This window comes from Pseudoxanthomonas sp. GW835-FHT14C01, assembly GCF_058793715.1.
This window is the reverse complement of sequence record NZ_JBXAGB010000001.1, coordinates 1346227-1461262: the sequence shown is the minus strand read 5'-3', so window position 1 is coordinate 1461262 and position 115036 is coordinate 1346227. Positions and strand designations below refer to the sequence as shown.

The window sequence follows — 115036 nt, the reverse complement described above, 5'->3', positions numbered from 1 at the left end:
TGACGTCCGAACGTGCGGCCTTGGCATCGTCCGGCGTGATCTCCGGAGCCGGATTGGCCAACGCCAGGATGATCGGTTGGCGCGCCATCGTCGCTACTATCTCCGGCTTCAGGATGCCGCCGGCCGACAGGCCCAGGAAGATGTCGGCACCGTCGACGATCTCGGCCAGCGTGCGCTTGCCGGTGGGACGCGCATAGCGCGCCTTGTCGGGATCCAGGCCGGGGCGGCCGGCGTACAGCACGCCTTCGTGATCTAGCGCTAGGATGTTGTCAGGATTGAGACCTAGCGCGACCAGCATGTCCAAGCAGGCGATGCCGGCAGCACCGACACCGGTGGTCGCCAGTACGACGTCTTCGATCTTCTTGCCGATCACTTCCAGCGCGTTGACCACCGCCGCGCCGACGATGATCGCCGTGCCGTGCTGGTCGTCATGGAACACCGGGATCTTCATCCGCTCGCGCAGCTTGCGCTCGACGATGAAGCACTCGGGCGCCTTGATGTCTTCCAGGTTGATGCCGCCGAAGGTCGGCTCCAGCGAGGCGATGATGTCGACCAGCTTGTCCGGATCGGTCTCGTCGATCTCGATGTCGAACACGTCGATGCCGGCGAACTTCTGGAACAGCACACCCTTGCCTTCCATCACCGGCTTGCCGGCCAGCGGACCGATGTTGCCCAGGCCCAGCACGGCGGTGCCGTTGGTGACCACGGCCACCAGGTTGCCGCGCGCGGTCAGCTCGCTGGCGGTGTTCGGATCCTCGACGATGGCTTCGCAGGCATAGGCCACGCCCGGCGAGTACGCCAGCGCGAGATCACGCTGGGTCAGCATTGGCTTGGTCGGCGTGACCTTGATCTTGCCCGGCGGTGATTGCTGGTGATACTCCAGCGCGGCCTGGCGGAACTCGTCGGTCATCGGCGTTAGTGAATTCTTGGATATCGTGGGAGAGGCTCGCTGGAGCGAGGGGCTCCAGCGTATCAATGCGCCCGGGTCATGATGTATCCACCCCGCCCGCCCGATGGAGAAAGCCCCGGGCGCGCGGATGGATACGAGGGCAACAGCAGGTTTTGCCTTACTGCAGCGGTACTGGCTTGGAGATGACTTCGGCGAAGTCGCGACGCAGCGCCTTCTTCGTGCCATCGATGTGCTGCCACGCCGGATAGTCGCCGCCCAGCAGCAGCTTCTTGTAGTTGCCCTTCACCGAGTCCTTGCGCTTGAACTCGTCCTGGCTGGCGTATTGGGTCACGAGGAACGCCTTGGGCTTGGCCACGCCACCGGTGGCTTCACGCTCCAGATACATCGTGTAGCGGGTCATGATGCCGGACGAGTACTGGTTACCCATGTTCGGATCGATGTAGTCGTCGGTGAACTCCTGGTACTTATCCTTGTCCACCAGCGACTCGTACACGCCGGTGACGAACACCGATTGGCTCGGATCGTTCTTGCGGCTGCGCTTGTCGAGCAGCACGTCCACGCGGCTGACAATCACATCCGGGCCCAGCGCGCTCGCGCTGTTGGCCTTGAATGCCTCAAAGGCCGCCTCGCTGGGGAAGTCCAGCAGCGCGAAATCGGCAAACGCCTGGCTGTAGCCTTCCTTGACCTCATGCTCGACGTACTGGGTCAGCACCACGTCCGACAGCGTGCCGTCGGCTTTCCAGCCGGCGAGTTTCTGCGCCAGATCGGCCGGCGCCTTCTTGTCGGGCAGGACGAACAGCAGGGCGTGAGCCGGCGTCTCGGTGGCACTGGCCGCCGGCGCGCTTTCACTGGCTGCAACGACAGGCTCAGGCGTGGAAGTAGCGGCCTCCTTCTTGCCGCAGGCCACCAGGGCCACGCAGGCCAGCATCAGGCCCAGCCATGTCGACGTCTTGGATTGAAGCGGGTATTTCATCGGGTCTCTCCACTTTCTTAAGGGGTGCCCCGCATCGCTGACGCGGGGAAGGTTCTCGTCATGTCTTGATGCAGGGGATCAGCGAGCCGGTACGGCCAACGTCCAGCTCTGGGTGGTCCGCAGGGATTCCTTCAGCTCGTACTGGCGCGTGTACTCAGCGTCCACGCGTGCAATGTCCTCGCTGAGCTTTTCCTTGATCGGCTCGGCTGCCTGTTCGGTCTTGGCATCGGTGTATTCCAGTACCAGCAGGGCGCGCCCTCCCTGCCCGTGTTCCAGGTACATGGCATACCGGGTCAGGATCTTGTGCTTGTGTTGGGCTTCCAGGTACTTGGTCAGGTAACCGTCCACCCAGGCCTGGAAAGCCTCCCGCGAGGACGTCAGGGTGTAGTAGCTGATTTTGTAAACCGGCTGGCTGCCCGCGGCCGGAGCACTGCCCCCTTCGGTCAGCACATCAGCGACGGTGGCCTTGACCGGTGCCGCCAGCGCATTCGTGTTCTTGGCCTGCCACGCCGCCAGCTGTGCGGCATCGGCGAAGTTGAGCACCGCCATCGCGCCAAAGCCGGAAGGCTTCTCGCGCTTGACGCTATCCACCCACACCACGTTCTGCGCACCGAGTTCGGAACGCCACTGGGCGACATGGCCCGACAGCGCGGCCGGCTTGGCGGTTCCTTCGGGCACCACCAGAATCAGATCATCATCTGCCTTGGCAGCCTGCAGACCGGCCAACAGCAAGCCGGTAGTCAAGGCACTGGCAGCAAGCCAACGGATAGGGAGAGGAAGAGCGAGCGAAGCCGTTTTCATAGGACGTTCCTGCAAGGAAGTGACGCCACAAGCGGTAGAGGGTGCGCGGCGCCGGACGACGAGGACCGACGCCGCGCGGGGGGAGATCAAGGATTGGGCGGGGTGAGGAGCCACTGCAGCGCGGCGCCGTAGACGGCCTGCCCTTCTTCGGTCAGGTCGGGAAAGCGCGGGGCATCGAGCGGAAACAGGAAGCGGCGCGCCGGGGCTTGGCTCTCATCGGCCATCGTGGCGCCCTTCTCGAAGGCGAACATAGTGGCGTGCTCGGGCTGGTTGGGAATGGTGGCGATCACCTGCGCGCCGGCCGGCGGACGCGACCAGGCCAACACGCCCGGCGTGCGGTAGAGCTTGAGCTGGCCAGGCGAGAGGCCGGCGGCCACCGGATGGTACGAGCGCACCAGGTGCACGTAGTTCTCCGGCGGATACAGGCTTTCCTTGTGGTCGTTGACGCCGTAGTCAGTGTTGCGACGACGGCTGACCATGCCCAGCGCATCCACCGCCTTGGCTTCCAGCAGCAGCACCGGGATGTTCACATCGGCGTACTTCACACCGAGCTTGTACTTGTTGGTGCTGGCCGAAATGATCACCAGGTCCATGCCCTTGGCGCGGCTGTCCGGCTCCATGTGATCGGCCGTGCTCACCTCAAAGCCCAGGGACTTCAACCAGGCCAGCTGCGCCTGATCGGAGGCCTCGTTTTCCGGCCACGGCAGATCGTAGCGGCGCACGAACAGCACCTTCTTGCCACGGGCCGTGCGTTCCAACGCGGTGCGCTGTTCGGCCAGCGAAGCAGTTACGCGTGCCTGCGGCGGACTGACCGCCCACTTGAGCGCGGCATCAAACAGGCGCCGGCCACTGAACCAGGCGTATTCCTTCGGATCTTCGGCTGCTGGGCCCTGTGCATCGGAAAGGATCGACCAGCTGTTGTGACCCAAGAACAGGCCCACGCGCCGGGCCGGGGCCACCGCATCCCCCATCATGGCCGCGCCGCGCTCGTAGGAGAACACGGCGGCCTGGTCCACATCGCCACCAAACACTACCGCGATGTCGGCGCCTCGACTGGGCTTACCCCAGCTTGGATCGGTCACACCACCGCTAAACAGCAGCGGGGCGAACATGCCCTGCGGAATCTTGGCCGCACGCAAGATCTGATTGGTCGAACTGGTGGCGTGCGCGTAGTAGTCGGCATGGTTCTCGTTGTGGAACGGCTTCTCGCGCACGACCGAGAAGTCCTCGTGCAACTTGTCTCCCGTCATGCCCAGCAGCGGAAAGCTGTAGGCGCTCCAGGTCACCACCGGTATGTTGGCCTCCCGGTACTTCCCACCCAACTCGCGCGCATTGACGGTGGAGGAGATCAGCACCAGGTCCTTGCCGTTCACTGCCGCGGCATCAGTCGCCTTTGCCGTCGTGACGGTGGCGCCGAGCGTGCCCAGGTAGTCGCGGATCAGCGGATCGTCGTTGGGCACGTCCTTGGCGGTGGCACCGATGACGAACAAGATCTGTTTGCCCTTGAGCGCGTCATCGCGCACGGCCTGCTGCGCGTGGGCGTGCGTGGCCAGCAGAGCGAAGGAAAGCACGGCCAGATGTTTGAAGGTCTTGATCATGGAATTGTCTCGGCTCGTGCTCACTTGCCCACCACCTGGATGCCATTGGCCCCGGCCACAAAGGCCCTGCCCGTCTTCTCGTCAAACGCCACTGCCGTACCCGCCGCGACCTTGGGCACGGTGGCCTCCAGGGACGGTGTCAGCTTGGCGTTCTGCACCACGTCCAGACTGCCGTCGGCATTGGGCATGTACAGGCGCACCAGACGCGCCGGGGCGTACTGAATCGCGATGCCGGCCGCGCCGGTGCCTTCGGTGTTGACCACGTTGAGCATCTGCCCAGGATCCGGATCTACGACAATCATCTTGCTGTTGCCGGTGGCCACGTAGATGCGGCGTTCTTTGACATCATTGACCAGCGCCGTGGGAGCCTTGCCCGGCCACACCGAGATCGTGCCAAGCGACTTGAACGAGGCGGTATCCACGACGTGCAGCAGATCGCGCGCTTCGTCGGCCACGAACAGATGGCCGCGGCCGTCGGCGGAGGCCTGGCGCAGGCGCCCCCCTAGAGCGAGCGAGCCCTTACGCGCGCCATTGCGTGCATCCAGGGCCACGAGCTGGCCGCCCTTGGCGTTGGAGACATAGACCACTCCGGTCTTGGCGTCGTACTCCAGCTCACGTGGCTCGCTGCCACCGGAGCTGACCGTGTTCACCGCGGCCAGCGATTCCAAATCAAAGACGAGGACCGTGGCACGATCCACGGCGGTGGCGTAGCCCCGGCGTAGATCTGGTGCCAGCGCCAAGCCGCCCACATTGCCCTCGATAGCCAGCGTGCCCACCTTCTGGCCGTTGTCGATGTCATAGACATCCACCCCGCCTTGCCGGCCGGCGTAGAGACGGCGCGCTATGCTATCTACGGCCAGCGCCTGGGCGCTGCCGGGGCTGTCGCTACCCAGCGTACTGAGCGCCTTGTAGCCCTGCGCCATGGCCGGCGCTGGCATCCAAGCCGTGGCCAGCAATAGCGAAGTCAATGCGAGCGAAATGGGTTTCATGGAAATTCCTATAGGAAGTTCGACGTGCTTTTCAGCGCGTCAGGGTCTGACGTCCGGGTGCAGCCTGCACCTCGCGCAAGGGCAGGAAGATGCCGTGGTCGCGCACGACCTGCTGGCCCTCCTGGCTGAGCACAAAGCGCAGGAACTCATTGAGCGCGGGGGGCAGTGGCTTGCCCGGCGTCTTGTTGACGTTGAAATAGACCAGTCGCGTGAGCGGATACTTGGCCATCGCCACGTTCTCGTAGCTCGGCGCCACCGGCGCGCTGCCCGGCGTGGTGACCAGCGGCAGCATGCGTACCGGGGCATCGATGTAGGCCAGACCCGAGTAGCCGAGTGCATAGCGGTCCTGGGCGACGTTGGCCGCCAGAGGGAACACCACCTTCTCGAAGTGGATGTCGTCGCGCCACTCACCGCGCTTGCCGCCACGATCAAGAATCTTCTGCCGGATGAACTCCTCGAAGCCGTTCCAGGGCTTGATGCCGTGCACGTTGATCTTCTTATCGGCCCACTCCCCCGTCAGGCCCAACTGGCCCCACGTGGTGATTGCCGACTGACCGCTGTGGCGGGTACTGGAGTAGATCGCATCGATCTGGTCGTAACTTAGCTGCCGGATCGGATTGTCCGGATGGACGAAGAACCCCATCGCATCCAGGAAACCGTAGTGGCGATAGCTGCCGCCGGAGATCGGAATGCTGGTCGGGCCGTATCCGAAGCGCGCGTTGAACTCGGTCAGATCCTCAGGCTTGAGCTCCCGGGAGACGAACACGAAATCCACCGACTCCTTGATCAGTTCTTTGGTGCCCAGGCTGCCTGCGAACGGCGGCTCGATGCTCAGCTTCACGTCCGGGTGATAGGCCGCGAAGCGCTCGAACCACATGCCGACCAGGCCGACCAATACGTCGGAAGAGGCGCCATTGAAGCTGCCACTGAGTTTCACGCCCGGGGTGGGGACGTACTTGGGCAGCTGCAAATCCACGCTGGGCTGCATCAGCTCCGGCGCAGGCGTCCGGCGGCCACGCTGGCGTCCGGCTTCCTTCTCCTCTTCGGTCTGCGGCGCGTTGACCGGCAGCGGTGCTTCCAGCCACTCCACCGGACCGCTCAGCTGTGGGCGTGGCTTGGCCGGACCGGCCTCTGCGGCAAGCGCCGCATGGGCGAGGGTCAACGCACAGGTCATCATCAGCAACGTCATGGCAAGGATGAGGACGGCAGCACTGCGACGACTCACCATAGGGGGATTCTCACGGACAGGGTGATGTTGCGCGGCACGCCCGGGACGACGCCGTTCTCGTTGGTCGTGGAGTTCACGCCTTCGAAGTAAAGCTTGTCGAACACGTTGCCGATCTTGAGCGTGAAGTCATAGCGATCGGCCACGCGGTAGTACAAGGCCAGATCGGCCACGGTGTAGGACGGCAGGATCAGCACGCGCTGGTCATTGGCGCTGGGCAGGCTGCCGGCGATCTCGCTGCTGTAAGACAGACCCGCACCGATGCCCAGGTTGCGCAGCGGGCCTTCATTGAAGTCATAGCGCGTCCACAGGTTCGCCGACTTGAGCGCCGAGTTAGTGAGCCGTGCGCCGACCAGCGGCGCAGCACCGGCTGCGTAGGTTTCGGAAACGTAGGCGTCGGTGTAGGCAATGCCGCCGATCAGCTGTAGGTTCTCGCTGACCTGGTAGTTCAGTTCGAACTCAGTGCCCTTGGACCGCTCTGCCCCCACCTGCTGCGAGCAGGTACCACCGACGCCGGTGTTACAGGCAATCGGGGCGACTGTGTTGGACTTTTCAATATCGAAGAAGGCCAGCGTGGCGGTCAGGCGGTTGTCCAGCAGTTCGGTCTTGGCGCCGATCTCGTACTGGCGGCCCTCCTGGGGGTCGAACGGATTGGGGTTGCCGGCCGCATCCTGCACGCCGGCCGCTTGCGGGACGTAGGAGGTGGCGTAGCTGGCGTACAGGGTCCAGTTGGGCTTGGGGTGGAACAGCAGGCCAGCGCTGGGGAGCACGGTCGAAGACGAGGTGGAGTTGCGCGTCAACGGCGGGGTCTTGCGCTCCTCGGCATCCTGCTTCTCATCGGCATAGCGCAGGCCCAAGCTGACTTTCCAGTGCTCAGATAGGGTCATCAGGTCGGACACGTAGACACCCAGCGAGGTGTTCTCGGTGTAGCGGCGGTTGACCGGACCGGCGGGGAAGCTGCTCAGCGGCGGGGTCTGGCCCAGGATCGGGTTGTAGACGCTGACGTTGATGCGGCCCGGGCCAGGCAGCGAAGCCGCACCGCTGGCAGGACCATCGAAGAACTGGATGCGCTCGAAGTCTGTGGTATCCACGCCGTAGGTAGCGCCGACCAGGAACTTGTGCTCAACCGGACCGGTGGCGAACGGAATGGAGAAGTTGCCGTCGAAGTAGTCGTAGTCGCGCTGATTGAACTGTTGGCGCGCGCGTCGGCGCAAGGTCACGCCATCGGCCAGCACGCCGACGTTATCAAAGCCCTGGGCATAGTCCTCACCACGAACGCTACGCGCGGCCAGATTCAGGGTGCTTCCATTCTGGAAATAGTGCGAGACGGTCACCGTGCCCGAGTAAGCCTTCTCATCGGCGGTATCGCCCTTCTCCTGATAACGCGTGCGGATATCCGCGATCCGGTTGGCGTCCTTGTTCGGTGCCACCAGCTGGTTGTTCTCGTAAGAGTTCTCGCGCTTGCGGTACTCGAAGGCGGCCGTGATCTGGGTAGCATCGGTGGCATGCCAGGTCAGGCTCGGCGCGATGTACTGCGATTCATCCCAGCTGTTGTAACGGAAGCCATCCTTGTCGGCGTACTCGGCCACCAGGCGATACAGGAAGCGCTGTTCGCTGTCGATCGGGCCGGTGAAATCCAAACCCAGGTTGTAGCCATTGGCATCGCCGGCGGACAGGCCCCCGCCGCTGTAGGTGCTGCCGCGCAGGTCGATCAGCGCGGCAGACTTGGCCTTGGGCTTCTTGGTGATGATGTTGACGAAGCCACCGGGCTGGGCGCCGCCATACAGGATCGAGGCCGGACCCTTCACCACTTCCACACCTTCGGCGGCGAAAGTGGGCGGCGAGCCAAAGCGGCCAGCAACACCGGGCATGCCATCGACCATGATCGCGTTCTTGTCCGCCTGCGTGCTCTTGAAACCGCGGATCGAGATGTCGTAACCGGTGTTGCCGCCGCGGCGCACGCCAGTCATGTAGCTATAGAGATCGGCCACGCTGGTGGTCTCGATCGATTTCATGAACGAGTCGCTGTATGCGGCCACGGAGAACGGCGTCTCCATCACCGTGATGTCCTGCTTCATCGCGCTCTTGGCACCTTGGGCGACGAACTTGCCCTGGACCTGGACCGCATCCAAGGTGGTGGCATCCTGGCTGGATGCGGCCGCTTCCGTGCTCTGGGGCTCCTCAGTCGGGGTTTCCTGCGCATACGCACCCTGCGCCAGTCCCATCACAACAGCGACAGCAAGTAGATTCTTACGAGCCATGATCTCCCCTCCCAAGGCGACCAAACAAACATGGATTGTTGAGTTACGGAACTAACACAGATCAATTGCAATGTTGGCGCCGGATCCTCAGCGCACTACGAACGGGAAAACCGCACAGGCCATCGCGGTGACCATCATCAGCAGGCAGATCAGTACCGCCCACTTCAGGGTGAACTTCTGGTGATCACCGAACTCCACGCCGGCCAGACCCACCAGCAGATAGGTCGAAGGCACCAATGGGCTGAGCAAATGCACCGGCTGACCAATCAGCGAGGCGCGTGCCATCTCCACCGGTGTAATCCCGTAGGTCTGCGCGGCCTGCGAGACAATCGGCAGCACGCCGTAGTAGAAGGCGTCATTGGAGATGAAGAAGGTGAACGGCATGCTGGCCAAAGCCGTGATCGTGGCCAAGTACGGGCCCCACGCATCCGGGATGATCGCCAGGAAGCTGCCCGACATGGCCTCGACCATGCCGGTACCGGACAGAATGCCGGTGAACACGCCAGCGGCGAAGATCACCGCTACCACCGGCAGCGCGTTCTTGGCGTGCTCGGAGATGCGCTCACGCTGCAGCTTCACGCAGGGATAGTTGACCACCACTGCGATCGAGAAGCCGACCATGAAGAGCACCGACAAAGGCAGCACGCTCAGCACCAGGCAAACCATCAGGGCAGCCGTCAGCGCCACGTTGAACCACAACAGGCGTGGGCGCTTGAGTTGCAAGGCGCCTTCCTCGGCGGGAAGCAGGGCGCTGTCCAGGATTTCCGGCGAACCGTGCAAATCGATCGTGCCCAGACGCAGGCGCTCACGCTTGCCCAGTACATAGGCCAGGCCGAACACTCCGAGCACTCCAACGATCATGGAGGGAATCATCGGTACGAACACATCCGACGGATCCACGTGCAACGCGCTGGCTGCACGCGCCAGCGGCCCACCCCACGGGGTGAGGTTCATCACACCGCCGGCAAGGATGGTCACGCAGGTCAGGCTCAACGCATCCATGCCCAGGCGGCGATACAGCGGCAGCATCGCGGCGACAGTAATCATGTAGGTGGTCGAACCGTCGCCGTCGAGCGATACGAAGGCGGCCAAGATGGCGGTACCCACCACGACCTTGAGCGGATCGCCGCCCACAGCCTTCAGGATGCGGCGGATGACCGGATCGAACATGCCCGCATCGATCATCACGCCGAAGTAGAGGATGGCAAACATCAGCATCACGCCGGTGGGGGCCAACGTCTTGATGCCATCGAGCATCATCTTGCCCAGCTCCGGTCCACCGAAACCGCCGATCAAGGCGAACAGGATCGGGATCGTGATCAGCGCCACCAGCGGCGAAAGCCGCTTGGTCATGATCAGCGCCATGAACGCGATCACCATTCCAAAGCCCAGCAAGGTCAGCACCGCCTGCTCCTTATCCCCTTCCCCAGGGACCGTCGGTTCACGACAGGCGTCTGCCTTGCCGTCCACCCTTCGCCGAATTCCAGTCAGCGCTGAGCGTGGAGGGATACTAAGCACGCCTTACTGTCGAACACCTGACATTGCAACGCAGCATTTTTGCTCGCCGCCGCCCGCTCGAAGGACAAGAAAAACCCCCGAAAAACAGGGGTTTTAAAGCATTACAACCGAACTCGTAATGTCAGACTTCTGTCAGATGTCGCGCAGGCAGATTGCCTGTTCAGCGTCAGCGCGGCGGTTTCGCGAGGATTGCGCGCCAGGCTTCGAGCATCTGCCGCCGCTTCTCTTGATCGAGATAAACCAGCAAACCCGGGCCCAGCTGCACCGGCCGCAGTACGCCGATCTGGGATTCGTTGACTCCGAGCCGCTCGTAGACGCCATCGAGTTCCTGCCTGATCGGGGGTAAGCCGCATCGGGTCGCCATCACGCGTTGTCCGCGCACCGACAGCAGGTACTCGAGGAACCTATGGGCAAGCCCGGCATTGGGCGCGTTCTTCGATATCACGACGGTGCGTGACACCACCAGCGTGTGGTCGCGGGGATAGACGAGTAGGAAGTTCTGGTCACCTCCCGGGTAAGTGCGTGCGTAGGATCCCAGCAGGTTGTAGCCCGCGATGAGATCGCCGGACGCGATGCGATCAAGGAGCGTAGCGGTGTGCTCCTCGACCTGGAGATCGATGTCGCCAAAGGCCTCCACCAGGGCACCGAACTCGCTGCTATGGCGGACGTCTTGCGACGCGAGCAGGTAACCGACGCTGCTCTTGGAGATGTCGTAGGTGCCGATCCTCCCGCGCCAGAATGCGGGATCCTTGCGGATCTGGTCGATCAGCTCCGCACGCGACTGAGGTACTGCACGACCCTTCATGGCCTGGCGGTTGAACACCATCACCGCTGGCTCGAAGGTGAAACCGAAGGCTTCGTTTCGCCAGCGTGCCCAGGCAGGCAGCGCACCGGTACTTAAGGACAAGTGACGTGCTGCGTAGCCATCGTTCACCAGTTTGATCTGCAGGTCCATCGCCGTGCTGATCAGCACGTCCGCCTTGTGCGTACCAGCGCGCTCCTCCTTTAGGTAGCGCTCGTACTGCGGCGTAGCATCCAGGTTCTCGTAGCGCACGCTGATGCCGGGATGCACCTGCTGGAAGTCCATCACCAGCGGCTCGAAGACCGCCGTATCTAGCGTGCTGTACAGGGTGAGCGTCCCCTCCTTGCCGCCTCGGGACGGATACTCCTTCGCCAAGAGCGGCAGCATCAGCAGCCACAGGCCAAGCAACCACCAACGTGTCTTCATGGCCGTCCTTTCCGCAGGCTCAAACGTACGACGAATCCGCCCGAAGGGCGGCTCTCGAGCGCGACGCTGCCACCATGGCTTGCGACCACGCGCGCCACGATGGCCATACCCAGTCCCGCACCGGAAGATTGCGTATCGCCCCGCTCGAACCGTTCGAAAACGCGCTGCCTGTCCTCCTCGGGAATGCCGGGGCCACGATCGGCCACGCTCAGTTCGTACCGCCCTTCATGCTCGTGCAGCGAGATCTCCACCTCGGCGTCGTCGCCCAGCGAGGCGGGCGAGCCATGGCGGATGGCATTGTCAATAAGGTTCTTAATCGCCTCGCCCAGCAGGACGGCGTCGCCTCGCATCGGTGCTCGCACAATGCTGCTGATGAAGCCCACCTGCAGGTCGTCCGACATCGGAACCGCATCGCGCATGGCGCGCTTGACGATATCGACCAGATCGAACTCCTCAAAGCGACGCACGTCCGCGCGATGCATCACCATGGCATCGCTCAGCAACTGGTTGACCAAGCGGGTCAACCTGCTCGCATTGCGTTCCACGCTGACCACGCCGCGACGCATTTCCTCCGGATCGTCCTCGTCCAATGCCAGCTGCGCTTGCGCGCGCAAGCCCGCCAGCGGCGTGCGGATCTGGTGCGCCGCATCACCGATGAAAGCGCGAAGACCGGCGACATTCCCCTCTAGCCGGCGCATGAATCCATTCATCGCCTGCACCATAGGCTCCACTTCGGAAGGTACCGGCGCACGCAACGCATGCAGATCGGAGGGCTCGCGCTCGGCCAAATCTGCGCTGATAGATTCGAGCGGCCGCAATGCACGTCCGACACCGAACCACGCCAGCGCCAGCGCCAGCAATGTCAACAATGCAATCGGAACCAGCGCGCCGAGGACCAGCTCGCCGGCCAGTTCCTCTCGTGCCTGCCGCGTCTGCCCGACCTGCACATAAACCCAGCCACGCAGACTGGGCTGGGCCAGTTCACGACCCAGTACCACGAACCGCACCATATCGCCCCGATAGCGCGCGTCGAAGAAGCGTGGCGCCGGTACCGTCGACGGACCTTCGCTCCGTGCGCGCGGCGCCGGCGCACCAGGCAGATCCTCATACCCGGTCACCGTCACGGCACCGGGTCCGAAAACACGATAGAACACCTTGTCTTCTGGGGCGGCCGACAGCATGTCTAGCGCCGCATAAGGGATGTCCACCCGCACGCGGGTGCCATCCACCGACAGCGTCTCAGCGATGGACAGCGCCGAGCCTGCCAGTAGACGATCATAGGATAGGTCAGCTGCGCGCAACCCATACGCGCGCGCGGCCAAGTACATCACCACCGTCCCGGCCAGGAACAGCAGCGCCATCGTGGTGACCAGTCGCGCCTTGAGTGAGCGCACGCGCTCAGCCATCGACATCCGCCCGAGGCTCTGCAACGTAGCCCAGCCCGCGCATGGTGCGGATATTCAAGTGATCGCCCAACTTTCGTCGCAGACGCCCGACGTAGACCTCGATCGCATTGGCACCGGCCTCATCATCGAAGTCGAACAACTGTGAGGAGATGTCCTCTTTGCTGAGCACACGCCCCAAGTTGCCAATCAGGATCTCTAGCAGCCGGTACTCCCGACGAGGCAGGTCGATAAGGGTGTTGCCGATCATCACCGTCTTAGAGGTGCGATCAAATACCAGCTCACCGATGCTGGTGCTGCCCGAGGCGATACCTTGCGCGCGACGCAGCAAAGCCCGACAACGCGCGTCGAACTCGCGAAAATCAAATGGCTTGGACAGGTAGTCATCCGCGCCAACATCCAGCGCACCCACCCGATCTTCGACTTCAGAACGCGCTGTCAGCATTAGCACCGGCGTGCGTTCACCACGCGCGCGCATACCGCGCAAGATCGAGAAACCGTCCCGTCGCGGCAGGCCTATATCGAGGATGACCAGTTCATAGCTTTGATAGCGCAGAACTTCGTCCGCCGATTGGCCGTCACGTTGCCAATCTGCGGCATAGCCTTCTCGTTTTAAGCGGCGCTGGACCGCATCGCCCAGATCCGCATCATCTTCAACGACCAAAATTCGCATGCTGGGACCCCTCCCCGCAGTGCCACGACTGACACAACCCATAGCTAACTTGTCAGCTTCACGACAGCTTCCGCATTTAGCTTTCTCGCATCGTACACGCAGGTGCAATCGTGTGTGCAAGTCCTAAGAAATGCGAAGTTTCTGCAGCCTAATCGCAGATTTCCTACTGCTGCGATGCAGCACCCGATGCCTGATCGGCACGCCAGTGTCGTAAGCACACACGAAAGAGGAGCAAGCCACCATGATCTCTTCACCCACTGCGCAACTCCGCTCGCCGCAGCTTCGCTTGCGCCAGCTTGGGATGTGCATGGCGATTGCGTTGGGCACGTTGAGTGGCCCAGCATTTGCACAAAGCGCCGCCGAGACTGAGGCCATCAAGCGGGAACTGCAGAGCCTGCGGCAGCAGCAGGCGCAGATCGCGCAGCTGCAGCAGCAGACCGATGCGGCCATCGCCGCACTGGAAGCGCGCATGGGCGTCGCTTCGCCTGCTCCGGCCGCACCGTCCGTTGCCGCAACCAACACGACGGCCGCCACTGCCAGCGCCGCACCCAGCGCACTCGACCGCCTCAAGGTAAGCGGCGACTTCCGCCTGCGCAGCCAGCACGACCGCTCCGATGAGGATGCCCGCGACCGCACCAGCGGTCAGGTGCGTGCGCGCCTTGGCGCCACCTTCGCAGTCAACGACCTGGTCACCGTCGGCGGACGCGTGGTCACCGGCGACAACGACGACCCCAATAGCTCCGACGTGCAGCTGTCGAACTGGGACGACGACTTCACCGTCAGCCTGGACCTAGCCTATGCCCAGCTCAACTTCGGCGACTTGAAGCTTTACGGCGGCAAGTTCCCCCAGCCCTTCGCCCGCACCGACCTGGTCTGGGACGGCGACGTCAATCCGCAAGGCATCGGTGCGACCTACAAGCATGCGCTGGCCGATGGTGGCGCGCTGCGCGCCAACGGCCTGTTCTTCGTCGTGGATGAACGAGCGGGCGGAGCGGACAGCACGATGGGCGGGGTCCAGTTGGGTTACGACTCCCCGGCTTACGGCGGCTTCAAGTACGACTTGTCCGGTGCCTATTACCGCTACAGTCTGGGCAGTGTGGCCGGCGCGGATTCAGGCGACTGGCGCACCAACCGGCTCAATCCCGACGGCACCTTCCTCTCCGACTACGAGCTGGCCAACCTGCTGGTCGGGGCGACTTGGCAGGGCGCCAACGAGAAGTGGCCGGTGCGCGTGGTCGGCGACTACGTGAAGAACCTGGGCGCAGTGGATGACCAGGACACCGGCTACGGCGTGGACGTCAGCCTGGGCCGGGCCAGCAAGCCGGGCGACTGGCGCTTTACCTACGGCTACTCGCAGACCGACGTGGATGCGGTGCTCTCCGCGTTCTCGCACGACAACATCGGCATTGCCACCAACTACAAGCTGCACGCCTTCACGGTCGACTACACGCCGATGCCCAAGACGATGGTCAGCGCCATCTGGTACCACTACAAGCCCAACGACCCGGCCTACGCCGGCAGCAACGCGCCCAACGACTGGCTCGACCGCATCCGGCTGTTCTTCCTGGTGAACTTCTGACTTTGATCGCGTCGAATCCCTCATGAAGTTCACGTGGCGATGGCCGGTCACCGTACTGGCAAGCATCGCGGCCGGGGCGTGCCTGCATCTTGCAGGCGCGCCTTTGCCGTGGATGATCGGCCCACTCCTGACGTTTGCAGCAAGCAACATCATGCATGCCAACGTGCAGGTGCCGCGCCAGGTGCGCTTTGCCGGGCAATGGGTCGTCGGTGCGGCACTGGGCCTGTACTTCACCGCGCCGGTGGTGGAGCGACTGCTCGATCTGTCGGGCTGGATCCTGCTGGCCACCGTACTTTCCCTCGGTGCCGGCCTAGTGGCCTCGCAGTTGCTGATCCGTATCGGCCACGTGGATCCGGTCACTGCCTTCTTCGCCGGCACCGTCGGCGGCGCCGCCGAAATGGCCAACCAGGCCGAACGTTTCGGTGCGCGCGTGGACCAAGTCGCGGCCTCGCAGGTCACGCGCGTGCTGCTGGTGGTCCTGCTGCTTCCGCTAGGCTTCAAGCTCAGTGGCCTGCATGGCAACGATCTGTATCACGTCGTCTCGGTGCCGCTGCGCCCGCTAGGGTTGATCGGGCTGTTGACCGCGGGGCTCGTCGTCGGCGCGATCGCTGCATGGCTGCGGGTTCCCAACGGCTGGCTGTTCGGACCGTTGGTATTGAGTGCCGCGCTCACCGCTAGTGGCCATGCACCATCTTCAGTGCCGGCGTGGCTGGTCAATCTCGGTCAATGGCTGATCGGGTGTTCGTTGGGCGCGCGCTTCACGCCCGACTTCTTCCGCGGCTCACCACGCTTCCTGCTTGGGGTTCTGGTCAGTGGCGTTGCGCTCATCGTGCTGTGCATAGCAACCGGCGTCCTGATTTCGACGCTGGCGGATATCCCCTGGCCCACGATGGTGCTGGCAACTGCCCCCGGCGGTATCGCCGAAATGGGCCTGACAGCCAAGCTGCTGCAATTGGGCGTTCCGGTGGTGACAGCTTTCCACATCATTCGCCTGGCAGTGGTGGTCAGTACCGTTGGCCCGGGCTTCCGCCTGCTACGTCATCTGCAGCGCCGGCGCTGACTGGTGCATGAAGCCCTTCGCTGGATTTACGGGTTCCCTACAAAGCTCGCACGGCACTCCGACATCACTATCCCTACCCTGCGCGCACCTTCACCGCGCTCATATCCCTATGGCAGGACACTATGGCCACATGCCCCGCGGCATGCTGGGCACCTTCAAGGCCTTGCGCTGGTCGCTAAAGGGCCTGCGTGCAGCGTGGCTGCATGAAGCTTCATTTCGACTTGAGGTCGTGCTGGCAATCGCCTTAGTGCCGCTTGCAGGTTTGTTGGGTGAAACGGGCGTGGAGAGAGCCTTGCTGATCGGCGCGGTCATGGTGGTACTGGCGCTGGAACTGCTGAACTCCGCCATCGAGGCCGTCATTGAGCGCTACGGCGATGAGCACCATGAGCTGGCTGGCCGCGCCAAGGATATGGGTTCGGCTGCTGTCTTTGTAGGCATATCGTCCGCCCTAGCCATCTGGGCTTTGGTGCTGTTGGGCTGAGACAACTAGCTCGACGCGCGTTCGACAAACTGCGGCACGGAGAGCGCGCCTACCGAGAACGCCGCGAGCAGGATGTAGAGTCTGAGGATGTGCCAGCGCTTGCGGTTACCTAGACCGCGAATACCTGGATGACGCTTGCATGCTGACCGGCTGGTGGTCACGCACCCAGTGCGGGCTGTGCCTGATCCAGGCCACGCCGCTGGCGCCGCGCATCGAGGGTCAGGCGTTCGAAGGTCAGGAATAACACTGGTGTGATCAGCAGTGTGATCACCTGCGAGACCAGCAGTCCGCCGACCACTGCCACACCCATTGGCTGACGCAGCTCGGCACCTGCGCCCAAGCCCAATGCCAGCGGCAGCGCGCCGACCAAGGCACAAATGGTAGTCATCATTATCGGACGGAAGCGTTGTCGGCAGGCTTCAACAATCGCCCGCTCGGCCGACCAACCGCGGGTGCGTTGAGCCTCCAAGGCGAAGTCGATCATCATGATCGCGTTCTTCTTGACGATGCCAATTAGCAGCAAGATGCCGATCATGGCCACGAAGGTCAGCTCCAACCCGGTCAGGCGCAACGCCAGGAGTGCGCCAACGGCCGCGGAGGGAATACCCAGCAGGATCGTGACCGGGTGGATCCAGCTTTCATAGAGCACGCCCAGGATCAGGTAGATCACCGCCACGGCGGCGACCAGCAACAGGATCTGCGTGGTCTGGGATTTTTCGTACAGCGCGGCCTGACCATCGAAGCTGCCGAAGATCGTATCGGGCATGCCGATTGCGACGGTGGCCTCGGCAATGGCCTGCTGCGCATCGGAGAGCGATTTGCCCGGCGCCAACTCAAACGACAGCGTGTAGGAAGGCAGCTGCGCCTTGTGCGCCACCATGGTCTTGCCGGTAGCACGGGAGACGGTGGCGATGGCGCCCAGCGGCACCATGGCACCATCGGTCGCGCGGACATACACCCGGCTCAGCGCCTGCTCGTCCTGGCGTTGGATGTCAGCCAGTTCCATGATCACCTTGTAGCTGGCCTCCGGTGCGTAGATGGTGGAGACCTCGCGTGCACCAAAGGCGGCGTACAGCGTGCTGCGAAAGGTGGCCATGTCCACCCCCAGCATTGCCAGCTTGTTGCGATCCACCTGGACGGAGGCTTCCAACCCCAGGTCCTCGGCGTCGGACTCCAGGTCGGCGAACACCTCGGTGTGCTTGAGCTGGGCCAACAGACGATTGGCCCACACGTCCAACTCGTTCGAGCCGATGGATTGCAGGGTGTACTGGTAGGCGCTGGCACTGGTGCTGGCGCCCACCTTGAGGTTCTGGACCGGGCTGAAAGAGACCGAGATGCCCGGCAGGATGTTCGTGTCCTTTCGCATCTTGGCCAGTACCTGCTCCATCGATGCGCGGTCGGCGGTTGGCTTGAGGTCGATGTCGAACTTGGTGCTGTCGTGATCGACCTTGGAGGCCATCGTGGCCACGGCCGGATCGGCCAACAGGATCTGCTGGACCTGGCGCAGCGCCTTGAGCCGGGCCGTGTAGGACATGTCCGGCGGGGTCTTCAGCTTGACCGATAGCTGGCCGGTGTCTTCCTGTGGAAAGAAGCCCTTGGGAGAGAGCTGGTAGAGCACAGCCGTCAGCACCAAGGTGGCCACACCGATGCCCAGCACCGTGTGCCGGTGGACCAGGGCCCACTGCAGGGCGCGCGCATAGAGAGCCGCGCTCCAGCCCGGCGGTGCATCCTCGTGAGCGGGTGCGTGGGCACGGCTGGCGCCGAGGATGGTCGGGGCAATGGCCGGGATCAGCGTCAGGGACACCAAGGCCGAGACTAGGATCGCGGTAGAGACCACGATGGCGAACTCATGGAAGAGCAGGCCCATGGTGCCGGGCATGAAGAAAATCGGGATGAACACGGCCACCAGCGAGATGGAGATGGACACCACGGTAAAGGCGACCTCACGACTGCCCTGCTCCACCGCCTGTCGGATCGGCATGCCCTGCTCGCGGTGACGCATGATGTTCTCCAGCACCACGATGGCATCGTCGACCACAAGGCCGACGGCGATGGTCAGGCCCATCAGCGAGATGTTGTTCAAGCTCAGACCCAGCACCCACATCAGGGCAAACGTGCCCAGCAGGGAGACCGGCACGGTGATGGCCGGAATCACCGTGGCCGAGAAACGGCGCAGGAACAAGAAGATCACCAGCACTACCAGAGCCACGGTCAGGCCCAGCGTCAGGTTGACGTCATGGATGGCGTGGCGGATGGACAGCGAGCGATCGCCGAGAACGCGCACCTGGATCGAGGCCGGCATCTGGCTTTGCAGCCGCTCTAGCGTGGCCTTGATTCCATCAATGGCGGCGACCGTGTTTGCACCAGGTTGACGGCGCACATCCAGCACAATGGCGTAGCGGCCATTGACCTCGCTGGTGTTCTGCGCATCTTCCACACTGTCGATCACCTGAGCCACGTCTCGGAGCTGGATCGTGCGCCCGTTGCGCGTGGCCACGATGACGCTGGAAAAATCGGCCGCCCGCATCAATCCGGTGTCCATCTGCACCATCAACATCTGCCGATCGCCATCTAACTGGCCCAGCGGTGTGTTGACGTTGGCGGCCTTGAGCGCGGTGCCCACTTCCAGCAGGGTCAGGTCTAGTGCGGCCAGCTTCTGAGGATCCACGTGCACGCGTACGGCGTAGCGCTTGCGGCCCTTGACGGTGATCTGCGCCACCCCCGGCACGGTGGACAGCGCCGGCACCACCACCTCGTCGATATAGGTGTTCAGACGAGCCATGGGCATGGTCGGCGAATCCAGCGCCACCGAGATGATCGGCGCATCGCCGGGGTTGATCTTCTTGTAGCTGGGCGGCGCTGGCAGCTCTGACGGCAACGAGCGGCTGATTCGGAACAAAGCGGCTTGCACATCGGCTGCGGCGGCATCGATGTTGCGCGAGGCCTCGAACTCCAACTGGATCTTGGTCTCGCCCTGGATGCTCGAGGATGTGGTGCCGACCAGCCCCGGCAAGGCGGAGAACTCCTTCTCCAGCGGCGTGGCGATGGAGGTGGCCATGTTCTCCGGGCTGGCCCCGGGCAACTTCGCTTCCACCTCGATGGTGGGTGTCTCATAGCGCGGCAAGGCCGCGATGGGCAGTTGCAGCCAGCACACGATGCCCACAATAACCATCGCCAGCCACAACATCAGCGTGGCTACCGGTCTCTGCAGACACAGCGAGGACAGACTCATGGCTGATGCGCCGCGGCCAGTGGGGCACGTGTGCGAACGCGTGTGCCCGGGCTCAGCGTTTGATTACCCTCGGCCACCACCGATTGGCCCGCAGGCAACCCGGTGACCACCGCCTGCCCATCCTGCAGGCCGGCAAAGGTAACCGGATGCATGCTCACTGCGCCGTCCGTACCGACCTGATACACGAAATGCCCTTCCGGGCCTTCGAGCACGGCTTGTGGTGGCAACACCACGGCGTTGTGCTTGATACCGGCTTGCACGCGCAAGTTGACAAAGGCGCCGGGCCACAACCGCTCGTCCGCGTTGTCGAACTCAGCCTTCAGACGGATGGTGCCGGTGGCCGGGTCGATCGCGTTGTCGGTGAAAATGATCTTGCCGGCGACCTGCCCTTGCTCGGTTTGCGCATTTACCTGCGCCTGACCCTGCTGCAGCGCCTGGGTCAGGCCCGCCAGTTCGCGTTCGGGGAGGCTGAACTCCACCGCGATCGGATGGATCTGCACGATGCGAACCAGACTGGTGGCATCGGAGGGACCAACCAGCGCACCCCGTCGCACGGCGATGGCACCGGCGCGCCCGGAGATCGGCGCGGTGATGCGGGCATAGCCGGCCATGACCTGGTTACTTTCAATCTCGGCGCGCGCGGCCTGTTGCTGGGCCTGCAGCATGTCGACCTTGCTGGCGGCCGCATCGAGGCTGCTGGATGAGATGTACTTGGAGGCCACGAGTTCCTGCGAGCGGGTGTAGTTGCGCCGGGCATCGGTCAACTCAGCCGTGATCTGGGCGTACTTGGCCTTAGCCTGCCGCACCAGCGCGGCGGTCTGGCCAGGATCCAGCACGAACAGCAGTTGTCCGGCCGCCACGTCCTGACCCTCTTCCAAGTGCAACGACGCCACGGCTCCGTCCATTTGCGCGCGGACCTCGACCTCGTTGAGCGGGACCACATGGCCCTGGGCCTCGACGATGTGCGGCAGATTCACGACCTTGCTATTGACCAGTTCCACCAGCGGAGCGGCCTTGGCAGTAGGCACCTTGGCGTTGGCGCCCTTGCCCAGCATGAAGTAACCGGCGATCGCAGCACCGCCGAGCAACAGCATGGCGGCTATCAACCAACGCGGGCGAACAGTGGCAATAGCAACGGGCATCTTCAGGACCTGACAGTGAGGTCCGGGACGACGCATGGGGATGGTGTGCGAGACATGACGAGAACCCGCACGTGAGGGGGCGCTCCCATCCCCATGGCCGCCCCGGTGGGAGGCGATAGTGATGTTGTACCCGCCCACAGCTGACATCGACCCGCATGGGCACGTCAGTTTCATGTCAGCTAGGGGGTGGAATCCTAGCCGGCATGCATTCTCGTCTGCCTTTGCTGTTCCTGGCCTGCTGCGTGGCAATGGCCAGCACGTGCGTGCCCGCCTTTGGCAAAGACAAGGATCGCAAGGCCGAAGAGCGCGCGGCCAAACAGCAAGCCCAGCAGGCCGCCTTGGCCGCCTTGCAGCGCGGTGAGATCCTACCGTTGGCGCGTATCATGCAGATCGCCACGACCCGGGTGCCGGGCGACATCATCGAGATCGAGTACAAGGCCGGACCCAAGTACGAGGTCAAGATCCTCACGCCCAATGGACGCATCAGGGAAGTTAATCTGGATGCCAAGACCGGCGAGATCATCAAGATCGAGGACAAATGAGTGCGCGCCCTGCTGGTGGAAGATGATCCGGATGTACGCGCGGACGTGGCCTCGGCGCTGAGCGCCCACGGCTTCGTAGTCGAGTGCGCCGAGGACGGCAAGCAAGCCTGGTTCCTGGGCGATACCGAGGACTACGATGTCTGCATTCTGGATCTCGGGCTGCCCAGCATGGATGGCCTGTCGGTGCTGCGGCGTTGGCGCTCGGCCGAACGCCGCTTCCCCATTCTCATTCTGTCGGCGCGCGGGGACTGGACCGAGAAGGTCGAGGGTATCGAAGCCGGCGCTGATGACTACCTGTCCAAACCTTTCAAGATCGGTGAGCTGGTCACCCGCGCCCGGGCGCTGGTGCGCCGCGCCGCCGGCCATACCAGCGCGCAGCTGGAGTGTGGGCGTCTGATCCTGGATACCCGCCGCATGAGTGCCACGCTGGATGACAAGCCCATCCAACTGTCGGCCCTGGAGTATCGCTTCTTCGACTACCTGGCCCATCAGGCCGATCGCGCAGTCTCGGCCGGCGAGTTGGCCGAGCACCTGTACGGGGCCAGCGAGTCGGGCGATACCAACGCCATCGAGGCGCTGGTGCTACGCCTGCGCCGCAAGCATGGCAGCGACATCATCGTGACCCGACGCGGATTCGGGTACCAGATCGGGCGCGGCCCAAGCACTGCGGATCCATGAGTTCGGGCTCGCTGCGATGGCGTTTGATGCTCGGCGCGGCGATCACGATGCTGGCCACGCTTACGCTGGCGCTGTTTGCCATGAGCTTGCTGTTCTCGCGCCACATCGAGCGGCGTGTGGCCGAAGACCTGGAGCGCGAAGCCCTGCGCCTGGTCGCCGAGATCAGCGTCGATGCCGCCGGCAAGCCTCATTTGGCCACGCCACCGGCAGACCCACGCTACGACAGCCCCGTGGGGGGGCGCTACTGGCAGCTCACCACCGCTGGCGGAACCGCACGCTCCCTGTCCCTGTGGGATGAAGACCTGCCCTCCCCCAGCACGCCACCCACCGATCAGTGGCGCGTACGCGAAGCCAACGGGCCGTTCAACCAACGGGTGATGGTGCTGGAACGCTCTGTCAGCGTGCAGGGGGCCAGCGGTCCGATCACGGTGCGGTTGGCTCAGAACATTGCCGACTTGCGGGTGGCGCGTAACCAGTTCCGGCGCGAGTTGGGGCTATTCCTGACCGGATTGTGGCTGATGTTGATGGTCGCGGCTTGGCTGCAGATCTATCTGGGACTGCGCCCGTTGGGCCGCCTGCGCAAGGAGCTAGAGCGCCTTCAACGTAGCCCCAGCGAACGTCTGGATAGCCCCTACCCCAGCGAAGTCACGCCGCTGACGATGGCCATCAACCGACTGGCCGAGGCGCGCGAACGCGATGTGGTACGCGCGCGCCGCCGGGCGGCGGATCTGGCCCATTCGCTGAAGACGCCGCTTGCGGCGATGGCAGCCTTGAGCCGGCGTGTGCGAGCTAAGGAGCAATCAGATCTGGCCGACGACTTGGATCGGGTCATCGCCACGGCCGGCGCGGCGCTGGAAGCAGAATTGGCGCGCTCGCGCGCGGCGGCAATTCGCGACGGCATCACCACCGTGCACGCCAATCCCAACGACGTGGCCGATCGCATCGTCGACGTCCTCCAGCGAACGGAGCGGGGTGGTGCGATGGTCTACGACATCGATATCGCCTCAGACCTGCAGGTGCCAATCGCAGCGGACGACCTGATGGAAGTGCTTGGCGCCTTGATGGAGAACGCCACCCGGTTTGCGCGGCGACAGGTACGCGTGGCGGGGCACACTGATGGTCAGGCAATGGAACTGTCTGTGGAAGACGACGGGCCGGGCTTGAACATCAGCACCGAGGAAGCGCTCTCCCGTGGCGGTCGCCTGGATGAAACCGGCAGCGGAAACCACGGACTAGGGCTGTCCATTGCCCGCGACATCATCGAGGCCACGCAGGGCCAACTCACGCTGGGCACTTCTTCTCTGGGTGGCCTGCAGGTGACATTGCGCTGGTCGGTGCTGTCACCGACTACCTAATGTCCGAGAGGGCGATCCTGCACGATCGGGGCAAAGGTGACGCTGGCCACTGTGCCGCCCTGTACCTGCGAATCCAACTGCAGCTTCCAACCAAAGTGCTGACAGATGCGCGCGATCAATCCCAGTCCGATCCCGCCCGAGCGCACAATGCCGCCCCGTGTCAGGCGGGTGTACAGCGCGCTCATTTCCTCGCCGGACATGCCATGACCGGGATCCTGGATCGAAAGCGTAGCTAGGCCGCTGGCATGGATCAGGATCCTGCCGCGATCGCTGTTCTCGATGGCGTTACGCAGCAGGTTGCTGATCACCGCGCGCACCACCTGTGGGGGCGCATCGACTAGGAACGGCGCCTGAAACTGCGACTCGATGGACAACTCCTTGTTGTCGGCCACCAGGGTGTGGTCTTCGATGATGCTGGGCAGTTCTTCGGCTAGATCGACTTCACGCGCTTCTTTCTGGATACGCGTCGGGTCGCGCGCCAAGGCCAAGAGCATATTGGACAGCTCGTTCATTTCCACCGAGGTGCGATGGGCGCGCTCCAGGTAGGGCCGCACTGTATCGGCGGTGTCCTCATGATCTAAAGCGACCTGCATGGCATTGGTGATCACGGCAATGGGTGTGCGTAGCTCATGGCTTGCCAGATTGATGAACTCCTTCTCGCGCTCGATGTGATCGCGGATCCGCAGGCCATAGCCGTTGAGTGCGTCGGTCATCAGCGCGATCTCACTGGGTGCCGAGGGTGCCACCTCAAGTGGGGGGCCGCGCCCATCGGGCTTGAGCGTGGGAATGGTCTTGACTAGCTGCGTCAACGGCTTGATCAGCCTGTCCACGCCGAAGTAGATCAACGCCGACAAGAGCAATGCCACCAAGAGCACCGAAGCACCTAGTCGGGTGGCCAAGACGACTTCGTCCTGTTCCTGATCGGTGATGTCCAGCGCCAGCACCCGTTTACCCGACTGGCCAGGAACCTGTTCCACCAGCACTACATACTGGCGATGGCCGATGGCCAGTTCATCGTGGACGCCCGGAGCAAGCCGTTCGAAGGCTGCGGGCGCGGGTGTCTTGCCATCAAAGAACTGCAGCAAATCGGTGTTGGGAGCGAAGTGATCCGGATCCTGCGCGCGGCGTGTGGTGAAGAACTCCATCTCGCTACGGAGCAGCGACTCCCACACTGCCTGCTCGGTCCGTTCGTTCACCCAATAGCCGTGGGTGACAAACACCGCCGAAAGGATGGCGAGGTAGGCCATCAAACCCACGATCAGGCGACGACGAAGGCTCGGCCGGCTCATGGCGTGTCATCCGCGCTGTAAAGGCGATAGCCGACCCGACTGATCGTGTGCAGCAACGGGGGCTCGCCCGGCAAGTCCAAACGACGCCTGAGTTCGTACACGTGGGTGCGTAACATGTCGCTGTCGGGTCGCTCTTCGCCCCAGATCGCCGCTTCCAGCCGCGCCTTGGGTACGACATTGGGGCTTTCGCGCATCAGGATTTCCAGAATCGCGCGACTACCACTGTAGAGCTGCAGCGTGCGGTCGCCGCGGCTGATCTCGTGGGTGGACAGGTTGTAGGTCAGGTCAGCGACTCTGAGCACGCGCTGGCGGCCTGAGCGCCGCGCCGACAAGGCCTGCAAGCGCGCCTGCAGTTCAGTGATATCGAAGGGTTTGGCCAGGTAATCGTCGGCACCGGATTCGAAGCCGGCCAGCTTGCTCTCGATCTGATCGCGTGCGGTCAACATCAACACGGGCACATCCGAGCCTGCGCTGCGCAGACGGCGCAGGACTTCGATGCCATCCATGCGCGGCAGCATCCAATCCAGCACGACCACGTCGTACTGCCCTTCCAAAGCCAACTGCAATCCAGAGGGCCCGTCAGGGGCGGCATCGAGCACGAATCCGCGCTTTTCCAGGAAGTCGAACACGTTGGCCAGCAGGCCCTGGTTGTCCTCCACAAACAGCACCCGAATGGCCGGCCCGTTCTGACGCTGGGCGGCCGCGGCGCGGCGGGCGACCACAGTCTGACAAGGATCTGACATATCTAAATCTACCCTAATGCGAATCGTTCGCGTTTCTGTTTGCAACAACCCTTTCCCACTTGGAGTCCCTTCCCGATGTCCGGTCCTCGAACCACCCGAAAGACCCCCGTCAATCCGTTGTCCCAGCTGATCGGTCGCGCTTTGTACGGTGCGCCGCTGGCGCTGGTGCTCAGCACCAATGCGCTGGCCCAGCAGGCCACGGCGCAGGACGCTACTACTTTAGACGGCATTGAAGTTGTCGGTGACAAGGATGCGTATCAGGTCCTTCGCATCAGTTCAGCGACCAAGACCGATACCCCGCTGCGCGATGTGCCGCAGTCGGTAACGGTGATCTCGCAAGGCCTGATCCGCGATCAAGCCATGCAGAACATGGGCGATGTGGTGCGCTATGTGCCTGGAGTGCAGATGGCCCAGGGCGAGGGCCACCGCGATGCGCCGATCCTGCGCGGCAACACCTCCACGGCCGACTTCTTCATCGATGGCCTGCGCGATGACGTGCAGTACTACCGTGACCTGTACAACGTCGATCGAGTGGAGGTGCTCAAGGGCCCGGGCGGCATGATCTTCGGCCGCGGCGCTTCTGGCGGCCTGATCAATCGCGTCACCAAGCAGGCCGACTGGTCCAATGCGCGAAATCTGGGTCTGACGGTTGGAAGCTGGGACAGCTATCGCGTGACCGGCGATGTGGATCAGGCGCTCAACGAGAGTGCGGCCGTGCGCGTGACAGGCTTCTACGAAGACTCGGACAGCTTCCGTGACGAGGTCACCCTGGAGCGTTGGGCGGTCAACCCGACCCTAACCTGGCGCCTCAGCGATGACACCCAAGTGGAAGTGGGCTACGAGCATTTCGAGGACGACCGCGTGACCGACCGTGGCGTGCCGTCCTACTTGGGCCGTCCCCTGCGCATCGACGAGGCGACCTTCTTTGGCAGCGCCGAGCTGAGCCCCACATGGGCCGAGATCGATGCCCTGACGGCGCGCGTTCGCCACGAGTTCAGCCCGCAGGTCACGTTGGTCAATCAGGCGCGTGTGGCGAACTACGACAAGTTCTACCAGAACGTTTTCCCCGGCGGGTATACGGCGGCCACCAACCGCGTGGCGATCAGCGCCTATAACAATCTGACCGAGCGCAAGAACATCCTCAACCAGACCGATCTGACCGCGAAGTTTGCGGTCGGCGCGGTGCAGCACACGCTGCTGGCCGGTCTGGAGCTGGGCCGCCAGGAAACCGACAACTACCGTCAGACCGGCTACTTCACCGCGGTCAGTCCCACGGCCACGTCCGATTTCGTGACCCTGCCCAACACGCACTACACCGGTCAGGTGCAGTTCCGCCAGAGCGCCACCGATGCGGACAACAACAGTGTGGCCAAGACCGCCGCGCTCTACGTCCAGGACCAGATCGAATTCTCCCCGCACTGGCAGGCCCTGTTGGGCGTGCGCTTTGATCGCTTCGAAGCCGATCTGTACAACCGTCGCACCGCCACCAGTCTGTCCAGCAGCGATGACCTGGTGTCCCCGCGTGCGGGCCTGATCTACAAGCCTACCGAGGCGACCTCGATCTATGCCAGCTACGCGATTTCCTACGTGCCGCGTGCCGGCGAGCAGCTCGCCTCGCTGACGGCCAGCAACCGCGCCCTGGATCCGGAAAAGTTCACCAACAAGGAAGTGGGCTTCAAGTGGGATATCCATGATGCGCTGTCCTTCACCGCCGCGGTGTACCAGCTAGATCGCACCAACGTGGCCATCACCGATCCCAACAACCCCACCCAGTCGCTGTTGGTCGACGGTCAGCGGGTGAAGGGTCTGGAGCTGGGCTTGGCGGGCAACCTGACCGAGCAGTGGCAGGTCATGGCCGGCTACGCCTATCAGGACAGCCAGGTGCAGACCCCGGGAGCCCAGAATGGTAATCAGCTGGGTCAGGTGCCGGAGAACTCGTTCTCGCTGTGGAACCGCTACGACTTCACGCCGCGCTTCGGCGCCGGTCTTGGCGTGATCTACCGCGACGACGTCTTCGTCTCCTCGGACCAGGCGGTGGTGCTGCCCAGCTTCACCCGCGTGGATGCCGCGATCTATTACGCCATCACCCCCTCGTTGCGTCTGCAGGCCAACATCGAGAACCTGCTGGATGAGGAGTACTACGCCTCGGCCCATAGCAACACCAACATCATGCCCGGCACGCCGCGTGCGCTGCGCGTGGGTATTGATTGGCGCTTCTAAGTGCGTACGCAGGGAGCCGGCGGGTCAACCGCCGGCTCTCTGCAGCGTTAGCCTTTGAATGAGACCCCAGCTGCCCGTGCCCCGATCTCATCGCGCTCATCGTCGCCGTACCGCCCCGGTTGCCTCCGGACTACCGGCAGCGACCGCTGCCGCCGATCCGGCAGTCCTTGCAGACCTGCGTCATGCCAAGCTGCCGGCGAATCCAACGCGTGTACGCATTCTCACGCGGATGCGGGCGCTGGATCGGCCGGTGACTCCGGATGCGCTGTGCCAACAATTGAACGGCGATCTCAGCCGGGTGTCGGTGTATCGGACGCTGGCCGAAATGGCGCGTGCGGACTTGGTCAGTAGCTTCCGGCTGCCCGGCGGAAAGATCGTTTACAGCGCGGGACGTGCCCAGCCTGCCCTGCGTCTGACCTGTCCGCGCTGCGGACGCTCAGCGACTGCACCGGAGGTGGCCTTGGAGAAAACGTTGATCGCGGCGATGGCCGCGCTAGGCTACTCGGACCAGGAAGTGTTAATCCTAGCCCCATGCCTTGGCTGCACTGATCCGTAGGGCGCTTTCTTGTAATTCAAATGAATGCCGGCGCAATGCCGTGACGTTCCCTGCCCTGTGTCAATGATGAATTAACACGAAGGCGACAGCAGTCCGACCGCAATCGGACAATGCGTGCCTGAGCATGCGCACCATCGTTTCTCACCCCCCATGTGCTCATGTTGGTTGTATCCAGCCCGCGCGCGATGGCTATGCCTGCGCGTCGCTCCCTGCTGGCCTTGCTGGCCGGTTCCTCATTCGTCTTGATTGCGCTGTACCTGCTGGCCCAACGGGCCGACTTCCCGCTCGCTCATGCGCTGTTGGAATTGCAGGGCGGCCACTGGACGCTCAAGCAGCATTGGCTGCTGGAATCGTTCTTGCATCGCGGCGGACGCATGCTCAGCTTGTTGGCATGGCTGACGGCTTTGGTGCTGCTGCTGGTGCGCTGGCCGCAGCGAGCGCATTTGCGTTGGCACGCACCGCTGGCCCGCCTGCTGCTGACCACGCTGCTTTGCACGATCGTGGTCGGAGTACTCAAGGCCACGACCCACATGGACTGCCCGTGGGACCTGAGTGCCTTTGACGGCACCCGACCGTTCATTTCCCTCCTTACGCCGCGCCCTGAAGCACTCGGCTCGCCAAAGTGCTTTCCTGCCGCCCACGCTGCCACTGGCTTCGCATGGATCGGCTTGTACTTCCTCTTCGCTGCGGTACGACCGTCATGGCGCTGGGTCGGCTTGGCCCTCGGACTGCTGCTGGGAATGGTCTTTGGCTTGGCCCAACAAGTGCGCGGAGCCCATTTCCTGTCCCACGACATCGCCAGCTTGACGCTGTGCTGGTGGGTGGCGTGCGTAGTGGAGTTGTTCTCACGCTCCTCTGACAGGGGCGAGGCATGAGTACCACGCTCAAGATTTTGGCCCCAGCCGCATGGGGGGAGCATCTGCGGGCGGCATGGACTTGGCGCCTGCGCCTTAGCAGCGAGGCAATGATCCTGTGGGCCAGCGTGTACTTCACCTTGGCCAGCAACGCCATGTTCTGGAAGGCAGCGGTACCTTCCCCGATCCAGATCCGCTGGGTCTTCTCCCTGGCGGTCTTGATCACTGCGGTCAACGGCTTCTTGCTCGCCTTGCTGCTGTGGCCCCGCCTGTGGCGCGCCACGCTGATCGTGCTGGTCGCGCTGGCCGCCATGGCGGGCCACTACATGAGCGCCTACGGCATCTACATCGATGCCGATATGATCCGCAACGTGGTCAAGACCGATTGGCGCGAGGCGCACGATCTACTCGGCTGGGATCTGCTCATCCCGCTGGTGATGGCGTTGCCAGCCGTACTGCTAGTCACCCGCATCGAGCTGAACCACCGTCCATTGGCACGCGCACTTCTGGCCCGCGTGGGACTGCTGGTTGTCATGGCCTTGCTAGGAGCGCTAGGCGCGGCCACCTCCCTGCAGGCCTTGAGCTCGTTCCTGCGCAACCAGCGTGAAGTGCGCTATCTGGTGACCCCGGCCAATGTGGTGGTTTCCCTAGCCAAGGTCATCAGCGAGGAGCCACCTGGCAAGGCCCGGGTGCAGTTGCCGATCGGCGAGGATGCGGTCCAGAGCCCGGCTGCCGGCGCGCGCAAGCCACGGCTACTGGTGCTGGTGGTGGGCGAGACCGCGAGGGCCGCAAATTGGGGGCTCAGTGGCTACGCCCGCCAGACGACGCCTTCTCTGGCCAAGCACAACGTCGTGAACTATCCCGATGTAAGCGCCTGCGGCAGCAGCACCGAAGTCTCGTTGCCCTGCATGTTCTCTCCGTTTGGGCGCAAGGACTACAACGAGAAGGCCATTCGTGGTCACCAGTCCGTCCTGCACATCCTGCAACGGGCCGGGGTGCGGGTGCTCTGGCGCGACAATCAGTCCGGCTGCAAAGGCGTGTGCAGTGGTCTGGAAATCCAGGATTTGCACGCCCGTACCGATGCCGATGTCTGCGAGGGCAATCGTTGCTACGACCAGATCCTGGTCAAGGATCTGGTCCAGCAGGCACGTACCCATCGCGGCGATCAAGTCATTGTGCTCCACATGCTGGGCAATCACGGCCCCACCTACGCCGAGCGCTACCCGCGCCAGTTCGCCCGTTTCACGCCCGAGTGCACTACTTCGGACCTGGGACGGTGCGAGCGCGAACAGATCGTCAACGCCTACGACAATGCCCTGCTCTACACAGATCATGTCCTAGCCAACACGATCGACGCCTTAGCCCAGATGTCCGATTACGACGCGGCGATGATCTACGTATCGGATCACGGTGAATCTCTCGGTGAGAATGGGCTCTTCCTGCATGGCATGCCCTACGCGATAGCGCCCAAGGAACAACTGCACGTACCGTTGGTGGCTTGGTTCTCCGACGGCTGGCAACGCCAGACGCACTTGAACATGCAGTGCGTCAAACAGCACGCCAGTGCTGCTTACAGTCACGACAATCTGTTCCACACGCTGCTGGGGCTGACCGACGTGCGAACCCATCTCTACCTTCCCACGATGGATATCTACCAATCGTGTCGCGCTCAGTGATGCACGCCAAGCGCAGATTCGAGTCGCGTATCCAGGGCGCCGAGGATGTAGACGCTGTGTAGGCCGAGTTACCCACGTGCATTGCGACAGGTCTAGGTCCTGACGCTTTGTCAAACACCTCCTCTCCTTCATGTATGAGCGACACATCAATGCGCTACTCCCTTCGAGGATCCTCACAAGCGCAGGTATGGCTGATGATCTTCTTGGTCATCGTGTCTTTGCTGGCGGGCCTTGGCCTGCGAGAGCCGATGCCGGCGGATGAGCCGCGCTTCGTTCTGGCGGCCAGGACCATGGTGGAAACAGGTCAGTGGTTGTTCCCACATCGTGGCATTGAGCTCTACGCCGAAAAGCCGCCGACGTTCATGTGGCTGCAGGCGGTTAGCTACTTAGTGGTGCGTAGCTGGCATGTAGCCTTTCTGCTCCCCTCATTCTTGGCTGCCCTGCTGACTCTCTGGCTATCGGGAGATCTTGCGCGTCGACTATGGGGTAAGCGGACGGCTGCCTATGCCGTGTTTGGTCTCTTCGTCTGCCTGCAGTTCATGTTGCAGGCAAAAAGGGCGCAGATCGACATGGTACTGGTGGGAATGACCACGCTCTCGCTGTGGGCACTGGTTCGCTACCTGCTTGAGAAACCCAGCCCCTGGCTACTGATGCTCGGTACGTTTGCCGCAGGCTTAGGGACGGTGACCAAGGGAGTAGGTTTTCTACCGCTAATCGTGCTCATTCCCTGGCTGTGGGTGAGATGGAGGACTCTGCAGGTTCTGCCCGCTCATCGAGGCATGCATGCGTTGGCGGGCCTGCTGGGGTTCTTTCTGGGCCTTGGCGTCTGGTTGGCGCCCATGCTCTCAACGGTCCTGATGTCTTCTGATCCTGAGCTACACACATACGCACGTGACATGCTGTTCAAGCAGACGGGCGAACGCTATGCCAACGCATGGCACCACGTGAAACCGGCGTGGTACTACCTGCAGTCAATGCTGACGCTTTGGTTGCCTGGGGTCCTCCTGACACCCTGGCTGCTGCCCGCTTGGTGGCGGCGTGTGTCTCGCACCGATCCCCGCTATACGCTGCTGTTGGGGTGGGCGCTGCTGGTTTTGGTCTTCTTCAGCTCCAGCCCTGGCAAGCGCGAGGTCTACATCTTCCCCATGTTGCCAGCCCTGGCCGTGGCGGCCGCGCCGCTATTGGTGGGCTTGCTTCGTCGCCGCGCGGTCAGGTCGGTTCTGTGGTGCTACACGGCAGTTCTGATATCTGCGGCCGGTGCACTTTCCCTGTGGCTGACGCTCGCGACTCCCGAGCACCTGCACAGTCTGGTCGAGGGACGCGGTATGGACACGGCCACGCTGGGACAGCTTAGCGCGTGGCTGCTCGGATTCTCTTTGGCGGGGTTGATCGTAATGATGACCTCACGTCGACGCGTCGCCTTCGCATTGGTCGTAGTAACAGCGACGCTCTGGTTCACCTATGGCGTAGGGCTCATGCCGGCACTCAGTCCCGGCAGTTCGGCCAAAGCGTTGATGGATCGCGTAAGTCAGACCATAGATCTGGATGCCGAGTTGGCCATGCTCGGCTGGCGCGAGCAGCACCTACTCCAAGCCGACAGGCCGATCACCGAATTTGGATTCAAGCGGCCCTGGGTCGAGCAATGGCAGCAAGCTCATGCGTGGCTGCTGCAAGCGCCGAGTAAGCGCTGGCTGTTCCTGCGTAAGGAAGCCATTGGTCCTTGCTTGGATCCCATGCAGGTCATCGACATCGGGGCGTCAAATCGACGCGCCTGGATCTTAGCCCCTGGCACCGCGTGGATCGAGGGCTGCGAAGTTCCCGCTACATGGTCGGCCGATGTGAGCGAAGACTAGCTCATCGCTGTGTATTCAATGCCACTCTAGTTAAAGCACAAGCCCATGGAAAGCGAAAACCGTAAGCCTCTTGAAACGCTGTCTATTGTCATTCCCGTCTTCAACGAGTGCGGGAACATCGGCCCTCTAGTACAGGAGGTGGTCCATCATCTTCGGGGAAAGATCGTCTTTGACATCGTTTGCGTGGATGATCGTTCCGACGACGACACGCGTGAAGTGCTAGCCGAACTGAAGTCCGCAGTCCCCGAACTGCGCGTGCTTCTTCATCAACAGCGAAGCGGTCAAAGCCTAGCTATCCGCAACGGGGTGCGTCAGGCATTGTCCCCTTGGATCGCAACGTTGGACGGTGATGGCCAGAATGATCCGGCCGACATCCTGCGTCTCGTAAGTGTCTATCAGACGGCGGAATTCGGGACCAAGCTCATCGCTGGCTGGCGAACCGAACGCAAGGACACGACGAGTAAGCGCTGGGCTTCTCGCTGGGCAAACCGCATTCGACAGCGCTTTCTTCGCGACGATACGCCGGATACCGGCTGTGGAATTAAGCTGTTCGAACGAGCAGCCTTCCTTGACCTTCCTTATTTCGACCACATGCACCGATACCTGCCGGCATTGATGCAGCGTGCGGGCTGGAACACCTTTAGTGTCCCTGTCGCCCATCGCCCGCGTGGCTCTGGACAGTCCAAGTACAGCAACCTGCAGCGCGCCCTAGTAGGCATTCGTGATCTGATGGGCGTGGCTTGGCTCATAGAGCGGAGCCACGTATGCACTGCCACCGAGGTCATCGGCGGCCGCAAAGAATGAGCGTAATGGACCAGGAGATAGTCTGGCTGAGCTGGACCGGCCTGCATGCCACACCGTGGAAGCTAATCGGCTTGACGGGTGCAGCCTTGTTCGGCGCTAGGTGGCTGGTTCAGTTTGTCGCTTCGCGTCGTGCGCGCCGCCCGGTAATTCCGCGCCTGTTCTGGTATATGAGCCTGTGCGGCAGTTTGATGGCGCTTAGCTATTTCCTGTTCTCAGCCAAGCAAGACGCTGTGGGCGTACTTCAGAACCTTCTGCCTGCTTTCACGGCAGCATACAGCTTGTACCTAGACATACGGGTCCATCGGGAGCAGAAGAGGGATTCGACTCTGTGATCGTCCTGGACGGGCAAGCGAAAGTGTTCTTGGTTCTCAGCTCATCGCTTGAGATCATGCCATGTGGTAGAAGCTAGGGTCGGATGCACGGTGAAATGCGGACTGCAAGCCGATCTCCAAGCCAGCTTCGCGCAATTTCTGACCGAACATGCGTCACAGAAGGCCTCATGCATGGATAGCAATGACATAGTCAACCTCATCGGAACGGCGCTGACGTCGGTCACGGACTTGCACTACTACGAGGACGAGCGAGGATTTCAGGGCGAGCTCTATGCACAATTGCGCCAGCAGCTGCGTGACATAGTGCTGCCCGATGGCGCATTGCTTCGTGAGGAGTACCAGAAGCGGTTGGCGACTCATGGCCTGCGGCTTCGTCCGGACATCATTCTCCACGAACCCTTCGATCCTGATAGGCATCCTAAACGAGACAGCGGCAATCACGCGGTCATGGAGCTCAAGCGGCGCGCCACTCCGCGAACCGCCGCCGCCGCGCTCGCGAACCTGGTCGCGATGATCGACGCACTGAACTACCCGCTCGGCGTTTTCATCAACATTGATTCGCCCAGAACATGGGCGGAAGCGGTACCTCAGGGCCATCGCACGCGCATCGTCTGCCTAGCAGTTCATCTCGACGATAGAGGTCAGCCCGTGGTGGTTCGCGGCTGAGTCAGGCCTCAGGCTCCAAACCTCGGAGAACCGGCGCACCATCTTGGACTGCCCGCCCTGCCCCGGCCGCAACTTCCCCCGACTTGATCTCAGCAAATGACTGAGCGATCCATTAGTGCTCGAAGAAAGTTCAGGTCATTGCCGTGGGATGCCACAAGCTCCTTCTCTAGGAGCCACGCGTAGATGCCAAACGCCACTAGCTTTCCGCGCGAAGAAGCCTCTGGATAAACCAGATGTCTTTTCGGTGATATCTGATTGAGCTCAATAGGCCAGTCTCCAAGTACAGCGCGGTGCAGAAACGCAACCTCTGCCTCGACAGCCTCTACACAAGGGCGAGATTCACCAATGCTCCAGACGAAGAGCTGGTAAGAGCCGTCGTAAGTGGGCCAACGGTATCCCTTTGCATGAGCTTGGCCTATGCCGTTGACGAAGCGCACGAAGAAGTTGCTTGATGAGCAGCCCACATACTGAATAACCCGACTTCTGACGACCACATAGACGCAGGAAGACACATTCCACTTCTTGATGCGAGCTAGACCACCCGGGCTGACGGTCACGATCTTGCGATCCGTAATCGAAGCCCGAGTCACTTTGACTCTCAAGGTTGCTCGATTGCTTGGTGCCGTGGATTGCATGAGTCCCTAGTCTGGCTGATCGATCTGAACTGGCCAGAGCTTACAGCCGACAAAAATAGCCGACCACGAGCGGCGCTTCCCCTTCAATGAAGGCGCCGGCTCGTCCGTCGCTGGTCCGCGTGTCGTCCTCACAGCCCGTACTTCCGCTTCCGATTCCTGAAGGCGGGCTCAGTTCCCTCCAGGATCTCAACAACGATGCTTTTGATGGCTGGCGACTCAATAGCGCCCGACATGTAGTTGAACGTGTTGGTTGATTTGTCGCAGGTCGCGTAGATGATCTGCTCTGCATCGCAAACGACGGCCAGATTCGGGTTGTGCGTCACCATGATGACTTGGCGTCGCTGCTTCGCTTCCTTGATGCATTTGACCAGTACCTTGAAGATGGTCTGGTTGTCTAGGTTCTCCTCCGGTTGGTCGATGATGATGGGGATGTCATCCTTGTCGACCAGCAGGTAGAAGACAAGCAAGAGGAGACCACGCTCACCGGGCGAGAGCTGGCTGATCTCTTGGCCGTCGAATGTGAGCGAGTATCTCGGCTTGAGGTACCCCATGCCGTAGAGATAGTCGAGAATATCTTGCGGCTCTCCGCCCTTGCGGAGTTGATCGGAGATTCTAGTTTCGCGGCCGCCGCCGGATTCGCGACGATCGAAGTGCAGCATGTCGTCAATGGTCGCGAGGAACCTCAGCGTGGAATCCACATCGCCAAAATTGACCTCTCTGAGTAGGCCGCGCATGAGCTGGTTGCTCTCATCAACACCTGCGAAGCTTCCGCGCGACTGACGGTTGATGCGAGGAAAGAATTCGTCCTGGAAATCCGACTCTTCAATGCGGACAGCGAAGTCCAGTGGCAGGTGCATGTCCATCCGCGCCGCAGACTTGACGAACTCTTGAACCGGCCCATACAGGCGACGGTACTCCTCCACGGTGCTGCCCAACTGCTCATGGACGGTCTTGGCCAAATCCACGCGCTGGGCGCGTAGATCAGTAAGCTTAGTGGGCAGAGCAGCCAAGGATTCGATCTCGGCCTTGAGCCATTCGATAGATTGTCCTTTATCTTTGGTTCCGATGAGATCGGCCTTCGCCCGCTCCCAGTTTGCGACCTGTTCCTTGTAGAGGATGAACAAGCGCTGCTTCTCTCCAAGCTTGCCCTTGATTTCGGCCATGGCAGTTTCGGCCGCCTCACGCCTCTTGAGGAGGCCTGTCGGCTCTTGGCTACCTAGTGCTGCATCGATGGCTGCAATGGACTCCTTTTTGGCCTCGGCGAGCGCATCGATTCGCGAGGAGTCGATCTTTAGCTCAACGACATCGATCACCTTCGCCTGAAGGCCCGCCTCTGCGAATAGGGGGGCCAACTCTGCGACGAATTGGTCATGGGCCTTCTTATGATTGGCGATGGCTTGAGCGATCCGGCTTAGGACCGCTTGGCGCTTCGACTCGATGGCTTTTCCTTCGCGAAGCAGCCTATCTTCGTCACGCAGTTTCTTGAGCTCGTCCTCCAATGACTGGAGCTTCTCGGTCGCCACCTTTGACTCCTCTTGGGCCGCGTCCGACGCCGTCGGGTCCTCGACCGGCTCGGGCTTCGACGCTTCGAGGGAGTTGAGCTCGGCAACTCTCGCGTCAAGTTGCTCCTGAAGTGACTGCCTGAACTCTGGGGTCAGCCGTCGCTCTGTCTGCAAGATCTCGGCATTGACCTTGGAGATTTCCTTGACGACCTGCTCGCGTGCGCTCTCAATCTCAGCGACCTTGAAACGCAGCAGGTCGTCCATCGAAGCGTATCCAAGGCGCGCCTCGTCTGGGACATGGGTATATATGATCTTGCGCAACTCCGTGTCGAACGTAGCCGAGCCACCATCACCAAGCTCATTACATAGCGTTTCCAGATAGCTTTGCGGCAGGTACTTAACCCGCTCGACGCTGGTCTCTGAGGGGTCTTGGTCTAGCTGACGCTCAGATTCCGATCCGTCGTGCCAGGCTAGCGCGCCGACAAAGTGCTGTGCGAGCTTGTTCCTCGGATTGCGAAAGCGCGTGTCCTTTAGGAAAGAAAAGCTTTTGAAGTTCTTCGTGTCGCCGGCAAGTGCGGCGATGTCGGCCATCGCGCTCTTGCCGCTGCCCTTGTTGCCGATGATGGCGACCAGATCGTGGCTCAACGGCATGTCAACGTTGAACCAAGGATCGGCCAATGTAGAGCTAGCGTTTCGATTGATACGGATCTTCGTGGCGTACTTTGTTCGGTTGGCCTCTACCAGAAGTCGCTTGGGCGGAGTGTCACCCACGAATACGCGATCATCGAACTCGGTGATCGCCTGGACAAGGCCATCGAAGGTCGCATCGGCCTTGATCCAAGTGAAGCAGTTTCCAACGCGGTCCTTGTTTACCGAGGCTCTCGGTGCATGAGCGTCCGAGCAGTCGAGCAAGGTGGCCTGCACGTTGGACTCAACGAGCTTCTTGCGTGCAGCATCGTATTCCGCAGGATTAGCGGCTGCGGTGAACACCAAGTCGGCTTGGTTGATAATGTTGCGTTTTTCGGCAATGGACTGGTCGTCCCACTTGAGGTTGGCCCATTCGGTCTTGCCAACAGCGATGAGGTACTTGCCAGAGAAATAGGGCTTGTCCAACGCCTCCCTGACCTTCTCCAAACTCACGCAAAGGTTGTTGAATCCCTCCCGAAGAGGGGGAGCATAGTCGGCCTTCTTTTCATCCGGCGCTGAGTCGATGATCATCTGTCCGAGTTCAGCCAAGCTATCTCGGGTGATCACACCCTTCCACCTTCCTTGCAACTTGCTGGAGTCGGGGATCAGCTGGTAGCTCGGGGTCAGCGCATTTAGGAACTGCTGCTGGATAAGCGCCGGATCCATGGCGTCAAAGATGACGTGCAGGTTGATGCGGTTCCAGCCCGACTGGGAGTAGGTCCCATCTTTCTCCTTCTTGACGACCCCGGCGAACTTGTCTAGTCGCAGCTCAATGACCGGCAGCAAGAGATCGATGTTCTTGAGCCGACCCTGCTCGAGTTTCGCCCTGCGTGCGCGTTCGTAACCATCAACGAAGATGTAGTCGTTGATGCCAACTGCCTTGAACTCTGCGGGCAGCGCTTCGAGATCTGTCAAGAAGGCATCCCAAGCTTCGTCTGGGCTGGCTCCGGGATAGTCATGTACGAGCGAGGAAGGCGTATGGACGTGTAAGTCCCACTTCTTCCAAGTCGAGCCGGCAGGATTGTTTGTCATTGGAGCCCCCTCCCTTCCCCGAATTGCTGACCCACATAGGCCGTGGCTTCTTCGTTTAGCAAGCTTGTGGTGTTTGAGGTGCCTGCGTCAAATCGCTGGCAATCTGCTAGACATGGCCAACTGGTATTGGGAACTGCGCGCGACTTGATCTTTGGGTGCAAAGATCGGGCTAACAATCGAACTTATTGCCCCACCTAGAGATGAAGCTGGCGAGGGAACAATTACTCTTCCACGAACAGTATCGATTGCCTTAGGTAGACGAGCTCATGCACCCCAGTGATCTAGCTTTGACGCCTTCTTCGCATGCCACGTTCGCAGCGTCCCATCATCGAGCCGAAGTCCAACAAGGACGGATCTAACGCCCCTCGAAGCGGAATTCTCGCGTGAGGAGCGATACTTCCAAAGCGTTATCGTTGAGACAACTAGCTTGTTCTCCTTGGACAACATCGCAGCGAGCCAATCGGGTGAAGCCCACAGCACTTCACCATCATCGTGATCACGGGCCCCACGATGGTCATCGGGATCCGGCTTCCAACTGCCCCATACTTGGCTCCTCAGCGCGAGGCTGCCTTCAGGGGTGCACCAATCACCGCTGCCCAGAACGTTTGACAACCTCAAGCTCTTCGTGAGCTCGATTCCGAGACGCGGTCTGCCAGCCGCCCCTTCCGCCGCCATTTCATCATCTACGTCGATGCCAAGACTATGTGTCTCGGGCGCCCACACCAATGGAAGAAAAATGCTCTTCTGGCGGAGACGACTGTCATAGATTCCCTGGTCCCAGAACTCCGGTAGCCACAGTTCATGACCTGGTTGCTTGGCAAACGCCATGCAGCGACCAATTGCGCCTTTCCGCTCCGTGAGCGCCGACGTGATCCTGACTCGCACGCCATCGGGCGAGGACCAGTGGCCATAGAGCAATACCAGTTCGTCGGCGGCAGTGGACACGAGGCCCAGCTTCCGCAGCACTGTTGGTTGATCCAGCAGGTTCTCCTGCTCTCCTGTCCGCTTGCCCAGCAGATACTGCTTTGCCGGCCTAGGGACCGGATCCTTCCGATCCGACAGCCACGAGCCGTCGTCGAACGTGATGTCGTACCGGTTACGCCATTCCAACCAAGGCGAGTCCCCTCCACTCTCGTAGCTTCGGACGACAACCGGCCGTGTCTTTGAGAGGCTAGTGACTGCGCTCAGCAGGGCATGTCTCTGGACATGCTCGCGGTAGGTCTCATATCGATCCCCCCGCTCCCATTCGTAGCGCTGCCGGCCCGGAAAATCATCCAGGGAGGTGGCCTCCGGCCATCGCCGCGTGATCTCAGTCGCCATTGCATCGACCACCGTTGCTTTGCCGACATTAAAGAGTCGAGCCGCGGAACTGATCTCAGTCTTGGCAAACTCGTAGTCGAAGCGGAAGTTCGACGTCGCCTTCGTGCCCCCCGAGTAGACATCGCTGACCTCAATCCCGCATGGCGGTTGGTCGACATGATCGAGTAACGCCTCGAGCTCGATATCGCGGCTACCGTCGTAGCCTATGTTCCTTAAACATCTGACAATGTGGACTTTATCGATGATGTGCAGGTCGCTTTGCTCGGCAAGCGCCAGCAGCGGTCGCCGCAGGCCAGCTATGGTCCGTCCATGGCGTAGGGCGACCCGCGCCAACCCCATCAGCAACCATTGTTGGGAGTTCTGGAACGGAAGACCGCGATCCGCGGACGCCAGGGCCGGGATCTCTCTTTGGTTGAAGCGCTCAAGCAGCAGGCCGAGTTCTTCGTCGAGGCCCAATTCGACAAGCGTGCTCAGTCCCTTTGCGACCGACCAGCGCAGATAACTATCATCGTCGCCAAGAAGGTGCCAAATGACGTCAACGAAGACCGCCAGCTCGTCGCTCCCCACGGCCTGCTCCGGGCGGAACGCCCCCTCCCCGATTTCGTCGGCGATACGGGACGCCGACCCAGACAGAAACAACTCCAATGCGTCGAGGCCGGCTCGACCCGATGTGACGTCACAGAGAGCAGTTGCCAACTGTAGCCACTCGTTGCCGTCGAGTTCCACCTCTTCCGCTACCACCTTTCGGAGCACGAGTCGCAGCACGAAGTGCTTGTCGCCGCAAAGTTCTGACAGTCGATGGATGCCACGAACGATGTCTGAAAACTGTCCTTCGAACAGTTCGACAACCTTGGACTCGAACAGCCGCTCAACCAACGACTTTGCATTGGAAACGAGGTGCTTGGAGGATCTACTCCAATCGTCTATACATTCGGTAACTATGTCCAATGACTGCGTGAGGCTCAGTTCGATTGCATCACACACTGCGAACAGAAAAGCCAACCGCTTGGGATACGGGCATGAAACACGCAGTCCGTTGATGAAGCGTTGGCGCGCATCATAGGTAAGTCGATTGTCTGCTTTGATGTTTATCAGCGCTTGGTCGATCGAATGCGCCGATGACGGATCGCAGTTCGAAACTAGCGCCGCGATGAGGCTGTCGATCTCCTCCTTGCTCGGTTTCGGAGTTGAATCGGCAAAATCTGACCCCGACTCATCGTGACTGTCGAACCCATCATCCTCGCGTTGTGCCCTTCCGCTAAGACGTCCAATCGCCTCTCGCTCTTCGCTCGTGAGTGCGTTCGGGAACTGATTCCCCGCTGCCAAGAAGCCTTCCCAAAGTGCGCTAAAGCCGCCGAACGGGTATCGGGCATGTAACTTTTCGATGATCGCAAGAGATATCCGCCGCTGATCGGCGGGTTCGGACAGTCGCAAGAGGTCGGCGACTGCGTCACCGGGACGCCAGTCCCACGAGCCCTGGTCTTCGCAGACTGTGACAAGGAGCGCGGCGCGCCGCGCGTCGAGATGTCCGTTCTTGGCCAGAAAGCAAGCAAGCTGCGGCAACCCGTAAGACAGATCCGCAACGTCCTGGTCGTGCCAGCGCACGATCTTTGCGATCGCCTGAAGCCCTATAGAACTGGCTGCGGCTTGTGCGAACAGCGTCCATCCGAACTTGCCTGGTTCATTCCGCACGATCGCCTGGCAGAGGTTCATCAATCTGTGCGACAACTGGGGCTTCAAGAAGCCGCCTTGCTGGGCGCTCGCAAAGCGAAGTAGCGAATAGATTTGATCGTAGCTCTCTCCCCCAAGTTGGTCCAATTGAGCCAGACCTTGCTGGTAGTAATCACGCGCCTCGTCAGTGCTCATGGAAACGAGCGAAGCAGCGAGATCAGCATATGCACGGCCGCGCTGCTCAATATCGTCATCCCTGCCGATCTGCTCCGCGACATGCTGTGCAAACTGTCCGGCGAGCTCATGAAGGGCCGATCGCTTGGACAGCTGGGCCAGTACTGAGATCTTCTGTCGGACGGAGAACTTTTCAGAGGAAGCCAGACTGATGATGGTCTTCGCGTGCTCTTCCGATACCTCGGGCGCATGGTCCAGTAGAACGTGGATACAGCCGAGTCCGGCGGTGCGAACGAGAAAGTCAGTCGCGACCTCAGCCCTCCAATGCACGCCCTCGCGAAAGTGCCTGCGCCATGCATCCAAGAAGGCGGTGAGGCTCGCGTCCGACAGCCCCCGGCGCGAGAGGGCAGCTTCCTCGATGGGCCGGGTCAGCCGGCGTATCATCTCGACGCCTTTGCTGATGTTCTCGCATTCCCTTTCGCTGAACCTCGCGCGCCGTGGTTTTCCGCCTCGTTTCTTGCCGGAGCCGCTGAGTGCCGGCTGGTCCAGCTTCTTCAGAAATGCGAGCAGTTCTGGTTCGGTCGAGACTGCCTTCGCTTGCTTGGTGATCCCCACTTCCCTCGGAAGTAGGTCATGGTAGGCCACTGGCCTTCCAGCCGACCATGCACGAACACACGCGCACAGAATTGGCGTCCAGGCCTTTGAGGGACCGTAACGCTCGCCGTAGTCGTATGCAGATGGACGCGTGAGCGGCGCTTGGCGGATGATCGCCGCGGCTGCGGCACGCGAGCTGTAGAGGAGCGCCGTCAAAGCCGCCTGTACGACGCATACAGCACTCCCCTGTTTGGAGTCCGCCAGAACACCGTCATCGACGTCATGGTCGATGGACAATGGCTCTCCAATCCCCTTGCGAGCGCACTAACTTGCCGCCTGTTCAAAGAGCTTGGCAGCGAGAGAAGTCGCAGCTTGAGTGCCTGTGACTGGCATTCCTTGCTTGTGGCGAACGATACGAGATCCGCAATTGTCGTGGCGACGTTCGCCTGATCGAACTGTTGCAGCAGGTGCAGAAGCTCGCCGCTCACAGAGAGCGAGAAGCGAACATTCCATGAGTCAAGGTTACGATCTACTGCGTCGAACTTGCCTGCAGCGGCATGCTGAAATAGTACCGCCGCGAAGTCTTTTGTCTTTGGCCCGGCGCGTCCTCGCTGCATCTCGTCACCCAGCTTCGCAGCGCCCCAATTGATCCACCGCACCGTGCTCGCGCATTGAATCTCCGACTCCTCAAGGTCATTCGCGAAGCGATGAGCTACTGTCAGGCGCGCACTTCTGGCTCCACGCCATCCCGAGCGGTCCGCAAAGAGACGGCGATAGGAATCAGCGTCGCCGAGCACGATTGCGAGCGCGGGTGAGCTTCGAATGAACTCGTCGCCTCTAAGGTCGGCGGTCGCGGCCTGCGCCATCCGCATACTGAGGCCGAGAACCCGGTCCAAGTCGTCTTCCGCCACTGCCAGTCGAAAAGCCGCACGAAGTCGTGCGAGTGTCAACCTCCGGCGTCCGAAGTCCGACTGCACCGTTGCAGGGAAGCTGGTTGAATCAGCGAGCGCGAATGCGCGATCGCTATCTTTTATGACGACAAGGAAGTGCGGCAGCGCTTCTGCGGCATAGGCTGACTTCCCCTGTGAGGCTAACAGGCGGTCGGCAATGGCCCTCTGCGCTTCCGGTCCCTCGGAGTATCTTTCACGGATATAGGTTTCTGTGGGCTCGTCCCTGAAGATCGCTCCGTGCGCGGTCACCTCGAGCATCGGGGCCAGATCCGATGCTGCGGTACCAACCTGAGCCGCAGACCATCCAAGCGCGTTTGCCAGTTCGTTGAGCGGAATCGGCGGCGGAAGCAGCGATAGCGCGACGAAGAACTCGGTCACCTCTGAGTCCGTCCATCCTGCGACGTGAAGATCGGAGACTATCTTCATGCACCGCTGAGCGATGATTTCGGGAACGTCTATGACGGCGGCCGACGTGCGGCCGTGGACATTCTCATTCCATGTCTGGACTAGGTAGTCGAGGACACGTGCATTCCGGCCGGATCGGGCCAGGGCGGTCGCAACCTCGGCGCTAGAAGCGTCTGGCTTGCGCGCCTTCAGAAACTCTCGGGCCTCCGGATCGGTGAAGGGGCCAAGCTCGACCCTACTCACCTCGCTACGACCAATAACCAAGTCCCTTCGGTGCGTGCGTGCCGTAAGCAACAGCTTCACACCGTCAATCGGATCTTCATCCATAGCCGCGAGAAGCAGTTTCGGGAACGCATCCTCGTGGCGGTGCTCGGCTTCCAACTGGGCGTTGTCTGCCGCATCGACGACAATTAGCAGGCCGAGCTTCTCGGACTGGGTCCGGATAGCTGTCGCTGCTTGTGCCAATCGTTTGCGCGCCGTTTTGATGACCTTTCGACTGTCATCGCCGCCTGGCAGCATCGGATCGCAAAGCGTCCGCGAAGCTAGTTCGTTGACAATCTGCACAAGCCCAATTTTGGGAAGATGTCTGGAGTGATTGTCTGAACGGTAAGAACCACCGCCGAAGCAGTCAAAAACGACCACTTCGAACTCGTTCTCCATCCTTGCGGCGAGGGACTGAACGAACACAGTCTTGCCAATCCCGCCCTCAGCGTCGACGAAGAGGGGCCGCTTTGAAGTTCTGATAAGTTCATGGACCATCGAGAGTTCTGACCTCTCGACTACGGCACCTACGTCGATGAAGCGGGTATCGGCCGGAAAGAGGTCCTCGGGCGCACAATCGAGCGCATCCAAGACATCTTCTCGATGGATGAGGTTCTTGCCTTGGCCGCTTGGACCAGCCTTTTTCAAGACGAGGTCCTGAAGCCCGTAAAGGCGCATCCTGGCCTCAGCGTCGGCGCCGGCAGACCAGTCGGTGAGTGTTCGCCTTAGTGCATTGTCTTGGCCCGAAAGGCCCTTCTCTCCGGCTCGAAAAGCAATTCTGGAAAAGAGACGTCTTGCATCAGACAGGCCGCCAGCTACACAACACTCCTTCAGGTACAGAACCTGGGCGGCAGCTTCGTGACCCGAGGGTGTGCTCCCTGCGATGAGGGACTCGATCGCTTCTGAAAGACTGTCCTTGAACTCCGCGTTCGTGACGAAAGCGAACCACGCCTTCGCAGTGACTTCGTCGGCCGAAAACTCTCTCTCATAGCCGGATACCGTGCTAGAGAACTTTTCAATTGTCTTCTTCAGATAAGAAGCAGTGACGGGCTCTCCGCTATGCTTGTACTTGAATTGGATGGTCTCCAGCCGCTCACAAGTCTTGAAATTGTCTCCACCACCGTAGTAGAGGACGAGGTCAGCAACATCCTCGGCCCATACTCCGGGACTGGCGGTTTCGGTCGATGAGATCCCCTCCACGGCGATCGCGAACAGTTCGTCGTTCGGAAATACCAGTTGCAACGCCCGTCTAGCCGCCCATCTCTCGTGGAAAGTGTGGCCAGCTCGGGATGCGCGGACTGTATCTATACCTTCATCGCCATTAGGCATGTTCATGCTGTGCCAGTATCCAATGCGACCGTCATCATCTATGAATCACCCCAGCATAGGGACTGCGCCCTAAGCGCGCCTTCGCACATATCCCTCGATCGAGCAGCGGGTTCGCTATAGCTTGACATCATGGCGCCTGCGCATCGGTTTGGCCTAGCTCAGAATGGTGCGCCTGCCAGCCATCTCTCCCAGTCAAAAGGCTTTCGAAATCATACATTCCGAATGCCATGACTCACCACGACTTGCTGCCGCTCGGATCAAACGCCCGCTAAGGGTCGGAGTCCGACTTGGTGCAGGGCTCTTAGGGCTTGGGCCGAAGACGGGGCGCGGCATACTCCGAGTAGAGAGGATACGTTGGTCGCGCATCGGCTCTCTCCATTTTCGGCTCTGACTCCGACCGTCCAATCTGGTGCAACTGAGAAGGCATCTTGCGAGTCGATAATCTCATCTTGTTTGACCGTTGAGCCAATGACACGGAGCCTTTCCATCAACCCCCGCGTACTTGATCGCCATACACGCGGGAGAATGGTTGCTCATCCCCACCCACGGTCAACACCAGCAGGATCGGAACGTGGCCGCCCTCCGCAGAGGTCGCGAGTATTGGCTGGTCCGGCGGCGGCTCGTCCCCTTGGCTGGCTGGCAGGTTATCAATCCAACCCAACAACTCGTTGGCTACGTTGAAGGACGGATCGCCCCCACCACTGAGGAAGTTATCCACCCCCTCCTCGAGCGCGTGCCACAGCGCGGTCGATGCGGCGAAGTGCTTGAAGCTCCGACCACGAGGCGCGTTAGCAATGCCTTGATTCTTCAACCTGTAAATGTAGCTCGTCGAGCGTGCCGATTCTCGAAGCATGTGGTTTACGAAGATCGACCAATGGTCTGTCGATGCGGGCACGCCCGGCACGAATGGCCGGCCACGCGCTCTCATCAGGAACTCCACGAATGCGGTTCCAAAGTCCAGCGGGCACGATGCCCCGCCAGACGGAGGTGCGGCGGCCGCAGGCGCATCGCCGACCGACCAGGTGCTACTTGCCGGATAGGCAGCAATCATCAACGCATGTCCCGGTGCGCTGGGCGCAAGCGGCGCGCTCCATTGCGGGGTTGCGGCGGGCACCGAGAAGGCTTGCTGGTCGAACACCGCCAAGTAGCCGGCGGCTGCCGTGGCCGGGCCACCAGTAGCGCTGGGAAGATTGAAATTCCACTCCGTATAGCCGGGGGGCGCTATTGGCAAGCGGCGGGTGGCACTCTTGAAAGGAGCCCAGCTTTGGTAGAGCTTGAATTGCAAAGCCTCCAGTGGCGATGCGAGCGAGCCGGTGGAAGTGGTGGGCGTGCGCTTGGCCTGGAGGAGCAACGCGTTGCCTGTTGTCGCGACTCGTTGACCTTTGGGGCCCGTGAAATGCTGGTGCACCAGCATTAGGTCCCCGATCTCAGTGGAATGAGCGGCACCGGCCATCCTCACCTTCGGCGTCTGGTGAGTGAAGATGCCCCGCACCAGATTGGACACGCCTGGCGTGGTGTAGTTGTCTAGGATAACGCGGAGCCCGCGGTACATCTCCGAGGACAGAAACGAGCTAACCAACGCTGGCTCGTCCGGCGCGCTGCCGGGCTTCACTCTTCGCCATGCGTTGGCGTGCGTGCGGTTGACGTAGGTCCTAATGTCATTGTCTAGCGGCATGGGCGTCCAGTGCTCATCTCAGTGAGTCCGTACCTTGGGTACACGCGCACTGAAACATACGTGCGCCGGCTAGGCTCAAGCCTAGATGCTGACACAGCAAGTACGTCCTGCCCTGTTCCGAGAACATGCCGCTGCGCGCTGCTGCTGCATCGTCCGCGATTCGCAAGAAGCAGACCATGATCGCGCAGGCCAACCTAGCTCGCTAGGGGGCTCGTACCGAGCGAAGGCGTGGCCACCTAGTTGACCACGGTTCTAACGTGTTTCATTACCCTCTCAGCCATGGCGAAGAGATCCTTCGCACTGATCTGATGATTCTCCGAGAGTTCGAAGACATCTACAGCATTGCTCAGGCGCCGTGAGCCCGGGTCGGGGTAGCGGCCGGCCCAAACAACAAAGTGCGAGAGACCCTTCAGAATCGCCCTATCCTTGTCACTAAGGTCGGGAATGAAGCTAGCAAGGTCTTCCAGCTTATGGTGGAAGTGCTCCTTCTCCTGCTTTGTGAATTCCTCAGTCCCCAGCCTGATAAGGATCATTGCTTTGAGGCAAACCTCAAGGCTGTAGCCAACGATCATCAGCACTACGGCGTGGTACTGGCTGTGACAGATTGTCCTGAGCTCTTGAGGGAAGCCATCAAATCTCGGCGGATTCTTGACAAGCTGAGCTGCCGCCTCTGATAGCGCATGCGCGTGGCAAAGCCAAAGAATCGGGTTCTTCAGGTCGGCGATAGTTGGCGGCTTTGAGACATCCACAGGGAACCCGTTTGCTGTCGCGATCAAGCCCCACTTATGCCAAGCAAGTGCGCTGTATCCAAAGGGATCGGCTGCGAACCCATCGGGGTTCGACCGTAGTGAATCTCTCATGTGCACGTCCGGGTTCATTAGGCGACCTTCGAGACCTGGTGTTCGCAGTAGGCCTCAGAGGGCGATCATCCTCGCCATGGAATTCTGTCCAGCGAGTTTGGAGATGTCCAACAGGCTGGGGGAGATGCCCAGTTCATTCGGCGCCGCTGCCCAGAGTGTTTGGCAACGATGCCCAACATTTTTGTGGATGAGTGCCCAGGGTCTTAACCCTCTCCCGGCCATCCAAGCCTTGTGGGGTGCCGTAAGACCGTGAAGCACCAATCTCCCTCTTCAGGTAGGGCGTTCTCTGGCGACGCCAGTCCAATACTCAGGACCGAATCTCGTATGGACTCGGCTATCCAGGCGACATCTTCGATCGTTGGGAAATGCCGCGCAATCGTCACGGCCCTTCGCCGAAGAGGCAGCGGAAGTGACTCGTCTTGGGCGATGTCGATAAGAAAGCCCCCGGCCCACAGCAACGCCCTAGTTCTCTCATCTGGCATGGTCATGATTGATCCCCGTCCTGGAACGTTTCGAAGACCATCTCCCATGCTTGTCGCGCAAGCTGAGACTAAGCGGAACATGCTTGGTACACAGCGAGAGGGTGCCACTCAATGAGCTGCCATGTTGCTTGGCAGCCCTTGGGCCTGTAGATGGCTACCAAACCCGGAGCGACTCACTCGCACACGCACTTCTCGTGAGTTGGACCATCTATTAGTTCGAGCCTCCAAGCTAGTTGGACCAACTATTAGCAAGTTGGACCAACTATTAGCTCGTACCAGTTTGCTGCACCGGAGATGCGGCTTACTCCACCGTCACCGACTTGGCGAGGTTGCGCGGCTTGTCCACGTCGGTCCCGCGCGCCAGTGCGGTGTGGTAGGCCAGCAGCTGCACGGGGATGGTGTGCACGATGGGGCTGAGCACGCCGACGTGGCGCGGGGTGCGGATGACATGCACGCCCTCGGATTCGCTGAAATGGCTGTCCTGGTCGGTGAACACGAACAGCTCGCCGCCGCGCGCGCGCACTTCCTGCATGTTGGACTTGACCTTCTCCAGCAGCACGTCGTTCGGCGCGATCACCACCACCGGCATGTCGGCATCGACCAGCGCCAGCGGACCGTGCTTCAGCTCGCCGGCCGGGTAGGCCTCGGCGTGGATGTAGGATATTTCCTTCAGCTTGAGCGCGCCTTCCAGCGCGATCGGGTAGTGCAGGCCACGACCGAGGAACAGCGCGTCGGACTTCGGCGCGAAGCGCTCCGCCCACGCGGCGATCTGCGGCTCCAGGTTCAGCGCGTGCTGCACGCTGCCCGGCAGGTGGCGCAGCTGTTCCAGGTAGTCGGCCTCCTGCTCGGGCGATACCTTGCCGCGCAGCTTGCCCAGCACCACGGTCAACTGGAACAGCGCCGCCAACTGCGTGGTGAAGGCCTTGGTCGAGGCCACGCCGATCTCCGCGCCGGCGCGCGTGTAGCAGACCAGCTCACTGGCGCGCGGAATGGCGCTTTCGGGCACGTTGCAGATCGACAGCGTGTGCTCATGCCCCAGCGACTTGGCGTACTTCAGCGCCTCCATCGTGTCGAGCGTTTCGCCGGACTGGGAAATGGTGACGATCAGATGCTTGGGATTCGCGTACGCGGCGCGATAGCGGTATTCGCTGGCGATCTCGACATTGCACGGCAGGCCGGATATCGCCTCCACCCAGTAGCGCGCCGTCATGCCGGCGTAATAGCTGGTGCCGCAGGCGAGGATCTGCACGCCCTCGATGTCCTTCAGCGCCGCTTCCGCGTTGGCGCCGAACAGCGACGGCGAGAAACCCGCGTCGATCACCGCCTCGATGGTGTCGGCGATCGCGCGCGGCTGCTCGTGGATTTCCTTCTGCATAAAGTGGCGGTACGGGCCCAGCTCCAGCGAGGCCAGCGACACATCCGACACGTGCACGTCGCGCTGTACCGGCTGGTCGTTCCCGTCGTACACCTTCACGCTCTCGCGCGTGACTTCGGCGGTGTCGCCCTCCTCCAGGAAGATCACGCGGCGCGTGGCCTGGATGATCGCCGAGACATCGGAGGCGATAAAGTTCTCGCCCTCGCCCACGCCGATCAGCAACGGACAGCCCATGCGTGCGCAGACCATGCGGTCCGGTTCCTTGCGGCTGACCACGGCCAGCGCATAGGCGCCGGTGAGCTCCTTCACCGTGCGCTGCAGCGCGGCCAGCAGATCGTCGCCGCCCTTCAGGTGGTGGTGCATCAGGTGCGCGATGACTTCCGTGTCGGTCTGCGACTCGAATACGTAGCCGAGCGCGCGCAGTTTCTCGCGCTGCTCTTCATGGTTCTCGATGATGCCGTTGTGCACCAGCGCCACGCCGTGGCTGATGTGCGGGTGCGCGTTGGCTTCGGTGACGCCGCCATGGGTGGCCCAGCGCGTATGCCCGATGCCCAGGCTGGCGTTGAAGCCCTCGGCGGCAGCGGCGCCCTCCATTTCGGCCACGCGACCGGTGCGGCGCACGCGGCGCACGTCCTGCCGGTCGACCACCGCGATGCCCGCGGAATCGTAGCCCCGGTATTCCAGCCGCTTCAGTCCCTCGATCAGTACCGGCACCACGTCGCGATCGGCGATCGCGCCCACAATTCCGCACATAAGCCTGTGTCTTCCATCTGAGTGAAACGAGTGGACATTCTACGTGTCCGGCACTGGACAGCCCCTGTCCGCGCAGTGTCCGCGGACACCCGGACAGTCGTCCTGAACGGACAACCCCCTTCCAAATCAATTGCTTGCGTTTGGCACGCATCCTGCTGAGACATGCAGGTCATTCCAAAGAACGCATGCCGCCGATGATTCGGGACACCTCCGCCCAAGACCGTGTACTCAGTGCCTCGCAGACCCGTCCCGCCTGGCGCCGCTGGGCGTGGCCCGCCGTGGGCGGCGCGCTGTTGCTGGCCGGCATCGTGTTCGCCGCGCGCGGCTGGCTGTCGGGCACGGCCTCGGTCGACGGCGCCCGCCTTCGCATCGCCGAGGTGACCCGCGGCGACCTGGTCCGCGACATCGCCGCGGACGGCCGCGTGATCGCCGCCAACAGCCCCACGCTGTACGCCGTCGCGGGCGGCGTGGTCACGTTGAAGGTCGTGGCGGGCGACAAGGTCACCCAGGGTCAGCCGCTGGCCGAGATCGACAGTCCCGAACTGCGCAGCAAGCTGGCACAGGAGCAGACCACGCTCGCCGGCCTGGAAGCCGAGGCGAGCCGCGCGATGCTGGACGCCAGCGTCACCCGCGCCAACGCGCAGAAGGCGCTGGACCAGGCCGGTATCGAACGCCAGGCCGCCGAACGCACCCTGCAGCGCTACCAGCGCGGCTACGACGGCGGTGCCGTGCCGCAGGTGGACGTGCTGGAGGCGCAGGACAACCTGCGCAAGAGCGAGATCGCGCTGTCCCACGCGCAGAAGGACGCCGGCCTGCAGGGCCAGGGCGCCGGCCTCGACGCGCGCAACAAGCAGCTGCTGGCCGAACGCCAGCGCGCCGTGGTCGCCGAAGTGCAGCGCCAGGTCGACGCGCTGACGCTGCGCGCCCCGTTCGACGGCCAGGTCGGCCAGGTGCAGGCCGTGCAGCGTTCGAACGTGGCGATCAACGCGCCGGTGCTGAGCGTCGTCGACCTGTCGGTATTCGAAGTCGAGATCAAGGTGCCGGAGAGCTTCGCGCGCGACCTCGCCATCGGCATGCCGGCCACGCTGACCAGCGCCGGCCAGCCCTATCCCGGCGAGATCTCGGCGGTGTCGCCGGAAGTCGTGGGCGGCGAAGTGGTCACCCGCCTGCGCTTCTCGGGCAAGCAACCGCCCGGCCTGCGCCAGAACCAGCGCCTGTCCGCGCGCATCCTGATGGACACGCGCCGCAACGTGCTGATGGTCGAGCGCGGCCCGTTCCTCGAGCAGGGCGGCGGTCGCTACGCCTACGTCATGGACGGCAGCTCCGCCGTGCGCCGTCCGGTGCAACTGGGTGTCAGCAGCCTGAGCAACATCGAAGTACTGGGCGGCCTGCAGCCCGGCGACAAGGTCGTCGTGTCCGGCAGCGACCTGTTCGGCGACGCCGAGCGCGTCTCGGTGAATTGAGGAGCGAGTGATGAAGCGAGGAGTGAGAAGTGAGCAAAGGCAGCCGCCCCGCTTTTCCACTCACTCCTCACTCCTCTCCACTCACTTCTCTACCTGCCCCCCCCTCACGTCCCACTCCTCTCCATCCACCATCGCTCCGAAGGAATCCCGCCATGCTTGAGATGCGCCAAGTCGCCAAGGTCTACCGCACCGAACAGGTGGAAACGCATGCGCTGCGTTCCCTGGACCTGCATGTCCGCGAGGGCGAGTTCGTCGCGGTCACCGGCCCGTCGGGTTCCGGCAAGACCACCTTCCTCAACATCGCCGGACTGCTGGAGACGTTCACCGGCGGGCAGTTCCTGCTCGATGGGGAGGACGTCAGCCACTTGGGCGACGACGCACGCTCGCGCCTGCGCAACCAGAAGATCGGCTTCATCTTCCAGGGCTTCAACCTGATTCCCGACCTCAATCTCTTCGACAACGTCGATGTTCCGCTGCGCTACCGCGGCATGCCGGCGGCCGAGCGCAAGCAGCGCATCGAAGACGCGCTGGCGCGCGTGGGCCTGGGTTCGCGCATGAAGCATTTCCCCGCCGAACTGTCGGGCGGCCAGCAGCAGCGTACGGCGATCGCGCGCGCGCTCGCAGGCAGCCCGCGCCTGCTGCTGGCGGACGAACCGACCGGCAACCTGGACTCGCAGATGGCGCGCGGCGTGATGGAGCTGCTGGAGGAGATCAACCGCCAGGGCACGACCATCATCATGGTCACGCACGACCCCGAACTGGCGGCGCGCGCGCAGCGCAACGTACACATCGTGGACGGCATGGCCACCGACCTGTCGGTGGAGCCTGCGCTGATCCGCGCCGCGCACGCCACCGAAGCCGGCGCCTCCGCGTAGGGTGGGCCCAGGCCCACCGCAGACAGAACCAAGACCACCACATGGTGGGCCGACGCCCACCCTACGGAGCCACGCATGTTCGGCTACTACTTCTCCCTCGCGCTACGCAGCTTCAAGCGCAACAAGGCGCTGACCTTCCTGATGGTACTGGCCATCGCGCTCGGCATCGGCGCCAGCATGACCACGCTGACCGTGTTCTACGTGCTGTCCGGCGATCCGATCCCGCAGAAGAGCGACAAGCTCTTCTACCCCCGCGTGGATCCCCGCTCGATGAACGGCTTCACGCCGGGAGAAGAGCCGGAAGACCAGTTCACCCGCTACGACGCCGAGCATCTGCTGCGCGACAAGAAGGGCGACCGCCAGGCGCTGATGACCGGCGGCGCGTCCTCCGTCGAATCGGAGGACGGCAAGATCGAGCCGTTCCGCATCGATGCGCGCTACACCACGGCGGACTTCTTCCCGATGTTCGACGTGCCGTTCCGCTACGGCAACGGCTGGTCGGCCGCCGACGACGAGTCGCGCGCCCGCGTGGCGGTGATCTCCAAGGCGCTGAACGACAAGCTGTTCGGCGGCGCCAACAGCGTGGGCCGCGATCTGAAGGCCTCCGGTGCCACCTTCCGCATCATCGGCGTGCTGGACGAATGGCGCCCGGCGCCGAAGTTCTACGACATGACGCAGGACCGCTTCACCGAAGTGGAACAGCTGTTCGTGCCGTTCTGGACATCGCGCACGCTGAAGATGGGTACGCAGGGCAACATGAACTGCTGGGGCGACTCCAGCAAGGAAGAAGAGGGCTCGCAGGGCCCGAATGCCCCGTGCTCGTGGTTGCAGTACTGGGTGGAGCTGGGCACGCCGGCCAAGGTCGAGGCGTACAAGCAGTATCTGGCGAACTACTCCGACCAGCAGCGCGCGGCGGGCCGTTTCGAGCGTCCGACCAACGTCGACCTGCACAGTGTGATGCAGTGGCTGGACAAGCAGGGCGCCGTCCCCGGCGACGTGCGCCTGCAGGTGTGGCTGGCGTTCGGCTTCCTGGCCGTCTGCCTGCTCAACACCGTGGGCCTGCTGCTGGCGAAGTTCCTTGGACGCGCCTCGCAGATCGGCGTGCGTCGCGCACTCGGTGCGACGCGCAAGGCCATCTTCGCGCAGTGCCTGGTCGAGGCCGGGACCGTCGGCCTGGTCGGTGGCGTGCTCGGCCTGATACTGGCCTGGCTCGGCCTGCTGGCGGTCCGCCAGCAACCGGCGGGCTACGCCGACCTGGCCCACATGGACCTGAAGATGCTGCTGGCCACGTTCGCGCTGGCCATCATCGCCAGCCTGCTCGCCGGCATGCTGCCTGCGTGGCGCGCGATGCAGGTGACGCCCGCGATCCAGCTGAAATCGCAGTGATTTGCGACACCGACCAAGCGCCCCCATCCCGACCTTTCCCCGCACGCGGGGGAAGGGGCTGAAACCCCAGAGGCCCACCATGGACATCCGCCCCATCCTTTCCACCCTGGCCCGCCACAAGACGGCTGCCGCACTGATCGTGCTGGAAGTGGCGCTGTCGTGCGCCATCATCTGCAACGCGGTCTTCCTGATCACCCAGCGACTGGAGCGCATCGACCGCCCCACCGGCCTGGCCAACGAGGAGATCGTGCGCATCAGCATGGGCAACCTCGGCGAGAATCCCGACGCCGACGCGCTGGTGAAGCAGGATGTCGCCAGCCTGCGCGCACTGCCGGGCGTCAAGGCGGCGGGCACCGTCAACCATGTGCCGTTCGACAACTCGTCGTGGAACAGCTCCATCCAGCTGGCGCCGCAACAGGAGCGCCCGAGCGCATCGGCCAACGTCTACCTCGGCGACGCCGTGATCGAGACGCTGGGATTGAGGCTGGCCGAGGGCCGCGACTTCAACGCGGACGAGTACGTCAACTGGACCGAGATCAACAAGCAGAACGCCAAGTACACGATGCCGGCGGTGATCCTCAGCCGCGAGCTGGCGAACAAGCTCTTTCCGGGCGAGAGCGCGATCGGCAAGAACATCTATGCATGGAATACCGACAACGTGCCGCATCGCGTCGTGGGCGTGGTCGAGCGCCTGATCCGCACCAACGACAACGGCGGCCCCGCGGAAGGCGGCTTCACCATGATCCTGCCGGCGAAGGACCTGACCATGGGTACGTTCGTGCTGCGGACCACGCCAGAGCGCCGTGCCGAGGTGCAGAAGGCGGCGATCGCCACGCTGGAAAAGAACAGCTCCCGCCGTCTGGTGCTGCGCGAGGGCACGTTCACCGACATCATGAGCAACTACTACCGCGGCGATCGTGCGATGGCGTGGTTGCTGCTGACGGTGATCGTGTCGCTGCTGGTGGTCACCGCACTGGGCATCGTGGGCCTGGCCAGCTTCTGGGTGCAGCAGCGCACCAAGCAGATCGGTATCCGTCGTGCGCTGGGTGCGACGAAGGGACAGATCCTGCGCTACTTCCAGACCGAGAACTTCCTGCTGGCGACCATCGGCATCGTCATCGGCATGATCCTGGCCTACGGCATCAACCAGTTGTTGATGGGCAAGTACGAACTGCCGCGCCTGCCGCTGCTGTACCTGCCGATCGGCGCGGTACTGCTGTGGCTGCTCGGCCAGGTCGCCGTGTACGGACCGGCGCGCAAGGCCGCATCGGTACCGCCCGCCGTGGCGACGCGTACGGCCTGATCCTGCCGCCTCCACACCGTGCACGCGGGCTGGCGTGCACGGTAGATCGGAAACCCCGATGCCCTCCTCCTCCTTCTTGCTGCTGGGTCGCTCCCACGCAGGTGCGTGGTGGCTCGTGTTGCAGCTCGCCATCGGCGTGATGCTGTGCCTGTATGCGGGACAGGCCGTGCTGAGCATGTACGAGCGAGCGACGGCAGCGGACGGCATCGACGCTGCCGACGTGCTGGTCATCCCCTGGACGCAACCGGCGCAGGGTCGGGACCCCGGCGCGAAGGCGGTGTTGCGGACGCTGCGCGGCGTGGCCGGCGTGCGGTCTGCCGGCGCGGGCAACCAGGCTCCCTATGGCACCAGCGCCTGGAGCGTGCATGCGTGGAAGCCTGGCGACGGCGAGCACCGTCATCTCGTCTCCCTTTACCTGGCGGACGAGGACTTCATGGGGACGCTCGGCATGGGTATCCCGCATGGACGGCGCTTCGCGCAGACGGAGTACGAAGACTACAGCGGCGACCAGCATCGCCTGCATGCCGATCCCGCGCCCGCCATCATCTCCGCCGCCTTCGCCGAAAGGCTCTTCGGCCGTTCGGAACCGCTGGGACGCGCGCTGCAGCTGCTGCCGGGCAAGCGGCTGCATGTCGTCGGCGTGCTGCCGCAGGTCCCGTTGCCCGCCACGGCGCACCGCCGCGACGGCACGGCGCTGATCCTGCCCGTACGCATGACCCGGGCGGGCGAAGCGCACTTCGTCATCCGTCATGCGGGCGACGCGGAGTCGGTGTCCGCGCGCGTACGTGCCGCGCTGGCAGCGGCCTACCCCGATGTCGTGTTCGCGGCCCCCGCCAGCCTCGTGGCATTGCGGCAACAAGCCGCGATGGGCGCGAGACGGCACGCGTGGACATCGCTTGCTGTCTGCGTGGCCTGGTGGCTGTCGGCGCTGGGCATGCTGGGGCTCGGCGGCCATCGCTGGGTGCTGGACCACCAGCAGGAAATCAGCCTGCGCCGCGCATTCGGCGCCACCGGCACGCACCTGGCGCATCGCTTGCGCGGGGAATACCTGCTGCTCGCGGTGGTCGCCTCCGCGATCGGCCTGGCCGTCGCGGCGCTGCTTGCCCGCCTTATACCGGCGTGGACGCTTCCGCTGCCCTCGCTGGGGACATGCGTGGCCGTTGCGATCGGAACGGCCCTCGTGGTGCAACTCGCCGCCATCTGGCCCGTCCGCCTGACGAGGCGCATCCCGCCGTACCTCGTCAGCCGCAGTCCTTCGGTTAGGCTATAGCGCATGCCTACCATCCTCGTCATCGACGACAATCGCGCCGTCAGTACGGCGCTGGAAGTCCTGTTCTCGCTGCACGACATCGACACCCTGCACGCAGAATCGCCCGGCGCCGGCCTCGCCCTGCTGCGCGAACACCCCGTCGACCTGGTCATCCAGGACATGAATTTCACCCAGGACACCACGTCGGGCGCGGAAGGCGAGCAGCTGTTCGCCGACATCCGCACGCAGTGGCCGGACATGCCCGTGATCCTGCTGACCGCATGGACGCACCTCGAGGTCGCGGTGAACCTGGTCAAGGCCGGCGCCGCCGATTACGTCGCCAAACCGTGGGACGACCGCAAGCTGCTGGCCACCGTCAACACGCTGCTGGAACTCGCCGAAGCCCGCAGCGAGCTGGAACGCCGTCGCAGCCGCGAGCGTCGTGGCCGCGACCAGCTCTCCAGCAAGTACGATCTGCGCAACCTGGTGTTCGAGGATCCCGCCAGTGAACGCGTGGTCGCGCTCGCCTGCCAGGTCGCGCGCTCCGACCTGCCGGTGCTGATCACGGGTCCCAACGGTGCCGGCAAGGAGAAGATCGCCGAGATCATCCAGGCCAATTCCAGCGTGCGTTCCGGCGCCTTCGTCACGCTCAACTGCGGCGCGTTGCCATCGGAACTCATCGAAGCGGAACTGTTCGGCGCCGATGCCGGCGCGTACACCGGCGCCAACAAGGCGCGCGAGGGAAAATTCGAGGCGGCCGACGGCGGCACGCTGTTCCTCGACGAGATCGGCAACCTGCCGCTGACCGGACAGATGAAATTGCTGCGCGTGCTGGAAACCGGGCGTTTCGAACGCCTCGGTTCCAACCGCGAACGCCACGTCACCGTGCGCGTGATCAGCGCGACCAATGCCGACCTGCCCGCGATGATCCGCGACGGCAGCTTCCGCGAAGACCTCTATTACCGCCTCAACGCGATCGAGCTCGCGCTGCCGCCGCTGTCCGACCGTCCCGGCGACATCCTGCCGCTGGCCGAGCGCTTCCGTCCCGCCGACAAGCCGCTGAGCGAAAGTGCGCGCGCCGCGCTGCTGCGCCATGCATGGCCGGGCAACGTGCGCGAACTGCGCAACGTCATCCAGCGCGCGGGCCTGCTGGCGATGGGTGAGCGCATCGAGGCGGCCGACCTCAACCTGCCGCGCCCTGCCCCGGTGCGCACCGCGATCGTCGCGGAACCGGAACGTGCCGACATCGAAGCGGCCATCGCGCGGGCTGGCGGCGTCATCGCACAGGCCGCCGCCGACCTCGGCATGAGCCGGCAGGCGCTGTACCGGCGCATGGAACGCTTCGGCATCAAGGCCCCATGATCCGCCGCTCGCTCGCCGGCCGCATCCTGTCCTGGCTGCTGCCGCTGCTGGTGCTGGCGCTGGTGCTGCCGCTCGTACTCTCGCGATGGCTGGGCGACGCGGGCGAAGCGGTGATCGTGTCGGCCATCGTGGTGCTGCCGCTGGCGATGTGGGCGATCCACCGGGGCCTGCGCAGCACCTACTCGCTGTTCCGCGCCCTCGCCGGCAGCGTCAACAGCTATCGCGACGGCGAATACAACTTCGGCATCCACTGGCAAGGCAACGACGATCTCGCGGAACTGGTGAAGTCGCACGCCGCGCTCGGTGAGGTGCTGCGCGAACAGCGCTTGAGCCTGGTGCAGCGCGAGCTGCTGCTCGATACCATGGTCCAGAACACGCCGGTCGCCATGCTGTTGATCGCCCCCGGCGGCGACGGCGTACGCCGCGTGATCTTCGCCAACGTGGCCGCGCGCAAGCTGCTGCACAGTGGCTGGAAGCTGGAAGGGCAGGACTACGACGCGCTGATCGAGTCTTCCCCTGTCGAGATGCGCGAGGCCCTCGCGCGTGGGGGCGACAGCCTGTTCGCCATCGGTAGCGAAGAAGAGGACGGCGAGGAGCAGGTGTACCACCTGGCCCGGCGCAATTTCCGCCTTAACGGACGCCCCCATGAGCTTCTGCTGCTGCGCCTGCTGACCAGCGAGCTGCGGCGGCAGGAAGTGATGACATGGAAGAAGGTCATCCGTGTCATCAGCCACGAACTCAACAACTCACTGGCACCGGTGGCTTCGCTTGCGCACTCCGGTGCGGAACTCGTGCGCCGCGGACGCCACGACCGGCTCGAGGAAGTGTTCGGCACCATCGAAGATCGCGCGCGCCACCTGGAAGGCTTCATCCGCGGCTACGCGCGCTTCGCCAAGCTGCCGTCGCCGCAACTGCAGACGGTGCACTGGCGCGCCTTCTTCGAGGGCCTGCAACGGCAGATCGCATTCGAACTGGTGATGACGGAGACCGAGATCGACGGCCGTATCGACATCGCCCAGATGGAGCAGGCCGTGCTCAACCTGCTCAAGAACGCGCACGAGGCCGGCGGCACCGCCGAGGGCGTCTCGGTGCGATTGATCCGCCTGCCGGACTGGCTGCGCATCGAGGTCATGGACCGCGGCACCGGCATGAACGACGCGGTGCTGCAGAACGCGCTGGTGCCGTTCTATTCCACCAAGCGCAACGGCACCGGACTGGGCCTGGCACTGAGCCGCGAGATCATCGAAGCGCACGGGGGCCGGCTGTCGCTGCACAACCGCGAGGGCGGCGGCCTGTGCGTGTCGATCCAGCTGCCGGAAACCGCGTAGCGCAGACCATGCCGTGCATCGCGTAGAGCGGAGCTCGCTCCGCTGCTCCTTCCACCGGATGTCGCGGAAGCTAACACGGACAATCCAGCATTCCGGCACCGGTCACGCTTTCAGCCGAGCAAGCTCGGCTCTACGTCACTTCGGCTTCTTTGTCGGCCGCTGCCAGCCATCGATCGTGACCTGTCGTGCGCGCGCGACGGTCAGCTGCTCGGCGGGCGCATTCTTCGAGATCACCGAACCCGCGCCGATGGTCGCGCCGTCGGCCAGCGTCACCGGCGCGACCAGCGACGCATTGGAACCGACGAACACGCGGTCGCCGATCGTCGTCGTCGACTTGTTCACGCCATCGTAGTTGCAGGTGATGGTACCGGCGCCGATGTTGGTACCGGCGCCGATAACGGCGTCGCCCAGGTAGGTCAGGTGATTGGCCTTGCTGCCCACCCCGATGCGCGCATTCTTCGTCTCGACGAAGTTGCCGACATGCACGCCGTCCGCGAGCTGCGTCCCGGGACGCAGGCGCGCGTACGGACCGATCAGCGCGGCACCGTCGCTGATGACGCCTTCGAGGTCACAGTGCGCGCGCACCTGCGTACCGGCGCCCAGCTTCACGTCCTTCAGGCGCGAGAACGGGCCGACGACCACGCCGTCGCCCAGTTCCACCTCCCCTTCCAGCACCACGTCGACGTCGATCTGCACGTCGCGGCCGACCTTCACCGTGCCGCGCTGGTCGAATCGCGCGGGGTCGATCAGACGCGCACCCTGCGTGCACAGCGCACGCGCGGCGCGCAGCTGGTAGGCGCGCTCGAGTTGCGAGAGCTGCCAGGGATCGTTGGCGCCTTCGGCCTCGATCGGCTCACCGACCAGCACCATCTCGGCTGGCGTGAACTCCTCCGCCGCCATCGCGAACACGTCGGTCAGGTAGTACTCGCCCTGCGCGTTCTCGTTGGACAGGCGCGACAGCCATCCTTTCAGCGCACTGCCGTCGGCCGCGATGATGCCGGTGTTGATGGTGCGGATGCGGCGCTGCTCGTCGTCGGCATCCTTGTGTTCGACGATCGCCGCCACGCGACCAGCTTCGTCGCGCACGATGCGGCCATAGCCGGTCGGATCGGCCGGCTCGGCGACCAGCACGGCCAGCCGCCCCGGTGCATCCAGCAGGTGCTGCAGCGTCTCGCTGCGGGTCAGCGGCACGTCGCCGTACAGGACCAGCACGCGCGCACCATCGGGAATGTCCGGCATCGCCTGCGCCACCGCATGCCCCGTGCCGAGCTGCTGCGCCTGGTGCGCCCAGTGCAGATCGGGCTGGTCGGCGAAGGCCGCCTGCACCTGCTCGCCGCCGTGTCCATAGACCACGTGCACGCCGGCTGGCGACAACGCGCGTGCGGCGTCGATCACGTGCGCCAGCATCGGCCGCCCCGCAATCGGCTGCAGCACCTTGGGCAGCACGGATTTCATGCGCTTGCCCTCACCGGCGGCGAGGATGACGACGTGCAGTGGCTTCATGTGATTTCCTGGACGGGGCGCCTGAGAGGATGCGCGACATGGTAACAATTACCCCATCAACGCAATCCGCGCCCCGTACCTGCCAATACCGGCCGCGACGACGCGTACCATGACGGCATGCTCCGCTCGCTCTCCCGATATCCATTGTTCCGCCAGGGTGGCAGCTTCCTCGTCGTCGGCGCGCTGCAGTTGCTGGTGGACTGGGTGCTGTTCGTGGCATTGACCGCGTTGGGCGTGCCTGCGGCGCCTGCGAATCTCGCCGGCCGCGTCGGTGGCGCGCTGCTCGGCTTCTGGTTGAACGGACGGGTGACGTTCGCGCAGGCGGGCAGTGCGCGGCTGGGGTGGTGGCGTTTCGCGAAGTTCCTGCTGGTGTGGATCCCGCTGACGGCGATCAGCACGCTGGCCATCGCCTGGGTCGCGGGGACACTGGGACTGGCGCACGCCTGGCTGGCCAAGCCGCTGGTGGAGGCCGTGCTCGCCGTGGTCGCGTTCTTCCTGTGGCGGCACGTGGTCTATCGCTGAGACCGGCGATGCGATGCCGGTGGCGCGAGGCCGTGCGCCTGGCGCAGGCTACGAAACGGAAACGCCGGCACGAGGCCGGCGTCTTCGAGGGTGCGGAGTGATCGACCTCAGTGCTTGAGGTTCTTGCGCAGGCGCTCCAGCGCGCTGAGTTGGGCGATGCTCATGGCCAGCTGGGCCTGGGCTTCCTCGATGCTCATCTTCGGATCCTGCTTGGACAGGATGCGCTCGGCTTCTTCCTTGGCCTTGCGGACCGAGGCCTCGTCGATGTCCTGCGCGCGGATCGCGGTGTCGGCCAGCACGGTGACGACCTGCGGCTGCACTTCCAGGATGCCGCCGGAGATGGCGAAGTCCAGCTGCTCGCCACTGGCCAGCGTCACCACCACCTTGCCCGGCTTCAGGCGGGTGATCAGCGGTGCGTGCTTCGGCGCGATGCCGAGTTCGCCCAGCTCGCCGGTGGCGACGACCAGGGTGGCTTCACCGTGGAAGATTTCCTGCTCGGCGCTGACGATGTCGCAACGGATGGTGCTCATGGAACTCTCTTTGGCTCGTGGGGCGGGCCGAAGCCCGCCGGACGTTCACGCGATGGCGAGCCAGGCCCGCCGCGCGTCGCTTACGCCTTCTCGGCGAGCTTCTTGGCCTTCTCGACCGCTTCTTCGATGCCGCCGACCATGTAGAACGCCTGCTCCGGCAGGTGGTCGTACTCGCCGTCGACGATCGCCTTGAAGCCGCGGATCGTGTCCTTCAGCGAGACGTACTTGCCCGGCGAGCCGGTGAACACTTCCGCCACGTGGAACGGCTGGCTGAAGAAGCGCTCGATCTTGCGCGCGCGCGACACGGCCTGCTTGTCTTCTTCGGACAGCTCGTCCATGCCGAGGATGGCGATGATGTCCTTCAGTTCCTTGTACTTCTGCAGCGTCGACTGCACGCGGCGCGCGGTGTCGTAGTGCTCGTGGCCGATGACGTTCGGGTCCAGCTGGCGGCTGGTCGAGTCCAGCGGGTCCACGGCCGGATAGATGCCCAGCGAGGCGATGTTGCGGCTCAGCACGACGGTCGCGTCCAGGTGGGCGAACGTGGTGGCCGGCGACGGGTCGGTCAGGTCGTCCGCGGGCACGTACACGGCCTGGATCGAGGTGATCGAACCGGTCTTGGTCGAGGTGATGCGCTCCTGCAGGACGCCCATTTCCTCGGCCAGCGTCGGCTGGTAACCCACGGCCGACGGCATGCGGCCGAGCAGCGCCGACACTTCGGTACCGGCCAGCGTGTAGCGGTAGATGTTGTCGACGAACAGCAGCACGTCCTTGCCCTTGCCGGACGCGTCCTTCTCGTCGCGGAAGTATTCGGCCATGGTCAGGCCGGTCAGCGCGACGCGCAGGCGGTTGCCCGGCGGCTCGTTCATCTGGCCGTACACCATCGCGACCTTGTCGAGGACGTTGGAGTCCTTCATCTCGTGGTAGAAGTCGTTGCCCTCGCGGGTACGCTCGCCCACGCCGGCGAACACGGACAGACCCGAGTGCGCCTTGGCGATGTTGTTGATCAGTTCCATCATGTTGACGGTCTTGCCGACGCCGGCGCCGCCGAACAGGCCGACCTTGCCGCCCTTGGCGAACGGGCACATCAGGTCGATGACCTTGATGCCGGTTTCCAGCAGGTCGTTGGCCGAGGACTGGTCCTCGTACGACGGGGCCGAACGGTGGATTTCCCAATGGTCGGCGGCCTGCACCGGGCCGGCTTCGTCGATCGGGTTGCCCAGCACGTCCATGATGCGGCCCAGCGTGCCCGCGCCGACCGGCACCGAGATGGCCTTGTCGGTGTTGACGGCGACCAGGTTGCGCTTCAGGCCATCGGTGGAACCGAGGGCGATGGTGCGCACGACGCCGTCGCCGAGCTGCTGCTGCACTTCGAGCGTGATGGCGGTGTTCTCCACCTTCAGCGCGTCGTACACCTTCGGCACTTCGTTGCGCGCGAATTCGACGTCAACCACCGCGCCGATGATCTGAACGATCTTGCCCTGACTCATTGCTGCATTCCTCTAGATGAATTCTTGTGACGAAGCGCGTCAGACTGCCGCCGCGCCGCCGACGATTTCGGAAATTTCCTGGGTGATCGCCGCCTGGCGGGCCTTGTTGTAGACCAGCTGCAGGGTACCGATGAGCTTGTTGGCGTTGTCGCTGGCGGCCTTCATGGCCACCATGCGCGCCGCGTGCTCGGACGCGATGTTCTCCAGCACGGCCTGGTACACCAGCGACTCGATGTAGCGCGTGATCACGTGGTCGAGCACGGTCTCGGCATCGGGTTCGTAGATGTAGTCCCAGTCGTGGTGCGCGACCTGCGTCTCCGACGCCGGCAGTGGCAGCAGCTGGTCGAACGCGGCGCGCTGGGTCATCGTGTTGACGAAGTCGTTGTAGACGACGAACACGCGGTCCAGCTTGCCTTCGGTGTAGGCGTCCAGCATCACCTTGATCACGCCGATCAGCTGGTCGAGCTTGGGCGCATCGCCCAGGTGGGACACGCTGGCCAGCATGTTGACCTTGACCCGGCGGAAGTACACCGAGGCCTTCTGGCCGATGGTGACCACGTCGACCTCGACGCCCTTCTCGTTCCACTGGCGGATCTCGCCCAGCATCTTGCGGAACAGGTTGTTGTTCAGGCCGCCGGCCAGGCCGCGGTCGGACGACACGATGATGAAGCCGACGCGCTTGACGTCCTTGCGCTCCACCATGAAGGGATGCTGGTAGTCGGTGTTGGCCTGGGCCAGGTGGCCGATCACCTGCTTCATCGCGCGCGCATACGGGCGCGAGGTCTTCATGCGGTCCTGCGCCTTGCGGATCTTGGAGGCCGAGACCATCTCGAGCGCGCGCGTCACCTTGCGGGTGTTCTGCACGCTCTTGATCTTGGTTTTGATTTCGCGTCCGCCTGCCATCTCTTCTTCCCGTAGAGCGGAGCTCGCTCCGCTTTCTGTCCGATCAGCGGAGCAAGCTCCGCTCTACACGTCGTATTACCAGGTACCGGTCTGCTTGAACTCGGCGATGCCCTTCTTGAAGGCGCCTTCGATCTCGTCGTTCCAGTTGCCGGTGCTGTTGATCGTGTCGACCAGCGCGCCCTGGGTGTTGGTGAAGTGCGCATGCAGCGCGTCTTCGAACGCCAGGATCTTGCCGACCGGCACGTCGTCCAGGTAGCCCTCGTTGACGGCGTAGATGGACAGCGCCTGCAGGGCGATGGACATCGGCGCGTACTGCTTCTGCTTCATCAGCTCGGTGACGCGCTGGCCGCGCTCCAGCTGCTTGCGGGTGGCTTCGTCCAGGTCCGAGGCGAACTGCGCGAACGCGGCCAGCTCGCGGTACTGGGCGAGCGAGATGCGGATGCCGCCCGACAGCTTCTTGATGATCTTGGTCTGGGCGGCGCCACCGACGCGCGACACCGAGATACCGGCGTTCACGGCCGGGCGGATGCCGGCGTTGAACAGGTCGGTTTCCAGGAAGATCTGGCCGTCGGTGATCGAGATCACGTTGGTCGGCACGAACGCGGACACGTCGCCGGCCTGCGTTTCGATGATCGGCAGCGCGGTCAGCGAACCGGTCTTGCCGGTGACCTTGCCTTCGGTGAACTTCTCGACGTACTCCTCGGACACGCGGGCGGCGCGTTCGAGCAGGCGGGAGTGCAGGTAGAACACGTCGCCCGGGTAGGCTTCACGGCCCGGCGGACGCTTCAGCAGCAGCGAGATCTGGCGGTAGGCCACGGCCTGCTTGGACAGGTCGTCGTACACGATCAGGGCGTCCTGGCCGCGGTCCATGAAGTACTCGCCCATGGTGCAGCCGGAGTAGGCGCTGATGTACTGCATCGCGGCCGACTCGGAGGCGGTGGCGGCGACGACCACGGTGTGGGCCAGCGCGCCGTTCTCTTCCAGCTTGCGCACGATGTTCGCCACGGTCGAGGCCTTCTGGCCGATCGCGACGTACACGCACTTGATGCCGGTGCCCTTCTGGTTGATCACGGCGTCGATGGCCATCGCGGTCTTGCCGGTCTGGCGGTCGCCGATGATCAGCTCGCGCTGGCCGCGGCCGATCGGGATCATGGCGTCGACCGACTTGTAGCCGGTCTGCACGGGCTGGTCGACCGACTTGCGCCAGATCACGCCCGGGGCCACGCGCTCCACCGGCGCGGTCAGCGAGGTGCCCAGCGGGCCCTTGCCGTCGATCGGCTCGCCCAGCGCGTTGACCACGCGGCCGAGCATTTCCGGACCGACCGGCACTTCCAGGATGCGCCCGGTGGTCTTGGCCACGTCACCTTCGCGCAGGTGCTCGTAGTCGCCCAGGACCACGGCGCCCACCGAGTCGCGCTCCAGGTTCAGCGCCAGTGCGTAGGTGCTGTTGGGCAGCTCGATCATTTCGCCCTGCATGACGTCGGCCAGGCCGAAGATGCGCACGATGCCGTCCGACACGGAGGTGACCGTGCCTTCATTGCGCGACTCCGCGGCCAGCTTGACCTTCTCGATACGGGTCTTGATCAGGTCGCTGATTTCAGAGGGGTTGAGCGTGGTAGCCATGGGTAAGTCCTGTGTGCCGGCTTGCGCGCGGCGGTTCAATGGGAATTCAGTGCGTCAGCGCCGACTGCAGGCGCGCCAGCTTGCCTTTCAGCGAGCCGTCGATCACCACGCTGCCGGCATCGATCACGGCGCCGCCGATCAGGGACGCGTCGACCGCCGTCTCGACCTCGATCTCGCGGCCGAAGCGCTTCTTCAGCGCGACCTTGATCTGGTCGAGCTCGGCGGCCGGCAGCACCGTCGCCGAGGTGACCTTGGCCTTCACGACGTGCTCGGCCTCGGCCCGCAGTTCCTCGAACAGGCCGGCGATTTCCGGCAGCTGCGCCAGGCGGCGCGCATCGGCCAGCACGGCGAGGAAACGCGAGAACGACTCGCTCGCGCCTTCCGGCGCCAGCAACACCACCGCTTCGGCGGGCAGCAGGCGCGGGTTGGGCAGCAGCGCGGCCACGCGCGGGTCCGCTGCGGCGTGCGCGGCGAAACCCAGCGCCTGCGACCAGGCAGCGAGAGCGCCTTCGCCGTGCGCGGTCGCGAAAGCGGCGCGGGCGTAGGGACGGGCGACGGTAAGGGCCTGGCTCATCGATCAGATCGTCCGGATCAGATTTCGGCGGCGAGTTCGTCGAGCAGCGCCTTGTGGGCGTTGGCGTCGATCTCGCGCTTCAGCAGCTTCTCGGCGCCACTGACGGCCAGCGCGGACACCTGCTTGCGCAGGTCTTCGCGGGCACGCGTGGCGGCGGCGTCGATCTCGGCTTCGGCCAGCGCCTTCTGGCGGTTGGCTTCGGCGATCGCTTCGTTCTTGGCCGCGTCGACGATCTGGTTGGCGCGCGCGTGGGCCTGGTCGATGATCTCGTTGGCCTTGACGCGGGCTTCCTTCAACGCTTCGTTGACCTTTTCCTGGGCCTGCGCCAGATCCTTCTGGCTGCGGTCGGCCGCAGCGAGACCTTCCGCGATCTTCTGCTGGCGTTCTTCGATGGCAGCAAGCAGCGGCGGCCAGATTTTGGTCGCAATGATCCAGATCAGGCCGGCGAAGGCCAGCGCCTGGGCGAACAGAGTGAGATTGATATTCATCGTAAACCTGCCGGTGATGAAGGGCCCGCGCACATTGCGCCGGCCCAGCTACGCCTGATGACTGACCGCGGACGAACGTCCGTGGTCAGGCGTGCACGCGACGGATCAGCCCGCCAGCTTGGCCAGCTGCTCGGTGAAGATCGTGATGAACGGGCTGGCGAAGGCGAACAGCAGGCCGACGGCGACCGAGATGATGAACGCGGCGTCGATCAGGCCGGCGGTGATGAACATGCGCACCTGCAGGACCGGGATCAGTTCCGGCTGGCGGGCAGCCGATTCCAGGAACTTGCCGGCCATGATGGCCAGACCCAGACCCGCGCCCAGCGCGGCCAGGCCGATCATGATGCCGATGGCGAGGGCGGTCGAAGCCTGGACCTGGGCGAGGTTGGTGAGGATGCTTTCCATGGTGATCTCCGGAACTTAAGTGCTTGAAAGGTGGATGGTAAAAGGCGAAACGGTGAAGCGGAAACTCAGTGACTGTCTTCCGACAGGCTCAGATAGACGATCGACAGCATCATGAAGATGAAGGCCTGCAGCGGAATGACCAGCAGGTGGAACAGCATCCAGCCCAGGCCGAACGCCGCGCCGCCGAGCATGCCCACGATGCCCGCGCCGCCCAGCACCCAGATCAGCAGGAACACGATCTCGCCGCCGAACATGTTGCCGAACAGTCGCATCGCCAGCGAAATGGGCTTGCTGACCCATTCGACGATGTTGAGGATCAGGTTGAACGGCATCATCCACTTGCCGAACGGCGCCGTCAGGAATTCCTTGGCGAAGCCGCCCAGGCCCTTGGAGCGGAACGCGAAGACCAGCATCAGGAAGAACACGCTGATCGACATGCCGAGGGTCGCGTTGACGTCGGCGGTGGGAACCGGCTTCCAAGCGTGCACGCCGAACAGCATTTCGATCGGCTTGGCGATGAAGTCTGCCGGGATCATCTTCAGCAGGTTCATCATCAGGATCCAGAAGAAGATGGTGATCGCGATGGGCGTCACCAGCTTGCTGGTCCCGTGGTAGGTGTCGCGGGCCTGCTTGTCGACGAACTCGAGCATGATCTCGACGAAGGCCTGCCACTTGCCCGGCACGCCGGCGGTCGCCTTGCGGGTCGCCATCCAGAAGGCGAACACGATCAGCAGACCCATCAGCACGGCGGTCACGAAGGTGTCGACGTTGATCGTCCAGAACGGACCGTCACCGCCCACCTGGGCCGTGAGGTTCTTCAGGTGGTGCTGGATGTAGCTGGTGGGAGTAAGAGCCTCGCCCGCCATGAGTCGGAAACCTTTCTAGTTGGGTTATCGCTGCTTGCCGGTCGCGACCAGCACCTGTGCCACCAGTCCGGTGATCACGCCCGCCAGGAGAGGCAGCGGGGGCAGCTTGTACAGCCCCGCGCCAACGACCAGCACGCCGATCACCACGACCCACTTCACCACCATGCCCGCGACCAGCCTCAGCACCGCCGAAACGGCCCCGAGCACCCCACCACCGAAGGCCATCCAGGCCGCCAGCAGCGCGCCGACCACGACCGCCAGCCCCCCGACCGCCGCCGCGACCGCCTGGGGCACGCCCCGGAGCAGGAACAGCAGCGCGACCAGCAGTACCGCCCCCGTCTGCCAGACAGCGGCGCGCAACACTAGCCGCCGGCCCGTAGCGACGGAATTCAGCACACGAAAGCCCTACGGAATTGGCGGGGTACAAGGCGGTAAAGCGCCTCGCCGAGCCGCAAAAGTATAGCAGCGGGACAATTTCCGGGACAACCGCCAAAGGTCGAAAGGCGGTCCGCGGCCACGATCCGCCCACAGCCCTTGCGGCGCCTGCGTGTAACCGTTTCCCCTGTTCAGAATTTTCCCGGAAATTTTCCGGAACTTTGCCGGAAACTCCCTGTCAGTCCTTGCAAGGCCTGCTGCTCAACTTCCTCGTCCGATGCTCCGCCACAGGCCTTCCACGAAGCCCCGGCTGCCCCCGGGGCTTCACTCTTTTGCAGGGTCGGAACGCGTCGCTCCGCCTGGTTGTTCATCCAATTCACCCGACGACGACCTGTCGGCCATGAAGGTAGGGCTCCCCCTCGACGCATGGAGCGCCCATGAACCGGCCCTGCCCCCGCAACACCCCATCCCTCGTTTCCCTGCTTGCCTGCCTGCCGCTGGCGCTGCTCGCCACCACCGCCGCCGCGCAGGATTTCGGCGACGACTCCCGCTTCGAAATCCGCCTGTCGGCCTTCAACCCGGAAGCCAACATCCGTCTCGACGGCACCGGCGTGGCCACCGACGGCGAGCGCTCGGAAGACCTGGCGGCCGCGGGCAACATCGACTCGGACGGCCGCTGGCGGCCGCGCGGCGAATTCGCCTTCAACATGACGCCACGCCAGTCGCTGCGCCTGAACTATTACGACTACCGGCGCAACCAGTCGTGGAACTTCGACGGCGACTGGGTCGACCCCGGCAACATCTTCGACGAGGTCGAGGTGCCCGGCGAGCCGGTGGAAATCCCGGCCGTGGACATCGACGGTCGCCTCAGCTTCGAACTGGCCAGCCTCAACTACGAATTCGCGGTCGTGGATACCCCGCGGTTCCAATGGGGCCTGGGTGCCGGCGTCACCCATGCCGTGCTGGAAGCCCGCGGCACGGGCACGAGCACGGGCACCGGCGAGGTGGACCCGCAGTGGGAGTCGTTCCGCTGGAAAAAGGACGGCACGTCTCCCAACCTGCATACGCGGGTCAGCTGGGCGCCGACCCAGCGCCTGCGCGTCGAGGCGCAGGCCCAGTATCTGGATACCCGCTGGGGCGACTTCGTCGACGAGCGCGGCCATTTCGAACGCGGCGGCCTGATCGTCGAATACCTGGTCACCGAGCGCCTGGGCATTCACGTGGGCTATGACTGGTTCCGACTTAAGCTCAGTGACGACTACCGGGGCTCGTTCGAGGCGCCGGCCGAATCGGGGGTCGGCACGGTCGAGGTCGCGGGCAAGGTGACCGGACAGTTCAAGGTCCACGGGCCGATGGCGGGTGTGACGTTCCGGTTCTGAGCCATCGATTGATAGCTTCTGCTTATCGACCCCAGCAGAACGTTCCATTGGACGGCATGCGCGGGGCGCCCATACTTGAGACCTGTTCTCAAATGGAGCCCCGTCGTGAACAAGACCCTGAGCTTCGCGATCCTGCACTTCGCGGTGGCCTTCACCTTGGGCTACCTGTTCACCGGCAGCCTGCTGGTGGGCGGTGCGCTGGCGCTGATCGAACCGGCCTGCAATACGGTCGTCTTCCACTTCCATGAAAAGGTGTGGAAGCGGATCGAGGCACGCCGGGCGGCGAAGACGATGCCGCTGCCTGCGTGAGACGCCGCTCGATCCAACGGAAAAGGCCGCGCTTCCACGCGGCCTTTTCCGTTTCGACGATCCTGCGAAGGCTTATTTCTTCTTCGGGATGTACAGATCGGTGATGGTGCCTTCGTAGACCTCGGCCGCCATCGCCACCGACTCGCTCAGTGTCGGATGCGGATGGATGGTGGCGCCGATGTCGGCCGCCTCCGCGCCCATCTCGATCGCCAAGGCGAGTTCGCTGATCAGATCGCCGGCATGCACGCCGACGATGCCGGCGCCGATGATGCGGTGGGTGTGTTCATCGAAGATGAGCTTGGTGAAGCCCTCGCCGCGGCCAATGCCGACCGCGCGTGCGGACGCGACCCACGGGAACTTGCCCACGCCGATCTTCAGGCCCTTGGCCTTGGCTTCGGTCTCGGTCACGCCCACCCAGGCGATCTCCGGATCGGTGTAGGCCACCGACGGAATCACCCGCGCCACCCACTCCTTCTTCTCGCCGGCGGCCACTTCCGCGGCCAGCTTGCCCTCGTGCGTGGCCTTGTGCGCCAGCATCGGTTGGCCGACCAGATCGCCGATGGCGAAAATGTGCGGCACGTTGGTGCGCATCTGCGCGTCGACCGGCACGAAGCCGCGATCGGTGACGGTGACGCCGGCCTTGCCAGCATCCAGCTTGCCGCCGTTCGGCGAACGACCCACCGCGACCAGCACGCGATCGAACGTGCCCGATTCCAGCTCCGGCTTCTGGCCTTCGGTGGCGCTTTCGAAGCCGACGGTGATGCCCTTCTTCGAGGCCTCGACCTTGGCGGCCTTGGTCTTCAGGTGCACGGCCACGCCCTGCTTCTTCAGGCGGTCGGCCAGCGGCTTCACCAGGTCCTTGTCGGCACCCGGCATCAGCTGGTCCATGAACTCGACCACCGTCACCTCACTGCCCAGCGCGCGATAGACCGTCGCCATTTCCAGGCCGATGATGCCGCCACCGACGACCAGCAGCTTTTTCGGCACGTCGGCCAGCTGCAGCGCGTCGGTGGAATCCATCACGCGCGGGTCGTCCCACGGGAAATTCGGCAGCTTCACCGCCTGCGAACCGGCGGCGATGATGCACTGCTCGAAGCGCAGCAGCTGCGTCTTGCCGTCGCTGCCGACAATCTCGAGTTCGTTCGGCGACACGAACTTCGCCACGCCGGTGACCGTACGCACCTTGCGCTGCTTGGCCATGCCGGCCAGGCCCTTGGTGAACTGGCCGACGACCTTGTCCTGCTTGAAGCTGCGCAGCTTGTCGATGTCGATCTTCGGCTTGCCGAAGCTGACGCCGATATCGTCGGAATGCGCGGCTTCGTCGATCAGCGCCGCCGCGTGCAGCAGCGCCTTCGACGGGATGCAGCCCACGTTGAGGCAGACGCCGCCCAGGGCTTCGTAGCGCTCGATGAGCACCGTATCCAGGCCGAGGTCGGCGGCGCGGAAGGCGGCGGTATAACCGCCGGGACCGGAGCCGATCACGACGATGCGGCATTCGATGTCGGCCGTCTTGCCGGTGCCCAGCGCCGGCTTGGGTGCCGAGGTCGCGGGCGCGGCGGGAGCGGCTGGCGATGGCGCGACCGGAGCGGACCTGGAGGGCGCGGCGGCTGCGCCCTCGCCTTCCAGGATCGCGACCAGACTGCCTTCGGCCAGCTCGTCGCCGAGCTTGACCTTGATCTCCTTGACCACGCCGGCGGCGGGCGACGGCACTTCCATCGTCGCCTTGTCCGATTCCAGCGTGACCAGGCCCTGGTCCTTCTTCACCGTGTCGCCCACGGCGACCAGGATCTCGATCACCGGCACACCATCGTAATCGCCGATGTCCGGCACCTTCGCTTCGATCAGGCCACCGCCACCGGCAGCCGCCGGTGCGGCGGTCGGTGCTGCCGCGACAGGCGCCGGGGCAGCAGCAGGCGTCGGCGCGGGCGCGGGCGCGGCGGGAGCCGCAGGCGCAGCCGGTGCGGGCGCGTGCGCTGCAGCGCCTTCGGCTTCGAGCACCGCTACCACACTGCCTTCGGACAGCGTGTCGCCCAGCTTGACCTTGAGTTCCTTCACCACACCGGCGGCCGAGGACGGCACTTCCAGCGTGGCCTTGTCGGACTCCAGCGTCACCAGGCCCTGGTCCTTCTTCACCGTGTCGCCCACGGCGACCAGGATTTCGATGACCGGCACATCGGTGTAATCGCCGATGTCGGGGACTTTGACTTCGATCGTGTTCGCCATGGTCTCGGCCTCCTTACAGCAGCACGCGGCGCATGTCGCCGAGCAGCTGGGCGAGATAGGCGGTGAAGCGTGCGGCGGCGGCGCCGTCGATCACGCGATGGTCGTAGCTCAGCGACAGCGGCAGCATCAGGCGCGGCTGGAACTGCTTGCCGTCCCAGACCGGCTGGATCGACGACTTGGACACGCCGAGGATGGCGACTTCCGGCGCATTGACGATGGGCGTGAACGCCACGCCGCCGATACCGCCGAGCGAGGAGATCGAGAAGCAGCCGCCCGACATCTCGGCCGGACCCAGCTTGCCTTCGCGCGCCTTCTTCGCCAACTCGCCGCTTTCCTGCGCGATCTCGTTGACGCCCTTCTTGTCGACGTCGCGGATCACCGGCACGACCAGGCCGTTCGGCGTGTCGGCGGCGAAGCCGACGTGGAAATACTTCTTCAGGGTGAGGTTCTCGCCGCTGGCGTCGAGCGAGGCGTTGAAATCGGGGAACTTCTTCAGCGCCGAGACGCTGGCCTTCATCAGGAAGGCGAGCATGGTCAGCTTGATGCCGGCCTTCTCGTTTTCCTTGTTCAGCGCCACGCGCAGCGCTTCCAGGTCGGTGATGTCGGCATGGTCGTGCTGGGTGACGTGCGGAATCATCGCCCAGTTGCGCGCCAAGTTGGCGCCGGAAATCTTCTTGATGCGCGACAGCGCAACGACTTCGGTCTCGCCGAACTTGCTGAAGTCGACCTTCGGCCACGGCAGCAGGTTGAGCCCGCCCCCCGCCGCGACCGGCGCACCGGCGGATGCCGGGACGGCCACGCCACCGGCCAGCACACCCTTGACGTACTTCTGCACGTCTTCCTTGCTGATGCGGCCACCGCGCTCGGTGCCCGTGACCTGGTTGAGGTCCACGCCCAGTTCGCGCGCGAACAGGCGCACGGCCGGGCTCGCATAGGCGACCTTCTCGGGCAGCACGCGGTCGGCGTTGAATTCCACGGGCGGCGTACGCGGCGGCGAGGCTTCCGGATCGATGCCCGGCTTGTCGTCCAGCACGCGCGACGCGGCGGGGGCAACGGCCGGCGCGGCGCGCTCCTGCGCGATCTCGCGCTGCGCGATCTTGTCCGGCGTCGGCGCCACGGCGACCGGCTCGACCTTGGCGCCGGTCTCGGCGGTGGCGGTCGGCGCAGGGGCGGCGGCGGGCTTGGCCTCGGCCGCACCGTCGCTGGCTTCGATCAGCGCGACGACCGCGCCTTCGGCGATCTCGTCGCCCAGCTTGACCTTGATCTCCTTGACCACGCCGGCGAACGGCGACGGCACTTCCATCGTCGCCTTGTCCGACTCCAGCGTCACCAGGCCCTGGTCTTTCTTCACCGTGTCGCCCACGGCCACGAGGATCTCGATCACCGGCACGCCGTCGTAATCCCCGATATCGGGGACTTTGGCTTCCTTGATGTCGGACATGGCGTTACTCCGGTGGGGGCGTGAAGAAGGGAAGCCCTATTGTGTCCGCAGTGGCGCGATGCGCCAACCATTCATTGGGATTAATTGCTGTCCACGGCGGGACAATCCGTGCCGACACGCGGGTACCGCGAGGCGGCGCAGCGTACTGGTATCCCTTTGGTTCGACGCTCGATCCACACGATACGCCGCCGCATTGTCAGTCGGTCGCCCGCAGGAAGGCAGCGATCGCGGCCCAGGCATCGCGTACGTCATCGTGCCGCAGCGCCGCATTGGCGGGACTGGTGGAGGGCAGTTCGATCAGCGTGGGCACGCGCGTGAGCTGTGGCGCGACATGACGATGGAACGCGTCCGCCGCTCTCCTTCCGTTGAGTGCGATCGCCACGATGCTGCGATGCGCTGCCAGCAGGTCGACGACGGGATTCGCGACCTCGCTGCCACGCACGATGCGCGCATCGAGACTGCCGCGGCGCTCGCACTGGCCGATGACATCCCAGAGCCCCACGCCTGCGCGATGGAGCATGTGCAGGCGAGCCTCGTACGGAAGATCGGACGAGAACCCGCACAACGACGCCATCACCGGCCAGAAGCGGTTGCGCGGATGCGCGTAATAGCGCGCGGCCTGCAACGATGCATCGCCAGGCATCGAGCCCAGCACCAGCACGCGGCAGTCCTCGCCTACGCTGGGTGGCAGCCCGGTCAGCAGGGTGCCCACGGATCAGCCGCCTGCGGATTGCCAGGGCTTTACCACCAGCAGCGCACCCGCCACCACCATCAGCAGGCCGACCACGCGCAGCGCATCGACCGGTTGCCGCGCATGCAGCACGCCGAAGTGGTCCAGCACCACGGAGCCGACCAGTTGCCCCGCCACCACCAGGCAGATCAGCGACGCCGCGCCGAGCCGAGGCACCAGCAACGTCGCCGACGCGACGAACACCGCGCCGATCACGCCACCGGTCCATGCCCACCACGGCACCTTGGCCAGCGCCGCCGGCACGAACACCGGACGCGTCAGCAGCCACCAGGCCAACAGCACGCCGGTCCCCACCAGGAACGAGCACAGCGAGGCGAACAGCGGTCCGGACGTCTGCCGCCCGAGCGACGCGTTGATCAACGCCTGCAGCGGCAACAGCATGCCGATGAAGAGGGCGAGGGCTACGCCGGTCGCGTTCATGGATCGCTCCTTCGAAGGGAGCGACACCATACGCCACCCCGTGTGATCAGCGGTGCGCGTGGCCCAGGTGGCGGTCGAAGAAGCCCGCGATCAGCGAATAGGCTTCCTTCGACTCCGGCAGGTCGGGGAACACCAGGAAGGCATGCCAAAGGCCATCGAAGACCACCAGTTCGGCGTCCACGTCCGCCCCCAGCAGGCGGCGGTGCATGGTCGTCAGCGCGCTGACGGAGAAGTCGCGGCTGCCCGCCATCAGCAGCGTCGGCGGGAAGCGCGCCAGTAGCGCCGGATCGTTGCCGGGGAACGCCACCGGATCGTCGGGCCGCGCCGTGCGCAGATAGGGCAACCGCTGCAGGTCGCCCTGCTTCATCGGCGCCGCGCCGGTGGCGATCTGCCCCAGCGTCAGCGTATCGCCGCCAAACGGAAGTCCGGTGCCGCACAGCGTGGCGACCGCGCCAGGCGACGGCAGGCCCTGCGTGAGGATGCGCGCCACCGCCTGCGCCGCCAGCATGCCGCCGGCCGAACAGCCATACAGGCCGATGTCCTCGGCACGGTGCTCCTCGAGCAATTGGCGGTAGACCGCTACGACATCGTCGACCGCGGCCGGATACGGATGCTCCGGCGCCAGCCGGTAATCGACCGCGACGACGGGAATCCCGGACACCGCCGCTACCGGGATCGCTTCCACCAGCGCCCCACTGCCCGCACCCCACATGAAGGCGCCGCCGTGCAGGTTGATCAGCACGCGCCCGCCTTTCGCTGCGTGCCCGCGTCGCGTCACCACCTGCACGGGCACGCCCGCCAGCGTCGTCTCGCGCACCTCCGCAGCGTACGCGCGGCGGACCTCGGCCAGGCGCTCATCGTTGTAACGCTGGTAGAAGCGTCGCTGGTCGGCCAGATCCGCCGGATCGGGCTGATGCCCTGCGCGCGCCTCCGCCTGCAAGGCGATGAAACGGTCGCGCGCCGCAGCACTGGCGAAGTCGCTGTAGGGCAACGGCGTTGCGGGAAGCGGCAGCGTGGCCGGATCGGTGGCCTCAGCGGACACGTCTTCCGCCGATACCCCACCGGCTGTCGCGAGCAGTACCCACAGCCACCCCGCCATGACCTGTCCTTTCCGTTTCATGGGCACACCCTCACTCCAGCCCCGATGGCGGCGCCAGCGCCAGGAACACCGTGCTCCACAGCTGCGCGGCGTTGGATTCGTCCTCGTGCGCGCCCTGCGCACCGAACGGTTCGACCTGGTAACGGCCATCGCGATAGGCCCATGTCCACAGTTCGGATGTGCGGACGGCATCGGCGCCGCGTATCGCGCGCCACAGTGTGCGTTGCGCGCCGATGAGCCGCGTGCGCGTGGCGGCAGGCAGATCCGTGCGCGCGAGCTGACGCTGCAGACCGGCGGCGAGTACCGCCTGCTGCCACGCCCACACGACGGTGCCGTGGTACGCACTGTTGCCCAGCCGCGACCACACGGCACGGTCCGCGTAGGCGGGATTGGCGACCAGCAGGCCGACGTCGGTCATCAGCCCCGCAGGGAACGGCCGCATCAGCGCGGCGACGTCGCGATCCAGCGAAGCCGCATCCGGCATGCCGAACAGCAGGCGGAAGCCTTCATCGGAATGCAGCACCGGAATCGGCTTGCCCTGCACATCCAGCGCGATGGCCGGGAACGCCACGCCCTCGCTGCCCAGCGCGGCGATCGCGCCGGCATCCGGCACCTTCACCTCCGCCGCATAGGCGCGCACCCGCGATGCCGCCAGCGCCTTCGACAGGCGCACGGTGAACAGCTTGCCGGCCTCGATCTCCCAGCGCGCGGCCTGCGCCGACGCCGCACGCAACCGGTCGCGCTCGGCCGGCGTGGTGTACGGGTCCAACAGACCGCTGTCGAGGAAGCCGCCGATCGCACGCAGCGACGCGGGCATCCACACCGCATTGACGTCGTACGGATAGCGACCGCGCCCGATGCCTTCGTTGCTGTCGCGCCACTGGCCGACCGGCTTGCCGGCCTTGAGCGCGATCAGGTGTTCATACGAAGGCGTCTTCGCGAACGCGGCGCTCTGGCCGGCAACGAACAGCAGGTTGCGCGCCAGCGCGGCGCCCTGCGTCTCCTCGCCCCGCTTCGCCTGCAGGAAGTCGCGGGCGCGCGCACGTCCCCGCGGGTCATCGAGCAACCACGCCGCGGCCACCGGCGGCAGCATGTAGTCGTCGTCGATCATCACGTAGTCGAAGATCGGCGCCGCGTCGGGTTTGCCCTGCTCCCTGCGATGGCGCAACACGGCGAATTCGCCGATGTCTTCCTCGTGCGCCACTTCGCCGCCGGGCGACAGGCGCGCCAGCACGGCGCCCAGCCCCGCTTCCACGGCCGCCGGCTGCAGCACCGGCATCAGCAGACGCACCGACATCAGCGTGTCGCGGCCGAAATACGTGTCGAAGCGCCACGAACCCGCCAGGAACTTCTCGCGGTAACTCAGGAACTGCAGCGCCTGCCGGCTGCGCTCGTCGGGGGCGGCCCGGTCGTTGAGCAACGCTTCGGTGGCGAACGGCGTCAGGGGCGCCTCGCCCGTCGCGGCGCGGACCTGCAACCGCAGGGGTTCGCCCGACCGGTCGGCGCGCAGCACCAGCTTGCCGCCTTCCTGCGAAAAGTGTCCGTTCTCCGTCGCCAGCACGATGCGGTAGCCCGGCGCACCGTCCAGTCGCGCGCGCTGCCAGGTCACTGCGCCCGGCGTCATCGCCACCGTCGCCTTGGTCTCGGGGGGGTAGCCCTGTCCGAGCTGATAGTCGCGCAACACGCGTACGCTGCCGAGCACCGCGTCCGTCACCACCAGGCGATCCGCATCGATCGTGGCCTGTGCGCGGATGCCGTGCCATGCCGGACCCGGCTGCGACGGATCGCCATCCATCTCCTGCAACGTCCACCGCACCGGTTCCGCCGTCTCCTCGAACCATACGCCGACACCGCTGTTGCCTGCCGGAAACGCTACCAGCACGCGCGGCTTGGTGCCGGAGCTGAGCAGCAGGTGGGCCGCGATGGGACCCTGCTGGAAGAACGCGTTCTCGATGCGCCCTTCGGTGATACGGAACGCCAGCGGCGGCGCTTCTTTCGCGAGCGCGGGAAACAGCGGCGACGCCAGCAGCAACAGCAGCGCGCAGCGGTGCAGGAGACGCAGAGGGGAACGATGAGTCATCAGGATCCTCCCGCCGGCACGGCCGCGGTGTCGGATGGGCGGGCGCTCCGATCGAGCAGCGTCAGCGACAGCATCAGCAGCGCCATCGGCACCAGCAGCAGATAGAACGCGCGGGTACCGTCGAAATGCGCGAACAGCTGGCCGGTGATGAACGAGCCGGTCGTGCCGCCCAGCGCGGAGAACACCACGATCAGGCCTGTCATCGCCGCATGGCGCGCCTTGGGCAGCGCGCTCAGCACCACCGAATTGATCGTGGGATAGATCGGCGCCATCAGCAGGCCGATCAGGGGAAACACGTAGGCCGCCGCCGGCGCGTTCCACCAGGATTGCTCGGCCCGGGGCTGCACGTTGGCGGCCAGCGGCAACGCCAGCAGCACCAGGGCCGCCATCAGCACGACGCAGCTGCCGAGTACCCTGAACCAGCGCACGCGGCGCAGCAGGAAGCCGCCGCCCAGCCGCCCCAGCGCCAGCGAGCCGGCGAAGATGCCGGCCGCCTGCACGCTCAGCGCCGTGGGCAGATGCAGGATCTCGCGATTGAACGTCGGCAGCCACGTATTGATCGCCTGCTCCATCAGCACGTACAGGAACGCAGACACCAGGAACACCACCACCAGCGGCCGGCCCAGCAGCCGCAGCATGTCGGCGAAGGATTCGCCGACCGCGTGGCCGTCGCGCGCGGCAGTCTCGTCCATCTCCGCCGTCGCGAGCAGCCCGATGACGGCCACGCACAGGCCGGCGATGACCCAGTACACGTCGAGCCAGACCGGGTCGCCCGGCACGTCGGGATTGATGAAGGCCGCGAACAGCCACGCGCTGCCGAGGATGCCGATCATGAACCAGCCTTCGACGGTGCTGGTCAGGCCCGCATGCGCCTTGGCGTCGTCGGTCAGCAGGCCGATGCTGGAATACACCGACACCTTCACCAGCGCGAAGCACACGCCCACGGTGGCGAACAGCAGTTTGGTCGCCCAGAACGCCTGCAGCAGCGGCATGCCGACGCAGGCCACGGCCACCAGCAGCAGGCCCAGCATCATCGCGCGTCGGTAGCCCAGTCGCGGCAGCGTGGACGCCACCAGGAACGAGGCGATGGCGATGGGCAGGTCCTTGAACGCTTCCAGTGTGGCCGCACCGGTCTTGCTGACCCCGAAGCCCTGCATCACCTGCAGGATCACCGCGCCGACCGAATTCAGCAGCATCGCGAAGATCATGTAGGTCAGGATCAACGCCAGCACCATGCGGCTTCGCTTCATCTATCGCCTCCGGCGCACCCGCCACGGGGCGCGCGCATCACTGTGGCACCGCGGACGCGGCAACGGAACCTCCACGGTGCGCCACGCCGCCGACGCGGCGTGGCCCTTCCATGGGGACGCCTCCCGGGAGAGGAGGGAGGCGTCCCCTGCCGCGCTCACCAGCTGTACTTGGCCTGCAGGTTGACCTCGCGGCCTTCCAGCGGACGCGCCAGCAGCACGCCGCCGGCCGTGGTGGCCGAACCGAAGATGCGCGAGTTGCTCTCGGTCAGGCCCAGCTCGTTGGTCATGTTGGTGCCGCGCAGGTTGAACTGCCAGTTGTCGCCCACGTTCGCCGTCACGCCGAAGTCCAGCGTCTGGTACGAACCCAGCTGCTGCAGGCCGGACTGGTCCTGCGTGTGGTCGCCGACGTAGGTGTAGGTGATGTACGGCGTCACGTCGCCCCAACTGGCGTCGAAGCGATAGCTCGGCGTGAACATCGCACGGAACTTGGGCTGGCGCTGGAGCTGCTGGCCTTCGATGCGAGCGTACTGCTGCGTGCCGTTGATGTCGGTGTAAGGCACAGTCGCGTCGTAGTCGGTGTACTCGCCATCCAGATAGTTGGCGACCAGTTGCAGGCGAAGGTTGTCGATCGGAGTCAGTGCGCCGATTAAGTTCACGCCGACCGATTCCGAACCGTAGATCGCCGGGTCGCCGATCGGCGTACCCAAGCCATTGGTCGGCTGGTACTGCAAGCCGCTGAACACACGGCGGTATGCGCTGATATCCGCATACAGCAACGGCGACTGGTACTTGAAGCCCACCTCGTAGTTGCGGATCTTCTGCATCGGCGGATAGTTGTCGTTGGTCGTGCCGCGGATGCCGTTGTCGAAGTCGAGGAAGTGGCCACCGGTGTTGACGCGGCCGTAGACGGACATGTGGTCGGTGAACGCGTAGTTCGCGCCGGCCGTGAACGCCGGATGGGTCTTGTCGTAGGTGTTGCGCGCGAACGTACCGTTGCAGACTTCCACGTTGTTGTCGTACAGCGTGTTGGGATTGCCATCCAGGCCGCCCGGACCCGACGAACTGCGGTTGCAGACATTGCTGGTGGCGTCCTGGTTCTCGACGCGGCCGGACAGATCCAGCAGCCACTTGCCGACGCGCCACATGTCGGACACGTACAGCGCAGTGTTGGTGGCGCTGCCGTTCTGCGCGATGTGGTAGCCACCGAAGTCCGCGAAGCCCTGGCTGTCGGTACGCTGGTAGGTCTGGCCACCATTGACGTAGCTGACGGTGATCGGCGTGGCGTTGGGTTCGTTGGTCATCAGCATCTGGTTGCCGAGGGACCACTTGTCGCTCATCGAATAGTGGTTGACGTACAGACCGATGGTCAGCGTATTGCCTTCGAACAGGTCCTTGCTCAGGCGGAAGTCGTTGTTGAACGCCTTCAGCTCCTTGTGGATATGCCACCAGCCCTGCTGGATCACGCTCTGCGACAACGGCACCGCGCCGCCACCGACATAGTTCGCGGTGGCCGAGCCTACCGGAATACGGTCTGCGGGATTGTCGCGGTTCGAGAAGCCGCCCGGCGTAGTCGGGTTGTACAGCATGTCCTGCAGCGTCGCCGGGTTGTTGCCGGAGAACAGCGCGTTGGTGTCCATGTCGCCCTGGGTGAACAGGAACTTGTCGCTGATCGACCAGCCATTGCCGAACGAGTAGTCGAAGTTGCCGCCCGCGAACACCACGTCCGCACCGCGGCCATCGGCCAGGTCCGCATCGATCGGGCCGCCCGGATAGTTGGGCAGGCGCACGTGCTGGATGGCGCGGCTGTAGTAGGTGTCCTTCAGCGGGTCGAAGCCCGGATAGGCGCTGAAATTGTCGCGGCCGCGCTGGATCAGCGGAATCGGCGTGATGAACTGGTTCTTGTCGTTGAGGTAACGCGCGTACAGCGTCAGGCGGCCATTGTCGAAGTCGCGCGACAGCGTGCCGGTCAGCTGTCCGCCGCTGTCGGCCTTGAAGCCCGGGTCGCGCACGCCGTCGGACTCGCGCCAGAAGCCGCCGATGCTGCCGTACCAGTTGTCCGACACCTTGAAGCCGGAAAAGCCGTCCACGCGCCACAGGCCTTCGCTGCCGTAGGTCAGGCCGACGCTGCCGGAGGGCTCGTCGGTGCCGGTCTTGAGGAAGAAGTTGGCGCTGGCGCCCATCTGCCCGTCGGCGAACACGACCGAGGGACCGCCCTGCAGGATCTCGACGGATTCCACCGTGTCGTCCAGGCGGAACATCGAAGTGGTCTCGAAGAACGACAGCGTGGGCATGCCGTACAGCGGCGAACCCATCAGCAGCGTGGAGAAGTACGGCGCATCGCCGCCGCCCGGGAAACCGGCGATCTCGATGTTGGCACCGGTCTGGCCGCCGGTGGATTCCGGCCACATGCCGGGCGAGATCTTCAACAGGTCGGCCGTGCTCTTCGGGTTGGCCTGTTTGATCTGCTCGGCGTTGGCGGTGACGATGTTGAAGCTGGCTTCCAGCTTGCGCACGCCGCCGGAGGCGGAGCCGGACACCACCACGGCATCCAGCGTGGTGGCGTCGCTGGACTTGCCGGCGGCGGGCGCGGCGTCCTGCGCCAGCACGGCGGCGGGCGCGAGGGCCGCGGCGACGGCGGCGGACAGGGCATAACGGATCAGGTGCGGCTTGCGGTACTGCATGGTCTCTCCCTCCAGGTACTGCGTGTTGTGGTAGTGGCGCCTGCCACCGCGGCTTCTGTGGCCGCGTGCGGTCAAGGTGAAACGAACATCCTCAGATCGAAGTCGGCGATGCGGGGTATCACGGCGTCGGCATGGCGCAGCGCGCGCGCATCGCCGACACCCACGGCGGCCATGCCGGCGGCATGGATCGCCTCGATGCCGGCGGCAGCGTCTTCCACGCCGATACAGCGGTGCGGCGGCACACCCAACGCGGCCGCGACATCGAGGAAGATGGCCGGGTCGGGCTTGGCGCGGACGATGCGCCCCGCATCGGCGATGTAATCGAAGCGGTCGGCGATGCCGAGCTTGTCGAGCAGCGCGGGCGCGTTGCGGCTGGCCGACGCCAGACCGAGCTTCAGCCCGGCCGCGCGCGCGGCGTCCAGCACCTCGCGCACGCCATCGAACAGATCCTGCGGCCCGACACTCGCGATCTCCTGCACGTAGTAACCGTTCTTGGTGTCGGCCAGCGCGCGCTTTTCGTCCGTCGAGTAGGTCCGGCGGGCGCGCTCCAAGATGATCTCCAGCGACGCCATCCGGTCCACGCCCTTCAGCCGCTCGTTGACCTGCAGGTCGAACGGCACGTCGATCTCGTCGGCCAGCCGCTTCCACGCGCGATAGTGCGTGTGCGCGGTGTCGGTCAGCACGCCGTCCAGGTCGAAGATCAGCGCATCGCAGCCACGCGGGAACGTCGCTTTCGGCGGCGCCGGCACGGCCAGCGGCAGCACCGCTTCGCGGCCCTGCCTGAGCATCACGTCGCTGCCGGCGTGGTGGAACGCGAGCGCATCGCCTTCATCCAGGCGGTAACGCACGCCACGCGCGTCCACGTCCACCCGCAGCGCGCATCCACGCCAGCGCAGGTTGAAGCCGTATCCCTTCCATGCCGCCGGCAGCGTGGGCGCGAACCGCAGTCGTCCCGTCACCACGCGCAGGCCGCCGAAGCCCTGCACCAGGCCCAGCCAACTGCCCGCCATCGCGGCCATGTGCACGCCGTGGTCGGTGTTGCCGTGCAGGTCGTCCAAGTCCACGCGCAGGCTGGCGTCGAAATAGCGCCACGCCTTCTCGTCCTGGCCGACCTCGCTGGCGAGGATGCCGAACACCGGCGCCGACAGCGTCGAGTCGTGGGTGGTGACGGCTTCGTAGTAATCGAAGTCGCGTCGCTTGATGCCGGCATCGATCCCGTCGCCCGCCAGCACCAGCGCCATCACCACGTCGGCCTGCTTGCAGACCTGGTGCCGGTACAGCGTGAGCGGATGGTAGTCGAGCAGCAGCGGACGGTGCGCGCCCTCGCGCTTCGCGAACGGCCAGCGCGGCTTGGCGAGGAAATCGTCGTCCTGCGGATGGATGCCCAGCGACGCGTCGACCGGCAGATGCATGGCATCGGCCGCGCGCTGCCACAGGGCAACCTCGTCGGCGTCCAGCCCGATGCGCGACGCCAGCGCGGCCAGCGCCTGCGGCCGGTCGGCGGACAGGCGTTGCCACGCGTCCACGGCGCGCAGCAGGTGCCGCTGCGCCATGCGGTTGGTGTACCAGTTGTTGTTGACCAGCGTGGTGTATTCGTCCGGACCGGTCACTTCATGGATGGAGAATGCGCCGCCGAGGCGCGGATTGAAGTGCCCGGCCTGCGGCCAGATGCGCGCGGTCTCGAAAAGAATCTCGGCGCCAGCCTCGCTGAGGAAGTCGAGATCATCGCTGGCGTCGAGATAAAGCCCGATCCCGTACGCGATGGCGGCGTTGATGTGGTACGCCGCCGAGCCGCTCGGGTAATGCGCGGAACATTCGCGGCCGGCGATGGTGCGCCACGGATACAGCGCGCCGCGTGGATGGTTCATCGCCCGCGCGGTATCGCGCGCGCCATCCAGCGTGCGATAGCGGTACATCAGCATGGCGCGCGCCACCTCCGGCGCGGTGAACGCCATCACGGGCAGCACGAAGGCTTCGGTGTCCCAGAAGCAGTGCCCTTCGTAACCCTCGCCGGTGATGCCCTTGGCCGCGGTGCCGGTGATGCCGTCTCGACCCGCCGACTGCAGCAGATGGAACAGGTTGAAGCGCAGTGCCAGTTCCGCCGCGGCATCGCCGTCCACCGACAGGCCGGCGCGCTGCCAGAAGGCTTGCATCGCGCGGGCCTGCGCCGTAGCGATCGCGTCGAAGCCCGTCGAGCCCGCGCGCGCCAGCACGGCATCGACGCCATCGGCCGCGGTACCGTTGCCGTCGCCGTAGGCGACGAATTTCTCGATCACCACCGATGCGCCCGGCGTCAGCGTCGCCGCGAACCGCTGCTCGACGCGTCCGTTGCCGCTGGCCGCTCCCTCGAAAACGAGGCCCGGCGACACACGATGCCGTTGTGCGCAGACCAGCGACACGCCGCTGTGATGGGTGCGCTGGGTCAGCCGGGCCGTGTCGGCATCGGTGTGTTCGTCCGCGACCTGCAGGTCCTTGCCCCCGTGCACGCCGATGCGCGGATCGTCGCCCTGTTCGATCGCCTGCCGTCCGGTTTCGATGGACGAGGCCAGCGTCAGTGGTCCGGCGTAGTCGACCGACGCTACCTCGAAGCGGATCGCCAGCAGTGCGCGCTCGGCCAGCGGCACCACGCGTCGCGCGCTGATCTCAAGCGTATGGCCTTGCGGTGTCTTCAGGCGCAGGCGGCGCTCCAGCGCGCCGGCCGCGAGGTCGAGCGTGCGCTCGAAGTCGAGCCAGTCGGCTTCCGCCGGCCGCAGCGGCTGATCGCCCAGACGCAGGCGGATGTGCTTGCCCTCGGCCACCGGCACGCGTGTGTCGGTGCTGCGGGTGAAGCCGGGGAAGCGCTCGTGGTAATGGATCGGGTTCTGTTCGAACACGCTGGACAGGAAGGTGCCGTCGCTGGCGCTGTCGTCTTCCTCCAGCGCACCGCGCACGCCCAGCGTGCCGTTGGCCAGGGCGAACAGGGTCTCGTCGTGCGAGGCGCGTGCAGGATCGAATCCGCGCTGCGTGAGTCGCCAGGGATCGGTCCGGCCGCCCACCTCGCCATCCGCCATCGCCGCCTGCTGCAATTCCACCGACATCCCCGCTCCCGTTGTGCTGGCCACCCCGACAAGGCCAGGGCGGGGCGACGCTAGGAGCCATTGTTATCGATGTCAAGTTATCGATATCAACTCACACCTCGATGGCATTCCGCATGCCGCCAGGGCATCGTGGATCGCGCAAAAATCCTTTCCTGCTCAACAGCTTGAGCGGCATTTCCCGTCACCTGGCGGATACCGGATGTCCACCGGTCGGCCGCTGCGATGCAGCACCGTCATGCGCTCAAGTGGCGCGGACGACCAGATGGGTCGGCAGGGTCTCGGATGCCGCCGCTTCGCCCTCGATCAGGGCGCGCACCTTGCGCGCCAGCAGCACGCCGGCATCGATGAAGTTCTGGTGCACCGACGTAAGCGGCGGCACATACGTGGCGCCGAGCGGGGTGTCGTCGTAACCGATCACGGAAACGTCTTCCGGCACGCGCCGACCGCGCTCGATCAGCGCGCGGATGGCGCCGATCGCCAACAGGTCGCTGGCGGCGAACAGTGCGTCGACCTGCGGGTTCGCTTCCAGCAACGCGTGCACGGCCTCCGCGCCCGCACCGACGGTGAAGCTGGCGACGGTCGGCGTCAGCGGCGTGATGCCGTGCCGGGCCAGGGCGCCCGCGAAACCCTCCAGGCGTTCAGCGAACTCGCCGTGCGCCGGATCGCCGAGGAAGGCTGGCCGCCGCCGGCCCAGCGCGATGAAGCGCTCCGCCGCCAGCGCGCCGCCACGCTGGTTGTCGCTGCCGACGACCACCTGCGACTCGTGACGGCTCACCGCGCCCCAGACGACCATCGGCCGGCCCCAGCGCTGCACTTCGTGCATCGCGTCTTCGTGCGCACCCTGGCCGAGCAGGATCACGCCGTCGGCCGCCTGCACGTTCGGTAATGCGCCCCCCTGCAGCGACGTCAGCAGCACGCTGTAGCCGGTGGAGGTGAGTTCCTGGGTGATGCCGCCGAGCAGGTCGAGCGGATACGGCCCGGACATCTGCCGCTCGACGGTGGGCTTCATTTCCACCACCACCGCCACCGTCATGCTGCGGCGGAGCTTGAGGTTGCGCGCGCTGACGTTGAACGAATAGCCGTACTGCTGCGCGACCTGGCGCACACGCTCGCGCGTTTCCGCATTGACCAGCGGGCTGTCGCGCAGCGCACGCGACACGGTGATCGCCGATACGCCGGCCACCTTCGCCAAGTCCGCCATCGTCAGATGGCTACCGGGCGATGGCAGATCCGTCGTGGCGCGTCCGGTCCGCGACTTGGGCTTGGCAGGAGGCATGCAGGTCAGGTCCGTGCGCGGCTGGCTTCGTAGCGGGCGATGTACGCATCCACCGGTGTCGACGCGATGACCCTGCCGATGACATCCGGCAGCAGGTCGTCCAGCGCCTTGAAGCGCAGGCAGCTCTTGCCCATGTCCAGCCGCTTGCCGGCGTCCGCATAGGCATTGCGCAGCACCACGTCCTGCGCGGAATTCTCATGGCAGGTGGTCAGGTACAGCGCGTAGTACTGCTTCTGCGCGGCGAGCGCGACATAGGACAGCGGCTGCTTGTTGTAGGTGGTGGAATAACGGGACAGCGGGATTTCCCAGCACACCATGCCCCAGTTCATGGTCTCGACATAGCCGGAAGGCACATGCCGGTTGACCAGGTCGCGTACCGACGACACCACCGCACGCCGCTGTTCCGGCAGCTCCGCCAGGTACTCGTCGACTGTCTTCGCCGCGCTGCTCGCCATGATGACCACCCCTTGATGCGCGAACAGTAGCGCAGCCGGCGGGCCGCGTCATGCATCGCGCCGACGGGATGGCGGCGCGTGCCGTCGCGGGAATCGCTGAACAACCACCGCTTGCAGGCTCAGCGACATGCACGCGCCGTGAAATACCCGCCCATCAGCGTCGCATGACGCTTGCATTGTCGATTGGTTCACGTCGCGGCGTAGCGAACATTCATGCACGGATGGTTACGGTGCGCTCGCCCTGACGGCGATGACGCCTCACATCGCATCGCACGAACGGGAACATAAGAAAACAACACACAGGAGATTCCTGCATGAAATCCATTCGAACCCTCACGATTGCCCTTGCCGCTCTGGTCGCCGCCCCCGCGGCCCTCGCACAGGATGCGTCCAGCGACGCCACCTCTTCCGCCTACGACAAGCGCTTCGCCGTGGTCGGCGGCGCCGCCATCCTCAAGCCCGATCGCGATCCGGCCCCGGGCCTCAAGATCGACGGTGACGTGGCGCCGGTGATCAGCGCCAGCTGGTACGCCACCCCCAACATCGCCGTGGAACTGTGGGGTGCCGCCGACAAGTTCAATCATCGCGTCAAGGCCGATGGCCCGGGCAAGATCGGCACTGTCGACCAGCAGCCGATCGCGCTGAGCGGCCAGTACCACTTCGGCGCCCCGGACAAGGTGATGCGTCCGTTCGTGGGCCTGGGCTATTACGAGTCCAACTTCAGCAACGAGAGCATCGGGGGTGATGGTGCGCACGTGGGTCTGGAGACCGCCAAGGGCGCCATCGCCACGGCGGGCATGGACTTCAACATCAACGAAACCTGGTTCGCGCGCGCCGATGCGCGCTACATGAAGGGCGACGCCGGCGTGCGCGTCGGCGGCCAGGGTACCGGTGAGGAACTGACGATCGACCCGTGGGTCGTGGGTGTGGGTATCGGCGCGCGTTTCTGATCCATCGCTCCAACGCGTCGATACGGCGGCGGACCTCCGGGTCCGCCGCCTCTTTTCGGTGGAGCGGAACCCGCTCCGTTGCTCCGCAACCCGCCGGCTGCGATGCCGACCGACGAGGCTAGCGCCCGCGCAGCCGCTCAAGCCGGGCGACGCGCCATTTCACGCACCACGCGTAGACCAGGTAATAGCCCAGCAACAGGCCACCCACCGCCAGCAGGCTGCCATGCCCGCTCAGCAAGGCATGCGTGGCCGGCACGCTGTCCGAACGCCAGTACTGCGCCATCTGCAGCGCGCCCCACACGATGCGGCCGGCCACGATAACCACCAGCAGCAGCGCCAGCCACGCATTGGGCTGGTAGAACACACCCTGCGGCGCGACCTCCCAACGGGTCAGCCAAACACCGAGCAGACCGAGCAGGCTGCCTGCCGCCAGCCCCGCTCCCGCACCGACCAGGCTGTCCGGCCACCAGAACAGCCCGAAGGCGCTGACTGCGACGAAGAGCGCGACCGACACCAGCAGGCTCCACGCATTCAGCGTCAGCAGCCAGCGCCGCGCCATGCGCCGCGCGCGGCCGTAGCGGTAGCGCTGCCACAGCGAGAGCGGCAGCAGCACCACCCACAGCGCGAGCAGCAGGAAGACGAACAGCAGGACGAGGATGATGGGCATGTCCGCATCATGCCGCAAAACCGGTGGAGGTCAGGGATGCTCCGCTTCCACGTGGACCTTTTCGCGCCGCAGCAGGTACAACCCGCTGGCGACGATGATGCCGGCGCCGATCCAGGTGATGCCGTCCGGCAACACGGACCACAGCGCCACGTCCAGCAGCACGCCCCACAGCAATGCGGTGTACTCCAGTGGCGCGATCAGCGAGGCTTCGCCACGACGGAAGGCTTCGGTCAACGCCACCTGCGCCAGCGAACCGGAGACGCCGACGCCGGCGATGATCCAGACATGCGCGGAATGCAACGGCTTCCACGTCGGCAGGGCTAGCAACCACGCAACCACCGAAAGCATGACGACGAACCAGAACACCATCGCCTGCGTGCTGTCGCGCTGCGCCAGCATGCGCACGGTCACCGCTCCCATCGCATAGCAGAACGCGGCGATCAGGATCGCCAGTCCGCCTCCCGTCAGCATGCCATCGCCGGTCGGCCGCAGGATCACCAGCACGCCGACCAGGCCGATACCGATCGCCGTCCAGCGCGCCGGCCCTACCCGTTCCCTCAACAAAGGACCGGCCATCGCGGTCACCAGCAGCGGCGCGATGAAGGTGATCGCGTAGGCCGTGGACAGCGGCATGGTGCGCAGGCCGTAGACGAAACCCGCCATCATCGCGACGCCCAGCGCGCCGCGCAGCAGGTGCAAGGGCCAGTGCACGCGCAGCAACGAACGCGCCGGCACCGTCGCCAGCACCCACAGCGTCACCAGCGGCAACGAGGACAGCCCGCGCAGCGCCGCCACTTGAAGCGGAGGATAGTCCGCGGACAACAGCTTCAGGCCGGCGTCCATCAGGGCGAACATGAGCACGGCCGCCAACATCAGCAGGACGGCGGGGGCGAGCGAGGGACGGGCAGCGGACATGCGCCATTATCGCCCCGTGCGGTAGCGTTGCGCCGGCGTGCGCTACCCTGCGCGCACCCACCCGCGCAGGCAGGCCGATGACAGCGAGCACTTCAGGTATCGATGCGTCGCCAGGCCCCCGCCTCGCCCTGCGCCTCGCCTGGGCCGGCCTGTGGCTGCTGCTTGCGATCGCCAGCCTCGAGTTCCTGCTCGCCGCGTACGGCAAGTACCGGCATCTCGATTCGTCCGCCTACAGCATGTTCATGGCGCGGCGGGGCTGGCTGTGGCTGCACCTCGCCGGGGGTCTCGCCACCGTGCTGCTGGGACCGGTGCAGTTCATGACCCAGTGGCGCCGGCGCCATCCTCGCCTGCATCGCGTGACCGGCCGCGTCTATCTGGTCGGCATGCTGGTCGCCGCGACCGGGGCCACGGGCCTGATCGCCACCTCGCCCGCACCGTTCGCCATCCGCATGGCGTTCGCCGCGACCGCGCTGGCCTGGCTCACCACTGCGCTCGCCGGCCTGGCCGCCATCCTCCGCGGCGCAGTGGAACGCCATCAGCGCTGGATGACGCGGAACTACGCAGTAACGCTGGCCCCGATCATCTTCCGCCTCTCGCTGCCCCTCGCCATTGCCGGTGGACTCGCGCCGTCGCCGACCCTGATCGCGACGCTGCTCTGGTGCAGTTGGATCGTGCCCTTGCTCGCGTGCGAAGCCGTCCGTCGTCTGGCGGGCCTGTGGCGATCCACCCGCACGCGTCCCTCGGCAGAGGCGGTGCCGCTTCCCGGCGCACGGTAGAATCCCGCGCCCCGCTACAGGAATGCCCCATGCCCTCTTTCGACGTCGTGTCCGAAGTCAACGTCCACGAACTGACCAACGCCGTGGACCAGGCCAACCGCGAGCTCTCCACCCGCTTCGACTTCAAGGGCGTGGATGCCAGGTTCGTGCTGGAAGACAAGTTGATCACCCAGTCCGCACCCAGCGACTTCCAGCTCAAGCAGATGACCGACATCCTGCGCGCACGCCTGATCGCCCGCCAGATCGACGCCCGCTGCCTGGAGTTCGGCGACGTGGAGACCAACCTGGCCGGCGCGCGCCAGAAGATCACCGTCCAGCAGGGAATCGAGCAGAAGCTGGCTAAGAAGATCGTCGTCACCATCAAGGACGCCAAGCTGAAGGTGGAAGCGCAGATCAACGGCGACAAGCTGCGCGTCACCGGCAAGAAACGGGACGACCTGCAGGACGTCATCGCGCTGCTGAAGAAGACCGAGTTCGAGCTGCCGCTGCAGTTCGACAACTTCCGTGACTGATACAACGGACCTGCCCGAGGGCGGCGACCCGATCGACGCGACCCGTCGCTGGGTGGAGCGCGCCGTGATCGGCCTGAACCTGTGTCCGTTCGCGAAGGCGGTGTACGTGAAGCAGCAGGTCCGCTTCGTGCTGAGCGACGCCAGCACGCCCGAGGCCTTGCTGGAGGAGCTGGCGGAAGAACTGGTGCTGTTGCGCGACACCGATCCCGAGCAGATCGACACCACCCTGATCGTGCACCCGGACGTACTGACGGACTTCCTGGACTACAACGATTTCCTCGACAACGCGGATGCCGCGGTCGAAGCGCTGGACCTGCAGGGCGTGATCCAGGTGGCCAGCTTCCATCCGGATTACCAGTTCGCCGGCACGATGCCCGACGACATCGGCAACTACACCAACCGCTCGCCCTACCCCACCCTGCACCTGTTGCGCGAAGCCAGCATCGACCGCGCGGTGGACGCCTTCCCGGACCCCGACGTGATCGTCGAGCGCAACGTGAAGACACTGGATGCGCTGGGGCATGCGGGGTGGACGAAGCTGTTCGCGGAGTAACGAGGCTGCCCGTGACATGGGGTTTGGGGATGTTGGGTGCGGAGATGTCCGTTGCGGGGGTGTTGGGTGTGGGAGCGACGTAAGTCGCGATGCTTTTGTTTCTCCATCGCCGGAATGATCAAAGCCAGACCGCGTCCCACCACGGATACTGCCCCACGCTTCGCGCAAGGCCGGCACGGAGCGGATTGGCCACGATGTAACGTGCGGCCGCCAGGACGGCAGCGCCACTACGCAATGAGCGGTCGTGGAAACCCTTCCCCCAGACAGGTCCAGTATCGGGATATTGAAAGCGAATCATCCTGGCGCTATTGGACTTCACTCGCTGAATAGCGGTCGAGAGATCGTCCATCGACCCCAGTTCGACCACACCATGCCAATGATCCGGCATCAACACCCAGCACAGCAGCCGCGACCGATACCAGAGCCGCGCTGCGGTGATGGTTTGACAGGCGTAGTTCGCTAGCTCCGATTGCTCGAACAGCGGACGGCGATCGGCTGTGGTGAATGTCACCAGGTAGGCTTGGCCCGGCTCCGAGAAGCGGCCTTTCCTTAACTCAGAGTATCCCGACATGCCAACGCTCCCGTGAAAGAGACGAGCATGACAAGCACCGAAGGAATCACCATCAGCGGTTTGCCCGAAGAGGGCTCGGAATTCAAGCCAAAGGCTTCGCGACTTACGTCGCTCCCACATCAGATATCTAGAGACGATGCCAATCGCTGCGCCAGCAGCAACCGCGCATCATCCAGCGACGGCAGGATCGTATGACCGAGCGCATGCACGGCGTCGTCCGGTACCAGCAGGTCGGGTATCTGGATGGGGTACATGCCGGCCGCCAGCGCGGCACGCACACCGGTCGGCGAATCCTCGAGCACCAGGCACTGTGCCGGATCGACGCCCAGCGACGTCGCCGCCAGCAGGTAGATGTCCGGCGCGGGCTTGGGATGCTCCACATCGCTGCTGGTACAGATGGCATCGAACCGCGGCAGCAGGCCCGCCGCCTCCAGCTTGCGCAGCGCCAGCGGGCGCCTGGTGGAGGTGGCGACGGCGCGTGGAATGCCGCGGACATCGAGGAAATCCAGCATCGCGAGGATACCGGGGCGATGGGGAACACCGGCCGCGACCACCGCGTCGTACAGCACGTGCGAACGCTGAAGGACGAGGTCGCGCTGCGCCTCGCCGATGGCTTCGTCCAGCAGGTGCCGGCACACGGCTTCGCTGTGGCCCACCATCGACAGCCACAGCACCTCGGGCAGGTCGTGGCCGAGTTCGCGCGCGGCCTCGGCGAGGCAGCCGATGATCGCGCGCTCGCTGTCCAGCATCAGCCCGTCCATGTCGAAGATCACCGCCGCCGGCGTGAACGGCAGCGACACCGGCGTCGTCATGCTGACGTCCCGAACAGCCGCTGCATGTCGCTTGCGTCGAGGATGCGCCACTGGCCCGGGGCCAGGTCGTCCAGCGTCAAACCGCCGATGCGGCTGCGATGCAGCGCCTCGACGTGGTTACCGACCGCGGCGAACATGCGGCGCACCTGGTGGTAGCGACCCTCCGTCAGCGTCAGGCGTGCGTGGCGTGGATCGACGACCTCCAACCCTGCCGGCGCCAGCGGCGTCTGCTCGGATTCCAGCATCAGCGTGCCGCTGGCGAAGATCGCACCCTCGTCGCCGCGCAGATCCTGCGCCAGCGTGGCGTCGTAGACCTTCGGCAGGTTGGCCTTCGGCGAGATGATCCTGTGCAGCAGCGCGCCATCGTCGGTGAGCAACAGCAGACCGCTGGTCTCGCGATCCAGGCGACCCACCGTCGACAGCACCGGCGAGCGGTCACGGAAGCGCGACGGAAACAGATCGTAGACGATGCGGCCGGTGTCCTTGGTCGAACAGGTGTAGCCCACCGGCTTGTGCAGCAGGAGGGTCACGCCGGGCGCGGGATCCAGCGGTTCGCCGTCCACGCGGATGGCGTCGTGATCGACCGGATCGTCGGCGTACAGCACCTCGCCGGCGGCATCGGTGATGCGGCCTTCGCGGAACATCCACTGCACCTGCTTGCGGCTGCCGTAACCGAGGTTGGCGATGTGCTTGACGATCTTCATGCGTCAGCGCCTCGCCTTCGTGGCCGCGATCACCTTGAAGCCATCGCGCTCGCCGGCCACGCGGATCTCGCCGAAGCTCTCGTTCAAGGTCTGCTCGTACGGCAGGTGGCGGTTCGCGACCAGCCACAACCGCCCGCCCGGCTTCAACGCGGCCGCGGCGGCCGTGATGAAGCGCTGACCGATGTCGGGACGGTCCGCGCGGCTCTGCGTGTGGAACGGGGGATTGCTGACGATGAAGTCGTAACGCTCCGGCAGACCGCCAGTCACGTCGTGCCAGCGGAAATCGATGCGCGCGGAGGATGCCGCCGCACCCAGGTTTTCCTTCGCCAGCGCCAGGGCGCGTGCCTCGGCTTCGTAGAGATCCAGTGCCGTAATGCCGGGGCAACGCTCCAGCAGCGCCAGCGACAGGAAGCCCCAGCCGGCACCGAGATCGGCGCCATGCCCGGCGATGTCGGCCGGCAGGCATTCGACCAGCAATGCGGAGGCAGGATCGATGCGGTTCCAGGCGAACACGCCGGGACGACTCAGGAAACGGCCGCCTTCGATGCGGCGTGGCGCATCGAGTGACGACCACTGGCGCAGCAACGCCTCATCCGTGCCTCCGCCAAGCGCGCGCGTCCAGAACGTACGACAATGGAACTTGGTCAACGTCCCCGCAATGCCGGTGAGCTGCTTCAGGTCGGCTTCGCCCGACTTCGCCCCTTCGTTGTTGGTCATCGCCGCAACGACGATGCCGCCGGGCGTGGCGAGCTGCACCGCACGCGCCAGCAGCGCACGCGCTTCTTCGCGCTGTCGCGGCGGCAGCACCAGAATGAGTGGATAGCGCGCACCCTCCGAGGCGGCGTCGGCGACGACGCGCAGTCCCGCGCGCTCGAGCAATTCGGCATCCGGACGGAAGCTCTGTTCGCAGACCAGTTGTGCGAGCGGGAACTGACGCAACGCGGCGCCATCGCGCGCGCGCAGGAACAGCACCGGCCCGGAGGGCCAAGTGAGTAGACCCTGTGCGAAGGGCAGCATCAATGCGTCGAGCGCGGGATCGGAGAATCGGGAGGCCACGGCGGCACGCGATGGGAAGGAGGACGCCATTCTAGCGGCTGGCCACTGGTGGCCGTTTCCGACACCGCTCATCGGCTGCGTAAAACAAAATTAAAAAAGTGTTGCGCGAACAAAACAACCGGCGTATCGTGCGCGGCCTTCGGCCCCTGCGGCTGTTTTTTCACCAGACCGATTTCCATGAAGCCCGCATACGACACCGCCAACACGCTCGACCTGCAGCCATCGCGCTGCGGCCTGCGCGTGCGTGCGTATGCCTTCGATGCCAAGCCCGGCAACGAATCCGCACGGCACCTGGATACCTGACATCCGGCTGACTCCCTGGGAGATCGGCCACCCCGATCTCCCGAGGAACGCGAACGCCCTCGGGTCGCAACACCCGGGGGCGTTTTGTTTTCAGCGTTCGCGGAGGATGCGCATGCATCGACCAGGTTCCCTCCATTCCACCACGGAAGTTTCTTTCCGCCCTGGAGCATCCGGGTAGCGCGTCCGCGCGCCCCGAGGCAGGGGCGCGGCTGCGACTGGCGCATGTGCGCTGCGTTGTGATGCTTCGACGCGAGCGGCGCGGTGAATGGACACCACATGGGCGCATGGCGCCTGCACGCATTGCCGGTTGGCGACAGCCGGCAATGAGGAACATCGATCGAACACGCTACAGCGGTACGGGTTGTCATCCCGTCCGGTGCGCGCGGCGCTGCCGTGGCGTATGCCGAAGTGTGGGAGACGGTGCTCCTCGATCGGACGAAAGCTCAGCGGCAGAGCAGCGGCGCAAGCCGTTGGCCACCGGTTCGAATCCGGTTCGTCCACCACTGGATAGCTCAGAGGGATAGAGCATCGGAAGTTGATTCCGACGGTCGCGGGTTCGACTCCCGCTCCAACACCAGACTGTAAATCTGGACACTGGGACGCAAGTCCCACCCAGGAAACGCCCCGTGCGGCGCGGCGTCTTTCCGCGATGGACTGCAGGAAGACGACACGCCGCAGCGGCGACGGTGCCGGCACCGCGCCCTCGACGCGGATGCGCGCGACGTTCGATGCGATCTCCGGATCGCGTCGTCGCCACGATGCCTCCGCCGACAGCGCCGGCTGTCCGCACCGCCGCCGTCCAGGGGCGTTTCCACCTTTTTCCGTCGGCGGCTCCCGCCGTCGACATCTCCCTCGTCGTGGCGTTCGATCCTCCACGACGAGGTTTCCAGCTTGGATCGAACCACCAGAGCCAACAAGGAGAACAACGCCATGTTCTGGACCAAGAGGGTCGTGATCGGTGACGGCGAGCGCGGCCTGGTGTATCGCAACCGTCGGTTCGAGCGCGTGCTCGCACCCGGCGTATACCGCTGGTTCGACCCGATGGGTCGCACCGAGGTGCGCTTCTTCAACATCGCCACGCCGGAATACAGCGGCCACGACGTCGACGCGCTGATCGTCGGCCTGGGCGAGCGCCTGGGCGAGACCTTCGTCTGCGCCGACATCGGGGTGGATCAGGTCGGCCTGGTGCTGAAGAACGGCAAGCTGGAAGACGTGCTGCCGCCCGGCACGCGGCGCCTGTACTGGATCGGCCTGGTGAAGGTCGACGTGCAGGCGGTGACGCTGGCCTCGCTGGACGTGGACGCCGCCGTCGCGCGTCGACTACGCCAGCTGGGCACGCTGTCGAAGCTGGCGGTCGTGGCCGAGGTGCCGGCGGAGTGCGCCGGCCTGGTGTTCATCGACGGCAAGCTCGAGCGCACGCTCGCGGCGGGCAGCTACGCCTTCTGGAATTTCCGGAAGAACGTGGCGGTGGATGTGGTCGACCTGCGCGTGCAGACGATCGAGGTGTCGGGCCAGGAGCTGTTGACCCGCGACAAGGTCAGCCTGCGTGTGAACCTCGCCGCCAGCACCCGCGTCACCGACGTGGTGGCCGCGCGCACCAAGGTCGCCAAGGTCGGCGACTTCGTCTACCGCGAACTGCAGTACGGCCTGCGCAAGGCGGTCTCCGCCAAGACGCTGGACGAACTGCTGGGCGACAAGGCCTCGCTGGACGCCGACATCTTCGCGTACGTGCGCGGCCAGCTGGCCGGCCTCGGCGTGGAGGTGCTGGGCGTCGGCGTGAAGGACGTGATCCTGCCGGGCGAGATGAAGGAGATCCTCAACGCGGTGGTGCAGGCGGAGAAGCAGGCGCAAGCCAACGTGATCCGTCGTCGCGAGGAGGCGAACGCCACCCGTTCCCTGCTCAACACCGCGAAGCTGATCGACGAGTCCCCGGTGCTGATGCGCCTGAAGGAGCTCGAGGCGCTGGAGAAGGTCACCGAGAAGATCGACAAGCTCACCGTGTTCGGCGGCCTGGATGGCGTGCTGAAGCAACTGGTGACGTTGAAGCAGTAACGCACCGCCCCTTCCCCCGCATGCGGGGGAAGGCTGGGATGGGGGCAAACGAAGCCCGGGAAACGGATCGACCGCGAACGTGCCCGCCCCCACCCCAACCCTCCCCCGTGAACGGGGGAGGGGGCTTTATCCTTTCAATGGAGTGAACACATGAACATGCAATCCCGATTCGAACTGCTGCATGCTGAGCACACCGCCACGCCGATCAAGGGCTGGGTGCGCGGCGTGCCACTGGAACAGCAGGCCCACGAGCAGCTGCAGAACATCGCGGCGATCCCCTTCGTCGGCCCATGGGTCGCGGTGATGCCCGACGTGCACCTGGGCAAGGGCGCAACGGTGGGCTCGGTCATCCCGACCCGTGGCGCGATCATCCCGGCCGCGGTCGGTGTGGACATCGGCTGCGGCATGGCCGCGGTGCGTACCACGCTGCGCGCCAAGGACCTGCCCGACAGCCTGGCGCAACTGCGCGCGGGCATCGAGCGCAGCGTGCCGGTCGGCAACGGCCGCGGCGGCGAGCACTGGAAGCTGCCCGACAGCATCGGCACGCGCATCGCGCAATCCGGGCTGGTCGAGCGACTGGACGTGATCAAGGCCAAGCACCGCAAGGTGCGCACCGACAAGCTCGGCTGCCAGATCGGCACGCTGGGCGGCGGCAACCACTTCATCGAGCTCTGCCTCGACGAAAGCGATGCCGTGTGGGTGATGCTGCACAGCGGGTCGCGCGGCACCGGCAACCTGATCGGCACCTACTTCATCGAGCAGGCACGCAGGCAGTTGGAGCATCGCGTGCTCGGCTTCCATCTGCCGGACAAGGACCTCGCGTTCTTCATGGAAGGCGAACCGCTGTTCGACGATTACGTGGAGGCCGTGTCGTGGGCGCAGGACTACGCCCGCGAGAACCGCGAGGCGATGATGGCGCGCGTGCTGGCCGAGATGCGTCACCGCCTGCCGAAGTTCCAGTTGGAGAAGATGGCAGTCAACTGCCACCACAACTACGTGCAGAAGGAGACGCACGGCGGCGAGGAACTGCTGGTCACCCGCAAGGGTGCGGTGAGCGCGCGTGCCGGCGAGTTGGGGATCATCCCCGGCAGCATGGGCGCGAAGAGCTTCATCGTGCGCGGCAAGGGCAATGGCGACAGCTTCCACAGCTGCAGCCACGGTGCCGGCCGTGTCATGAGCCGTACCGCGGCGCGCCAGCAGATCACGCTGTCGCAGCACCGCGAGGCCACGGCGCACGTCGAATGCCGCAAGGACGCCGGCGTGATCGACGAATCGCCGGCCGCCTACAAGGACATCGACGCGGTGATGGCCGCGCAGTCCGACCTGGTCGAAGTGGTCCACACACTGCGCCAGGTGGTGTGCATCAAGGGGTGAGCTTCGGCTCGCCCCTTTTTTTCGGATCGTTCTTGCCGTTGTGGGAGCGACGCCAGTCGCGATGAGACTCTACCGGTAGCCCATCGCGACTGACGTCGCTGCCACAAGGGCGGATGCATCATCCCTGCAGTTCGCGCAGCGTCACCGATGGTGGCGCGTCCAGCACCTTGCGCGTCGCGAACAGGCCCGCGCCGAGCGCGGCCAGCATGCCGAGGCCGCCACCGATGGCGGCCAGCTGCCAGTTCGCCTTCCACGGCAGGTCGAACACCTGCGTGGCGACCACGCCCGACAACACCGATGCTGCGATCGCCGCGACCAGGCCCGCCAGCAGGCCGATGGCCGCGAACTCCGACGCCTGCGCCAGCCGCAACTGGCGTCGGCTGCCGCCGAGTACGCGCATTACGCCACCTTCCAGCAAGCGCTCGTCCTGGCTCGCGCTCACCGCCGCCATCAGCACCAGCAGGCCGGCCGCCAGCGAGAACCAGAACACCACCTGCACCACCTGCGAGACCTGCTCCGCCGTACTGCGCACCTGGTTGAGCACCGCCTCCACGTCGATCACCGACAGGTTCGGGAACCGGTTGACCAGTTCGCGGGTGAAGGCGGCATCGCCCGACGGCACGCTGACCGCGGTGATGTAGCTGGCCGAGTAGCCATCGAGCGCGCCCGGCGAGGCGACGACGAAGAAGTTCGGCCGGAAGCTTTCCCAGTCCACGCTCCGCAGGCTGGTGATCCGACCTTCGAACCGCTGGCCAGCGATATCGAAGGCGACCTGGTCGCCGAGCTTCCAGCCCAATCCTTCGGCGAAATCCTCTTCCACCGACAGTTCCGGCGATGCCGGCGTGCGTCCCGTCCAGAACTCGCCGGCGGTGACCTTGTTGTCGTCGCGCAGCGTGGCGGCCATCGACAGGTTGAATTCGCGGTCGGCGCGACGTTGCGTGCGTTCGTCGGCTTCCTCGTAGTCGGCGCCACTGGTGGGCTTGCCGTTGAGTTCGACCAGGCGGCCGCGGATCATCGGGTACAGCTCGACCGCCGACAGGCCACGCCCCTGCATGAAGGTCTTCACCGGATCCACCTGGTCCGGCTGCACGTTGATGATGAAGCGGTTCGGCGCGCTGGCGGACAGCGCCAGCTGCCAGCGATCGAGCAGGTCGGTGCGCACGAAGGTCAGCAGCAGCAGCGCCATCAGGCCCAGGCCCAGCGCCGACACCTGGGCGATGGACGTGCCCGCGCGCCGGCTGACATTCGCCAGACCATAGCGCAGGCTGCCGCGCAGGCGCGAACGCAGGCGGCGCACCAGCACGATCAGTACCCATGCCAGCAATGCGAGGACCGCCAGCGTCCCGACGATGCCGACCAGCATCGCCGTGCCCAGCGCCGGCGAACCCGCCTTCCACCACAGCAGCGCACCGAGGCCGACAAAGCCGGTCAGAGCGACCAGCCAGGCGCTCGGCTCGGTACGGTCGAGGTCGCGCCGCAGCACACGCAAGGCGGGTACGCGGCGCAGCGCCAGCACCGGCGGCGCACCGAAGGCGAGCAGCACGATCATGCCGACGCCGTACCCCTGCAGGGCCGGCAACACGCCCGCTGGCGGAATATCGATCTCCAGCGACTGCTGCAACCAGCGGCCGATGCCCCACTGCAGGCCGAACGCGATCAGGACGCCCACCGTGCAGGCCGCCAGTCCCAGCAGGACCAGTTCGCCGACATGGATGCCGACCAGCGTGCGCTGTTGCGCACCCAGGCAACGCATCACGGCCGTGCCCGACAGATGGCGCTCGCTGTGCCGGCGCGCCGCCATCGCGACCGCCACCGCCGCCAGCACGACGGACACCAGCGCCGCAAGGCCGAGGAAGCGGCTGGCGCGATCCAGGGCCGAGCGCACTTCCGGCCGCGCGTCCTGGATCGTCTCCATGCGCTGGCCACGGGCGAGCTGCGGCTTCACTGCGGCGGTGAAGGTTTCGACCGCGGCCGCATCGCCCGCGACGACCAGGCGATAGCGCAGCCGGCTGCCTTCCTGCACCAGGCCCGTGGACGGCAGGTCGGCGAGGTTGAGGAACACCTTCGGTGCGACGTTGAAATAGTCGAGCGCCGCGTCCGGCTCCTGCGTGACCAGCGCCGCGAGTTTCAGCGTGCGCGTGCCGATGCCGATCTCGTCGCCCGGCCTGGCGCCCAGTGTTTCCGCGCCCGCCTGGCTGATCCACAGCGTGCCCGGTGCGGGAATGCCGCCGGCATCGCGCTCGGCGCCGCCGGTGCGGTCGACCACGCGGAAGCTGCCGCGCAACGGGAAGCCCTCGCCCAGCGCGCGCAGGTCGCCCAGCGACAGCGACTCGCCCGCACGGACCATGCTCTGCAGTTCCTGCGTCTCGGTGACACGCAGGCCCGGCGCCTTCGCCAACGCGCGCACGGCATCGGTCGGCGGCGCATCGCCACGCACGACGACGTCACCACCCAGCAGGCGATTCGCCTCGATCGCCAGCGCGCGCTCGGCGCGATCGGTGACGAAGCCGACCGATGTGACCGCGACCACCGCGAGCACCAGCGCTGCGAACAGGATGCGGATATCGCCTGCGGCGAGGTCGCGCCGCAACTGGCGCCATGCCAGCGCCAGCGTCCTCATGCGGCGGCGCCTTGCAGGCGACCGGCATCCAGCCGGATGAGGCGCCGGCAGCGTGCCGCGAGGTGGTCGTCATGCGTGACCAGCACCAGCGTGGTGCCGGCATCGGCGTTCAGCGCGAACAGCAGTTCGATGATCGCCTGCCCGGTATGCGTGTCGAGATTGCCTGTCGGCTCGTCCGCGAACAGCAACGACGGCCGCGTGACGAATGCGCGCGCCAGCGCGACGCGCTGCTGCTCGCCACCGGACAGCTGGCGCGGGTAATGACCGAGGCGCTGGCCGAGACCGACCTTCTGCAGGATCTGCCGCGCCGGCCCTTCGACATCGGTATCGCCACGCAACTCCAGCGGCAGCATGACGTTCTCCAGCGCGGTCAGCGACGGCAGCAACTGGAAGCTCTGGAACACGAAGCCGACCTTGTCGCCCCGCACGCGCGCCCGGCCGTCCTCGTCCATGTCGGACAGACGCTCGCCATCCAGCGTCACCGCGCCCGTGCTGGGCACGTCGAGGCCGGCCAGCAGCGAGAGCAGCGTGCTCTTGCCCGAGCCCGAGGCGCCCACGATCGCGACCGTGTCGCCGTGTTCGATGCGGAAGCCGATGTCGTCGAGTATCGTCAGTGCGCCATCGGGCAGCGCGACATGCTTGCCCAGGCCCTGCACGTCCAGGATGGCGTGGCGGGCGATGGCTTCAGGGGGGAGTCTGCTGGCGTCGGCCATGATCGTCTCGTCGGTCATTTCGCGAATCATCGGGAGCACGGATTAAATGTTTCTTAATTTGAACAGGTATGGGGCCGTCCGTGGACGCCTGCAATGGGCCATGGGCCTGTCGTTGCTGCTGCTCGTCGCGTCGTTCGCACGCCCCGTCGCAGCGCAGACCCCCGCAGCCGCGCCGGCGGAGGGCGCGCGCACCGTCCTGGTGATGGGCGATTCGTTGTCGGCGGCGTACGGCCTCGCACCGGCGCAGGGCTGGGTATCGCTGACCGCCGACCGCATCGGCAAGACCAAGCCGGGCTGGCGCGTCGTCAACGCCAGCATCAGCGGTGAAACGACGGCGGGCGGCGCTGCCCGCATCGCGGCGGAAGTGCAGCGCCACAAACCGGCCGTCGTCGTTATCGCGCTGGGCGCCAACGACGGCTTGCGTGGACTGCCGCTGGCGCAGACCCGCGCCAACCTCGAGAAGATGATCAAGGCCGCGCAGGCCGGCAAGGCCCGCGTGCTGCTGGTGGGCATGCGCATGCCCCCGAACTATGGACCGGACTACACGCGCGGGTTCGAACAGAACTTCAGCGCGCTGGCCAAGCAGTACAACACCCCCTTGCTGCCGTTCCTGCTGGAACCCATCGCACTCGACCGCAGCGCCTATCAGGCCGACAACCTGCACCCGGTCGCCAGCGCGCAACCGAAACTGCGCGACCACGTGTGGAAGGCGCTCGAGCCGCTGCTGCGTTGATGGCGGGCGTCACACCTACATCAGCGTAGGACTTTTCCTACGCACATTCGGGGTGTCCGCCGAATGTGAGAACTGACACATTCGCGCACAGTGCGCACGCCGGTTCCCTGCCCGGCGTGTTGACTGGAGTCCGTCATGCCCCGCCTGCTGTTCACCATCGCCGCCAACGACAAAGGCTGGCAGCTCTACGAAGGCCAGTACGGCCGCAACTGGTTCGACAACCTGGGCGATGCGCGCGAGAGCGCCAAGCTGCTCGCCGCCACCCTGCACCAGCACCATGGCATCCCGACTGCGGTCGTCGTCGAGATGCCGAGCAACGAAGCCATCCTGCTGGCCCGCCACGGCTAGGCCCGATCCGGAACCTGATCGTCTGCCGCGATGGCGGGCAGCGGCAGACGCAGCGTCACTTCCAGCCCGGGTCGATGATCGCCCAGATGGATCTGCCCGCGATGCCGGTGTACGACGGCCTGCACCAGGCTCAATCCCAGGCCCGTCCCGGGTGAGTGCCGGTGGCGCTCGAGACGATAATAGCGATCGAACACCCGTGCCCGTTCGGCGACCGGAATGCCTTCGCCTTCGTCCGCCACCAGGATGACCGCCTCGGCCATGGACGACAGCACGGCCACCCGTACGCTTCGCCCCTGGGGCGAGTACTTGATGGCGTTGTCCAGCAGATTCGCGATGGCCTGGAACAGTTGATCGGCATCGCCGCGCACCGACACCGGCATCACCTCCGCCTCCATCCGCACCCCACGCTCGATCGCGATGGGTTCGTAGAGTTCGACGGCGTCGCGCACGACCCGGTCCAACGGCACCAGGGGATCGTCCTCCACCCTCGGCTGCGACTGCACCCGCGCCAAGCGCAACAGGGCGCTGGACGACGCCAGCAACTGGTCGACTTCTCCGATGGCGGCGTCGAGCGCGAAGGCGTGTTCGTCGTCCAGCGACGTCATGCGCAACGCTTCCAGGCGACTGCGCATGCGCGTCAATGGGGTACGCAGATCGTGCGCGATGTGATCCGTGGCGTCGCGCACGCCCGTCAACAGGCCGCCGATGCGATCGAGCATGGCGTTGAATCGCAGCGCCAGGCGTTCGAACGCATCGTCGCTTCCATCGAGCGGCACGCGACTGTCGATTTCGCCATCGCCGACCTGGGCCGCCGTTTCCTCGATCCGTCGCAGGCGATGCGCGACCCAGCGCGCGATCAGGTGGCCCAGCAGGGCACCCAGCACCAGCGCGAACACGGTCGCCATCAGCGTCGTGCGCAGCGCTATCGCCTTGAAGCCGGCCGCCGCCCTCATCCGCATGCCCGTGGCGAGATAGATGCCCGCATCGAGTTTGCGGACATGGACGCGGCGCGGCGTGCCGGCGGGTTCGTCCGCCAGCGGCATCCAGCCGGCGCGCAACGGCCGGGCCTCGATACCGTGCAGATTGCCGGCCAGCCGCGTGCCATGGCGCGCATCGATGACGGCGTACAGGGCGTCGGGATCGATCCCGTCGGCCACGCGCTGCCGCACCTCCGCCACCAGGACCTCCCGCCCGTCGCGCCGGTAGAGGTCGGCCAGGCCCCCGGCATCGGCCATCACCCGCTCGCGGGCGTCATGTTCCAGCAGCGACGACAGGGTGACGTAGGCGAACGCCGACAGCAGCCAGAATCCGGCGAGGAACGCGGCTGCCGCGCCCCACGCCAACCGTGCCGTGGTCGATCGCAGCGGTGCGCGCCGTGGACTCATCCGCCGAGACGGTAGCCCGCGCCACGGACGGTGTGGAGGAGCGCCAGCTCATCCGCCCCTTCGATCTTCTGCCGCAGGCGGCTGACATGCACGTCGATGACGTTGGTCTGCGGGTCGAAGTGATAGTCCCACACCGCTTCCAGCAGCATCGTGCGGGTGACGACGCGGCCCGCGTGCCGCATCAGGTACTCCAACAGCCGGAACTCGCGCGGTTGCAGGTCGATGCGCCGTGTTCCGCGCATGGCCCGCCGCGACAGCAGATCGAGTTCCAGATCCGCCACGCGCAATGCCGTGACGGGGGCATCCCCTTTGCCGCGCCGGCTGACGTTGTCCATGCGCGCACTGAGTTCGGCATAGGAAAACGGCTTGGCGAGATAATCGTCCGCGCCGGCCTTCAGTCCTTCGACCCGATGGTCCACGTCCGACAGCGCGGTCAGCAGGATCGCGGGCGTCGTATTGCCCGCCGCCCGCAACGCCTTGAGCAGGCTCAGGCCGTCGAGCACGGGCACCATGCGATCGATGACCAGGACGTCGTAGCGTTCCGTGTTGGCCATGAACAGGCCGTCGCGGCCGTTGTCGGCGTGGTCGGGCACATGCCCTTCTTCCCGCATCGCCTTGCAGACGAACGCCGCCGTGTGGGGGTCATCCTCGATCAACAACGCTCGCATGGCGCCTCCCGTGGAGATGCCCATGGTACCGCCGCCGCGCGGCCCGGCGGCGGTGCCGGGAACGCCGGTTCAGCTCTTCTTCGCAGCCGTCTTGCTGTCTTCGCAGCGGCCCTGCTTGTCCTGCTTCTGGTGCTCGGCGCACTTCGCGGCGTGGGCAGGCTTCGCCGCCGTGGTCTTGGCGACGGGCGCCGGGGACGGCGTGGGCGTCGCGGCGAAGGCGGTGGCGCCCACCAGCGACAGGGCCAGGGTCATCAGGGAATAGCGCAGCTTCATGGGAATGCTCCTCGGTGTGGCGTGGATGCGGTGGGCCGATTCCCACCGTGGCGCCAGTCTGCGATCCCCGGGCTCTCCCGATGCTGTCCGCAACATTACATTTCCGTCATCCGGCTGCCGGCGGGGGCAGGCCTCCCAGTTGCCGCAACGCCTGCTCGAACACCTCGACCGGCTGGCCGCCCTGCACCAGATGGCGGTCGTTGAAGATCGCCGAGGGCACCGCACGGATGCCGTGCTGCTGGTAGAAATGCTCGCGCTCGCGCACCTGCGCGGCGTAGGTATCGGCTTCCAGGATGCGTCGCGCCTCGGCGGCATCGAGACCGGCTTCCGCGGCGATGGCGACCAGCGTGTCGCGGTCCGACACGTTGCGTCCCTCGCCGTGATAGGCCTGCAGCAGCGCGCGCTTGAGCGCGAGCTGCTGCGCGGCGCCGAGCTCGCCCGCCCAATGCAGCAGGCGGTGCGCGTCGAAGGTGTTGTAGATGCGGTCGCGCTTCTGCAGGTCGAAGCGGAACCCCAGTGCCTCGCCACGCTGGCGCAGCGCTTCGCCGTTCTGCGCGAGCTGCTCGGCGTTCAGGCCGTACTTCTTCGCGAGATGGTCGGCGATCGACTCGCCTTGCGGGCCCATGTCGGGATTCAACTCGAACGGCTGGAAGCGCAGCTCGACCTGCAGGTCGCCGCCGACGTTCGCGATCGCGCGCTCGAGCGCGGCCAGGCCGATGGCGCACCAGGGACAGGCGACGTCGGAGACGAAATCGATCTTCACGGGCTTGGACATGCGCGGTGCCTCATTCCTTCGCGGTGTTCTTGTAGACGCGGCCCTGCTTCATCACGAAGCCGACGTTCTCCAGCACGGCCACGTCCTGCAGCGGATCGCCGTCGACGGCGATCAGGTCGGCGTAATAGCCCGGCTTCAGCACGCCGGCATCCTGGTCGATGCCGAACAGGCGCGCGTTGACGAGGGTGGCCGAACGGATCGCCTGCAGCGGCGTCATGCCGAACTGCACCATGCGCGAGAACTGGCGGGCATTGAGTCCATGCGGATAGACGCCGCCATCGGTGCCGAAGCCCATGGTGACGCCGGCCTGGTGCGCCTTGCGGAAGTTCTCGCGCTGGGTCGCGCCGACGCGGCGCTCCTTCTCCAGCGACTCCGGCAGGAACCCGGCCTTCTCGCCTTCGCCGAGGATGTACTCGGTGTTGTAGATGTCCATCACCAGTACGGTGCCGTTCTTCTTCGCCAGCGCGATGCCGGCGTCGTCGATGAAACTGGCGTGCTCGATGGAGTCGACACCGGCCAGCAGCGCGTTGCGGATACCGGTGGCGCCATGCGCGTGCGAGGCGACCTTGCGGCCCAGCGCGTGCGCCTCGTCGACGAGCGCGGTCAACTCTTCCAGCGAATACTGCGGTGCACCGACCTCGGTGCCCTTGGACAGCACACCGCCGGTGGAGCAGGTCTTGATGAAGTCCGCGCCGAACTTGACGTTCTGACGCACCTTCTGGCGCGCGGCCCAGGGACCGTCGGCGACGCCTTCGCCCACCGCCTTGTACTCGGCGGGCAGCAGGTTGTTGTCGCTGCAGTGGCCGCCGGTGATCCCGATGGAGACGCCACCGGCGAGGATGCGCGGGCCGTCGACTTCGCCTGCGACGATGGCATCGCGCAGCGCCACGTCCGCATAGCCGGGCGAGCCCGGCACGCGCACGGTGGTGAAGCCGGCCAGCAGCGTGGTGCGTGCGTTCTTCGCGCCCTTGATGGCGGCGGCGGGCAGCGAGATCGCCAGGCGGCGGTACCCCTGCAGGTCGGCGTCGCCATGCAGGTGCACGTGAGCGTCCATCAGCCCGGGAAGGACGGTCTTCGTGGAAAGATCGTGTACGGTCGCACCGGCCGGTACCGGCGTACTCCCGGCAGGACCGATGGCGGTGATGCGCGCGTCCTCGATGACGATGGCCTGGTCGGTCAGCAGGCGCCCGGATTCGACATCCAGCACGCGCCCCGCCTTGACGTAGGTGGTCGCCGCGAACGCGGGCGCGCAGGCGACGGACAGGACGGCAGCAAGCACACGCAGGCGCATCGAAACTCCAAACGGGAACGGGGACCGCGCGACTCTAGCAGGCCGCAACCTGCACTGTAGAGCCGAGCTTGCTCGGCTGCGCACGCCGACCGCGAGCACGACCATCGCAAGGCAACGCAAGAAGCAGCGGAGCAAGCTCCGCTCTACGAGAGCGGTCAGACCGGTGTCGGGTTGCGGTAGGCGAAGCCTGCCTGGTGCCAGTACGGATACGGCTTCGGTCGCTGGCTGGCCTTGTCCAGCTTCGCCACCTGCTCGGACGTCAGGTTCCAGCCCACGGCACCGAGGTTCTGCTTCAACTGTTCCTCATTGCGCGCACCGATCACCGCAGTGCTGACCGTGGGCCGCTGCAGCAGCCAGTTCAGCGCGACCTGCGGGATCGTCTTGCCGGTTTCCTGCGCGATCTCGTCGAGTGCGTCGACCACGTCGTACAGGTAGTCGAGGTCGACCTGCGGGCCGGCATCCTGCGCGGTCTGCGACTGCAGGCGGCTGTTCTCCGGCAGCGGCTGGCCGCGACGGATCTTACCCGTCAGGCGACCCCAGCCGAGCGGACTCCACACCACCGCGCCGACGCCCTGGTCGGCGGCCAGCGGCATCAGGTCCCACTCGTAATCGCGGCCGACGAGCGAGTAATACGCCTGGTGCGCCACGTAGCGCGTCCAGCCATGGCGGTCGGCCGCGGCGAGCGACTTCATCAGGTGCCAGCCGGAGAAATTGGACACGCCCAGGTAACGGATCTTGCCGGCCTTGACCAGCGTGTCGAGCGTGGACAGCACTTCTTCCACCGGCGGACGCGCATCGAAGCCGTGCAACTGGAACAGGTCGATGTAATCGGTGCCCAGGCGCTTGAGCGCGGCATCGACGGCGTTGATCAGGTGGTGGCGCGAGGAACCGACCTGGTTCTCGCCGTCGCCGAAGCGGAAGGTGGCCTTGGTGGAGATGATCAGGGAATCGCGCGGTTTTCCCTTGATGGCCTCGCCGAGGATCTCTTCGGCCGCACCCTTCGAATACACATCGGCGCTGTCGAACATGTTGAGGCCGGCATCGAGACAGACGTCGACCAGGCGCCGCGCTTCGGCGACATCGGTGCTGCCCCACGCGCTGAACAGCGCGCCCTGCCCGCCGAAGGTGCCGGTACCGAAGGAGAGGACCGGCACGCGGAAGCCGGATGCGCCGAGATAGCGGTACTCCATAGGGGAATGCTCCATGGGGATGTTCCTGGGACGGGGGAGTGCGCCATTGCACTCCCCCGTCGCCGTCGCGGCAACCCCTTGCGATGGAACGCTTAGTTCGCGCTTGCCGCGGGTCGCACGATGACTTCGCTGACGTCGACGTCGTCGGGCTGCTCCACCGCATAGGCGATCGCGCGTGCCACGGCGTCCGCCGGGATGGCGACCTGACGGAAGTCCTCGAGCCACGCCTTGATGCCGGCATCGCTGGTGGTCTCGGCCAGTTCGCTGGTGGTGACGCCCGGCGAAACGACCGTGACGCGGAGGTTGTCGTGTTCCTGGCGGAGGCCTTCGGAGATCGCGAGTACGGCATGCTTGGTGGCGCAGTAGACCGACGCGCTGGGCCACACGCGACGGCCGGCGGTGGAGGCGACGTTGATGATCTGGCCGCCGCCCTGGGCCTGCATCACGGGCAGCGCGGCCGCGATGCCGTGCAACACGCCGCGGATGTTGACGTCGATCATCCGGTTCCACTCGTCGATCTTCAACGCGGCCAGCGGCGACAGTGGCATCACGCCCGCATTGTTGATGATCGCGTCGAGACGGCCGAATTCGCCGCGGGCGAAATCGACGAAGGCCTGCGCGTCGTCGAGACGGGTGACATCGAGCGCACGCTGGCGCGCGGTGCCGCCGGCGGCTTCGATCTCGGCGACGAGCTTTTCCAGTCGATCGGTACGGCGCGCACCCAGCACGACCTTGGCGCCGCGGCGGGCGAGTTCGCGCGCGGCGGCTTCGCCGATGCCGCTGCTGGCGCCAGTGATGGCGATGACTTTTCCTTGGATTCCGGACATGGGACACCTCATTGGGGGAAACTCGGCGCGGGCTGCGCCGGGACGGAGCGCAGTCTGGGCGCCGTGCCCGCCGCGTCGATATCCGGTTCCTCTTCGATCCTTGCCTGATCCTGCGGAGGCCGTCCTCAAACCGTTCCATCCACGAGCCCGCTGCGTAGACTCGCCGTCATCCCATACGCACGCCCCGCAGGCTCCCGCATGTCCGACATCGCTCCGTTGCTCGCCGATCGCGTCCACGAACTGGCCGGTCTGATTGAACGATCCACCGGCATGGACGGTTTCCACTCCACGGCGATCCCGGCCCTGAACTTCTCGCGGCTGAGCGCCCCCATGGAGCTGCCGATGCGCGGCGTGCAGGAGGCCGCGCTCTGCCTGATCGTGCAGGGCGCCAAGCGCGCCATCCTCGCCGACGAGGTCTACGAGTACGACGCCAGCCGCTTCGTGGTCGCCTCCGTCGACCTGCCGGTGACCGGCCAGGTCACCGAGGCCTCGGCCGAAGCGCCCTACCTGTGCCTGATCCTGAAACTCTCGGCCGCCACCATCGCCGAGATGGTCACCGAAGCCGAATCGGCGAAGGCGCCGCTGCCGCCGCCATCGCGCGGCCTGTTCCTGCAACCGAGCAGCGTGGAGATGCTGGATGCCGCGATACGCCTGGTGAAGCTGCTCGACGCACCGCGCGACATCCCGCTGCTGGCGCCGCTGGTGGAACGCGAAATCCTGTACCGCGTGCTGTGCAGCCCGCAGGGCGCGATGCTTCGCCACATCGGCATCGCGGACAGCCAGGGCCAGCGCGTGGCGAAGGCGATCCACTGGCTGCGCGAGCATTACGCCAAGCCGCTGCGCATCGACCACATCGCCCGCGAAGTGCACATGAGCGCCTCGGCGCTGCACCATCACTTCAAGGCGGTCACCGCGATGAGTCCGCTGCAGTACCAGAAGCAGCTGCGCCTGCAGGAAGCCCGCCGGCTGATGCTCAGCGAAGTGCTGGACGCCGCCAGCGCCGGCCATCGCGTGGGCTACGAAAGCCCGTCGCAGTTCAGCCGCGAGTACAGCCGCATGTTCGGCGCGCCCCCCGTGCGCGACGTGGAGCGGTTGCGCAACCTCTGAACGGCCTGGAAACAGGGACTGAACGCCGCACGACAGGGCGCGGCCGCCCGGTTGTCTGCCCTCTGCGCCGGGCGCACACTTCATGTGACACCTACGGAGGACCCGCCATGAAGGCGCCTGCCCTGCTGCTCACCGCCCTGGTCGCGCTCGCCATTGCCGCGCCCGCCATGGCGGCCCCCAAGACCGTTACCGATCCGAACCTGCCGCGCAGCGTGTCTGCGGACGGTGGCGCGGTCAGCGTCAGCTGGACCGATCCCGCGCAGTTCAGCGAGATCAAGTACAGCGGCAACCGCTGGGAAGCCGAGCGCGGTACCTGGGTCACCCAGCTCGCCACCTACCTGCGCGATGAAGCGGGCCAGCGCCTCGCCCGTGGCCAGACCCTGGACATCACCATCTCCGACATCGACCGCGCGGGCCGCTACGAGCCGACCGTACGGGCCGGCATGAACGATATCCGCGTCGTGAAGGACCTCTATCCGCCGCGCATGACGCTGGCGTTCACGCTCAAGGGCGCGGATGGACAGGTGCTCGCCGAGGGCGAACGCAAGCTGGTCGACCACGCCTTCCTGATGGGCACGCAGATCAACAGCAACGACAACCTGCGCTACGAGAAGCGGCTGATCGACGACTGGCTCCGCAAGGAATTCCGCAGCGGGCCGGCACTGACCTCGACGCCCTGATCAACGCCGTCGTGCGATCCGCAGGCCCCGCTCATCGCGGGGCCTGTGCGTTTCCGTTCTCCGGTTCATGGGGATACACGGCCGAGACCGTGCACTGGATGCGGATGCCGCGTCGCGACCAACGACGCTCGTCCCCGGGTATCAACGCGTCCGCGTTGCCCGAATCGAAGACGCTGTTGCCGCCGCTGTCCTGCGCCACCACCCGGTCGCCGGGATTGCCACAGATGAGTCCGATGCCCACCCCCGAACGGAACGTGATCGCAGGCGCCGAATCCAGGTCCGGGCACGACTGCGCGAGTTCGACGCGATAGTAGCGGTGCCCGCCCGAGCGTCGCGGCGACAGCTCTACCAGCATGCCCTGCTTGTCTTCCGACCAGGCGCGCAGGTAGCGGGGATTGAAGCAGAAGCTCGACGAGCCTGCGAAGCCGTGCCGGCGCGGCGCGCGCACCTGCACGGTGTCCAGCGTGGTCACGCCGTCGTCGGCCACCTGCGAGGCGCGCGCGAGCGCCGCGTACTCGCGTGCATCGACGGTGGCGATGGCGGCGACGGCGCACGTGGCATCGCCGATGCGCACGTATTCGCGCCCGGTCCCGCATACCCAACCCTCGCGTGCCAGCAGCACCGCCTGCGCCTGGCTGGCGCCGGGGCAGCCATCCGCCAGATCGATGCGGAAGCGCTGTCCATCGCGTCCCTGCACGGCGAGCAGGGTGGGCGACACCTGGCGCACTTCGTCCATCTGCCTGGCATCCAGGCAACCGGGCGCGGGCGGCAGGCGCGGCGCTGGCGCAGGGGTCTGGGCGTGGGCCGCCGTCAGGGGCAGGGCCAGCGCCCACAAGGCCAGTCTCCGTCGCATCCGTGCTGCTCTCCCTGAAAGTACGCCGATGGTAAACCAGGGTTGCGGCGTGCGGGCGCAGCCACCATATCGCTCACATCCCTTCTGCGGAGCATGCTCATGACCGTCTTCGATCTCACCCCGCCCACCGACGCGCAGCGCGAGACCCTGATCGCGGGCCTGAGCGAGGAAGAACGCCGCGTGCTGCTGCATCACGGCACCGAGGCGCCGTTCTGCGGGGTGTTCCTGGACAACAAGCTGGACGGTGTCTACACGTGCCGGCTGTGCGGGCTACCGCTGTTCCGCTCCAGCGCCAAGTTCGATTCCGGCACCGGCTGGCCGAGCTTCTTTCAGCCCGTCGACGAAGCGCATGTCGGCCGTATCCGCGACACCAGCTACGGGATGATCCGCACCGAGATCGTCTGCGCCCGCTGCCAGTCGCACCTGGGCCATGTGTTCCCCGACGGCCCACCGCCGACCGGCGAACGCCATTGCCTGAACTCGGTGTCGCTGGCCTTTACCCCGAACGGCGAGGCCCTGCCGGACCCGCTGCAGCGGGGTGGTGCGGAAGCACAGCCCGCCGGATAGCCGGCACCTCGCCTGTCACGAGACGGGCATATGACGGCGGTAGCCTGACCGTCACCCAACCGTCTCCCGGCTGCCGCACGGCTGCAACATGGCATCCCCCGTCGAACCCGAAGCGCTTCCCTCGCCGTTCGCCGGCCTGCCCGGCGCGTTGTGGCTGTACCGGTTCGACGCGACTGGCCGCGCGCAGGTGCTGGACGCCGTCCAGTGCGGAGCCGGCGTCATGCACAACGCCGTCGACGGCTGGCACTGGCTGCACCTGGACCTGAGCGACGCCCGCAGCGCGCAGGTAGTGGCGAAGCTGCCGCTGCCCGAGGATGCCCACGCCACGTTGCTGTCGCCGGATTCGCACGTCAACCTGCAGCTCGAAGACGCCGCCGCGCACGGCGTGTTCGTCGACTGGGCGCACCAGCGCGGCGTCGACCTGGCGGCCGAAGGCCAGTTGCACGGCGACGACGGGATCGGCTGGTTGCACTTCGCGCTGACCCCCACCCTGCTGGTCACGGCACGCCGGCAAGCGCTGCGTTCGGTGGAGACGGCACGGCGCGCGGTCGGCGGCGGCGCCCTCGCGGACTCGCCGGTGCGCCTGCTCGAAATGGTCGCCGGCCGCTTTGCCGACACCGTCGAGCGCAGCAGCGACGGACTGTCGGCGCGGCTGGACCGGATCGAGGATCGCGTGCTGGCCGACAGCATCGGCGAGGAGCGGCGCGACCTCGCGCAACTGCGCCACCAGACCGTGCGCCTGCACCGTCCGCTCACCGCGATGCGGCGCGTGCTCAAGCAGTTCGAGCAGCGCCACCCCGCCGACGCCGGACACGAACTGCTGCCCGCCGTGTCCCGCCTGAACCAGCGGCTGGACGATCTCGACGGCGACGTCGCCACGCTGCAGGAACGCGCACGCCTGCTGCAGGACGAAGTCGCGGCGAAGCTGGCCGAACGCACCAACCGGCATCTTTACGTACTGTCGATGGTCACCGCCCTGCTGCTGCCGCCCAGCCTGGTGGCCGGCCTGTTCGGCATGAACCTGCCCGGCCTGCCGTTCGCGCACAGCACGCACGGCCTCGCGTTCGCCCTGCTGCTGGGTGCCGCATCGAGTGTGGTGGTGTACCTGGCGCTGCGACGGATGGGCGTGTCGCGCTCCACCTGAGCCATCGACGCGGTCGGGTATCCTGACGGCCTGATGACACTCCCTCTCCGCACCGCCACCCGTTACGTCACCCCGCTGCGCGAAGGCGGCTCGATGCCCGCCGTGGTCGAAGCCGACGACGACGGCCTCTACGTCCTCAAGTTCCGCGGCGCCGGCCAAGGGCCGAAGGCGCTGGTAGCCGAACTGATCGGCGGCGGCCTGGCGAAGGCGCTGCAGCTGCCGATGCCCGACCTCGCGCTGATGGCACTGGAGGCCGACCTCGCCCGCACCGAAGGCGACCCCGAGATCCAGGACCTGATCAAGGCCAGCGCCGGGCTGAACCTGGCGATGGACTACCTGCCCGGCGCCGTGAACTTCGATCCGGTCGCCGAACAGCCCGACGCCGACCTCGCTTCGCGCATCGTCTGGTTCGACGCCTTCATCAGCAATGTCGACCGCACCGCGCGCAACACCAACCTGCTGATGTGGCACCGCCGACTGTACCTGATCGACCACGGCGCGTCGTTGTACTTCCACCACGGCTGGGACGGCGACACGTCCGGCGCGGGCAAACCGTTCCCGCTGATCCGCGACCACGTGCTGCTGCGCTGGGCGTCGCGCGTGGCGGAGGTCGATGCGGAGCTGGCATCGCGGCTGTCCGACGACGTGATCGCCGGCATCGTCGCCGACGTGCCGGATGCGTGGCTGCAGGGGCCGGATGCGTTCGGCAATCCCGCGACGCAGCGCGCGGCGTACGTGGATTACCTCACGCAACGCCTGGCGCAGCGCTCCGCCTTCGTGCAGGAGGCGATCCGTGCACGCGCATGACACCTACGATTACGCGGTGATCCGCGTGGTGCCGCGCGTGGAGCGGGAGGAGTTCGTCAACGTCGGCATCATCCTGTCGTGCGAGCGTGCGGGTTTCCTGGAAGCGCGCATCGAGCTGGACGAAGCGCGCCTGCGCGCACTCGATCCCACGCTGGACCTCGAATCGCTGCGCCGCCACCTGGACACCATTCCCGCGATCTGCCGCGGTGGCGAGGCCGCCGCGCCGATCGGCCTCCTGGCGCCGCGTGCGCGCTTCCACTGGCTGACCGCCAAACGCAGTTCCATCATCCAGACCTCGCCGGTGCACATGGGGCGCTGCGGCGACCTGCCGGCGACGCTGGAGCACCTCATGGACCGCATGGTGCGGCCGCCGAAGGCCACCGTGCCGCGATGAGCGTCTACGTGGACGACCCGGTGACGCTCTGGCGCGGACAGCGCTGGGCCCACCTGATGGCCGACACGCTGGACGAACTGCATGCGATGGCGGCACGGCTGGGAATGCCCCGCCGCGCGTTCCAGGACAAGCGCAGCGGCGCGCACTACGACGTGAACGAAGCCTTGCGCGAAGAGGCGTTGCGGCTCGGCGCGATCGCCATTTCCCGCCACCGCGACCGCGAACAGGTCCGCGCGATCATCCGCATCGCGCGCTCGCAATGGAGCGGGCTCTCGGAAGCGCCATGACCCGTTCCGCCACCTCGTAGAGCCGAGCTTGCTCGGCTCCGCGATCTTTCCAGACCCCGTCATCGGACCGGAGAGCAGCGGAGCAAGCTCCGCTCTACAG

At 65.1% G+C, this 115036-nt stretch carries 100 protein-coding genes and 1 tRNA gene (1 of these 101 cut by a window edge); 41 read left to right on the top strand and 60 right to left on the bottom strand.

Annotated elements, in window-relative coordinates:
- The 11 genes from AC1Q5B_RS06365 to AC1Q5B_RS06315 form a co-directional block, all read right to left on the bottom strand.
- Positions 1-910, bottom strand: partial view of an NADP-dependent malic enzyme gene (locus AC1Q5B_RS06365; RefSeq protein ID WP_492630863.1) — the 5' end (the start) only. The gene continues 1442 nt to the left of window position 1, outside the view; the window shows 910 of its 2352 coding nt (coding positions 1-910); it begins with the start codon at positions 908-910; the stop codon falls past the left edge of the window.
- A 157-nt stretch (positions 911-1067) separates the two neighbouring features.
- A complete protein-coding gene (locus AC1Q5B_RS06360) occupies positions 1068-1883 on the bottom strand; it encodes a hypothetical protein (RefSeq protein WP_492630862.1) in 816 nt (271 codons plus the stop codon).
- 78 nt (positions 1884-1961) lie between these two features.
- Positions 1962-2561 carry a hypothetical protein gene (locus AC1Q5B_RS06355; RefSeq protein ID WP_492630861.1) on the bottom strand — a complete coding sequence of 200 codons (600 nt, stop codon included), beginning with the start codon at positions 2559-2561 and terminating at the stop codon, positions 1962-1964.
- A gap of 209 nt (positions 2562-2770) precedes the next feature.
- Entirely contained in the window at positions 2771-4282 is a 1512-nt protein-coding gene (locus AC1Q5B_RS06350; protein WP_492630860.1) for a hypothetical protein, read from the bottom strand.
- 20 nt (positions 4283-4302) lie between these two features.
- Positions 4303-5271: a YncE family protein gene (locus AC1Q5B_RS06345; protein WP_492630859.1), complete on the bottom strand. Its 969-nt coding sequence runs from the start codon at positions 5269-5271 to the stop codon at positions 4303-4305.
- Between the two features lie 31 nt (positions 5272-5302).
- A complete protein-coding gene (locus tag AC1Q5B_RS06340; RefSeq protein ID WP_492630858.1) occupies positions 5303-6460 on the bottom strand; it encodes a PstS family phosphate ABC transporter substrate-binding protein in 1158 nt (385 codons plus the stop codon).
- A 32-nt stretch (positions 6461-6492) separates the two neighbouring features.
- Positions 6493-8757, bottom strand: a complete 2265-nt coding sequence (locus tag AC1Q5B_RS06335; protein ID WP_492630857.1) for a TonB-dependent siderophore receptor — start codon at positions 8755-8757, stop codon at positions 6493-6495.
- Positions 8758-8844: 87 nt separating this feature from the next.
- On the bottom strand, positions 8845-10161 hold the full coding sequence (locus AC1Q5B_RS06330; RefSeq protein WP_492630856.1) for a CitMHS family transporter: 1317 nt from the start codon (positions 10159-10161) through the stop codon (positions 8845-8847).
- A 280-nt stretch (positions 10162-10441) separates the two neighbouring features.
- On the bottom strand, positions 10442-11503 hold the full coding sequence (locus AC1Q5B_RS06325) for an ABC transporter substrate-binding protein (protein WP_492630855.1): 1062 nt from the start codon (positions 11501-11503) through the stop codon (positions 10442-10444).
- Positions 11500-12909, bottom strand: coding sequence for a sensor histidine kinase (locus AC1Q5B_RS06320; protein WP_492630854.1), 1410 nt, complete (start codon positions 12907-12909; stop codon positions 11500-11502). Before AC1Q5B_RS06320 ends, AC1Q5B_RS06325 begins: the two co-directional genes overlap by 4 nt.
- Complete coding sequence (locus tag AC1Q5B_RS06315; protein WP_492630853.1) at positions 12902-13579, bottom strand: response regulator transcription factor; 678 nt, start codon at positions 13577-13579, stop codon at positions 12902-12904. The genes AC1Q5B_RS06320 and AC1Q5B_RS06315 overlap by 8 nt, the downstream gene beginning before the upstream one ends.
- Before the next feature lie 307 nt (positions 13580-13886).
- On the opposite strand from AC1Q5B_RS06315, the gene AC1Q5B_RS06310 reads away from it, so the two are divergent.
- From AC1Q5B_RS06310 to AC1Q5B_RS06300, 3 genes are all read left to right on the top strand, one after another.
- Positions 13887-15158, top strand: a complete 1272-nt coding sequence (locus AC1Q5B_RS06310) for a putative porin (RefSeq protein ID WP_492630852.1) — start codon at positions 13887-13889, stop codon at positions 15156-15158.
- A 22-nt stretch (positions 15159-15180) separates the two neighbouring features.
- Positions 15181-16218, top strand: a complete 1038-nt coding sequence (locus tag AC1Q5B_RS06305; RefSeq protein WP_492630851.1) for an AbrB family transcriptional regulator — start codon at positions 15181-15183, stop codon at positions 16216-16218.
- Positions 16219-16327: 109 nt separating this feature from the next.
- Positions 16328-16699 carry a diacylglycerol kinase gene (locus AC1Q5B_RS06300; protein WP_492630850.1) on the top strand — a complete coding sequence of 124 codons (372 nt, stop codon included), beginning with the start codon at positions 16328-16330 and terminating at the stop codon, positions 16697-16699.
- 157 nt (positions 16700-16856) lie between these two features.
- Here the strand turns inward: AC1Q5B_RS06300 and AC1Q5B_RS06295 are convergent, their stop codons facing one another.
- On the bottom strand, positions 16857-19931 hold the full coding sequence (locus AC1Q5B_RS06295; protein ID WP_492630849.1) for an efflux RND transporter permease subunit: 3075 nt from the start codon (positions 19929-19931) through the stop codon (positions 16857-16859).
- On the bottom strand, positions 19928-21025 hold the full coding sequence (locus AC1Q5B_RS06290) for an efflux RND transporter periplasmic adaptor subunit (protein ID WP_492630848.1): 1098 nt from the start codon (positions 21023-21025) through the stop codon (positions 19928-19930). The genes AC1Q5B_RS06295 and AC1Q5B_RS06290 overlap by 4 nt, the downstream gene beginning before the upstream one ends.
- Positions 21026-21276: 251 nt before the next feature.
- Between AC1Q5B_RS06290 and AC1Q5B_RS06285 the strand changes: the two genes are divergently transcribed.
- Genes AC1Q5B_RS06285 through AC1Q5B_RS06275 form a run of 3 tightly spaced genes read left to right on the top strand, consistent with a single transcriptional unit; the run spans position 21277 to position 23648 of the window.
- Positions 21277-21615, top strand: coding sequence for a PepSY domain-containing protein (locus AC1Q5B_RS06285; RefSeq protein WP_492630847.1), 339 nt, complete (start codon positions 21277-21279; stop codon positions 21613-21615).
- Positions 21616-22293, top strand: coding sequence for a response regulator transcription factor (locus AC1Q5B_RS06280; protein ID WP_492630846.1), 678 nt, complete (start codon positions 21616-21618; stop codon positions 22291-22293).
- Complete coding sequence (locus tag AC1Q5B_RS06275; RefSeq protein ID WP_492630845.1) at positions 22290-23648, top strand: sensor histidine kinase; 1359 nt, start codon at positions 22290-22292, stop codon at positions 23646-23648. Before AC1Q5B_RS06280 ends, AC1Q5B_RS06275 begins: the two co-directional genes overlap by 4 nt.
- Here the strand turns inward: AC1Q5B_RS06275 and AC1Q5B_RS06270 are convergent.
- The gene (locus AC1Q5B_RS06270) at positions 23645-24937 is read right to left on the bottom strand and encodes a sensor histidine kinase (RefSeq protein ID WP_492630844.1); all 1293 of its coding nucleotides are present in this window, start codon (positions 24935-24937) and stop codon (positions 23645-23647) included. The genes AC1Q5B_RS06275 and AC1Q5B_RS06270 overlap by 4 nt on opposite strands.
- Positions 24934-25611 carry a response regulator transcription factor gene (locus tag AC1Q5B_RS06265; protein ID WP_187574753.1) on the bottom strand — a complete coding sequence of 226 codons (678 nt, stop codon included), beginning with the start codon at positions 25609-25611 and terminating at the stop codon, positions 24934-24936. The genes AC1Q5B_RS06270 and AC1Q5B_RS06265 overlap by 4 nt, the downstream gene beginning before the upstream one ends.
- A gap of 144 nt (positions 25612-25755) precedes the next feature.
- Between AC1Q5B_RS06265 and AC1Q5B_RS06260 the strand changes: the two genes are divergently transcribed.
- The 8 genes from AC1Q5B_RS06260 to AC1Q5B_RS06225 all read left to right on the top strand — a co-directional run bounded on the left by AC1Q5B_RS06260 (position 25756) and on the right by AC1Q5B_RS06225 (position 34641).
- On the top strand, positions 25756-27900 hold the full coding sequence (locus AC1Q5B_RS06260) for a TonB-dependent receptor (RefSeq protein ID WP_492630843.1): 2145 nt from the start codon (positions 25756-25758) through the stop codon (positions 27898-27900).
- 58 nt (positions 27901-27958) lie between these two features.
- Positions 27959-28456 carry a transcriptional repressor gene (locus AC1Q5B_RS06255; RefSeq protein WP_492630842.1) on the top strand — a complete coding sequence of 166 codons (498 nt, stop codon included), beginning with the start codon at positions 27959-27961 and terminating at the stop codon, positions 28454-28456.
- Between the two features lie 158 nt (positions 28457-28614).
- A complete protein-coding gene (locus AC1Q5B_RS06250; protein WP_492630841.1) occupies positions 28615-29331 on the top strand; it encodes a phosphatase PAP2 family protein in 717 nt (238 codons plus the stop codon).
- Positions 29328-30986 carry a phosphoethanolamine transferase gene (locus tag AC1Q5B_RS06245; RefSeq protein ID WP_492630840.1) on the top strand — a complete coding sequence of 553 codons (1659 nt, stop codon included), beginning with the start codon at positions 29328-29330 and terminating at the stop codon, positions 30984-30986. Before AC1Q5B_RS06250 ends, AC1Q5B_RS06245 begins: the two co-directional genes overlap by 4 nt.
- 149 nt (positions 30987-31135) lie before the next feature.
- On the top strand, positions 31136-32839 hold the full coding sequence (locus AC1Q5B_RS06240; RefSeq protein ID WP_492630839.1) for an ArnT family glycosyltransferase: 1704 nt from the start codon (positions 31136-31138) through the stop codon (positions 32837-32839).
- Positions 32840-32884: 45 nt separating this feature from the next.
- Positions 32885-33643, top strand: a complete 759-nt coding sequence (locus tag AC1Q5B_RS06235; protein ID WP_492630838.1) for a glycosyltransferase family 2 protein — start codon at positions 32885-32887, stop codon at positions 33641-33643.
- Complete coding sequence (locus AC1Q5B_RS06230; protein WP_492630837.1) at positions 33640-33975, top strand: lipid-A-disaccharide synthase N-terminal domain-containing protein; 336 nt, start codon at positions 33640-33642, stop codon at positions 33973-33975. Before AC1Q5B_RS06235 ends, AC1Q5B_RS06230 begins: the two co-directional genes overlap by 4 nt.
- 90 nt (positions 33976-34065) lie before the next feature.
- The gene (locus tag AC1Q5B_RS06225) at positions 34066-34641 is read left to right on the top strand and encodes a hypothetical protein (RefSeq protein ID WP_492630836.1); all 576 of its coding nucleotides are present in this window, start codon (positions 34066-34068) and stop codon (positions 34639-34641) included.
- A gap of 89 nt (positions 34642-34730) precedes the next feature.
- Here AC1Q5B_RS06225 and AC1Q5B_RS06220 read toward each other — a convergent pair whose 3' ends face one another.
- The 8 genes from AC1Q5B_RS06220 to glmS all read right to left on the bottom strand — a co-directional run bounded on the left by AC1Q5B_RS06220 (position 34731) and on the right by glmS (position 50346).
- Entirely contained in the window at positions 34731-35198 is a 468-nt protein-coding gene (locus AC1Q5B_RS06220) for a hypothetical protein (protein ID WP_492630835.1), read from the bottom strand.
- A 206-nt stretch (positions 35199-35404) separates the two neighbouring features.
- Positions 35405-38497 carry a TrlF family AAA-like ATPase gene (locus tag AC1Q5B_RS06215; protein ID WP_492630834.1) on the bottom strand — a complete coding sequence of 1031 codons (3093 nt, stop codon included), beginning with the start codon at positions 38495-38497 and terminating at the stop codon, positions 35405-35407.
- A 264-nt stretch (positions 38498-38761) separates the two neighbouring features.
- Positions 38762-42553 carry a hypothetical protein gene (locus AC1Q5B_RS06210; RefSeq protein ID WP_492630833.1) on the bottom strand — a complete coding sequence of 1264 codons (3792 nt, stop codon included), beginning with the start codon at positions 42551-42553 and terminating at the stop codon, positions 38762-38764.
- Positions 42469-45114: a P-loop NTPase family protein gene (locus tag AC1Q5B_RS06205; RefSeq protein ID WP_492630832.1), complete on the bottom strand. Its 2646-nt coding sequence runs from the start codon at positions 45112-45114 to the stop codon at positions 42469-42471. Before AC1Q5B_RS06205 ends, AC1Q5B_RS06210 begins: the two co-directional genes overlap by 85 nt.
- Before the next feature lie 574 nt (positions 45115-45688).
- On the bottom strand, positions 45689-46876 hold the full coding sequence (locus AC1Q5B_RS06200) for a hypothetical protein (RefSeq protein WP_492630831.1): 1188 nt from the start codon (positions 46874-46876) through the stop codon (positions 45689-45691).
- A 236-nt stretch (positions 46877-47112) separates the two neighbouring features.
- On the bottom strand, positions 47113-47754 hold the full coding sequence (locus AC1Q5B_RS06195; RefSeq protein ID WP_492630830.1) for a basic helix-loop-helix domain-containing protein: 642 nt from the start codon (positions 47752-47754) through the stop codon (positions 47113-47115).
- A 185-nt stretch (positions 47755-47939) separates the two neighbouring features.
- Positions 47940-48218 carry a BPSL0761 family protein gene (locus tag AC1Q5B_RS06190; protein WP_492630957.1) on the bottom strand — a complete coding sequence of 93 codons (279 nt, stop codon included), beginning with the start codon at positions 48216-48218 and terminating at the stop codon, positions 47940-47942.
- Between the two features lie 301 nt (positions 48219-48519).
- A complete protein-coding gene (gene glmS / locus AC1Q5B_RS06185) occupies positions 48520-50346 on the bottom strand; it encodes a glutamine--fructose-6-phosphate transaminase (isomerizing) (RefSeq protein WP_492630829.1) in 1827 nt (608 codons plus the stop codon).
- Between the two features lie 194 nt (positions 50347-50540).
- On the opposite strand from glmS, the gene AC1Q5B_RS06180 reads away from it, so the two are divergent.
- The 7 genes from AC1Q5B_RS06180 to AC1Q5B_RS06150 all read left to right on the top strand — a co-directional run bounded on the left by AC1Q5B_RS06180 (position 50541) and on the right by AC1Q5B_RS06150 (position 59312).
- Positions 50541-51809 carry an efflux RND transporter periplasmic adaptor subunit gene (locus AC1Q5B_RS06180; protein WP_492630956.1) on the top strand — a complete coding sequence of 423 codons (1269 nt, stop codon included), beginning with the start codon at positions 50541-50543 and terminating at the stop codon, positions 51807-51809.
- Positions 51810-51961: 152 nt separating this feature from the next.
- Positions 51962-52684, top strand: a complete 723-nt coding sequence (locus tag AC1Q5B_RS06175; RefSeq protein ID WP_492630828.1) for an ABC transporter ATP-binding protein — start codon at positions 51962-51964, stop codon at positions 52682-52684.
- A gap of 75 nt (positions 52685-52759) precedes the next feature.
- Entirely contained in the window at positions 52760-54070 is a 1311-nt protein-coding gene (locus tag AC1Q5B_RS06170) for an ABC transporter permease (RefSeq protein ID WP_492630827.1), read from the top strand.
- Positions 54071-54149: 79 nt separating this feature from the next.
- Positions 54150-55373 carry an ABC transporter permease gene (locus AC1Q5B_RS06165; RefSeq protein WP_492630826.1) on the top strand — a complete coding sequence of 408 codons (1224 nt, stop codon included), beginning with the start codon at positions 54150-54152 and terminating at the stop codon, positions 55371-55373.
- Positions 55374-55431: 58 nt separating this feature from the next.
- Positions 55432-56643 carry an ABC transporter permease gene (locus AC1Q5B_RS06160; RefSeq protein WP_492630825.1) on the top strand — a complete coding sequence of 404 codons (1212 nt, stop codon included), beginning with the start codon at positions 55432-55434 and terminating at the stop codon, positions 56641-56643.
- Between the two features lie 3 nt (positions 56644-56646).
- Positions 56647-57984: a sigma-54-dependent transcriptional regulator gene (locus AC1Q5B_RS06155; RefSeq protein WP_492630824.1), complete on the top strand. Its 1338-nt coding sequence runs from the start codon at positions 56647-56649 to the stop codon at positions 57982-57984.
- Positions 57981-59312, top strand: coding sequence for a sensor histidine kinase (locus tag AC1Q5B_RS06150; protein WP_492630823.1), 1332 nt, complete (start codon positions 57981-57983; stop codon positions 59310-59312). Before AC1Q5B_RS06155 ends, AC1Q5B_RS06150 begins: the two co-directional genes overlap by 4 nt.
- Before the next feature lie 135 nt (positions 59313-59447).
- Here AC1Q5B_RS06150 and glmU read toward each other — a convergent pair whose 3' ends face one another.
- Entirely contained in the window at positions 59448-60815 is a 1368-nt protein-coding gene (glmU, locus tag AC1Q5B_RS06145; protein ID WP_492630822.1) for a bifunctional UDP-N-acetylglucosamine diphosphorylase/glucosamine-1-phosphate N-acetyltransferase GlmU, read from the bottom strand.
- Positions 60816-60932: 117 nt separating this feature from the next.
- Here glmU and AC1Q5B_RS06140 point away from each other — a divergent pair, with 117 nt between their 5' ends.
- The gene (locus AC1Q5B_RS06140) at positions 60933-61337 is read left to right on the top strand and encodes a GtrA family protein (protein WP_492630821.1); all 405 of its coding nucleotides are present in this window, start codon (positions 60933-60935) and stop codon (positions 61335-61337) included.
- A 107-nt stretch (positions 61338-61444) separates the two neighbouring features.
- Here AC1Q5B_RS06140 and AC1Q5B_RS06135 read toward each other — a convergent pair whose 3' ends face one another.
- The 9 genes from AC1Q5B_RS06135 to AC1Q5B_RS06095 form a co-directional block, all read right to left on the bottom strand.
- Positions 61445-61867, bottom strand: coding sequence for a F0F1 ATP synthase subunit epsilon (locus AC1Q5B_RS06135; RefSeq protein WP_192313584.1), 423 nt, complete (start codon positions 61865-61867; stop codon positions 61445-61447).
- Positions 61868-61947: 80 nt separating this feature from the next.
- Positions 61948-63354, bottom strand: a complete 1407-nt coding sequence (gene atpD / locus AC1Q5B_RS06130) for a F0F1 ATP synthase subunit beta (RefSeq protein WP_492630820.1) — start codon at positions 63352-63354, stop codon at positions 61948-61950.
- Positions 63355-63393: 39 nt separating this feature from the next.
- Positions 63394-64257 (bottom strand): F0F1 ATP synthase subunit gamma, encoded by an 864-nt coding sequence (gene atpG, locus AC1Q5B_RS06125; RefSeq protein ID WP_192313578.1) that lies wholly within the window; start codon positions 64255-64257, stop codon positions 63394-63396.
- 75 nt (positions 64258-64332) lie between these two features.
- Entirely contained in the window at positions 64333-65880 is a 1548-nt protein-coding gene (gene atpA / locus AC1Q5B_RS06120; protein WP_162338071.1) for a F0F1 ATP synthase subunit alpha, read from the bottom strand.
- Positions 65881-65926: 46 nt separating this feature from the next.
- The gene (locus AC1Q5B_RS06115; protein ID WP_492630819.1) at positions 65927-66454 is read right to left on the bottom strand and encodes a F0F1 ATP synthase subunit delta; all 528 of its coding nucleotides are present in this window, start codon (positions 66452-66454) and stop codon (positions 65927-65929) included.
- 17 nt (positions 66455-66471) lie between these two features.
- Positions 66472-66942 (bottom strand): F0F1 ATP synthase subunit B, encoded by a 471-nt coding sequence (locus AC1Q5B_RS06110; protein WP_062357049.1) that lies wholly within the window; start codon positions 66940-66942, stop codon positions 66472-66474.
- Between the two features lie 105 nt (positions 66943-67047).
- Positions 67048-67347, bottom strand: coding sequence for a F0F1 ATP synthase subunit C (gene atpE / locus AC1Q5B_RS06105; RefSeq protein WP_055939490.1), 300 nt, complete (start codon positions 67345-67347; stop codon positions 67048-67050).
- A 65-nt stretch (positions 67348-67412) separates the two neighbouring features.
- A complete protein-coding gene (atpB, locus tag AC1Q5B_RS06100) occupies positions 67413-68213 on the bottom strand; it encodes a F0F1 ATP synthase subunit A (RefSeq protein WP_492630818.1) in 801 nt (266 codons plus the stop codon).
- Between the two features lie 24 nt (positions 68214-68237).
- Positions 68238-68576: a hypothetical protein gene (locus tag AC1Q5B_RS06095; RefSeq protein ID WP_492630955.1), complete on the bottom strand. Its 339-nt coding sequence runs from the start codon at positions 68574-68576 to the stop codon at positions 68238-68240.
- Between the two features lie 449 nt (positions 68577-69025).
- On the opposite strand from AC1Q5B_RS06095, the gene AC1Q5B_RS06090 reads away from it, so the two are divergent.
- Together AC1Q5B_RS06090 and AC1Q5B_RS06085 are read left to right on the top strand one after the other, a co-directional pair.
- Entirely contained in the window at positions 69026-69967 is a 942-nt protein-coding gene (locus AC1Q5B_RS06090) for a hypothetical protein (RefSeq protein WP_492630817.1), read from the top strand.
- A 105-nt stretch (positions 69968-70072) separates the two neighbouring features.
- Positions 70073-70276: a DUF2061 domain-containing protein gene (locus tag AC1Q5B_RS06085; RefSeq protein WP_492630816.1), complete on the top strand. Its 204-nt coding sequence runs from the start codon at positions 70073-70075 to the stop codon at positions 70274-70276.
- A gap of 72 nt (positions 70277-70348) precedes the next feature.
- On the opposite strand, the gene lpdA is transcribed toward AC1Q5B_RS06085, so the two are convergent.
- From lpdA to AC1Q5B_RS06030, 11 genes are all read right to left on the bottom strand, one after another.
- On the bottom strand, positions 70349-72499 hold the full coding sequence (gene lpdA, locus AC1Q5B_RS06080; RefSeq protein ID WP_492630815.1) for a dihydrolipoyl dehydrogenase: 2151 nt from the start codon (positions 72497-72499) through the stop codon (positions 70349-70351).
- Positions 72500-72512: 13 nt separating this feature from the next.
- Complete coding sequence (locus AC1Q5B_RS06075; protein ID WP_492630814.1) at positions 72513-73940, bottom strand: dihydrolipoyllysine-residue acetyltransferase; 1428 nt, start codon at positions 73938-73940, stop codon at positions 72513-72515.
- A gap of 196 nt (positions 73941-74136) precedes the next feature.
- Positions 74137-74652, bottom strand: a complete 516-nt coding sequence (locus tag AC1Q5B_RS06070) for a DNA-deoxyinosine glycosylase (RefSeq protein ID WP_492630813.1) — start codon at positions 74650-74652, stop codon at positions 74137-74139.
- A 3-nt stretch (positions 74653-74655) separates the two neighbouring features.
- A complete protein-coding gene (locus tag AC1Q5B_RS06065) occupies positions 74656-75111 on the bottom strand; it encodes a DMT family transporter (RefSeq protein ID WP_492630812.1) in 456 nt (151 codons plus the stop codon).
- A 46-nt stretch (positions 75112-75157) separates the two neighbouring features.
- A complete protein-coding gene (locus AC1Q5B_RS06060; protein ID WP_492630811.1) occupies positions 75158-76231 on the bottom strand; it encodes an alpha/beta hydrolase in 1074 nt (357 codons plus the stop codon).
- Positions 76232-76241: 10 nt separating this feature from the next.
- The gene (locus tag AC1Q5B_RS06055) at positions 76242-78290 is read right to left on the bottom strand and encodes a hypothetical protein (protein WP_492630810.1); all 2049 of its coding nucleotides are present in this window, start codon (positions 78288-78290) and stop codon (positions 76242-76244) included.
- A complete protein-coding gene (locus tag AC1Q5B_RS06050) occupies positions 78290-79540 on the bottom strand; it encodes an MFS transporter (protein WP_492630809.1) in 1251 nt (416 codons plus the stop codon). The genes AC1Q5B_RS06055 and AC1Q5B_RS06050 overlap by 1 nt, the downstream gene beginning before the upstream one ends.
- Positions 79541-79695: 155 nt before the next feature.
- Positions 79696-82296 (bottom strand): TonB-dependent receptor, encoded by a 2601-nt coding sequence (locus AC1Q5B_RS06045; protein WP_492630808.1) that lies wholly within the window; start codon positions 82294-82296, stop codon positions 79696-79698.
- On the bottom strand, positions 82293-85298 hold the full coding sequence (gene pgmB, locus AC1Q5B_RS06040) for a beta-phosphoglucomutase (protein WP_492630807.1): 3006 nt from the start codon (positions 85296-85298) through the stop codon (positions 82293-82295). The genes AC1Q5B_RS06045 and pgmB overlap by 4 nt, the downstream gene beginning before the upstream one ends.
- A gap of 241 nt (positions 85299-85539) precedes the next feature.
- Entirely contained in the window at positions 85540-86574 is a 1035-nt protein-coding gene (locus AC1Q5B_RS06035; RefSeq protein WP_492630806.1) for a LacI family DNA-binding transcriptional regulator, read from the bottom strand.
- Positions 86575-86579: 5 nt separating this feature from the next.
- Positions 86580-87029: a DUF1801 domain-containing protein gene (locus AC1Q5B_RS06030; protein WP_492630805.1), complete on the bottom strand. Its 450-nt coding sequence runs from the start codon at positions 87027-87029 to the stop codon at positions 86580-86582.
- A gap of 314 nt (positions 87030-87343) precedes the next feature.
- On the opposite strand from AC1Q5B_RS06030, the gene AC1Q5B_RS06025 reads away from it, so the two are divergent.
- Positions 87344-87979, top strand: coding sequence for an OmpW/AlkL family protein (locus AC1Q5B_RS06025; RefSeq protein WP_492630804.1), 636 nt, complete (start codon positions 87344-87346; stop codon positions 87977-87979).
- A 118-nt stretch (positions 87980-88097) separates the two neighbouring features.
- Here AC1Q5B_RS06025 and AC1Q5B_RS06020 read toward each other — a convergent pair whose 3' ends face one another.
- Positions 88098-88646 (bottom strand): DUF1453 domain-containing protein, encoded by a 549-nt coding sequence (locus AC1Q5B_RS06020; RefSeq protein WP_492630803.1) that lies wholly within the window; start codon positions 88644-88646, stop codon positions 88098-88100.
- 30 nt (positions 88647-88676) lie between these two features.
- Positions 88677-89561, bottom strand: coding sequence for a DMT family transporter (locus AC1Q5B_RS06015; protein WP_492630802.1), 885 nt, complete (start codon positions 89559-89561; stop codon positions 88677-88679).
- A gap of 77 nt (positions 89562-89638) precedes the next feature.
- Between AC1Q5B_RS06015 and AC1Q5B_RS06010 the strand changes: the two genes are divergently transcribed.
- The 3 genes from AC1Q5B_RS06010 to AC1Q5B_RS06000 are packed head-to-tail and all read left to right on the top strand — an operon-like array spanning position 89639 to position 91402.
- A complete protein-coding gene (locus AC1Q5B_RS06010; protein WP_492630801.1) occupies positions 89639-90337 on the top strand; it encodes a DUF2306 domain-containing protein in 699 nt (232 codons plus the stop codon).
- 29 nt (positions 90338-90366) lie between these two features.
- Positions 90367-90849 carry a YajQ family cyclic di-GMP-binding protein gene (locus AC1Q5B_RS06005; RefSeq protein ID WP_492630800.1) on the top strand — a complete coding sequence of 161 codons (483 nt, stop codon included), beginning with the start codon at positions 90367-90369 and terminating at the stop codon, positions 90847-90849.
- Positions 90842-91402 carry a DUF1415 domain-containing protein gene (locus tag AC1Q5B_RS06000; protein WP_492630799.1) on the top strand — a complete coding sequence of 187 codons (561 nt, stop codon included), beginning with the start codon at positions 90842-90844 and terminating at the stop codon, positions 91400-91402. The genes AC1Q5B_RS06005 and AC1Q5B_RS06000 overlap by 8 nt, the downstream gene beginning before the upstream one ends.
- A gap of 118 nt (positions 91403-91520) precedes the next feature.
- Here AC1Q5B_RS06000 and AC1Q5B_RS05995 read toward each other — a convergent pair whose 3' ends face one another.
- From AC1Q5B_RS05995 to AC1Q5B_RS05980, 4 genes are all read right to left on the bottom strand, one after another.
- Entirely contained in the window at positions 91521-91973 is a 453-nt protein-coding gene (locus AC1Q5B_RS05995; RefSeq protein WP_492630798.1) for an REP-associated tyrosine transposase, read from the bottom strand.
- A gap of 119 nt (positions 91974-92092) precedes the next feature.
- A complete protein-coding gene (locus tag AC1Q5B_RS05990; protein WP_492630797.1) occupies positions 92093-92785 on the bottom strand; it encodes an HAD family hydrolase in 693 nt (230 codons plus the stop codon).
- The gene (locus tag AC1Q5B_RS05985; RefSeq protein WP_492630796.1) at positions 92782-93489 is read right to left on the bottom strand and encodes a pseudouridine synthase; all 708 of its coding nucleotides are present in this window, start codon (positions 93487-93489) and stop codon (positions 92782-92784) included. Before AC1Q5B_RS05985 ends, AC1Q5B_RS05990 begins: the two co-directional genes overlap by 4 nt.
- Positions 93490-93492: 3 nt before the next feature.
- The gene (locus AC1Q5B_RS05980) at positions 93493-94575 is read right to left on the bottom strand and encodes a class I SAM-dependent methyltransferase (RefSeq protein ID WP_492630795.1); all 1083 of its coding nucleotides are present in this window, start codon (positions 94573-94575) and stop codon (positions 93493-93495) included.
- Between the two features lie 147 nt (positions 94576-94722).
- On the opposite strand from AC1Q5B_RS05980, the gene AC1Q5B_RS05975 reads away from it, so the two are divergent.
- From AC1Q5B_RS05975 to AC1Q5B_RS05960, 4 genes are all read left to right on the top strand, one after another.
- Complete coding sequence (locus tag AC1Q5B_RS05975) at positions 94723-94848, top strand: hypothetical protein (RefSeq protein WP_492630794.1); 126 nt, start codon at positions 94723-94725, stop codon at positions 94846-94848.
- 433 nt (positions 94849-95281) lie between these two features.
- Positions 95282-95351: transfer RNA gene (locus AC1Q5B_RS05970), tRNA-OTHER, on the top strand.
- Positions 95352-95778: 427 nt separating this feature from the next.
- Complete coding sequence (locus AC1Q5B_RS05965; protein WP_492630793.1) at positions 95779-96900, top strand: slipin family protein; 1122 nt, start codon at positions 95779-95781, stop codon at positions 96898-96900.
- Between the two features lie 150 nt (positions 96901-97050).
- Positions 97051-98274: an RtcB family protein gene (locus AC1Q5B_RS05960; protein ID WP_492630792.1), complete on the top strand. Its 1224-nt coding sequence runs from the start codon at positions 97051-97053 to the stop codon at positions 98272-98274.
- Between the two features lie 118 nt (positions 98275-98392).
- Here the strand turns inward: AC1Q5B_RS05960 and AC1Q5B_RS05955 are convergent, their stop codons facing one another.
- Positions 98393-100894: an ABC transporter permease gene (locus AC1Q5B_RS05955; protein ID WP_492630791.1), complete on the bottom strand. Its 2502-nt coding sequence runs from the start codon at positions 100892-100894 to the stop codon at positions 98393-98395.
- Positions 100891-101625 carry an ABC transporter ATP-binding protein gene (locus AC1Q5B_RS05950; protein ID WP_492630790.1) on the bottom strand — a complete coding sequence of 245 codons (735 nt, stop codon included), beginning with the start codon at positions 101623-101625 and terminating at the stop codon, positions 100891-100893. The genes AC1Q5B_RS05955 and AC1Q5B_RS05950 overlap by 4 nt, the downstream gene beginning before the upstream one ends.
- A gap of 82 nt (positions 101626-101707) precedes the next feature.
- Between AC1Q5B_RS05950 and AC1Q5B_RS05945 the strand changes: the two genes are divergently transcribed.
- The gene (locus AC1Q5B_RS05945) at positions 101708-102340 is read left to right on the top strand and encodes an arylesterase (RefSeq protein WP_492630789.1); all 633 of its coding nucleotides are present in this window, start codon (positions 101708-101710) and stop codon (positions 102338-102340) included.
- 135 nt (positions 102341-102475) lie between these two features.
- On the top strand, positions 102476-102688 hold the full coding sequence (locus AC1Q5B_RS05940; RefSeq protein ID WP_192313484.1) for a hypothetical protein: 213 nt from the start codon (positions 102476-102478) through the stop codon (positions 102686-102688).
- On the opposite strand, the gene AC1Q5B_RS05935 is transcribed toward AC1Q5B_RS05940, so the two are convergent.
- The 7 genes from AC1Q5B_RS05935 to AC1Q5B_RS05905 all read right to left on the bottom strand — a co-directional run bounded on the left by AC1Q5B_RS05935 (position 102685) and on the right by AC1Q5B_RS05905 (position 109097).
- Positions 102685-104073 (bottom strand): sensor histidine kinase, encoded by a 1389-nt coding sequence (locus tag AC1Q5B_RS05935; RefSeq protein WP_492630788.1) that lies wholly within the window; start codon positions 104071-104073, stop codon positions 102685-102687. The genes AC1Q5B_RS05940 and AC1Q5B_RS05935 overlap by 4 nt on opposite strands.
- Positions 104070-104741: a winged helix-turn-helix domain-containing protein gene (locus AC1Q5B_RS05930; protein ID WP_492630787.1), complete on the bottom strand. Its 672-nt coding sequence runs from the start codon at positions 104739-104741 to the stop codon at positions 104070-104072. Before AC1Q5B_RS05930 ends, AC1Q5B_RS05935 begins: the two co-directional genes overlap by 4 nt.
- 69 nt (positions 104742-104810) lie before the next feature.
- On the bottom strand, positions 104811-105014 hold the full coding sequence (locus AC1Q5B_RS05925) for a hypothetical protein (RefSeq protein WP_492630786.1): 204 nt from the start codon (positions 105012-105014) through the stop codon (positions 104811-104813).
- Between the two features lie 106 nt (positions 105015-105120).
- Entirely contained in the window at positions 105121-105789 is a 669-nt protein-coding gene (locus AC1Q5B_RS05920) for a DsbA family oxidoreductase (protein WP_492630785.1), read from the bottom strand.
- Positions 105790-105799: 10 nt separating this feature from the next.
- Positions 105800-107080 carry a Xaa-Pro dipeptidase gene (locus AC1Q5B_RS05915; RefSeq protein WP_492630784.1) on the bottom strand — a complete coding sequence of 427 codons (1281 nt, stop codon included), beginning with the start codon at positions 107078-107080 and terminating at the stop codon, positions 105800-105802.
- Positions 107081-107235: 155 nt separating this feature from the next.
- Entirely contained in the window at positions 107236-108270 is a 1035-nt protein-coding gene (locus AC1Q5B_RS05910) for an aldo/keto reductase (RefSeq protein WP_492630954.1), read from the bottom strand.
- A gap of 92 nt (positions 108271-108362) precedes the next feature.
- Positions 108363-109097 carry an SDR family oxidoreductase gene (locus AC1Q5B_RS05905; protein WP_492630783.1) on the bottom strand — a complete coding sequence of 245 codons (735 nt, stop codon included), beginning with the start codon at positions 109095-109097 and terminating at the stop codon, positions 108363-108365.
- Positions 109098-109295: 198 nt separating this feature from the next.
- Between AC1Q5B_RS05905 and AC1Q5B_RS05900 the strand changes: the two genes are divergently transcribed.
- Both AC1Q5B_RS05900 and AC1Q5B_RS05895 read left to right on the top strand, forming a co-directional pair.
- Positions 109296-110204, top strand: a complete 909-nt coding sequence (locus tag AC1Q5B_RS05900) for an AraC family transcriptional regulator (RefSeq protein ID WP_492630782.1) — start codon at positions 109296-109298, stop codon at positions 110202-110204.
- 107 nt (positions 110205-110311) lie between these two features.
- Positions 110312-110884 (top strand): DUF3016 domain-containing protein, encoded by a 573-nt coding sequence (locus tag AC1Q5B_RS05895; protein ID WP_492630781.1) that lies wholly within the window; start codon positions 110312-110314, stop codon positions 110882-110884.
- A 31-nt stretch (positions 110885-110915) separates the two neighbouring features.
- Here the strand turns inward: AC1Q5B_RS05895 and AC1Q5B_RS05890 are convergent, their stop codons facing one another.
- A complete protein-coding gene (locus AC1Q5B_RS05890; RefSeq protein WP_492630780.1) occupies positions 110916-111737 on the bottom strand; it encodes a hypothetical protein in 822 nt (273 codons plus the stop codon).
- A gap of 99 nt (positions 111738-111836) precedes the next feature.
- On the opposite strand from AC1Q5B_RS05890, the gene msrB reads away from it, so the two are divergent.
- The 5 genes from msrB to AC1Q5B_RS05865 all read left to right on the top strand — a co-directional run bounded on the left by msrB (position 111837) and on the right by AC1Q5B_RS05865 (position 114936).
- Entirely contained in the window at positions 111837-112304 is a 468-nt protein-coding gene (gene msrB, locus AC1Q5B_RS05885; protein ID WP_492630779.1) for a peptide-methionine (R)-S-oxide reductase MsrB, read from the top strand.
- Positions 112305-112392: 88 nt separating this feature from the next.
- Positions 112393-113448, top strand: a complete 1056-nt coding sequence (locus AC1Q5B_RS05880) for a CorA family divalent cation transporter (RefSeq protein WP_492630778.1) — start codon at positions 112393-112395, stop codon at positions 113446-113448.
- Between the two features lie 33 nt (positions 113449-113481).
- Complete coding sequence (locus tag AC1Q5B_RS05875; protein ID WP_492630777.1) at positions 113482-114255, top strand: HipA family kinase; 774 nt, start codon at positions 113482-113484, stop codon at positions 114253-114255.
- Positions 114242-114649: a DUF3037 domain-containing protein gene (locus AC1Q5B_RS05870; protein WP_492630776.1), complete on the top strand. Its 408-nt coding sequence runs from the start codon at positions 114242-114244 to the stop codon at positions 114647-114649. Before AC1Q5B_RS05875 ends, AC1Q5B_RS05870 begins: the two co-directional genes overlap by 14 nt.
- Positions 114646-114936 carry a DUF4031 domain-containing protein gene (locus tag AC1Q5B_RS05865; protein WP_492630775.1) on the top strand — a complete coding sequence of 97 codons (291 nt, stop codon included), beginning with the start codon at positions 114646-114648 and terminating at the stop codon, positions 114934-114936. The genes AC1Q5B_RS05870 and AC1Q5B_RS05865 overlap by 4 nt, the downstream gene beginning before the upstream one ends.
- Positions 114937-115036: the final 100 nt, after the last annotated feature.

Bases quoted from the DNA above. Each gene is read 5' to 3' on its own strand.
- pgmB (WP_492630807.1), bottom strand. From the start codon at position 85,298: ATGTCGGTGGAATTGCAGCAGGCGGCGATGGCGGATGGCGAGGTGGGC.
- AC1Q5B_RS06175 (WP_492630828.1), top strand. From the start codon at position 51,962: ATGCTTGAGATGCGCCAAGTCGCCAAGGTCTACCGCACCGAACAGGTG.
- AC1Q5B_RS06035 (WP_492630806.1), bottom strand. From the start codon at position 86,574: ATGCCTCCTGCCAAGCCCAAGTCGCGGACCGGACGCGCCACGACGGAT.
- AC1Q5B_RS05880 (WP_492630778.1), top strand. From the start codon at position 112,393: ATGGCATCCCCCGTCGAACCCGAAGCGCTTCCCTCGCCGTTCGCCGGC.
- AC1Q5B_RS05940 (WP_192313484.1), top strand. From the start codon at position 102,476: ATGCCCCGCCTGCTGTTCACCATCGCCGCCAACGACAAAGGCTGGCAG.
- AC1Q5B_RS05905 (WP_492630783.1), bottom strand. From the start codon at position 109,097: ATGTCCGGAATCCAAGGAAAAGTCATCGCCATCACTGGCGCCAGCAGC.
- AC1Q5B_RS06115 (WP_492630819.1), bottom strand. From the start codon at position 66,454: ATGAGCCAGGCCCTTACCGTCGCCCGTCCCTACGCCCGCGCCGCTTTC.
- AC1Q5B_RS05955 (WP_492630791.1), bottom strand. From the start codon at position 100,894: ATGAGGACGCTGGCGCTGGCATGGCGCCAGTTGCGGCGCGACCTCGCC.
- AC1Q5B_RS05990 (WP_492630797.1), bottom strand. From the start codon at position 92,785: ATGACGACGCCGGTGTCGCTGCCGTTCACGCCGGCGGCGGTGATCTTC.
- atpG (WP_192313578.1), bottom strand. From the start codon at position 64,257: ATGGCAGGCGGACGCGAAATCAAAACCAAGATCAAGAGCGTGCAGAAC.
- AC1Q5B_RS06260 (WP_492630843.1), top strand. From the start codon at position 25,756: ATGTCCGGTCCTCGAACCACCCGAAAGACCCCCGTCAATCCGTTGTCC.
- AC1Q5B_RS06090 (WP_492630817.1), top strand. From the start codon at position 69,026: ATGAACCGGCCCTGCCCCCGCAACACCCCATCCCTCGTTTCCCTGCTT.
- AC1Q5B_RS06215 (WP_492630834.1), bottom strand. From the start codon at position 38,497: ATGACAAACAATCCTGCCGGCTCGACTTGGAAGAAGTGGGACTTACAC.
- AC1Q5B_RS06360 (WP_492630862.1), bottom strand. From the start codon at position 1,883: ATGAAATACCCGCTTCAATCCAAGACGTCGACATGGCTGGGCCTGATG.
- AC1Q5B_RS05865 (WP_492630775.1), top strand. From the start codon at position 114,646: ATGAGCGTCTACGTGGACGACCCGGTGACGCTCTGGCGCGGACAGCGC.
- AC1Q5B_RS05985 (WP_492630796.1), bottom strand. From the start codon at position 93,489: ATGAAGATCGTCAAGCACATCGCCAACCTCGGTTACGGCAGCCGCAAG.
- atpD (WP_492630820.1), bottom strand. From the start codon at position 63,354: ATGAGTCAGGGCAAGATCGTTCAGATCATCGGCGCGGTGGTTGACGTC.
- AC1Q5B_RS06055 (WP_492630810.1), bottom strand. From the start codon at position 78,290: ATGACTCATCGTTCCCCTCTGCGTCTCCTGCACCGCTGCGCGCTGCTG.
- AC1Q5B_RS06325 (WP_492630855.1), bottom strand. From the start codon at position 11,503: ATGAAGACACGTTGGTGGTTGCTTGGCCTGTGGCTGCTGATGCTGCCG.
- AC1Q5B_RS05995 (WP_492630798.1), bottom strand. From the start codon at position 91,973: ATGTCGGGATACTCTGAGTTAAGGAAAGGCCGCTTCTCGGAGCCGGGC.
- AC1Q5B_RS06110 (WP_062357049.1), bottom strand. From the start codon at position 66,942: ATGAATATCAATCTCACTCTGTTCGCCCAGGCGCTGGCCTTCGCCGGC.
- AC1Q5B_RS06235 (WP_492630838.1), top strand. From the start codon at position 32,885: ATGGAAAGCGAAAACCGTAAGCCTCTTGAAACGCTGTCTATTGTCATT.
- AC1Q5B_RS06195 (WP_492630830.1), bottom strand. From the start codon at position 47,754: ATGAACCCGGACGTGCACATGAGAGATTCACTACGGTCGAACCCCGAT.
- AC1Q5B_RS05935 (WP_492630788.1), bottom strand. From the start codon at position 104,073: ATGAGTCCACGGCGCGCACCGCTGCGATCGACCACGGCACGGTTGGCG.
- lpdA (WP_492630815.1), bottom strand. From the start codon at position 72,499: ATGGCGAACACGATCGAAGTCAAAGTCCCCGACATCGGCGATTACACC.
- AC1Q5B_RS05980 (WP_492630795.1), bottom strand. From the start codon at position 94,575: ATGGCGTCCTCCTTCCCATCGCGTGCCGCCGTGGCCTCCCGATTCTCC.
- AC1Q5B_RS06155 (WP_492630824.1), top strand. From the start codon at position 56,647: ATGCCTACCATCCTCGTCATCGACGACAATCGCGCCGTCAGTACGGCG.
- AC1Q5B_RS06310 (WP_492630852.1), top strand. From the start codon at position 13,887: ATGGCGATTGCGTTGGGCACGTTGAGTGGCCCAGCATTTGCACAAAGC.
- AC1Q5B_RS06010 (WP_492630801.1), top strand. From the start codon at position 89,639: ATGACAGCGAGCACTTCAGGTATCGATGCGTCGCCAGGCCCCCGCCTC.
- AC1Q5B_RS06340 (WP_492630858.1), bottom strand. From the start codon at position 6,460: ATGACGTTGCTGATGATGACCTGTGCGTTGACCCTCGCCCATGCGGCG.
- AC1Q5B_RS06030 (WP_492630805.1), bottom strand. From the start codon at position 87,029: ATGGCGAGCAGCGCGGCGAAGACAGTCGACGAGTACCTGGCGGAGCTG.
- AC1Q5B_RS06255 (WP_492630842.1), top strand. From the start codon at position 27,959: ATGAGACCCCAGCTGCCCGTGCCCCGATCTCATCGCGCTCATCGTCGC.
- AC1Q5B_RS06335 (WP_492630857.1), bottom strand. From the start codon at position 8,757: ATGGCTCGTAAGAATCTACTTGCTGTCGCTGTTGTGATGGGACTGGCG.
- AC1Q5B_RS06015 (WP_492630802.1), bottom strand. From the start codon at position 89,561: ATGTCCGCTGCCCGTCCCTCGCTCGCCCCCGCCGTCCTGCTGATGTTG.
- AC1Q5B_RS06315 (WP_492630853.1), bottom strand. From the start codon at position 13,579: ATGCGAATTTTGGTCGTTGAAGATGATGCGGATCTGGGCGATGCGGTC.
- AC1Q5B_RS05925 (WP_492630786.1), bottom strand. From the start codon at position 105,014: ATGAAGCTGCGCTATTCCCTGATGACCCTGGCCCTGTCGCTGGTGGGC.
- AC1Q5B_RS06190 (WP_492630957.1), bottom strand. From the start codon at position 48,218: ATGCCAGATGAGAGAACTAGGGCGTTGCTGTGGGCCGGGGGCTTTCTT.
- glmS (WP_492630829.1), bottom strand. From the start codon at position 50,346: ATGTGCGGAATTGTGGGCGCGATCGCCGATCGCGACGTGGTGCCGGTA.
- AC1Q5B_RS06245 (WP_492630840.1), top strand. From the start codon at position 29,328: ATGAGTACCACGCTCAAGATTTTGGCCCCAGCCGCATGGGGGGAGCAT.
- AC1Q5B_RS05890 (WP_492630780.1), bottom strand. From the start codon at position 111,737: ATGCGACGGAGACTGGCCTTGTGGGCGCTGGCCCTGCCCCTGACGGCG.
- AC1Q5B_RS05930 (WP_492630787.1), bottom strand. From the start codon at position 104,741: ATGCGAGCGTTGTTGATCGAGGATGACCCCCACACGGCGGCGTTCGTC.
- msrB (WP_492630779.1), top strand. From the start codon at position 111,837: ATGACCGTCTTCGATCTCACCCCGCCCACCGACGCGCAGCGCGAGACC.
- AC1Q5B_RS05895 (WP_492630781.1), top strand. From the start codon at position 110,312: ATGAAGGCGCCTGCCCTGCTGCTCACCGCCCTGGTCGCGCTCGCCATT.
- AC1Q5B_RS06005 (WP_492630800.1), top strand. From the start codon at position 90,367: ATGCCCTCTTTCGACGTCGTGTCCGAAGTCAACGTCCACGAACTGACC.
- AC1Q5B_RS06165 (WP_492630826.1), top strand. From the start codon at position 54,150: ATGGACATCCGCCCCATCCTTTCCACCCTGGCCCGCCACAAGACGGCT.
- AC1Q5B_RS06050 (WP_492630809.1), bottom strand. From the start codon at position 79,540: ATGAAGCGAAGCCGCATGGTGCTGGCGTTGATCCTGACCTACATGATC.
- AC1Q5B_RS05960 (WP_492630792.1), top strand. From the start codon at position 97,051: ATGAACATGCAATCCCGATTCGAACTGCTGCATGCTGAGCACACCGCC.
- AC1Q5B_RS06300 (WP_492630850.1), top strand. From the start codon at position 16,328: ATGGCAGGACACTATGGCCACATGCCCCGCGGCATGCTGGGCACCTTC.
- AC1Q5B_RS06180 (WP_492630956.1), top strand. From the start codon at position 50,541: ATGATTCGGGACACCTCCGCCCAAGACCGTGTACTCAGTGCCTCGCAG.
- AC1Q5B_RS06345 (WP_492630859.1), bottom strand. From the start codon at position 5,271: ATGAAACCCATTTCGCTCGCATTGACTTCGCTATTGCTGGCCACGGCT.
- AC1Q5B_RS06075 (WP_492630814.1), bottom strand. From the start codon at position 73,940: ATGTCCGACATCAAGGAAGCCAAAGTCCCCGATATCGGGGATTACGAC.
- AC1Q5B_RS06020 (WP_492630803.1), bottom strand. From the start codon at position 88,646: ATGCCCATCATCCTCGTCCTGCTGTTCGTCTTCCTGCTGCTCGCGCTG.
- AC1Q5B_RS06275 (WP_492630845.1), top strand. From the start codon at position 22,290: ATGAGTTCGGGCTCGCTGCGATGGCGTTTGATGCTCGGCGCGGCGATC.
- AC1Q5B_RS06295 (WP_492630849.1), bottom strand. From the start codon at position 19,931: ATGAGTCTGTCCTCGCTGTGTCTGCAGAGACCGGTAGCCACGCTGATG.
- AC1Q5B_RS05945 (WP_492630789.1), top strand. From the start codon at position 101,708: ATGGGCCTGTCGTTGCTGCTGCTCGTCGCGTCGTTCGCACGCCCCGTC.
- AC1Q5B_RS06065 (WP_492630812.1), bottom strand. From the start codon at position 75,111: ATGAACGCGACCGGCGTAGCCCTCGCCCTCTTCATCGGCATGCTGTTG.
- atpA (WP_162338071.1), bottom strand. From the start codon at position 65,880: ATGGCTACCACGCTCAACCCCTCTGAAATCAGCGACCTGATCAAGACC.
- AC1Q5B_RS05910 (WP_492630954.1), bottom strand. From the start codon at position 108,270: ATGGAGTACCGCTATCTCGGCGCATCCGGCTTCCGCGTGCCGGTCCTC.
- AC1Q5B_RS05920 (WP_492630785.1), bottom strand. From the start codon at position 105,789: ATGTCCAAGCCCGTGAAGATCGATTTCGTCTCCGACGTCGCCTGTCCC.
- AC1Q5B_RS06320 (WP_492630854.1), bottom strand. From the start codon at position 12,909: ATGGCTGAGCGCGTGCGCTCACTCAAGGCGCGACTGGTCACCACGATG.
- AC1Q5B_RS06140 (WP_492630821.1), top strand. From the start codon at position 60,933: ATGCTCCGCTCGCTCTCCCGATATCCATTGTTCCGCCAGGGTGGCAGC.
- AC1Q5B_RS05915 (WP_492630784.1), bottom strand. From the start codon at position 107,080: ATGCGCCTGCGTGTGCTTGCTGCCGTCCTGTCCGTCGCCTGCGCGCCC.
- AC1Q5B_RS06060 (WP_492630811.1), bottom strand. From the start codon at position 76,231: ATGAAACGGAAAGGACAGGTCATGGCGGGGTGGCTGTGGGTACTGCTC.
- AC1Q5B_RS06285 (WP_492630847.1), top strand. From the start codon at position 21,277: ATGCATTCTCGTCTGCCTTTGCTGTTCCTGGCCTGCTGCGTGGCAATG.
- AC1Q5B_RS06170 (WP_492630827.1), top strand. From the start codon at position 52,760: ATGTTCGGCTACTACTTCTCCCTCGCGCTACGCAGCTTCAAGCGCAAC.
- AC1Q5B_RS05965 (WP_492630793.1), top strand. From the start codon at position 95,779: ATGTTCTGGACCAAGAGGGTCGTGATCGGTGACGGCGAGCGCGGCCTG.
- AC1Q5B_RS06150 (WP_492630823.1), top strand. From the start codon at position 57,981: ATGATCCGCCGCTCGCTCGCCGGCCGCATCCTGTCCTGGCTGCTGCCG.
- atpE (WP_055939490.1), bottom strand. From the start codon at position 67,347: ATGGAAAGCATCCTCACCAACCTCGCCCAGGTCCAGGCTTCGACCGCC.
- AC1Q5B_RS06230 (WP_492630837.1), top strand. From the start codon at position 33,640: ATGAGCGTAATGGACCAGGAGATAGTCTGGCTGAGCTGGACCGGCCTG.
- AC1Q5B_RS05875 (WP_492630777.1), top strand. From the start codon at position 113,482: ATGACACTCCCTCTCCGCACCGCCACCCGTTACGTCACCCCGCTGCGC.
- AC1Q5B_RS06290 (WP_492630848.1), bottom strand. From the start codon at position 21,025: ATGCTGTTGCTCGGCGGTGCTGCGATCGCCGGTTACTTCATGCTGGGC.
- glmU (WP_492630822.1), bottom strand. From the start codon at position 60,815: ATGAAGCCACTGCACGTCGTCATCCTCGCCGCCGGTGAGGGCAAGCGC.
- AC1Q5B_RS05950 (WP_492630790.1), bottom strand. From the start codon at position 101,625: ATGACCGACGAGACGATCATGGCCGACGCCAGCAGACTCCCCCCTGAA.
- AC1Q5B_RS06160 (WP_492630825.1), top strand. From the start codon at position 55,432: ATGCCCTCCTCCTCCTTCTTGCTGCTGGGTCGCTCCCACGCAGGTGCG.
- AC1Q5B_RS06270 (WP_492630844.1), bottom strand. From the start codon at position 24,937: ATGAGCCGGCCGAGCCTTCGTCGTCGCCTGATCGTGGGTTTGATGGCC.
- AC1Q5B_RS06240 (WP_492630839.1), top strand. From the start codon at position 31,136: ATGCGCTACTCCCTTCGAGGATCCTCACAAGCGCAGGTATGGCTGATG.
- atpB (WP_492630818.1), bottom strand. From the start codon at position 68,213: ATGGCGGGCGAGGCTCTTACTCCCACCAGCTACATCCAGCACCACCTG.
- AC1Q5B_RS06135 (WP_192313584.1), bottom strand. From the start codon at position 61,867: ATGAGCACCATCCGTTGCGACATCGTCAGCGCCGAGCAGGAAATCTTC.
- AC1Q5B_RS06350 (WP_492630860.1), bottom strand. From the start codon at position 4,282: ATGATCAAGACCTTCAAACATCTGGCCGTGCTTTCCTTCGCTCTGCTG.
- AC1Q5B_RS06250 (WP_492630841.1), top strand. From the start codon at position 28,615: ATGTTGGTTGTATCCAGCCCGCGCGCGATGGCTATGCCTGCGCGTCGC.
- AC1Q5B_RS05975 (WP_492630794.1), top strand. From the start codon at position 94,723: ATGAAGCCCGCATACGACACCGCCAACACGCTCGACCTGCAGCCATCG.
- AC1Q5B_RS06305 (WP_492630851.1), top strand. From the start codon at position 15,181: ATGAAGTTCACGTGGCGATGGCCGGTCACCGTACTGGCAAGCATCGCG.
- AC1Q5B_RS06200 (WP_492630831.1), bottom strand. From the start codon at position 46,876: ATGCCGCTAGACAATGACATTAGGACCTACGTCAACCGCACGCACGCC.
- AC1Q5B_RS05900 (WP_492630782.1), top strand. From the start codon at position 109,296: ATGTCCGACATCGCTCCGTTGCTCGCCGATCGCGTCCACGAACTGGCC.
- AC1Q5B_RS06025 (WP_492630804.1), top strand. From the start codon at position 87,344: ATGAAATCCATTCGAACCCTCACGATTGCCCTTGCCGCTCTGGTCGCC.